92 protein-coding genes (2 of these 92 cut by a window edge) are annotated in these 115,343 nt (G+C 52.6%); 48 read left to right on the top strand and 44 right to left on the bottom strand.

All coding sequences use genetic code 11. From position 1 onward, the window contains the following. The 4 genes from secDF to H7U12_RS01930 form a co-directional block, all read right to left on the bottom strand. Positions 1-2,182, bottom strand: partial view of a protein translocase subunit SecDF gene (gene secDF, locus H7U12_RS01915; protein WP_186632029.1) — the 5' portion only. 806 nt of this gene lie to the left of the window's left edge; only the first 2,182 of its 2,988 coding nucleotides appear in the window; the start codon lies at positions 2,180-2,182; the stop codon falls past the left edge of the window. Positions 2,183-2,356: 174 nt separating this feature from the next. After that, complete coding sequence (locus tag H7U12_RS01920) at positions 2,357-2,722, bottom strand: hypothetical protein (protein ID WP_186632033.1); 366 nt, start codon at positions 2,720-2,722, stop codon at positions 2,357-2,359. Positions 2,723-2,824: 102 nt separating this feature from the next. Further along, entirely contained in the window at positions 2,825-3,448 is a 624-nt protein-coding gene (locus H7U12_RS01925; protein WP_186632036.1) for a uridine kinase family protein, read from the bottom strand. A 164-nt stretch (positions 3,449-3,612) separates the two neighbouring features. Continuing rightward, a complete protein-coding gene (locus H7U12_RS01930; protein WP_186632039.1) occupies positions 3,613-4,209 on the bottom strand; it encodes a non-canonical purine NTP diphosphatase in 597 nt (198 codons plus the stop codon). A gap of 503 nt (positions 4,210-4,712) precedes the next feature. Between H7U12_RS01930 and H7U12_RS01935 the strand changes: the two genes are divergently transcribed. From H7U12_RS01935 to H7U12_RS01945, 3 genes are read left to right on the top strand one after another with little or no spacing between them, the layout of a single operon-like run. Continuing rightward, positions 4,713-5,531 (top strand): MlaE family ABC transporter permease, encoded by an 819-nt coding sequence (locus H7U12_RS01935; protein WP_186632042.1) that lies wholly within the window; start codon positions 4,713-4,715, stop codon positions 5,529-5,531. Between the two features lie 11 nt (positions 5,532-5,542). Beyond that, on the top strand, positions 5,543-6,316 hold the full coding sequence (locus H7U12_RS01940; protein ID WP_186632045.1) for an ABC transporter ATP-binding protein: 774 nt from the start codon (positions 5,543-5,545) through the stop codon (positions 6,314-6,316). Beyond that, the gene (locus H7U12_RS01945; RefSeq protein ID WP_186632048.1) at positions 6,317-7,423 is read left to right on the top strand and encodes an MlaD family protein; all 1,107 of its coding nucleotides are present in this window, start codon (positions 6,317-6,319) and stop codon (positions 7,421-7,423) included. It begins immediately after the preceding gene. Between the two features lie 774 nt (positions 7,424-8,197). On the opposite strand, the gene H7U12_RS01950 is transcribed toward H7U12_RS01945, so the two are convergent. Continuing rightward, positions 8,198-8,707, bottom strand: coding sequence for a phosphoribosyltransferase family protein (locus tag H7U12_RS01950; protein WP_186632051.1), 510 nt, complete (start codon positions 8,705-8,707; stop codon positions 8,198-8,200). A 170-nt stretch (positions 8,708-8,877) separates the two neighbouring features. On the opposite strand from H7U12_RS01950, the gene H7U12_RS01955 reads away from it, so the two are divergent. From H7U12_RS01955 to H7U12_RS02005, 11 genes are all read left to right on the top strand, one after another. Next, on the top strand, positions 8,878-9,120 hold the full coding sequence (locus H7U12_RS01955; RefSeq protein WP_062544188.1) for a type B 50S ribosomal protein L31: 243 nt from the start codon (positions 8,878-8,880) through the stop codon (positions 9,118-9,120). Between the two features lie 68 nt (positions 9,121-9,188). Continuing rightward, positions 9,189-10,418, top strand: a complete 1,230-nt coding sequence (locus H7U12_RS01960; RefSeq protein ID WP_186632054.1) for a GlmU family protein — start codon at positions 9,189-9,191, stop codon at positions 10,416-10,418. 151 nt (positions 10,419-10,569) lie between these two features. After that, complete coding sequence (locus H7U12_RS01965) at positions 10,570-11,691, top strand: DNA polymerase III subunit (RefSeq protein WP_186632056.1); 1,122 nt, start codon at positions 10,570-10,572, stop codon at positions 11,689-11,691. 9 nt (positions 11,692-11,700) lie between these two features. After that, a complete protein-coding gene (hemC, locus tag H7U12_RS01970) occupies positions 11,701-12,645 on the top strand; it encodes a hydroxymethylbilane synthase (RefSeq protein WP_186632059.1) in 945 nt (314 codons plus the stop codon). A gap of 63 nt (positions 12,646-12,708) precedes the next feature. Continuing rightward, the gene (locus tag H7U12_RS01975) at positions 12,709-13,329 is read left to right on the top strand and encodes a peptidylprolyl isomerase (RefSeq protein ID WP_186632062.1); all 621 of its coding nucleotides are present in this window, start codon (positions 12,709-12,711) and stop codon (positions 13,327-13,329) included. 9 nt (positions 13,330-13,338) lie between these two features. Further along, positions 13,339-14,238: an SDR family oxidoreductase gene (locus H7U12_RS01980; RefSeq protein WP_186632065.1), complete on the top strand. Its 900-nt coding sequence runs from the start codon at positions 13,339-13,341 to the stop codon at positions 14,236-14,238. Positions 14,239-15,185: 947 nt separating this feature from the next. After that, positions 15,186-16,139 (top strand): ComEA family DNA-binding protein, encoded by a 954-nt coding sequence (locus H7U12_RS01985; RefSeq protein WP_186632068.1) that lies wholly within the window; start codon positions 15,186-15,188, stop codon positions 16,137-16,139. Between the two features lie 372 nt (positions 16,140-16,511). Further along, positions 16,512-19,538 carry a sensor histidine kinase gene (locus tag H7U12_RS01990; RefSeq protein ID WP_186632072.1) on the top strand — a complete coding sequence of 1,009 codons (3,027 nt, stop codon included), beginning with the start codon at positions 16,512-16,514 and terminating at the stop codon, positions 19,536-19,538. A gap of 447 nt (positions 19,539-19,985) precedes the next feature. Then, positions 19,986-23,981 carry an AAA domain-containing protein gene (locus H7U12_RS01995; protein WP_186632075.1) on the top strand — a complete coding sequence of 1,332 codons (3,996 nt, stop codon included), beginning with the start codon at positions 19,986-19,988 and terminating at the stop codon, positions 23,979-23,981. After that, positions 23,971-24,897: a hypothetical protein gene (locus tag H7U12_RS02000; protein ID WP_186632078.1), complete on the top strand. Its 927-nt coding sequence runs from the start codon at positions 23,971-23,973 to the stop codon at positions 24,895-24,897. The genes H7U12_RS01995 and H7U12_RS02000 overlap by 11 nt, the downstream gene beginning before the upstream one ends. Positions 24,898-25,183: 286 nt before the next feature. Then, positions 25,184-26,053: an SDR family oxidoreductase gene (locus tag H7U12_RS02005; RefSeq protein WP_186632081.1), complete on the top strand. Its 870-nt coding sequence runs from the start codon at positions 25,184-25,186 to the stop codon at positions 26,051-26,053. Between the two features lie 426 nt (positions 26,054-26,479). Here the strand turns inward: H7U12_RS02005 and H7U12_RS02010 are convergent, their stop codons facing one another. After that, complete coding sequence (locus tag H7U12_RS02010) at positions 26,480-28,099, bottom strand: hypothetical protein (protein WP_186632084.1); 1,620 nt, start codon at positions 28,097-28,099, stop codon at positions 26,480-26,482. Here H7U12_RS02010 and H7U12_RS02015 point away from each other — a divergent pair. Beyond that, positions 28,086-28,574, top strand: coding sequence for a hypothetical protein (locus tag H7U12_RS02015; RefSeq protein WP_186632087.1), 489 nt, complete (start codon positions 28,086-28,088; stop codon positions 28,572-28,574). The two genes, H7U12_RS02010 and H7U12_RS02015, sit on opposite strands and share 14 nt — an antisense overlap. A 796-nt stretch (positions 28,575-29,370) precedes the next feature. Here H7U12_RS02015 and H7U12_RS02020 read toward each other — a convergent pair. The 3 genes from H7U12_RS02020 to ricT all read right to left on the bottom strand — a co-directional run bounded on the left by H7U12_RS02020 (position 29,371) and on the right by ricT (position 32,656). Next, entirely contained in the window at positions 29,371-30,474 is a 1,104-nt protein-coding gene (locus tag H7U12_RS02020; protein WP_186632090.1) for an endonuclease/exonuclease/phosphatase family protein, read from the bottom strand. A gap of 170 nt (positions 30,475-30,644) precedes the next feature. Continuing rightward, positions 30,645-31,127, bottom strand: coding sequence for a gliding motility lipoprotein GldH (locus H7U12_RS02025; protein ID WP_186632093.1), 483 nt, complete (start codon positions 31,125-31,127; stop codon positions 30,645-30,647). Next, entirely contained in the window at positions 31,127-32,656 is a 1,530-nt protein-coding gene (gene ricT / locus H7U12_RS02030) for a regulatory iron-sulfur-containing complex subunit RicT (RefSeq protein ID WP_186632419.1), read from the bottom strand. The genes H7U12_RS02025 and ricT overlap by 1 nt, the downstream gene beginning before the upstream one ends. Before the next feature lie 655 nt (positions 32,657-33,311). Between ricT and H7U12_RS02035 the strand changes: the two genes are divergently transcribed. Next, entirely contained in the window at positions 33,312-34,166 is an 855-nt protein-coding gene (locus tag H7U12_RS02035; RefSeq protein ID WP_186632096.1) for a GNAT family N-acetyltransferase, read from the top strand. Between the two features lie 115 nt (positions 34,167-34,281). Next, on the top strand, positions 34,282-34,731 hold the full coding sequence (locus H7U12_RS02040; protein ID WP_186632099.1) for a YhcH/YjgK/YiaL family protein: 450 nt from the start codon (positions 34,282-34,284) through the stop codon (positions 34,729-34,731). Between the two features lie 135 nt (positions 34,732-34,866). Here the strand turns inward: H7U12_RS02040 and H7U12_RS02045 are convergent, their stop codons facing one another. Both H7U12_RS02045 and H7U12_RS02050 read right to left on the bottom strand, forming a co-directional pair. Beyond that, positions 34,867-35,367 (bottom strand): hypothetical protein, encoded by a 501-nt coding sequence (locus H7U12_RS02045; protein WP_186632102.1) that lies wholly within the window; start codon positions 35,365-35,367, stop codon positions 34,867-34,869. Between the two features lie 12 nt (positions 35,368-35,379). Further along, on the bottom strand, positions 35,380-36,534 hold the full coding sequence (locus H7U12_RS02050; protein WP_186632105.1) for a zinc-dependent alcohol dehydrogenase: 1,155 nt from the start codon (positions 36,532-36,534) through the stop codon (positions 35,380-35,382). A gap of 543 nt (positions 36,535-37,077) precedes the next feature. On the opposite strand from H7U12_RS02050, the gene H7U12_RS02055 reads away from it, so the two are divergent. Then, positions 37,078-37,590: a GNAT family N-acetyltransferase gene (locus tag H7U12_RS02055; RefSeq protein WP_186632108.1), complete on the top strand. Its 513-nt coding sequence runs from the start codon at positions 37,078-37,080 to the stop codon at positions 37,588-37,590. Positions 37,591-37,622: 32 nt separating this feature from the next. Here the strand turns inward: H7U12_RS02055 and H7U12_RS02060 are convergent, their stop codons facing one another. Both H7U12_RS02060 and H7U12_RS02065 read right to left on the bottom strand, forming a co-directional pair. After that, positions 37,623-38,405: a LytR/AlgR family response regulator transcription factor gene (locus H7U12_RS02060; RefSeq protein ID WP_186632111.1), complete on the bottom strand. Its 783-nt coding sequence runs from the start codon at positions 38,403-38,405 to the stop codon at positions 37,623-37,625. Continuing rightward, positions 38,405-39,466: a sensor histidine kinase gene (locus tag H7U12_RS02065; protein WP_186632114.1), complete on the bottom strand. Its 1,062-nt coding sequence runs from the start codon at positions 39,464-39,466 to the stop codon at positions 38,405-38,407. The genes H7U12_RS02060 and H7U12_RS02065 overlap by 1 nt, the downstream gene beginning before the upstream one ends. A gap of 483 nt (positions 39,467-39,949) precedes the next feature. Here H7U12_RS02065 and sugE point away from each other — a divergent pair, with 483 nt between their 5' ends. Beyond that, on the top strand, positions 39,950-40,276 hold the full coding sequence (sugE, locus tag H7U12_RS02070) for a quaternary ammonium compound efflux SMR transporter SugE (RefSeq protein ID WP_186632117.1): 327 nt from the start codon (positions 39,950-39,952) through the stop codon (positions 40,274-40,276). Positions 40,277-41,028: 752 nt separating this feature from the next. Here the strand turns inward: sugE and H7U12_RS02075 are convergent. From H7U12_RS02075 to rsfS, 5 genes are read right to left on the bottom strand one after another with little or no spacing between them, the layout of a single operon-like run. Then, entirely contained in the window at positions 41,029-41,859 is an 831-nt protein-coding gene (locus H7U12_RS02075; protein WP_186632120.1) for a hypothetical protein, read from the bottom strand. Beyond that, positions 41,840-42,619 (bottom strand): UDP-2,3-diacylglucosamine diphosphatase, encoded by a 780-nt coding sequence (locus H7U12_RS02080; RefSeq protein ID WP_186632422.1) that lies wholly within the window; start codon positions 42,617-42,619, stop codon positions 41,840-41,842. The genes H7U12_RS02075 and H7U12_RS02080 overlap by 20 nt, the downstream gene beginning before the upstream one ends. Then, positions 42,603-43,253, bottom strand: coding sequence for a LutC/YkgG family protein (locus H7U12_RS02085; RefSeq protein WP_186632123.1), 651 nt, complete (start codon positions 43,251-43,253; stop codon positions 42,603-42,605). The genes H7U12_RS02080 and H7U12_RS02085 overlap by 17 nt, the downstream gene beginning before the upstream one ends. A gap of 38 nt (positions 43,254-43,291) precedes the next feature. Then, complete coding sequence (gene ftsH, locus H7U12_RS02090; RefSeq protein ID WP_186632126.1) at positions 43,292-45,400, bottom strand: ATP-dependent zinc metalloprotease FtsH; 2,109 nt, start codon at positions 45,398-45,400, stop codon at positions 43,292-43,294. A 48-nt stretch (positions 45,401-45,448) separates the two neighbouring features. Beyond that, positions 45,449-45,847 (bottom strand): ribosome silencing factor, encoded by a 399-nt coding sequence (rsfS, locus tag H7U12_RS02095; protein WP_186632129.1) that lies wholly within the window; start codon positions 45,845-45,847, stop codon positions 45,449-45,451. Positions 45,848-45,938: 91 nt separating this feature from the next. Between rsfS and H7U12_RS02100 the strand changes: the two genes are divergently transcribed. From H7U12_RS02100 to H7U12_RS02120, 5 genes are all read left to right on the top strand, one after another. Beyond that, positions 45,939-46,652: a biotin--[acetyl-CoA-carboxylase] ligase gene (locus tag H7U12_RS02100; RefSeq protein WP_186632132.1), complete on the top strand. Its 714-nt coding sequence runs from the start codon at positions 45,939-45,941 to the stop codon at positions 46,650-46,652. 226 nt (positions 46,653-46,878) lie between these two features. Continuing rightward, positions 46,879-47,463, top strand: coding sequence for a T9SS type A sorting domain-containing protein (locus tag H7U12_RS22520; RefSeq protein ID WP_255897509.1), 585 nt, complete (start codon positions 46,879-46,881; stop codon positions 47,461-47,463). A 124-nt stretch (positions 47,464-47,587) separates the two neighbouring features. Further along, entirely contained in the window at positions 47,588-50,590 is a 3,003-nt protein-coding gene (locus H7U12_RS02110; RefSeq protein WP_186632134.1) for a glycosyltransferase family 117 protein, read from the top strand. A gap of 274 nt (positions 50,591-50,864) precedes the next feature. After that, on the top strand, positions 50,865-51,677 hold the full coding sequence (gene rlmB / locus H7U12_RS02115; protein ID WP_186632137.1) for a 23S rRNA (guanosine(2251)-2'-O)-methyltransferase RlmB: 813 nt from the start codon (positions 50,865-50,867) through the stop codon (positions 51,675-51,677). Between the two features lie 749 nt (positions 51,678-52,426). Continuing rightward, positions 52,427-52,840, top strand: a complete 414-nt coding sequence (locus H7U12_RS02120) for a hypothetical protein (RefSeq protein WP_186632140.1) — start codon at positions 52,427-52,429, stop codon at positions 52,838-52,840. A 72-nt stretch (positions 52,841-52,912) separates the two neighbouring features. Here H7U12_RS02120 and H7U12_RS02125 read toward each other — a convergent pair whose 3' ends face one another. Together H7U12_RS02125 and H7U12_RS02130 are read right to left on the bottom strand one after the other, a co-directional pair. Next, positions 52,913-53,989 carry a mannose-1-phosphate guanylyltransferase gene (locus tag H7U12_RS02125; RefSeq protein WP_186632143.1) on the bottom strand — a complete coding sequence of 359 codons (1,077 nt, stop codon included), beginning with the start codon at positions 53,987-53,989 and terminating at the stop codon, positions 52,913-52,915. A gap of 1 nt (position 53,990) precedes the next feature. Next, complete coding sequence (locus H7U12_RS02130; RefSeq protein WP_186632146.1) at positions 53,991-54,959, bottom strand: KpsF/GutQ family sugar-phosphate isomerase; 969 nt, start codon at positions 54,957-54,959, stop codon at positions 53,991-53,993. A 70-nt stretch (positions 54,960-55,029) separates the two neighbouring features. Here H7U12_RS02130 and recQ point away from each other — a divergent pair, with 70 nt between their 5' ends. The 3 genes from recQ to H7U12_RS02145 all read left to right on the top strand — a co-directional run bounded on the left by recQ (position 55,030) and on the right by H7U12_RS02145 (position 60,138). Beyond that, positions 55,030-57,207, top strand: a complete 2,178-nt coding sequence (recQ, locus tag H7U12_RS02135) for a DNA helicase RecQ (RefSeq protein ID WP_186632150.1) — start codon at positions 55,030-55,032, stop codon at positions 57,205-57,207. A 156-nt stretch (positions 57,208-57,363) separates the two neighbouring features. Beyond that, on the top strand, positions 57,364-58,668 hold the full coding sequence (gene purD, locus H7U12_RS02140) for a phosphoribosylamine--glycine ligase (RefSeq protein WP_186632153.1): 1,305 nt from the start codon (positions 57,364-57,366) through the stop codon (positions 58,666-58,668). 186 nt (positions 58,669-58,854) lie between these two features. Further along, a complete protein-coding gene (locus tag H7U12_RS02145; RefSeq protein WP_186632156.1) occupies positions 58,855-60,138 on the top strand; it encodes an acetyl-CoA hydrolase/transferase family protein in 1,284 nt (427 codons plus the stop codon). Positions 60,139-60,624: 486 nt separating this feature from the next. On the opposite strand, the gene H7U12_RS02150 is transcribed toward H7U12_RS02145, so the two are convergent. Next, positions 60,625-61,041 (bottom strand): BrxA/BrxB family bacilliredoxin, encoded by a 417-nt coding sequence (locus tag H7U12_RS02150; RefSeq protein ID WP_062545952.1) that lies wholly within the window; start codon positions 61,039-61,041, stop codon positions 60,625-60,627. Between the two features lie 432 nt (positions 61,042-61,473). On the opposite strand from H7U12_RS02150, the gene rpsT reads away from it, so the two are divergent. After that, complete coding sequence (rpsT, locus tag H7U12_RS02155; RefSeq protein ID WP_149092485.1) at positions 61,474-61,731, top strand: 30S ribosomal protein S20; 258 nt, start codon at positions 61,474-61,476, stop codon at positions 61,729-61,731. 286 nt (positions 61,732-62,017) lie between these two features. Here the strand turns inward: rpsT and pyk are convergent, their stop codons facing one another. Both pyk and H7U12_RS02165 read right to left on the bottom strand, forming a co-directional pair. Further along, positions 62,018-63,448 carry a pyruvate kinase gene (pyk, locus tag H7U12_RS02160; RefSeq protein WP_186632159.1) on the bottom strand — a complete coding sequence of 477 codons (1,431 nt, stop codon included), beginning with the start codon at positions 63,446-63,448 and terminating at the stop codon, positions 62,018-62,020. A 3-nt stretch (positions 63,449-63,451) separates the two neighbouring features. Beyond that, positions 63,452-63,877, bottom strand: coding sequence for an IPExxxVDY family protein (locus H7U12_RS02165; RefSeq protein ID WP_186632162.1), 426 nt, complete (start codon positions 63,875-63,877; stop codon positions 63,452-63,454). Positions 63,878-64,053: 176 nt separating this feature from the next. Between H7U12_RS02165 and H7U12_RS02170 the strand changes: the two genes are divergently transcribed. From H7U12_RS02170 to H7U12_RS02190, 5 genes are all read left to right on the top strand, one after another. After that, on the top strand, positions 64,054-64,290 hold the full coding sequence (locus tag H7U12_RS02170) for an acyl carrier protein (RefSeq protein WP_048919546.1): 237 nt from the start codon (positions 64,054-64,056) through the stop codon (positions 64,288-64,290). Between the two features lie 75 nt (positions 64,291-64,365). Beyond that, on the top strand, positions 64,366-65,616 hold the full coding sequence (gene fabF / locus H7U12_RS02175) for a beta-ketoacyl-ACP synthase II (RefSeq protein WP_186632164.1): 1,251 nt from the start codon (positions 64,366-64,368) through the stop codon (positions 65,614-65,616). A gap of 92 nt (positions 65,617-65,708) precedes the next feature. Further along, positions 65,709-66,371, top strand: coding sequence for a ribonuclease III (gene rnc, locus H7U12_RS02180; protein ID WP_186632167.1), 663 nt, complete (start codon positions 65,709-65,711; stop codon positions 66,369-66,371). Between the two features lie 341 nt (positions 66,372-66,712). Then, on the top strand, positions 66,713-68,569 hold the full coding sequence (nadE, locus tag H7U12_RS02185; RefSeq protein WP_186632170.1) for an NAD(+) synthase: 1,857 nt from the start codon (positions 66,713-66,715) through the stop codon (positions 68,567-68,569). A 264-nt stretch (positions 68,570-68,833) separates the two neighbouring features. Then, positions 68,834-69,460, top strand: coding sequence for an HD domain-containing protein (locus H7U12_RS02190; RefSeq protein WP_186632173.1), 627 nt, complete (start codon positions 68,834-68,836; stop codon positions 69,458-69,460). A 71-nt stretch (positions 69,461-69,531) separates the two neighbouring features. Here H7U12_RS02190 and H7U12_RS02195 read toward each other — a convergent pair whose 3' ends face one another. The 9 genes from H7U12_RS02195 to H7U12_RS02235 form a co-directional block, all read right to left on the bottom strand. Continuing rightward, positions 69,532-70,830 carry a hypothetical protein gene (locus H7U12_RS02195; RefSeq protein ID WP_186632176.1) on the bottom strand — a complete coding sequence of 433 codons (1,299 nt, stop codon included), beginning with the start codon at positions 70,828-70,830 and terminating at the stop codon, positions 69,532-69,534. Positions 70,831-71,119: 289 nt separating this feature from the next. Continuing rightward, positions 71,120-73,540 carry a TonB-dependent receptor domain-containing protein gene (locus tag H7U12_RS02200; protein WP_186632179.1) on the bottom strand — a complete coding sequence of 807 codons (2,421 nt, stop codon included), beginning with the start codon at positions 73,538-73,540 and terminating at the stop codon, positions 71,120-71,122. Positions 73,541-73,999: 459 nt separating this feature from the next. Beyond that, positions 74,000-76,537 carry a TonB-dependent receptor domain-containing protein gene (locus tag H7U12_RS02205; protein WP_186632182.1) on the bottom strand — a complete coding sequence of 846 codons (2,538 nt, stop codon included), beginning with the start codon at positions 76,535-76,537 and terminating at the stop codon, positions 74,000-74,002. Positions 76,538-76,854: 317 nt separating this feature from the next. Then, the gene (locus H7U12_RS02210; protein ID WP_186632185.1) at positions 76,855-77,763 is read right to left on the bottom strand and encodes a carboxypeptidase-like regulatory domain-containing protein; all 909 of its coding nucleotides are present in this window, start codon (positions 77,761-77,763) and stop codon (positions 76,855-76,857) included. Between the two features lie 130 nt (positions 77,764-77,893). Then, positions 77,894-78,796 (bottom strand): carboxypeptidase-like regulatory domain-containing protein, encoded by a 903-nt coding sequence (locus H7U12_RS02215; RefSeq protein ID WP_206683851.1) that lies wholly within the window; start codon positions 78,794-78,796, stop codon positions 77,894-77,896. A gap of 321 nt (positions 78,797-79,117) precedes the next feature. After that, the gene (locus H7U12_RS02220; protein ID WP_186632192.1) at positions 79,118-81,643 is read right to left on the bottom strand and encodes a TonB-dependent receptor domain-containing protein; all 2,526 of its coding nucleotides are present in this window, start codon (positions 81,641-81,643) and stop codon (positions 79,118-79,120) included. A 465-nt stretch (positions 81,644-82,108) separates the two neighbouring features. After that, a complete protein-coding gene (locus H7U12_RS02225) occupies positions 82,109-82,873 on the bottom strand; it encodes a LuxR C-terminal-related transcriptional regulator (protein ID WP_186632196.1) in 765 nt (254 codons plus the stop codon). 305 nt (positions 82,874-83,178) lie between these two features. After that, positions 83,179-83,502, bottom strand: coding sequence for a 2Fe-2S iron-sulfur cluster-binding protein (locus tag H7U12_RS02230; protein WP_186632199.1), 324 nt, complete (start codon positions 83,500-83,502; stop codon positions 83,179-83,181). A gap of 4 nt (positions 83,503-83,506) precedes the next feature. After that, positions 83,507-84,520, bottom strand: coding sequence for an NAD(P)/FAD-dependent oxidoreductase (locus H7U12_RS02235; RefSeq protein WP_186632203.1), 1,014 nt, complete (start codon positions 84,518-84,520; stop codon positions 83,507-83,509). Positions 84,521-84,722: 202 nt separating this feature from the next. Between H7U12_RS02235 and lgt the strand changes: the two genes are divergently transcribed. After that, positions 84,723-85,550 (top strand): prolipoprotein diacylglyceryl transferase, encoded by an 828-nt coding sequence (lgt, locus tag H7U12_RS02240; RefSeq protein ID WP_186632206.1) that lies wholly within the window; start codon positions 84,723-84,725, stop codon positions 85,548-85,550. Positions 85,551-85,662: 112 nt separating this feature from the next. On the opposite strand, the gene H7U12_RS02245 is transcribed toward lgt, so the two are convergent. The 4 genes from H7U12_RS02245 to H7U12_RS02260 form a co-directional block, all read right to left on the bottom strand. Further along, a complete protein-coding gene (locus H7U12_RS02245; protein WP_186632209.1) occupies positions 85,663-86,523 on the bottom strand; it encodes a hypothetical protein in 861 nt (286 codons plus the stop codon). Between the two features lie 193 nt (positions 86,524-86,716). Further along, complete coding sequence (gene msrB, locus H7U12_RS02250) at positions 86,717-87,298, bottom strand: peptide-methionine (R)-S-oxide reductase MsrB (RefSeq protein ID WP_186632212.1); 582 nt, start codon at positions 87,296-87,298, stop codon at positions 86,717-86,719. 195 nt (positions 87,299-87,493) lie between these two features. Continuing rightward, complete coding sequence (locus H7U12_RS02255) at positions 87,494-88,135, bottom strand: metal-dependent hydrolase (protein ID WP_194362493.1); 642 nt, start codon at positions 88,133-88,135, stop codon at positions 87,494-87,496. Then, positions 88,135-88,536: a winged helix-turn-helix transcriptional regulator gene (locus H7U12_RS02260; protein WP_186632215.1), complete on the bottom strand. Its 402-nt coding sequence runs from the start codon at positions 88,534-88,536 to the stop codon at positions 88,135-88,137. Before H7U12_RS02260 ends, H7U12_RS02255 begins: the two co-directional genes overlap by 1 nt. Before the next feature lie 103 nt (positions 88,537-88,639). Between H7U12_RS02260 and H7U12_RS02265 the strand changes: the two genes are divergently transcribed. Both H7U12_RS02265 and H7U12_RS02270 read left to right on the top strand, forming a co-directional pair. Beyond that, positions 88,640-89,095, top strand: a complete 456-nt coding sequence (locus H7U12_RS02265) for a nuclear transport factor 2 family protein (protein ID WP_186632219.1) — start codon at positions 88,640-88,642, stop codon at positions 89,093-89,095. Between the two features lie 13 nt (positions 89,096-89,108). After that, a complete protein-coding gene (locus H7U12_RS02270; protein ID WP_186632222.1) occupies positions 89,109-89,993 on the top strand; it encodes an NmrA family NAD(P)-binding protein in 885 nt (294 codons plus the stop codon). Positions 89,994-90,073: 80 nt separating this feature from the next. On the opposite strand, the gene H7U12_RS02275 is transcribed toward H7U12_RS02270, so the two are convergent. From H7U12_RS02275 to yidD, 3 genes are all read right to left on the bottom strand, one after another. Then, positions 90,074-90,511 (bottom strand): nucleoside deaminase, encoded by a 438-nt coding sequence (locus H7U12_RS02275; protein ID WP_186632225.1) that lies wholly within the window; start codon positions 90,509-90,511, stop codon positions 90,074-90,076. Then, complete coding sequence (locus tag H7U12_RS02280) at positions 90,508-91,251, bottom strand: DUF4184 family protein (RefSeq protein WP_186632228.1); 744 nt, start codon at positions 91,249-91,251, stop codon at positions 90,508-90,510. The genes H7U12_RS02275 and H7U12_RS02280 overlap by 4 nt, the downstream gene beginning before the upstream one ends. Before the next feature lie 178 nt (positions 91,252-91,429). Beyond that, positions 91,430-91,660, bottom strand: coding sequence for a membrane protein insertion efficiency factor YidD (gene yidD, locus H7U12_RS02285; RefSeq protein WP_186632231.1), 231 nt, complete (start codon positions 91,658-91,660; stop codon positions 91,430-91,432). Positions 91,661-91,726: 66 nt separating this feature from the next. Here yidD and H7U12_RS02290 point away from each other — a divergent pair, with 66 nt between their 5' ends. The 3 genes from H7U12_RS02290 (at position 91,727) to H7U12_RS02300 (ending at position 97,407) form a co-directional block, all read left to right on the top strand. Beyond that, positions 91,727-94,033, top strand: a complete 2,307-nt coding sequence (locus H7U12_RS02290) for a S46 family peptidase (protein WP_186632234.1) — start codon at positions 91,727-91,729, stop codon at positions 94,031-94,033. A gap of 459 nt (positions 94,034-94,492) precedes the next feature. Beyond that, positions 94,493-95,329: a PorV/PorQ family protein gene (locus H7U12_RS02295; protein WP_186632237.1), complete on the top strand. Its 837-nt coding sequence runs from the start codon at positions 94,493-94,495 to the stop codon at positions 95,327-95,329. Further along, a complete protein-coding gene (locus H7U12_RS02300; protein WP_186632241.1) occupies positions 95,326-97,407 on the top strand; it encodes a ComEA family DNA-binding protein in 2,082 nt (693 codons plus the stop codon). Before H7U12_RS02295 ends, H7U12_RS02300 begins: the two co-directional genes overlap by 4 nt. 287 nt (positions 97,408-97,694) lie before the next feature. On the opposite strand, the gene H7U12_RS02305 is transcribed toward H7U12_RS02300, so the two are convergent. The 3 genes from H7U12_RS02305 to H7U12_RS02315 all read right to left on the bottom strand — a co-directional run bounded on the left by H7U12_RS02305 (position 97,695) and on the right by H7U12_RS02315 (position 101,993). Beyond that, the gene (locus H7U12_RS02305) at positions 97,695-99,275 is read right to left on the bottom strand and encodes a hypothetical protein (RefSeq protein ID WP_186632244.1); all 1,581 of its coding nucleotides are present in this window, start codon (positions 99,273-99,275) and stop codon (positions 97,695-97,697) included. Next, on the bottom strand, positions 99,265-100,848 hold the full coding sequence (locus tag H7U12_RS02310) for an NAD(P)/FAD-dependent oxidoreductase (RefSeq protein ID WP_186632249.1): 1,584 nt from the start codon (positions 100,846-100,848) through the stop codon (positions 99,265-99,267). The genes H7U12_RS02305 and H7U12_RS02310 overlap by 11 nt, the downstream gene beginning before the upstream one ends. A 635-nt stretch (positions 100,849-101,483) precedes the next feature. Next, a complete protein-coding gene (locus H7U12_RS02315; protein WP_186632252.1) occupies positions 101,484-101,993 on the bottom strand; it encodes a GNAT family N-acetyltransferase in 510 nt (169 codons plus the stop codon). A gap of 422 nt (positions 101,994-102,415) precedes the next feature. On the opposite strand from H7U12_RS02315, the gene H7U12_RS02320 reads away from it, so the two are divergent. Beyond that, positions 102,416-102,844, top strand: coding sequence for a LexA family protein (locus H7U12_RS02320; protein WP_186632255.1), 429 nt, complete (start codon positions 102,416-102,418; stop codon positions 102,842-102,844). An 11-nt stretch (positions 102,845-102,855) separates the two neighbouring features. Next, the gene (locus H7U12_RS02325) at positions 102,856-104,118 is read left to right on the top strand and encodes a Y-family DNA polymerase (protein WP_186632258.1); all 1,263 of its coding nucleotides are present in this window, start codon (positions 102,856-102,858) and stop codon (positions 104,116-104,118) included. Positions 104,119-104,514: 396 nt separating this feature from the next. Here the strand turns inward: H7U12_RS02325 and H7U12_RS02330 are convergent, their stop codons facing one another. Next, a complete protein-coding gene (locus H7U12_RS02330; protein ID WP_241749055.1) occupies positions 104,515-105,600 on the bottom strand; it encodes a mannose-1-phosphate guanylyltransferase in 1,086 nt (361 codons plus the stop codon). A gap of 337 nt (positions 105,601-105,937) precedes the next feature. On the opposite strand from H7U12_RS02330, the gene H7U12_RS02335 reads away from it, so the two are divergent. The 6 genes from H7U12_RS02335 to H7U12_RS02360 all read left to right on the top strand — a co-directional run bounded on the left by H7U12_RS02335 (position 105,938) and on the right by H7U12_RS02360 (position 113,539). Beyond that, entirely contained in the window at positions 105,938-107,290 is a 1,353-nt protein-coding gene (locus H7U12_RS02335) for a UDP-glucose dehydrogenase family protein (protein WP_186632261.1), read from the top strand. A gap of 2 nt (positions 107,291-107,292) precedes the next feature. Continuing rightward, positions 107,293-108,267, top strand: a complete 975-nt coding sequence (locus tag H7U12_RS02340) for a UDP-glucuronic acid decarboxylase family protein (RefSeq protein ID WP_186632264.1) — start codon at positions 107,293-107,295, stop codon at positions 108,265-108,267. A gap of 275 nt (positions 108,268-108,542) precedes the next feature. Continuing rightward, positions 108,543-109,697: a glycosyltransferase gene (locus tag H7U12_RS02345; RefSeq protein ID WP_186632267.1), complete on the top strand. Its 1,155-nt coding sequence runs from the start codon at positions 108,543-108,545 to the stop codon at positions 109,695-109,697. A gap of 9 nt (positions 109,698-109,706) precedes the next feature. Next, positions 109,707-110,984 (top strand): polysaccharide pyruvyl transferase family protein, encoded by a 1,278-nt coding sequence (locus H7U12_RS02350; RefSeq protein WP_186632269.1) that lies wholly within the window; start codon positions 109,707-109,709, stop codon positions 110,982-110,984. A gap of 27 nt (positions 110,985-111,011) precedes the next feature. Further along, positions 111,012-112,466: an MOP flippase family protein gene (locus tag H7U12_RS02355; RefSeq protein ID WP_186632272.1), complete on the top strand. Its 1,455-nt coding sequence runs from the start codon at positions 111,012-111,014 to the stop codon at positions 112,464-112,466. 149 nt (positions 112,467-112,615) lie between these two features. Beyond that, complete coding sequence (locus H7U12_RS02360) at positions 112,616-113,539, top strand: glycosyltransferase family 2 protein (RefSeq protein WP_186632275.1); 924 nt, start codon at positions 112,616-112,618, stop codon at positions 113,537-113,539. 144 nt (positions 113,540-113,683) lie between these two features. Here H7U12_RS02360 and H7U12_RS02365 read toward each other — a convergent pair whose 3' ends face one another. Next, entirely contained in the window at positions 113,684-114,382 is a 699-nt protein-coding gene (locus tag H7U12_RS02365) for an acylneuraminate cytidylyltransferase family protein (protein ID WP_186632278.1), read from the bottom strand. A gap of 88 nt (positions 114,383-114,470) precedes the next feature. On the opposite strand from H7U12_RS02365, the gene H7U12_RS02370 reads away from it, so the two are divergent. After that, positions 114,471-115,343: the 5' portion of an N-acetylneuraminate synthase family protein gene (locus H7U12_RS02370; protein ID WP_186632281.1), read on the top strand. Its footprint extends 138 nt past the window's final position; only the first 873 of its 1,011 coding nucleotides appear in the window; the start codon lies at positions 114,471-114,473; the stop codon falls past the right edge of the window.

Here is a 115,343-nt window from a genome sequence, read left to right on the forward strand (position 1 = left end):
CCACGTAAGAACGACCACCTTTGAAGTCAACGCCCAACGGCAACTCGCCTTTGATGAACACGGCCACAATCCCGAACAGGATGAAGATAGCCGAGAAGATGTAGGCTTTCTTGCGGTTGCCCAGGATGTCAAACTTGATGTTTTTAAACCAGTTTCTGGAAAGCGGGGTCTCCAGGGAAAGTTTGCTGGTTTCTTTGCCTTTGGTCATCCACTCTACCAACAGACGGGAGATGAACACCGCAGAGAAGAACGAGGTGGCAATACCAATCATCAGGGTAATCGCGAATCCTTTTACCGGACCGGAACCGAAGAAGTACAGGATGATACCGGCCAGCAACGTGGTCACGTTGGAGTCAAAGATAGAGCTGAACGCTTTGCTGTATCCTTTCTTGATGGCTTCGGGCATGCTCAGACCACCGTGCAGTTCTTCCTTGATCCGTTCAAAGATCAGTACGTTCGCATCCACAGACATACCCATGGTCAATACCATACCGGCAATACCTGGCAACGTTAAGGCTGTGCCAAACTGCGCCAGAATACCAATGATGAAGAAGATGTTGAAGAACAGGGAGATGTTGGCTACCAGTCCGCCTTTGCTATAGTACGCGAACATGAACACCACTACCAAGGCCATACCGGCCAAAGAAGAAAGCAAGCCTTGGTTGATCGCTTCCTGACCCAGCGAAGGACCTACAATGGCTTCTTCCACAATGCGGGTAGGAGCTGGCATTTTACCGGCTTTCAGGATGTTGGCTAAGTCTTGGGCTTCTTCAATGGTGAAAGAACCAGAGATAGAAGAGTTACCGCCGCTGATCTCGCTCTGTACCACTGGGGCAGAGTACACGTAATCATCCAGCACAATGGCTACCTGACGACCGATGTTGTCGCTGGTGAGGCGCTGCCATTTCTTGGAACCGGCGGCGTTCATGCTCATGGTAATTTCCGGACGACCAGTCTGGTCGTAATCCTGACGGGCATCTGAGATGTACTCACCGGTCAGAGGAGCTTTGCCTTCACGGCCTTTTTTCACGGCGTACAGTTCCAGGAACTCAGCGCCATCATTGGCCACAATCGGCTTCACGCCCCACAGGAACTTCAGGTTTTGCGGGAACAACGCTCTTACTTCCTGTTTGGCAAACAAGGCGTTTACTTTGGCGGTGTCACGCACGTTAGATCCTAAGCCGTTAGGCAGCGTTGTGAACAGACGCGCTAAAAGGGAGCTTTGGTTCGGGTTGATAGAGTCTTTCTTGGCGGCAGCGCTGTCAGCGGGTTTGCTTAACTGGGCAGCCAGGGCAGACGTGTCTTTGGCCGCAGCACCGGTCAGGGCAGTGGCAGAAGTGTCAGCAGCAGAGGCAAGGGTGGCAGACGGAGCGGCGGCACCTTTCAGTTTGTTAGCGGCTTCCTGCTTCACCAGGTAGTCGTTCAGCTGCGTGAAATAAGGACCATAGTCCTGGATGCTCCAAACTTCCCAGAATTCCAGGTTGGCGGTTCCTTGTAACAGTTTACGCACGCGCTCTGGGTTGTCTACGCCGGGCAGCTCAATCTGAATCCGGTTGGTGCCTTTCAGGTGCTGGATGTTGGGCTGGTTCACCCCGAATTTGTCAATACGGGTGCGCAGGATGTTGAAAGAACGGGCTACCGCGTCATCTACTTCCTTGTTGATGACAGTGAGGACCTCTTTATCAGTAGAGTTGTAGTTCAGGTTACGGGTAGTGCTGTTGGCGAAGATAGAAGCCAGCTTGGCGTTAGGCTGAATCTCGCGGTAAGAGCGGTAGAACAGGTCTACGAAGTTCTCCTGGCTGGTGGCCTGTAACTTCTGAGCCCGGGTAAGTGCCTGCTCAAACGCCGGATCTCTGCGGCTGCCGGCCATGGCGCGGATGATCTCCACCGGAGAAACCTCCAGGGTTACGTGCATTCCGCCTTTCAAGTCCAGGCCCAGGCCCAGCTCGCTTTCTTTCACTTGCTGGTAGGTGTACTCGGCTCCCAGGAAGTTGAACACCGGAGCTTTCCAGACAGAGTCCAGATACGATTGTCTTTTGTAATGGTCTACGGTGCCGTTGGTGGTGGCAAACGTGGTGGCGTCTTCTTCAACGCCCTTGGAGACCAGGGAGAACGACAGATAGTAAAGGCACAACGCCGATACAATGACCGTCAATACCAGGATAAAACCTTTGTTACGCATTGGTAATGAATAGATGAATAAAAAATGAAAGGAAGAATATAAGCAATACAGGACAAACTTGACGGGCCCGCCCTCGTCAGAAAGAAGCTGGCCAGGAGATCAAAGTTGTCCGAAGGAAATGCAGGGTTTTTCCGGAAACGGGCTTAAAACGCGGGGTTCTCCGGGAGTAAGCCGTTAGGGGGCGTTGGGCGAAATGGGCTGCGTGGCTACTTTCTGGAGCAGGAAAGCCCAGTAGGGAGTACCCAGAGAGGCGTGCACCACCTGCTGCACCGGGGTCACAAAGGTGAGGCGCAGGAAAGGGGCCGGCTCGGCAAGCTGAAAATCTACGAAGGAAGTGGTGGCCTCAAAAGAGACTTTCTGTTTCACCACCGATGATTCCGCGTCGCGGCCCTGCTTGTGCACCGCCGTTTTCTCGGCCGGTGACGCGGGGGCGTGGGCATACGCCGGCAGCGCTCTGTGGTTCACAGTCAGCGCCAACAGCAAGGCAATGCTGGTGAACAGCAGCCGCCAATTACGTTGTATGTAGTGCCCGGGTTTCATCTCTATAAGCAAAGGTAGAGGATTCTTGAAATAAAACAAAAGCCTCTGCTGTGGGGTGAACAGCAGAGGCTTTTGATAAGTGCCCTTTCATTTTGAAAAAGGTTATTTTCTGATTTTGGAGTTAAGGTACGTCACCAGCACTTCCAGGCCCACCTCAAAGTTGCGGTTGTTGGGGATGATGACATCGGCATCGTTCTTGAAGGGTTTGATGTACTTCTCGTACGTGGGCGCCACGTGGTTGGTGTAGCGGTACAATACATCGTCCAGATCATAGCCGCGCTCCACTTTGTCGCGCAGGATGCGCCGCTGCAGCTTGATGTACTCCTTGGCGTCTATGTACACTTTCATGTCCAGCAGCTTGGCCACCTCCTCAAAGTAAAACACGAAGATGCCCTCCACTACCACAATGGGCGCCGGTTTAAACTCCAGCTGGCGCGGCACGATGTTGGGATTGTTGAAGGTGTACTCCTGGCGGTGAACGGTTTCGCCTTTGCTCAGCTGAAGAATATCGTGGGCGTAGGCCGCGCTGTCAATGGAGCTGGGCAGATCAAAGTTATGAAAGCCGTTCTCGTCTATGAACTGTTTGTCGCGGTCGTGGTAATAGTTGTCCTGAGAAACCAGGCAAATCTCCTCAGGTGCATACGAAGCCAGTAATCTGCTCAGAAAGGTAGTTTTCCCTGATGCGCTCCCTCCCGTAATTCCTACAATGAACGGCTTTTGATGCATAAATACGTATGGTTTACGGGGTGCAAAATTACGCTTTTGTGACCACGAAGCCTAATGCAGCGAGTAAAGAATTTCAGCGATGTCCGCTCTGCGGATGGAAAGGGAGTAATTCCACCGGCTTTGGGGCTGTTTTCATGAAAACGGCCCCAAAGCCGGAAAAGCCCTTAGGTGCCCGTTTGCACGTAGCGGTGCTGCAGAAAAGACACCAGTTGCTGCACGGCCCGGCCCCGGTGGCTGATCTGGTTTTTCTCCTGGCTGTCCATCTCCGCGAAGGTGCGGTCCTGGCCCTCGGGCACGAAGATGGGGTCGTAGCCGAACCCTTGCGTGCCCCGCGCGGCTTCTATGATGTGCCCTTCCACAATGCCGTCAAACAGGTGCTGCTCACCTTCCTCCAGAATGAGGGCGATGGAGGTTCTGAACCGGGCTTTGCGGTTGGTCTGGCCTTGCAGGCCATCCAGCACTTTCTGCATGTTGGCCTGGTTGTCACGCTCGGGACCGGCGTACCGCGCCGAGTAAACGCCGGGCTCGTTGTTCAGCGCCTCCACTTCCAGTCCGGTATCATCGGCGAAGCAGAGCACCTGGTATTTCTTCCACACGTAAGCTGCTTTCTGCAGGGCGTTGCCTTCCAGGGTGTCCTGGTCTTCGGCCAGTTCCTCCGTGCAGCCCAGGGCTTCTAAGCTGACCAGCTCAAAAGGCGGCCCCAGCAGTTGCTGGATTTCTTTTAACTTATGGGCGTTGTTGGAGGCGAAACAGATTTTCATGCGGCAAGGGCGGTATAGGAGTTGAACGTAAGTGGCAACAATGATACTACGTGTGTACGGCAGTTCAAAGAAAAGGAAACCCGCGCCAGTTGCTTTCCGCCCGCTCCAGGGGCTCGGCAGGCCGGAAATTCCTGTAAGTTGTTTCTGCCCGAAGCCCTTACCCCGGGCGTTCGCGTTTGACTTCCCCCAACTCCGGCACGTTTTTAATAGGTCATCAGGGTTTTTGATGTAATTTTGTCGTGGCTGCCCCAATGAAACCCATTGGGAGGCGTTTTGGGCAACAGGAGTAGGCAGGCCTTCGGGCTGGTTTCCGGTTTTGGGCCTTGTTTTTGGAAAACAGGCGGAAAACGGACGTTCTCCCGTTGACGGGTAAGCCGAAACCAGGCCGGTTGCGTAAAGGCAGAAAATACGCCCGAGCCCAGCCCCGGTGTTGCCGCTTTTGACAGCACCTGACAGGTAGTCTATCCGCTATAGAGTACCGAAGATGAAAACAAGGATAGTAAATGAAGTTTCATAATGATGAGGACAAGCCGGTAAGACGGCCCCGTGCGCAGGCATTCTCCAGCAGGTTGAGCCGGATTTTTACGGAGCTGTACAACATCGCCGCGTTTATAGGTCGTTTTTTCAAGGAAGTCTTCCTTCCGCCGTATGAGTTCAAGGAGATTATCCGGCAGTGTTTTGAGATTGGTGTGAAATCATTGCCGCTCATTTCCCTCACCGGTTTTATCATAGGCATTGTGTTCATGAACCAGTCCCGGCCCTCGTTGGCCGAGTTCGGGGCGACTTCCTGGCTGCCTTCATTGGTGTCTTTGGCCATTGTGCGGGCGCTGGCCCCCTTGGTGACGGCCTTGATTGGCGCGGGCCGCATCGGGTCCATGATTGGTGCCGAGCTGGGTTCCATGAAAGTGACCGAGCAGATTGAAGCCATGGAAGTGTCTGCCACCAACCCATTCAAGTTTCTGGTGGTGAGCCGCGTGCTGGCCACCACGTTCATGATTCCGGCGCTCATGATGTACACCATGCTGGTGGCGTTGCTGGGCGCTTTCCTGAATGTGAACGCAAACGAGGGCACCAGCTTCACCACGTACTTCACCCAGGTTTTTGACGCCATCACCTTCCTGGACATCTTTTCCTCGGTGATTAAATCGGCGTTGTTTGGTTTTACCATTGGCGTGGTGGGCTGCTACAAAGGCTATCACTCGTCAAAAGGGACCGAAGGCGTAGGCAAAGCGGCCAACTCTTCCGTAGTAACGGCTATGTTTTTAGTGTTTATTGAGGAGTTGTTATCCTTGCAGGTGATTACGGCGCTCCGTTACCTCTAAAAAGCCAGGCCATGAAGAAGCAAGAACCAGTCATAGACAGAAGCAACTCGGTGATCAGCATCCGGGGGTTAGTGAAATCCTTCGGGGATCTGCACGTGCTGCGGGGCGTGGACCTGGATTTATATAAGGGCGAGAACCTGGTGGTGCTGGGAAAATCCGGTACCGGAAAATCGGTGTTGATTAAGATCATCTCCGGGTTGCTCAAGCCCGATACCGGCCTGGTGAACGTGCTGGGCCAGGAGGTAAGCAAACTCAAGCCCCGCGATCTGGACCAGCTGCGCCTGAAAATCGGGTTCTCGTTCCAGAACAGCGCCCTGTATGACAGCATGACCATCCGGAAGAACCTGGAGTTCCCGCTGGTGCGCAACCGCCGCGACATGACCCGGGCCGAGGTGGACCGCATGGTGGAGATTGTGCTGGACGCGGTGGGGCTTTCCCAGACCATCAACCAGATGCCGTCTGAGCTCTCCGGCGGGCAGCGGAAACGGATTGGCATTGCGCGCACGCTCATCCTGCAACCCGAGATCATGCTCTATGATGAACCCACCGCCGGTTTGGACCCCATCACCTGCATAGACATCAACAACCTGATCAACGAGGTGCAGAGTCGCTTTCACACCTCTTCCATCATCATCACCCACGACCTGACCTGCGCCAAAGACGTGGGCGACCGCGTGGTCATGCTCCTGGACGGGCAATTTCAGCGCCAGGGCACGTTTGACGAGGTGTTCAATACCCAGGATGAACGGGTAAGATTATTTCATGATTACAATTTCATAGACTAAATGAGTGCAGTAGAAAATAGGCGAGCCGTTGTAGTAGGAGTTTTCGTGTTTCTGGCCCTGGTGATTCTGGTGGTCGGGATCTTTGTCCTGGGCGGCCAGCAGAAACGATTCACCAAGACCATTCAGGTATCGGCGGTGTTTGATGACGTGACCGGCCTTAAGATAGGCAACCAGGTGCTTTTCTCGGGTGTTCGGGTGGGTGTGGTCAAGAGCATTGCCTTTGAAGGCCCCTCGCAGGTGGCCATCACCATGGACATCACCGAGGAATCGCAGAAATACATCCGGAAGGACGTGAAAGCGAAGATCGGCTCAGAGAGTTTCATCGGGAACAAGGCTATTGTGCTGTACGGCGGTACTCCCCAGATGCCAGTGATTCAGCCCGGTGACCGGCTTTCTACGGAAGCGCAGCTCAGCACCGAGGAAATGATGGCGACTTTCCAGGAAAACAACAAGAACCTGGTGGCCATCACCACCGATTTTAAAAAGCTGAGCTCCGGCTTAGCGAACGGCGAGGGCCTGGCCGGTGCCCTGCTCACCGATGACGAGCTATCCAAGAACTTCCAGGCCATTCTGGCCAACCTGCAACGGACCTCGGCAACCAGCGTGCGGGCGTCGCAGGCGCTGGCCCAGTTCTCCAACAAGCTGAACACCCAGGGCGGCCTGGCCGATGACCTGCTCACCGATACGGTCACGTTTAACCGCTTGCGATCCACCATGGCGCAACTGGAGGAGGTCATGGCCACCACCAATCAGATCACGAAAAAGCTGAGCACCACCTCAGACAAGCTCGGCTCCAACAACAACGCCCTGGGCGTGTTGCTCAACGACGAGCAGTTTGCCCTGGACCTGCAAATGACCATGCAGAACCTGGAAGCCGGCACCGATAAACTGGACGCCAACATGGAAAGTCTGCAGCACAGCATCCTACTCAACGGGTTCTTCCGGCGGAAAGCCAAGCGTGACGCCAAGCAGAAAGAACGGGAGCAACAACGCCAGGAACGGCTCCAGAAGCTCGAGCAAAAGCAAGACAGTAAAAAACAACCCACCGGTAATACACCCGTCCAGTCCACCCAAACAGTGCCAGACACGTTAGCTCCGGCTAATTAAGGCCGCAGAACCGGCTTGCCTTTTTAAGCCTCGTTTTTGGAAAACAGGCTTAAAATGTCTTGATGAGGCAGTAGCAGCGGGAGAGTTTGATTTGGTTGTTGGTGAGAACACCAACAACGGCAGATGGGTTGGTAGTCTGTCTAAAGGCAGGTAGATTAACCAATTGCCTTAAGGCCGTAGAATGTAGGGGCGCCTCTTGTGGGTGCCCTTTTTCATGGGTGCCGTTTTGCGGGAGGAGACAGAGACAAGGCATGCCTTGTCTCTACAATTGTAAATAACAGGTTCGCCAAGATCGGCAGGCGTAAACACCTCATTCCCCGATTTCAAAGGGGAAATCTCTGCTTTAATCTTTGTTATACCCACTGCAGTTACAAACTGCCTGTCATGTTGGGTCCAAGTCACAGACTTGAACCAGGAAGAAACAGAAGCTTTCTAATTAGCCTGCGCATTTCCGTTTCCAGCCTTTCGGTTGAGCGCCTAAGCAGGTTCCGGTGCCGCAGGCATTGCGACCGCAGGGAGCAAAGGAAGCTGGTACAGCGCGAGGCCGGAAGGCGGGGCCTCGCGGCCGTGAGCGCACGGAGGGCAGCTATGCAACAACCCAGCGCATGCACCCACGCCAACAGCGGCCTTCCGCCAGCACGAACGGAATGCGTGCACCCTAAAATTCTTGTATAGGTAAAGCTAGGCTCATCCGCAGCCAATTACATGCGCAACAAGAAGACAATTCTCAAAGGCGTTTTAAGGCTTATTTCCCGAAAACAACTCTAAAACGACCTATAACAAATACGCATTCCATTCATCCTCCGCCAAAACTACCCGAATGTGCTCCCGCAGCGTAGTCGCCAGAGAATAGCCGGTGTAGGTAGAGGAGATGGGATACCGCGTGTGGTGCCGGTTGATGAGCGTGGCAATCTCCAGCTTTTTGCAGTCTTTGTCCAGGAACTCGCGCAGCGTGTAGGCCAGGGTTTTGCCGGTGTTCAGGACATCGTCTACCAGAATGACGGTGGTGTCTGTCAAAGAGGGCAGGGCAGGGGTGATGACGATGTCGTGGGCCAGGGGTTCGGTTTTGTGCAGTTCAATCCCCATCAGCCGGATTTCCAGGGGAGAGATTTCGCGCAGTTCCTGAGCCAGCCGCTGGGCCAGAAAATAGCCGTTCTCATGGATGCCGGCCAGCACCAGTTCTTTCTCCTCAAAGTTTTGCTCGTAGATTTCAAACGCCATGCGCTTGATTTTCTGTAAGATCTGGTAGTGGTCCAGGATGCGGTTCTCTAGTGTAAAGACCATGGTGGTTGCTGTTTGCGGGCTAAATTACCAAAATAATCGCCAAACGTGCGGTGCAGGTCGCGGCAAAGTAGTATCTTTGAAAATATTTCAGGCAAATGGTTTTAAATGTGCGGCGAATGCCCTACTTTTGCAGTCCTATTCCAGAAATCCGTAGTTAAAAATATAGAATAATGAAAAAGGACCTTCATCCTGAATACAGAGAAGTAGTTTTCCAGGACACTTCCTCTGATTTTAAATTTATCACCCGTTCTACCATGAACTCCAATGAGACCATCACCATGGAAGACGGCAAGACGTACCCCGTGGTTAAAGTGGAGGTTTCTTCTGCTTCGCACCCGTTCTACACCGGTAAAAACATCTACGTGGATACTGCCGGACGTATTGACAAGTTCAAGCAGCGTTACAAAAAATAAGCGTATTGACGGTTTTTCCCGTACAGAAGTCTTCCTGAGTTTCAGGGAGACTTTTTTATTTTCGCCTTATGAACATCATTCTCTTTGATGACCCGCAGCTGCGGGCCAACCTGCTCCCTTTGACGTTCACGCGACCCGTGGCCGACATCCGGATCGGGATCATGACCATTGCCCAGAAGTGGCAGACGATGACGCAGGAGGTGGTTTCTTACCTTACGCAAAGCTACCTGCAAGGCAAGTTTCCGCAGCACCTGGACGGCGGGCCAAATCTGTACGTGAATGGTGCCGTCTGCCCCACGGCGGACTTGTTTGAGCAGATCAGGGAGTTGCCCGTGGGCGGAACTCTGTTCTATGACGATATTCTGGTGGCGCTCAACGCCGATCATCTGGAGCTGAGAACCATTGAGGAGGTCTATCAGCACAACACCTCCAAAAGAAGGCAGGTGGAGCTGCCGGCCCACGCCGTGGTGCAGAACCTGTGGGATATCTTCAAGGGAAACGGTCCGCAGATCAGGGAAGATTACAAACTGGTGACCCACGGGCGCGTGAGCCAGCCCATCTCAGATCCGCACACGGTGGCGTATAAACCGGAGGATATCTTCATTGAGGAAGGCGTCATTTTCAAAGCGGCCATTCTGAACGCCGAGAACGGACCCATTTACATTGGCAAGAACGTGCAGGTGCAGGAAGGAACCGTGATCAGGGGGCCGTTTGCCATCTTGGAGGAGAGCGTGATCAACATGGGCGGCAAGATGCGCGGCGACGTGACGGTGGGGCCGTACTGCAAAGTGGGCGGCGAGATCAGTAACTGCGTGTTCTTCGGGTATTCCAACAAAGGGCATGACGGGTTCCTGGGCAATTCCGTGGTGGGGGAGTGGTGCAACTTCGGGGCAGATTCCAACACGTCCAACCTCAAGAACAACTACTCCAACGTGCGGCTCTGGAGCCACGCGCAGGAGAAAATGGTAGACACCGGTCTGCAGTTCTGCGGTACCATCATGGCCGATCACGCCAAATGCGGCATCAACACCATGTTCAATACCGGTACGGTGGTGGGCGTGGGAGCCAATGTGTTTGGGGCCGGGTATCCGCCTAACTTTATTCCTTCGTTTACCTGGGGCAGCGGAGCCGAACAGCAGACGTTCAAACTGAACAAATTCTATGAGGTAGCCGAGGCCGTGTTGGGCCGCCGGGGAATTGCCCTGTCAGAGGATGAGCGCCAGATGTACAGACACGTGTTTGAGGTCACTCAACCGTCCCGCCCCTGGGAAACCGAGGCCGAAAGCACATCGGGGTAAAGACCACAAAAAAGCTTTCTGCGGCGGCGGTCGGTTTTTACTCTATTTTCTGAAAAGTAGGGCAAAAACCGTCCGCCGCCGTTATCTTTACAGACAATTGCCGGAGAAGGAGCTATTCTCGGGCTTCGTTTCAAAAAAGTAATTCTCATACGTGCAGTTTTCCCAGATTTACGGCCACCAGGAAACCAAGCAGCTGCTGCTCAATTCCGTCAAAGCCCAGCACGTGGCCCACGCCCAGCTTTTTTTAGGTTCTGAGGGAAGTGCCAACCTGGCCCTGGCGCTGGCTTATGCTCAATACCTGAACTGCGAAGACCCGCAGCCCCAGGATTCCTGCGGCGTGTGCCCCAGCTGCAACAAAATCAGCAAGCGCATTCACCCGGATCTGAACTTCGTGATGCCGGTGACCAAAGTGAAAGACCAGGATGCCCTGAGCAAGAACTTTGTGACCCAGTGGCGCGCGTTCCTGAGCGATAGCCCGTACCAAACTCTCAACGACTGGATGCAGTTCATTGGCGCGGAGAACAAGCAGGGTACCATTCCGGTAGGAGAGAGCCGTGAGCTGGTGCGCATGACTTCGCTGAAAGCCTTTGAGGCGAAATACAAGGTGATTGTGGTCTGGCTGCCCGAGCTCATGAACGCCAGCGCCGCCAACGCTCTCCTGAAACTGCTGGAAGAGCCGCCGGCTGCCACCGTGTTTCTGCTCGTGAGCAACGCCTCAGACAAGATCATGCCCACCATCCTGTCCCGGACCCAATTGGTGAAAGTGCGGACGTTTACCGATGAGGAAGTCATTCAATATCTGGTGGAGCAGCAGGGCACCGAGCGGGAACGCGCTTACCAGGTGGTGCAACTCGCCGAAGGCAACTTACAGGCCGCCCGGGTGCTGAGCCAGGAAATGACCTCTGATTACTTCACCTTCTTCCTGAGCTGGATGCGCCTTTGCTACAACCACAAGTTTGACGGCGTGCTGGAGCAGAGCGAAGATTTCCAGAAACTGGGCCGCGAGAACCAGAAGAACTTTCTGCAGTTTGCCCTGGGTTTGCTGAGAAAAGTGCTGCTGTACGGCGTAGACAGCAAGCTGATCGTTTTTTTGCCGCCGCCGGAGCTGGACTTCGTGCAAAAATTCGCAAAGCTCATTCACCAGGGCAACGGTGCCCAGGTCTCCCATGAATTAAACGAGGCGCATTACCACATTGAACGGAATGCGCACCCTAAAATCACGTTTTTAAATACCTCCATTCAGATTGCCCAGCTCATCAGGCCAGTGGCGTAAGTAGAGAACATGGAAACAACCCAACCAACGTCTCCCATCCGGATCGGGACCCGTGGCAGCCGCCTGGCCTTATGGCAGGCCCATCACGTCGCCGATACCCTGCGTGCCAGCGGCATGGAGGTGGAGATCATCACCATTACCACCAAAGGAGACCTCGTGTTAGACCGGTCTTTGGATAAAATAGGCGCAAAAGGCGTGTTCACCGAAGAACTGGAGGAAAGCCTGCGCACCGGTGCCATTGACATTGCCGTGCACAGCGCCAAAGACGTACAATCTACCATCCCCGAGGATCTGGAACTACTGGCCTTCATGGAGCGTGAGCAGGTGCACGACGTGGTCATCTCCTTTGACCCTTTATTTAAACTGGGCGAAGGACAACAGGTCATCGGGACGTCTTCTACGCGCCGCCGGTCCATGCTGAAGCGGTTTTACCCCAACGTGATCACCGCCGAGTGCCGGGGCAACCTGCAGACGCGCATCCAGAAGCTGAAAGACGGCCAATACGATGCCATTCTGCTGGCTTTCGCCGGGGTAACCCGCATGCAGTACGACCACATGGTCTCTCAGCATCTGCCTCTGGATAAGTTTATTCCGGCCGCCGGTCAGGGTAGCGTAGCCATTGAGTGCGCCAAAACCCTGCCGCTGGAGCGCAAGCTGAATTTGAAGCTGGCTCTGGACCACAAGCCTACCCATCTTTGCCTGCTGGCCGAACGCGCGTACCTGCGCACCATGGAAGGCGGTTGCAGCATTCCGTCCTTCGCCCTGGCGACCCTTGAGGACGATAACCTCACCCTACGGGCCGGCATCATCAGTCTGGACGGCGAAGAGCTGATTGTGGAGGAACTGACCCGCCCTTCGGCCGAGGCCGAGGCGATGGGGGAGCAACTGGCGCACGCCGTCCTGAGCCAGGGCGGGGACCGCATCCTGCAATCCATCAAAGACCAGAAAGCATAGTAGCGTTGACGGAGTCAGAATAGCTGAAATTGCTGTTTTGGCCCCGTTTTTCTAAAAACACCCATGAAAAAGACTTTGTACTTGTTGGCTTTGCTGGTGCTGCTAGGTACCACGGCATTTGCCCAGAAGAAAAGCAAAAAGGATTATCTGGTCACCATCGCTACCCCGCAGGGCACCATCCGGTTGGTTCTGTTTGAAGACACGCCCAAGCACCGCGAGAACTTCCTGAAACTGGTGAAGCAGAAATTCTATGACGGCACCACCTTCCATCGCGTGATCAAGGATTTCATGATCCAGGGCGGAGATCCCAACTCCAAAGACAGCGATCCAAGCAATGACGGAGCCGGAGGTCCGGAAGCGACCATTCCGGCGGAGATTCTGCCGCACCACCAACACATTTACGGGGCCTTGGCCGCCGCCCGAATGGGCGATCAGATGAACCCCAAACGGGAATCCAGCGGCTCCCAGTTTTACCTGGTGGAGAACCATGAGGGCGTGCCGTTCCTGAACGGCCAATACACGGTGTACGGTCAGGTGATTGACGGCCTGTCGGTGATCGATAAAATCGCGGAGCTGCCCAAAGACTACCGCGATCGGCCCACCCAGGACATCAAGATGACGGTGACCGCCAAGAAGCTGTCTAAAAAGAAAATTACTAAATTGTACGGCTACCGCTACGAATAAACCTCATATATGAAGACCCTCCTCATTACCGGTTCCAATGGTTTGCTGGGACAAAAGCTGATTGGACTGCTCCACACTGAGCCCAACATCAAACTGATTGCTTCGTCCAGAGGCCAGAACAAATTGGCCGAGCTGTACCCACACGTGGCCTTCGCCGCCATGGACGTGACCAACGCAGAGCAGGTAGAGCAGGTCATCGCCGAAACCCAGCCCACGCACATCATCCATACGGCCGCCATGACCAACGTAGACGATTGCGAGAGCCAGCGCGAGGAATGCTGGAAGCAGAACGTAGACGCGGTGGAGAACCTTGTACGCGCCTCTGAGCGGCACGGCGTGCACCTCATTCACGTCTCCACCGATTTCATCTTCGATGGCGAAAACGGCCCCTATACCGAGGAAGCCGAAGGCGCACCGGTCAACTTCTACGGCCAGAGCAAACTGGCCGCTGAGGAACTGGTGAAGAACGCCGCCTGCAAATGGGCCATTCTGCGCACCGTCCTGGTGTTTGGCATTGTGCATGAGTACGGCCGCTCCAACATTGTGCTGTGGGTGAAAGGCAGTCTGGAACAAGGGAAGCAGATCAAAGTTGTCAACGACCAACTCCGCACGCCCACCCTCGCCGAGGACCTAGCCCAAGGCTGCTGGCTCGCCGCCAAACACGATGCCCAAGGCATCTTCAACATCTCCGGCGAGGAGTTACTGACTCCCTACCAGATGGCCATTCAGGTAGCCGAGTACTTCGATTTAGACAAGTCCCTGATTGAGGAAGTAGACGGTTCCATCTTCTCACAACCCGCCAAGCGCCCACCCCGCACCGGCTTCGACATCACCAAAGCCAAAACCCAGCTAGGCTACCAGCCCCGCACCTTCAAAGAAAGCATCGCCATTGTGGCAGAGCAGATATAAACAGCCCATAGAACGGCCCTCCCGCAAACTGCAGGAGGGCCGTTCTATGTTAGACCAATAGAGAACCTATCCAAGGCAATCAGGGACAAAGCAGTAAGAAGTTTCTCAACCCAACCAAAGCGAGAATACCCAGATTCGTATCACCCCGTCCGCAGGAGGATACAGGCATTGCAGCGGTTCCCAATCCCTGTATCCTCCTGCGCTGTCTCAGTACTGGGCCGCATGCGTAGCCCAGTGCTGAGACAGCGCACGCAAGAACGTGACAAGCAGCAATGACCCACGCTCCCTATGCAACAGAGGACGGTTGCCAGGTGGTACTTTTTATTGAAGAAAAGACTGTCTGAGCGTCAGCGAGTTTCTTTTCTTCATGATTCTTTTGGTTACTTTTCTCATCCAGGAGAAAAGTGACAAACGCGGGCAGATCGCATCTGCAGCCACAAGGCTTGGCAACAAAGAAGTGGAGAGTAATGACGGATAGCTAACCGGAGCGGCAGTAGAGGTCGTTGGTGAGAACACCAACAACGGCGAAAGACAAGATCGGCGGAGTCGAAAGGAAATGGGTCAGCGGGTGTAAACATCCCCCTTCGCCCCCTTCAAAGGGGGAATCTCTGCTTAAGGGTAGTTCACTTGGCCCTTGGTGAGAACACCAACAACGGCGGGCCGGGCTGGTGGCTCAACGCTAATAGCTTAAGAAAGAAAAGGAAAGGCACGGAAGTAACTTCCGCGCCATAGAGGGCCATAAAGGAGCAAGTAGAAAAGCGTTGGCTCAACAAGAAGAAAGTCTTGCCTTTAGAGGAAAATTGGAGCACTCGTAAACGCAAGCGAAGCGATCATCAAGCAAACTATAATAAAGTAAAATAGAGTACATTGAAAATAATTTAGCCTAGAGCGTAAAAGCCATTGAAATAGAAAAACTTAGCCCTGCAGTTTCTCCGTAAAAAGCCTCTATGCTGAACCGTCTGCTTCGCGCCCTTCAGGAGTATTTTTCGTTCTCCCAGCGGGAGCTGAAGCAGTTTTTCATCCTGATTTTTCTGATGGTGGTGCTCCTGGCGGCACCATTTCTCTTTTTCCAGGACGATGTTCCCTATGACCCCACCACCGACCAGCAAATCCTGGATAGCCTAGTGGTGCAGCTGGACAGCCAGGCAGCTGAGGTGAAAGCGGAGAGAACCTACGCGTACCGGCGCAAGCCCATCAAACTGTACCGGTTCAATCCCAACGAGCTTACCGTGGCGCAGTGGCAGGAATTGGGCCTGAACAAATACATCGCGCAGCGCATTCTCAACTACCGCGCCAAGGCCGGCGACTTCAAAAGCAAAGCCCAGCTACAGAAAATCTACGGCCTGCCAGATTCGCTCTTCCAGCAATGGTACCCCTACATCGCCCTGCCCGATGAGAGTCCCGGGTACGCCCGCACCTATGCCAAATACCGGCTGTTTTCAGGCGCTTTTCCGGAAAACAGGGCTAAAACGGAGTATCCGCGCAAGCGGTGGGAGCTGCAGCCGTTTGACCTGAACACCGCCGATACCACGGAGCTGAAGCAGATCAGAGGCATCGGCAGCACGCTCTCGGCGCGCATCGTGAAGTTCCGGGACAAGATGGGCGGCTTCCATTCTGTGGAGCAGGTGGCGGAGGTCTACGGATTGGCCCCGGAGGTGGTGGACAGCGTCCGGAAGTACAGCTTCATCGGGAAGGCGTTTGAACCCAGGCGGCTCAACCTCAACACCGCCACCTTTGACGAGCTTCGGCAGCACCCCTACATCGGGTACGGATTGGCCAAAGCCATCATCAGTTACCGCACGCAGCACGGCCCGTACCCCAACGTGGAGGAGCTGCGCAAAATCAAGATTCTGGACGAAGCCAAGTTCCAGAAAATGCAGGCGTACCTGAGCACCCACTAACTTCCGGGTTGCCAGCGGCAGGCATCTCGCCGCGCAGGTTCTACCGCCCGAAGAGAATGGTTGGTCCCGTTCCGCTTTTTTCCCGAGCCAGCGCCGTTTTAAGGGTCTTTTCAGGAAAAAGGCCCCAAAACCCACCAATAATAATCCCATTGGTATAAGTACTGAATTATTGGTTTAAACCGATGCTTTGCTTGCGTTAAAAGGAATAGCGTCATTACTTTCTGGAACAAAACGTATTCCACTTGCCTGCCGGTGGGCACGGGGCGTGTTGGGGAAGAGGTAGGACTTTTCTGTGCTCTCTCAGTGGCAGGTGTGCACCCAGCAAAGGGGCGAGGATTACCGGACGTAAGGAACTATAGGAGAACGCGAGTTATGAGGCACGAAGAAATGACAGGGGAGCATCCAGCGGAAACAGCGGTTCTGCAACTGATTTTTCAGGCGGCGCCTGACCCGTACCTCGTCCTGACCCCTGACCTGAAAATCCACTTAGTCACTGATGCTTACCTCGCGGCTACACTACGTAAGCGGGAAGACCTTCCGGGGAAATACATATTTGATGCCTTTCCGGATAATCCCGCTACCCCAGAAGCCAACTCCGTTCAAAACCTGCATGCCTCTCTTCAGCGGGTCTTGAAAACCAGGAAGCCGCACCAGATGCCCATTCAGCATTATGATGTGCCAAAGCCCATGGCTTTAGGAGGTGGTTTTGAAGAAAAGCACTGGAAACCCGTGAATGTGCCCGTGCTGAACGAGAGAGGGGAAGTGCTCTACATTATCCATAAAGTCACCGACGTAACGGCGCTGGTGAAAGAACAGGAAGCGTTCAGAGACCTTACCCGGGAGCGGAATGCCCTACAGGTAGGGCTGGACCACGCCCTGTATATTCAGCAGCAGCTGAAACAGGAAGAGCGCCGCCTGAAAGAAGCCCAGGCCATTGGCCACATAGGCAGTTTTGAGGCAGAGCTGCCGCAGGACGACCTGGTCTGGTCAGACGAGATGTACCGCATCCTCGGGCTGGAGCCGCAAAGCGAACCGGTCTCCTTTGAGAAATTCAACTCGTTCATTCACCCCGCAGACAGAGCCCGGTTTGATGCCGCCCTAGAGAAGTTTTACCAAACCCACGTTGATTTTGACAACGTCTACCGCATCATTCGGGCAGATGGGCAGATCAGGGTGGTACACCTCCGCTCAGTTCTTCATGTAGATGCCCAGGGCCAGAAGCAACGGGTGTACGGCACCATGCAAGACATCACTGAGCAAAGCCAGGCCCAGGAAAAACTGGAAGCCAACGAAGCCCTGCTTCGGCAAGCCGAGGCGGTGGGCCATACCGGCAGTTACGAAGCCGATGTCAAGACCATGGCCATGCGCTTCTCAGATGAGATGTTCCGGCTGCTGGGGCATGCGCCGCAGGCGCTGGAGCCCACGCTGGACTGGGTAGACAGCATCACCCACCCAGAAGACGTTCCCCACATCAGGGCAAAATTGATCCAAGCCCTGGAAAACAGGCAGCCGTACCACTATATCAGGCGTATTTACTGGCCTAACGGGCAGTTGCGGTACATTGAAGGCAAAGGCGCCGTGATCTGTGACGCGGAAGGAAACCCGGTCAAGTTCATGGGGACCATCCATGACATCACGGACCAGATCCGCACTGATCTTATCCTCAACTCCATCAATGAAGTATGCTTTGAGCTGGATGACCAACTCCGGTTCAGGTACGCCAACCGCAAGGCCTATGACACCTGGGGCAAGCGCCCGGAAGACGTGCAGGAAAAGTCTTATTTTGAGGTGTTCCCGGAAAACCGCGATACCGACATCGGGCAGATCATCCGCACCGCCTTAGCAGAGAGAAAACAGATTCTGCAGCGGGTTAACTCGCCCCAGGAAGAGAAATGGTTCTTTTACAACACCATGCCCACCGCCACGGGCCTCATTGTCCTGTACTTTGATGTCACAGAACGGGTAAAAGCCCGGGCAGAAATCAAGAAGCAGCAGGAGCAGTTTCAGCTATTAGTAGAGAACATGCCCAGCCTCATCTCCCGCTGGATGCCCGGCTCGCGCCTTGTGTATTGTAACTCCAGTTTTGAGGCCAAGCTGGGGCTGGCTCGCGGGACAGCCTTGGGCAAAACCAACCGGGAGATGGGCATTCCTCCAGAAGTAGCCCAACCCTTAAGTGCCAGCCTGGAGCAGGTGTTCGCCACCGGCCAACCCAAGGACCATGCCTGTGATCTGATCACCCCCGAGGGGGAGATCAACCTGCTGGCGCGCCTGGTGCCGGAATTTACTTCTGAGGGCACGGTAGAAACGGTGTTGTGTATTGCCCATGACATCACGGCCGTGCGGCAGGCCGAGGAACAGATCAGGAAGCACCTGAACATTCTGGAACAGGCCGAGGAACTGGTAGGCATGGGCAGTTGGGAGTATGACCTTGCCACGGGTAAGCTGGCCTGGTCAGAGGGGTTGTTACGGCTCCTGCGCATAGAAGAGGGGCAGAGTTCCTGGCCCGAGCTGTTCCTGGAATATGTGGTAGAGGAAGACAAACCCATTGTGCGGGAAATCATGGAGTCGTTACTGGTGCATCCGCAGCCTTTTGAGCAGACCCTGCGGCTTCAGCTTGAGCAGGAAGTAAGAATCCAAAAGGTGAAAGGCACCCTGGTGACCGGGCCAGACGGCACCCCATCCAAAGTGCTGGGCGTGAACTGGGACATCACGGAGATGCAGCGCCTGGAAGAAGAGAACCTCACCATCCGGCTGAACCAACAGAAGGAATTGCTGCTGGCCATTCTCAATACCCAGGACGAGGAACGCCGCCGCATTGCCGAGGGGCTGCACAACGGCATCGCGCAGCTTCTGTACGCCGCCAAACTGAACCTGGGCCAGGTTCTTCGGGATGAATACATTCTGCAAAACAGGCAGTTACTGGAAACCGCCGCTAAAACAGACGACATTCTGGAGAAGGCCATTCAGCAGACGCGTTCCCTCTCCCATGAACTGATTCCCACGCCTTTGTCTGACCTGGGGCTGGAGGCCGCCATCAAAGACATTTGTTCCACCTTGGCTAGCAAGGAGCTAAAGCTGAAATGCTGGATCTTCAACCTGCACACGCCCCTGGAAAAACACTTGGAATTGGCCGTCTACCGCATCGCGCAGGAACTGACCAACAACATCGTGAAACACGCCAACGCCACCCAGGCCGGACTTCTCCTGCGCGAGCAACGCGGGGCGCTGGTGCTGGAGGCCGAAGACAACGGCCAGGGCTTTGTGTACAGCCAAATGATGCACAAAGGTATGGGCCTCAAATCCATCCATGACCGGGTCAAGCTGCTCAACGGCACCATTGAGATCGACTCGGCCCCGGGCCAGGGAACCACCATCAGCATCTCGCTTCCGCTGGTCTGATCCAGTCCTGAGCGGAGTAGTTGGAATTTGTGCTAGATATCCGTTTTAGGGCCGATTTTCTGAAAATACCCCTAAAACGGTTTCCGTCATGGGGTGCCTTTCCTAGAAAACGATGTTTCCAAAACCCGGTAAGGTAGGGGCAATCCCTTGTGGTGGCCCTTTTCCCACCTTTGCCGCCGCAAGCGGTGTTTTCCCCAAAGACTAAATCTCGGTAAATATCCCATCAGGGTAATCCATTCATCACCGTCTTGCAGAATACCATCTTCGGCAAGGCACCGTCCCCACTGCTCCCCAGATTTGTAATGCAGCCTACATTCCTTAATTTTCCGGGGTGGGTGCGCGCTGTACCAAAGGCAGAAAGTAACCGTTTCTCCTTGAAAGCAGTTTACTTCTTACCGCTTGCCCCCGGCATTCGCTTACCCTCATTTCTGATTCTCACATTGCCAGATGACCAACCCCGCAACGTCTCTTCCGCACCTGCTCAAACAGTACCAGCGCCGGCTCCTGAACCTTAGTGGCTCTAACCGGTCCTTGGTCTTGCTCAAGCCCTCGGCCAGTCTGCACCTGGACCTGCACGCCCTGGACTTCGCCTATAAAAACCCCGCGTACGAGTACGTGAAAGACCTGCTGGCCGGAAAACAGAACATCACCTTGTGCGAGGTAGCCGATGCCCGCGATGCCGCTCTGGCGCCGCTCACCAAAAGCCTGAAAACCATTCAGCGGCGGGCGCACATGATTTGGGAGGAGCGAGGAGCGAAGGAGCTGTTTGTGGGCTGGCCCTTCGTGGAAGGCGCTTTCCCCGATGGCACCCTGGTGCGGTGCCCGCTGCTTTTTTTCCCGGTGGAACTGCGCGTGAACGAGAAACGCCAGTGGCAGTTAGTCCGGCCCGAGGACACGCCCGCCTTCTTCAATAAAAGCTTCCTGCTGGCCTACGCCCATTACCTCAACCTTGCCCCCGATGAGGCGCTCATGGAAGAGGATTTTGACGAATTCCCTTCCGATGACCTGCAGTTCCGGACCAAACTCTATGAGCTGCTGAAGGAAAGTAACGTGGAGGTCAACTTCAACCAGGAACTCCTGAAAGACGCGCTGCAACCGTTTAAAGCCTACAAACGCGAAGACCTGGAGAAAACCTGGAAGCCCGGACAACTGAAACTTCAGCCCGAGGCGGTGCTGGGTATTTTCCCGCAGGCCGGCTCTTACCAACTCGCGGATTACGATGACCTGCTGGAGAACCCGCCCGCCGAGTCACTGGAGGAGCTGCTTCTGCCGCAAACCGAGGTGAACCCGGCGCATGCCCAACTGGAGCAGCAACTCTTCACCGCCTTCGACGCCGATGCCTCGCAGGAAGCCGCGCTCCGGCAGGTGAAAGCGGGCCAGAGCGTAGTGGTGCAGGGTCCGCCGGGCACGGGCAAATCGCAGCTCATCTGTAACCTGGTTTCTGATTACCTGGCGCGGGGCAAAAGCGTGCTGGTAGTCTGCCAGAAACGCGCTGCTCTGGATGTGGTGTACCAGCGCTTGTCCACCACCGGGCTAGACCAGTTCTCGGCGCTGGTGCACGACTTGAACCTGGACCGCCCCGCCGTGTTCTCTAAAATACGCCACCAGATTGAGCAGGTGGAAGAATACCAGCGGCAGAACGTGGCCCTGGGCAACATCCAGGCCGAGCGGCAGTTCCTGGAAACCAGCCGACGGATCAACCAAATCTCGGAACGGCTGAACAGCCTCAAGGAAGCCCTCTTTGACACCGAAACCTGCGGCTGGTCGCCCAAGGAACTGTATTTGCGCAGCAATCCGCGTGCGCCGCATCTGCCCGCCGAGGGGATTTACCTGCACTTCACCGCTTCTACCTGGCAGGAATGGCGACCGCGCCTGCTGCATTACCTGCAAGACGCGGTGCTGCTGCTCAGCCCAGATTTCCCGTGGAACGACCGCCGTTCTTTCCACCTGCACACCTTTGCCGAGCGCCAGAAACTCACCCAACTGCTCACCGAGGTTCCAGCTTCGGCGCAAGCCGTGGCCAACCAGGTACAGGAACTGCTGCCCCCACAAGCCGAACCATGGGATGCGCTCCAGGCGTTGGTGCAGGAACTGGAAACGCTCCATGCGGTGCAGGCAGCGTTGACGGATAAAACCGTTTCGCGCCTGTTTTTCGGAAACTTAACCCAAACCAAAGACTACAAACAGCGGGAATCTCAGTTCAGCCAGTTACAGAAAGACACCGCCGCGGTTCAGACTAAACTCAGCCCCGCCGAGGTCCAGCAAGTCACCCAATTGTTAGCCGCGCATGACCAGGCCCATAACGGGTTCCTGAGCAAAATCCAGTGGGCTTTCTCCTCTGATAAAAAGAAGCTGGCCGCGCTGGCAGAAACCAAGAAACTCACCAATGCAGATACCGCGGTAGAACACCTGCGCACCGCGCTTCAGCAGTGGAAAACGTTGCAAAGCCAGTGGCAAAGCCTGAAAACCCTGGAGCCTACGCTGGAGATCCCGACAGATTTCTTCAGTGCCGAGGCAACGCAGGAACTGACCGCTTTGCAGAAAGCCTGGGAGCAACGCAAGATCATCCAGCGGCTGGTCACCTATGACGTGCTGCCCGATGCGCTGCTGCAAATGCCCGCGGAACGTTTTAGGGCCGTTTTTACCCAAACCCTTCCAAAGTTGAAACAACTGCAGGAACAGCAAACGGAGTGGGAAAAATGGCTGACGCCCTCGCAGGTAGAAACGCTGGCCACTGACCCTAGCGCCGGGCAGCGGATGGCGCAGAGTCTCAGCGAGAACTTTGAACGAATGGTGCATTTTGATGAGCTGGTGCATACGCTTTCGCCGGTGGTACGGGCCTGGCTGGAGGAGTTGCGCGCAGCGGTGCCCCACAGCGTGGAGGCGCAGTTAGCGGCGCTTGAGAACAGCGTGCTGCTGGCCTGGGTGCAGCATCTAGAAGGCAGATATCCCGTGCTCACCATCGTGAGCACCGGCGAGATTGAACGTCTGGAGACCGAATTGCAGGAGAAAATTAAGCAGAAAGCCGACCTCAGCCGCCAGATCATCCTGTTGAACCTGCGCGAGCAGACGTACAAAAACATGGAGTACAACCGCCTGGGCAACCCGGTCACGTACCGGCGCTTGCTCACGCAGGTAAGTAAAAAGCGGATGCTGTTCCCGCTACGCAAACTGAACGCCGAGTTCGGTGAGGAAATCCGGCAACTGTTGCCGTGCTGGCTGGCCTCGCCCGAAACGGTGTCGGCGTTGTTTCCGCTGGAGCGCATCTTTGATTTGGTCATCTTTGACGAGGCCTCGCAGTGTTTCGCGGAGGTGGGGATTCCGGCCATGATCCGGGCGAACCAGGCCGTGATTGCCGGCGATGAGCAGCAGCTGGGACCGTCAGATCTGTACCGCGTACGCTTTGGGACGGACGAGGAGGAAACCGAGGAACTGTTGGTAGAATCGTTGCTGCAACTGAGTGCGCTGCACCTGCCGCAGACTTTGCTTTCTGAGCATTACCGCAGCCAGTATCCAGAACTGATTCAGTTCTCCAACCAGCATTTCTACCGGCATAAACTTCAGCTCATCCCCAAACTGGAGGCCATGAACACCGCTGAGCCCGCTTTGCAGTACCTGAAAGTGGACGGCGTTTGGGAAAACCAGACCAATAGGGTAGAGGCCGAGCGCGTGCGCGAGCTGGTGTTCGAGCTGATGAAAAAAGGCGAGACCAACATCGGGGTCATTACCTTCAACTTCCCCCAGCAGCAGCTGGTGCAGGATCTGCTGGAGGAGCAGGCACTGGCCCAGAACGTGAAACTTCCCCCGGAACTCATCATCAAAAACATTGAGAACATCCAGGGCGATGAGCGGCAGTACATCATCTTCTCCATCGGGTACGCGCCGGATGCCAGCGGCGTGGTGCGCGCCATGTTCGGGAGCCTGAACGCGGCCAAAGGCGAAAACCGCCTGAACGTGGCCATCACGCGCGCCATCAAGCGGGTGTACGTGGTGTCCAGCCTGTGGCCCGAGCAATTCCCCACCGAGAACGTGAAACATCCTGGCCCGCGGCTGTTGCGCGAGTACCTGGCCTTCGCCCGTGAGGTGAGTGAAAACGGGTTTACGCCCAAGCAGGCACCCGGCACGTCTATTCCATCGGCGCTTTTGCTGTACCCGGCGTTATTGCAGGAGTTTGGGGAAAATGGTAATAAAACGCGCTTATCATTAGAACTTCCCTTCGCAGACCTTACTTTCCGCAACGGCAACAGGTATGAGGCCGTAGTGTTAACCGATGACGATTTGTACTTCCGCCGTCCTTCCGCCAAAGCCTCGCACGCCGATGTGCCGCTGCGCCTCCAGGCCCGGGGTTGGAAATACGGAGCCGTGTACAGCCGTCAGTTCTGGAGCCAGCCCCAACAGGTCTGGCAGAAATTAACCGAACTGTCCCAACACTATGAAGAGTAAATTACTGGAAATTACCGCCGGCCTCAGCCTCTTGATTGCCGTGGCCTGTGACTCAGGAGCCGCCAAAACCGAAGAGGCCACGGCCGAGACATCCACCAAAAAGGAAGGCAAGAAAAAGAAAGACAAGAACCCGGCCACCGAAGGATTCGCCGTGAACAACAACTACGATTTGCTGGAGACGAGCAAGATGGGCAAGAAAACCGTGCCCGAAAGCTCTGGCCTGGAGGCATCCGCCGATGGTAATTTCTGGACGCACCCAGACGCGGGCAATGAGGCCGTGCTCTACAAAATAAACCAGTCTGGCGAACTGCTGGAAACCATGAACGTGCAGGGCGGCAAGAACAATGACTGGGAAGACATCGCCCGCGGCGAAGACGGGTTTCTGTACCTGGGCGACATGGGCAACAATGAAAATACCCGCCAAGACCTCCAGATTGTGAAGGTAGACGAGAAGACCAAAAAAGTGGTAGGCACCATCCCGTTCAAGTACGCCGACCAAACCGAGTTTCCGCCCGCCAAGGAGAACCTGAACTATGACGTGGAAGGCTTTCTCATGCACAACAACGCTTTCTACCTGTTCACCAAGAACCGCGGCAAAGGCGACTGGGTGAAGCTCTACAGAGTAGCCAACCAACCGGGCGCCGCCCAAACCGTGCAGCCGCTGGACAGCGTCCAGATCACCACCAAAATTACCGCCGCCGACATTTCGCCGGATGGCCTCCACATCGCCCTGCTGGGCGAAGGCTGGACGTATCTTTTTGAGGCAGACAGCCCCGAGCAGGCGTTCAAAGGCAAGAAAGAGCAGATTCCGCTGGGCAAAGTAGGCCAGGCCGAAGGTTTGGTTTTCGTGAACGACACTGACATGATGATCTCCAACGAGAAGGGAACGCTGTTCATGCTGCGTTTGAAGAAGTAGCCGTTTTGCGCCTGGTTTGAGTAAAAGAACCCTAAAACGCACTGGTGCTCTGCCTCCGGTAGAAAGCCCCAATAGCAAGAACCCAACAGGAAATGGCAGCCACCGCTGCCATTTCCTGTTTTACCAAAGGTCATTTCTGCCCAGCTGCACGATTCCCGCAAAAACCTTATTTCCGGTTTATTGTCTGTTTTCTGAAAACTAGCCGAAAACGCTGGGGTGGTTTTTCCGTTCTTACTAAGGCGCAAGCAGGAAAGTACGTATCTCACGCATCTAAAAACTACACAACATGTCACATATCATTCTGGTGACCGGCGCCACCGGCACCGTAGGTTCTGCTACTGTCAAAGCACTGTCGGGGCTTGGGGCTAACGTAAGGGCGGGCGTTCGCTCGTTGATCAAGGGAGACAGCCTGAAGCGCCTGCCGGGCGTAGACCTGGTGGAAATGGACTTTGATCGGCCGGAGAGCCTGGCGGTGGCCTTCACCGGTGTCAACGCTGCTTTCCTGATCACGCCTTTCACACAGGATCAGGTCCAGATGGCCCAGCAACTCATCGATGCCGCCAAGGCCGCCGGAGTACGCCACGTGGTCCGGCTTTCGGCCAGCGGGGCCGAGGCGGAACCGGGCATTCAGTTGGGCCGATGGCACCGCCAGGCCGAGGAGTACATCAAAAGCTCTGGTATTCCTTACACACTTTTACGGCCGGGTTCGTTCATGCAGAATTTTGTGCACCAGTACGCCCATAGCATCAAGCAGGAGAATGCGTTTTACCTGCCCCTGGGAGAGGGCCGCGTTTCTTACGTAGACGTGCGCGACATAGGAGAGGTGGCCGCCAACATCCTGATGAACCCCGAGGCGCATGTAAACCAAGTCTATACCCTCACCGGTCCGCAAGCCTTGTCTGGTTCAGAAATAGCGGCTATTTTCTCTGGCGTCACCGGCCGCACCATCCGCTACGTAGACGTGCCCGAAGAAGCGGCCCTCAATGCCATGCAGCAGCAAGGCCTGCCCAACTGGATGACCGAGAGCCTGCTGGAGCTGAACGCGATTTCCAAAGCCGGTTATTCCTCCGGCGTGACCAGCGATGCCCCGGAAGTCACCGGGCACCCCGCGCACACCTTTGAAAACTTCGTGCAAACCTACCGCGACTGCTTTTAGAACCGCTGACATCAAAAGTAATGAGCCTCTGTTTAGAGACTGTTTTCTGAAAAGCAGTCCCTAAACAGAGGCTTTTATGCTGCAGAAGATGTATGCTGGTTAAGATATTAGGGGATGAAAAGGTTATGCTAACAGCCAATAGCTTTTTCGTGAGCCTTAATGTAAGAACATCGATCACTATGACTTAAGGATATTCTGGCGCGGAAGTTACTTCCGTGACTAACGGTCTGTTCTTTAGGCACGGAAGTAACTTCCGCGCCATAGTAGGGCCATAGTGGGTAGTAGGCCATAGTGGGTAATAGAGGTATGTTGACAGAAACATCGGCAATATATGACTGATCTGTTTTGAAGCGCTTGTTCTTCTGAAAACAAAAATCCCCGCTGGGAGCACCAGCGGGGATTTTTCATGTAATGGGTGGTTAGACCTTAGTGGTCATTTCTGGAACCACCGCGGGAAGAATTCCCGTTGCGGTTACCGTTGCCACTTCCGCTGCCACCGGAGCGATGATCGTCATGGTCTTGGTTGGAGCGTCCGTAGTCAGAACGGTTCTCGTAGCCGGAGCCACCGCCTCCGTAGCTGGATTGTCCGCCTTGTGTGCCGCCGTAGCCGCCACGGGAACCCATTCCGGAAGAAGAAGAACCGTATCCGCTGGAGCCGCCGTAGCTGCTTCCGCCCTGGCCGTAGCCGCCCATGCCGTAGTCACGGCTTTGGTCGCCGTAGCCACCGCCGGTAGAAGCACCGCCGTGTCCGCGATCATGGTCTTGGCCGCCTTGTCTTGAGCCAGATCCGGATGATCCATAACCACCGCGGGAGCCCATATCAGAGCCCATGTTGCCGTAGTTGGAACCTCCGAAGCTTCCGCCCTGCGAGCCTTGGCTTGAGCCGTAAGACGAGCCGCCTTGTGAGCCGTAGCCGCCCTGGGCACTGCGCGAGCCGAAGTCGCCGCCTTGTGCGTTGTGGGTGCTGTAGCCGCCCTGGCCGCTGCCGCCGCTCATAGAGCCGTAGCCGCTGTTGTCATTGCCTCGGTTCTGGCCGCGTGAGCCGCCGCCTCCTTGCCAATCCTGGTTTCCGCCCTGAGAAGAACCGTAGCCGCCGCGTGAGCCCATGTCAGAGCCCATGTTGCCGCCGTAACCCCCTCTGGAGCCCATGTCATGGGAACCGTAGTTGCTACCGCCGTGGCCTGGCCCTCTTCCTGATTGGGTGCTGTAGGCGTTGCCGCCCTGGCTGTAGCCGCCATCATAATCTGAGTTGCCGTCATAGCCTTGGCCACCGCGAGATCCACCCTGTGAACCACCACGTGAACCGTATTCTTCGCTATACGAGCCTCCTCTGGAGCCCATAGAGCCATAAGAACCGCCTTGCTGATTGCTATAGCCTTGGCTGTAGCCGCCGTGTCCGCTGCCCTGGCCACCGCCACCGTGCATGCCGTAGCCGCTCTCAGTGCCGTAGCCCATCTGGTTTCCGTAATAGCCGGAACCGCCGTAGTTAGAATAGCCGCCGCGGTCAGACTCTGAACGGGAAGAGTTGCCGGCGTAGCCACCTTGTGAACTCATGCCGTACGGATTGCTGCCCATTCCAGAGCCTCCACCGTAACCACCCTGGCCGCCTTGTCCGCCGGAGTGACCCATTGATCCTCCGTAGCCGCCTTGGCCATAGCTAGAGCCTCCTTGGTTTCCCTGAGCGCCGTAGCCGCCTTGGCCGTAGTTAGAGCCGCCCTGGTTTCCCTGGGAACCGTAACCGCCCTGGCCACCATAGTTGCCGCCGCCTTGTCCGCCGTAACGGTTGTGCTGGTCATCATGGTTGTTCCAGGAATTGCCGCCGCCAAAGCTGCCGCTGTTGCCCTGTGATCCGCCATAACCACCTTGGCCGCCTTGGTATCCGTTGCCACCGTTATGGCCGCCGCCATAGTTGTTACCGCCTTGTGATCCGTAGCCACCTTGGTCGCCGTTAAAGTTGCCGCCCCCGCTGATGCCACTCATAGAAGAGCTGCCCTGGTTGCCGTGCTCTCCGCCTTGCGATCCGCCGTAGCCCATGCCGCTGCCCATTGAGGCAGAGGAGCCAGAGGCGTTGTTGTCTGAGCCAGACGAATCACCTGACTTGCTTGACTTGCCAGATTTAGACGAAGTGGAAGAGCCTGATTTGGAACTTGCTTTGGGAGTGCTGGAAGAGCTGGAAGTTTTGCTTCCGCCGCTTCTCTTGCCTGCTGCTGATGATGATGTATCTGATGAAGAGGCGCTGGCGCCTGTTTTAGAGGAAGAAGTGCCGCTGGAAGCGGTTGGAGAACTGGTGCTGCCCAAGCCTGCGCTGCTGCCGGAACCGCTGCTACCTGTTGAACTGCCCGTAGAACCGGACATGCCCCCTTGTGCGCCAGAAGTGCCCTGTGCACCGGAAGCGCCTTGTGAGCCTAAAGATCCAGAAGAGGTACCTGAAGATGAGCTGGAGCCCATTCCACCGGAGGAAGAAGAGGTAGAAGCATTTGCGCCTGTACCACTGGTTGAGCCAGAAGTAGAAGAGCCCTGATTATCGTTTTGCTGCTCTTTTTGATTTTCTTTCATGGTTAAATCTCCTTGTTTTAGTTTTAGAATGGTGTCTTGAAAGCACTTGCCTTAGATTGGAAAATTGTACCCATATCTGAGGCAAGTGTTTATACTATACGAACGGGTGTTTGCATGGTTAACTCATTCATTGCGATTTTTTAATTCAGAAAGAATCAATAGGAGAATAGCCTTAAAAGTTGTGTTAAATTTTAAGCCTGAATTACGAAATTGATTTTGGCGCGTGTGCTTTCCGCCTGTTTTTTAGAAAAGCGGCAAAAAACAAAAACATGGTGTTTTGACTATGTTCTGCCGAACTATTTCTCTCCGGCAGCCGCAACGAAACGGCTTCAGCCTTAGCTTGCTTTTGATCGTGTCAGACACCAGAGTGCATTCTCTTAATCTCTGATCAAGAACTCACTCAGGCGCTGTCCCTAAAAACAGGAAGAGAAGTGTCGATCATAGGAAGGGAAGTGTTGATCGCTTTTTGGCTTTATTGGTACCGGCCCGTCTTTGTTGATGTTAGTGCCTTTCGCTGCCTTTGTTGGTGTTCTCACCAACAAACCACGTTAGCAGGTGAAAAACATAGCAACAACCAAAAACTTTCCTCAGGCTTCACGAAACGGATTGATCTACTCCTAAAAAGCGACGATGGAATCATCCTGCTGCCAAGCTCATACAGGGTAAAACGGAAGAAAGCCCTAAAAACAAAATCGCCCCAGAAACGCGCCTCTGTTGTAGAGGGGAGTTCCTGGGACGATTATAGATAGTGATGAAAGTTGCTATGCCGGCTCGCTCGTTTTTCCCTGAAGGGGGATGGTGTTGGAGTCAGCGGGATCGTTCACGTCCAGCTTGTTCAGGAGCTCTTCGGCGTCTTCCTTTTCTTCTTCATCAGGCTCAGGAACATGGTGTTCATCGGCTTCCAAAGGTTCATAGTTCAGCCGGATGAACATAGGGAAGTGGTCTGAGCCGAAGAACGGCAACCGCTTGATTCTGATCAGCCGGAAAGCCGGGTCATAGAAGATGTGGTCCAGGGAATACCGGAAAAACGGCACGAACGCATTATAGGTGTTAAAGAAACCGCGCCCGATGCGCGGGTCCAGCAAGCCGCTTATTTTCCGGAAGAGGTTGGTGGTGTAGGACCAGGCCACATCGTTCAGGTCCCCAATCACAATGCTGGCGTAGGGCGAGTCTTTCGCCATCTTGGCTACGGTCAGCAACTCCGCCTCGCGGGTGTCGGTGTCTTTGTTCAGGTGCGGCGGCTGCGGATGCACGGTGAACAGGTCAAACTTCTTGCCGGTGGGCAGTTCAATCAACATATAGAAAGACGGGATGCCGTCCTCCACCAGGTAGCGAACTTCGGTGTGGGTGAGTTTGAATTTGCTATAGAACATCATGCCATAGGTGTTTTCCAAGGGCTCTTTGATGCAGTACGGGTAGCGTTCATCTAACTCAGAAATGGCATTGGCCCAGCGGTGATCCGGCTCGTTGATAAGCAGCAGATCAGGGTCATTGTCGTGCACCACTTTCAGGAAACGATCATAACGGGTGTTGGACATGCGTACGTTGGATATCATGATCCCGAAGGAGTTTTTGGGCGCTTTCAGCTTAGACCGTAGCGCCTGCACCCGCACCATGGGAGTGAACTTGTACACGTGCACCAGTTCATTCACGATACCCAGGACCAGCAGGCCGGCAAAAATTTTCTGGGTCAGCAGCTCAAACCCGTAAAGCCAGCCATACGCCCCCAAGATCAAGGTGCTCAGCAAGACGACCTGCACCCGGGGGAAGTCCAGGATTCTTATCCACCAGTAGGTGCTCTTAACAAGGGTTAACAAGGAAGCTAAAATGGCAATACAGCCAAGCAGCTCAAGGGCGATTTTCATAGGCCATACAGAGATTCGGTTCGTTCACATACTGATTTTGGCAGCTAGGGTTGCTTCTGTAGAAATACGGACGCGGCTACCGAGGATACCGCCACAAAAAAAAGTCGTTTCTGGCCAGATTTACTTAAATCTGGCCAAAAACGGCTTTCAGAAATTTTATGCAGGTGCGTTTACGGCGCTACCTTCTCTACCCGCACCCCCACCGACATGATGCCGGGCAGAGGGTCCTGGCGCATGTATTGGTTCAGCTTAAGCTGGTATTTACCAGCCTGCGTAAACCGAACATTTTTCAGGCCCCTAAACCGGTGATCGAAAATGTCGCCGGTGCCGTTGCCCCGGGGCTCCCCGGTTTTGGGGTCCATGAGGTACATCTCGTGCAGCATGGAATTGATCTGCTGCCCGTCTGGCCCTACCAGGTAATGCCGCAGGTACAGGTTGTAAAAAGGATAATGCAGCGCGTTACGCACGTTGAAGAACACATTGTACTGCTGCGTGGTATCCGTGATTTCAAAGGTGAACACCGGCGCCAGTTTTACCGGCCACTGGTTGTCCGGGATGTCCTGGTTTTCTTCAAACACGCGGTTGGCGTCACAGCTGACCAGAAACAGACCCAGGCTCAGCAAAGACAAAAAAAGACGGAATCGTTTTCTCATCATGCTTCGGCTTTGGGTGCTCCGCCTTCTGGGTTGCCCGGTTTGCGGTTCCGGTTGTTTCTGTTGCGGCTACGTCTGCTGCGCTGCTCGCCCTCTGGCCGTGGCCCGGCCTCGGTTCTCTCCGGGGCGGTCACACCTGCCACCGCGGCCTGCGCCACGGGTTGGGGTCGGTTGGACTGCGGTGGACGCTCGCCCTTCGGACGCTCCTGGCGTTCCTGGCGCGGAGGACGATTGCCCTGGTTCCCTTCTTTAGGAGCGCGGTTCGGGTCACGTTCAGGGCGGTTAGGGTCCCGCTCAGGCCGGGGCTTGCCTCCTTGCGGCTGCTGTCCTTTGGCCTGCGGATCACGTTCTGGCTTGGCCTGGCGGTTTTCGTTGCCTCTTGGTTTGTTTCCGTTGCGCTCTGGCCGGGGCTTGTTTTCGCCTCCTTCCACCGCTCTACCCGACGGACGGTCTCTGCGGGCTTCTGGAGTAGGAGCGGCCTGCGCCAGCACCTCGGTAGCGGTTGGGGCCGCTCCGGCAGCAGCTCCGTTTTTCTTTTTCTTGTTGCGTTTTTTCTTGGCTTTGTATTGCTCGTCCAGGCGGTCCAGGTTGCCTTCCAGCGCTTCCACAAAGTCTACCACTTCGGGGAGCTGCTTTTTCACTTCCTCGGCCAGGTTCTCGGGCATCTCGCCGGCGGCGTTCATCTTCAGAACCTCGTGTACGCGCTCTACGGTCACCGGAAACCAGTTGCTGTCGCCGCGATATCCGAACCACATGATGCGCCGGAAGATATCGGTCTTCTGTAAAAACGCATCGCCGGCTTTGGTCTGCAGCGGACGGTTCACGTTAGGAATGTCCTTGAGGGCATCCATGTAGGTTTCCAGCTCATAGTTGAGGCAGCACTTGAGGCGCCCGCACTGGCCAGACAGCTTGCTGGGGTTCAGAGACAGGTTCTGGTAACGCGCCGCAGTGGTAGATACGCTTCTAAAATCGGTGAGCCAGGTAGAGCAGCACAGTTCGCGGCCGCAGGACCCGATGCCGCCCAAACGACCGGCTTCGTGCCGAAGGCTGATCTGGCGCATCTCAATCCGGACCTTGAATTCCTCGGCTAGTTTCTTGATCAGTTCCCTGAAATCCACGCGGTCATCGGCGGAATAAAAGAAGGTGGCCTTGGTTTTATCGGCTTGGTATTCCACGTCTGAGAGCTTCATCTTGAGCTTCAGTTCCTGCACAATGGCGCGGGCGCGGTACATGGTGGCGGGTTCCTGCTCGCGGGCGAGGTTGAACTTTTCCATGTCCTTCTCAGTAGCCACGCGGTAGATGCTCCGGATCTCGTCGTTGTTCTGAACCTTCTTCTTGTTCATCTGCAGACGCACCAGCTCGCCTTTCAGAGACACGTGCCCGATGTGGTGCCCGTTAGGCACGTCTACCACCACGGCATCGCCGGTGATGAGCGGCAGCCGGTTGATGTTCCGGAAAAACTCTTTGCGTCCGCCTTTGAAACGGATCTCCACTATATCAAACTCCTTGAAAGACACGGGTATTTCCATGTCTGAGAGCCAATCAAATACATTTAATCGGTTACAGCCTCCCGTGCTGCAACCGCCGTTGCTTTTGCAACCCGCTACTACCTCGGTGCCGTCGGCAGAGGTGGTTTTGGTGCCGCAGCCGCCACTAGAACATGAACTACATCCCACAGGTTAATTTCCTTTATATAGATAATTCTTGTTTTCAAAAATATACTTCTCAAGATACCGGAAAGCTGCGCGTCATCTCTCTCCTGAAATTCAAGAATTTATCCTCCTGACAGTGAGTGTCTTACTAAGGGAGGGGCAGGGGAGATTAACTCTTTTTAAGCCTTTCTGCGGCAAATACTGAGAGCCTAATTAACAAATATAATAACTTAATCTGAATAGGCAGGTACGATTTCTTAGGTTATCCACAGGGTATTTTAGAGGTATTTTCCAAAAAACGGGCGTAAAACGCCTGAAAACCTAAACAAAAAGCACAACAGCCGGTTTTACTATACTGTTCCTGACCGGATAGGTTGAGGTTGCAAAACTTCTGGCTGAGGCTGTTTTCCTCGCTGGAATATGGCTTCCTGCGGATATATTTGATTCCGATGGACCCGGAATTGTGCCAGAACTGATTTTGATCTGGCTCCCTGATTTCGTTATTTGCCCCTCGTCACGCTTTCTGGCTTTTATGACCTTCGCTTTCGCCCAAGACCTTACCGTAGAGCAACTGTGCACGCTCTTCAACACCGCCTTTATGAGTTATATTCAGCCCATGGTGCTCACGCCGGAGGTGATGGCCCTGAAACTTCGGCGCGATGGTACAGACGTAGCTTTGTCTCCTTTAGCCCTGGCTGATGGCCAACCCGTGGGCTTTATTTTGCAGAACCTGGGCGAGTGGCAAGGCCGAAAAACCGCGTACAACAGCGGTACCGGCGTGGTGCCCGAAGCGCGGGGGCAGGGCCTTACCCCCAGAATGTATGCGTTTTCTTTGCCCATTCTGCAAGCGCAGGGAGTGGAGCAGTGCCTGTTGGAAGTGATCCAGGAAAACAAACGGGCTTTGGGCATCTATCAGCAACTGGGTTTTACCATCACCCGGAATTTTCATGTTTTCCGGCACGCCAAAGAAGAACTGCACTGGCATGGCCACTTACCGGAGCACGTCACTTTCAAAGAAGTAACTGCGCCGCAATGGCCGCTGTATCAAACCTTCTGGGACGTGGAGCCCAGCTGGCAGCACCACACCGCCGCCATTGACCGGACCCTTTCTGATGTGCGACTGGTGGAGGCCTGGGTTCAGGGGCAATGCGTGGGCTACGGCGTCATTTACGCCATGACCGGGGCGGTGGCGCAACTGTCGGTGGCCCCTGCCTGGCGTCAAAAGGGAATAGGGCAGGCGCTGCTGCAGCACTTGGTGTCTCTGACCACTGCCCCTATGGTGAGCCTCATCAACGTAGACGCGCAGTCCGAACAAACGGTCCGGTTCCTGAAAAAACGCCAGATGCCGGAACTACTGAGCCAGTACGAAATGGTGAAACCTCTTTAAGCTGCGTTTTAGGCCTCTTTTAAGAAAAACGGCAGCAAAACGGCAGTGACTTTCTACTATCACCTCAGCAGATATCCTTTACTTGATTTCACTTTCCATCCTTTAAACAAACTACATGGTTCTGGATACCCTCACCAACGCCTCCCGCTATTATGGAATGCACCCGCTGTTTGAACAGGCGTTTGCTTTCCTGCGTGAATCTGACCTGCTGAACCTGCCGCTGGGCAAACACGAGCTGGCAGGGCAGCAGCTTTTCGCGATCATCTCAGACGGGAAAGGTTTCTCCAAGCCAAATGCCCGGCTGGAGGCGCACCGCACTTACATCGATATTCAATACGTGGTGACCGGCAGCGATCACATGGGCTGGAAAAATCTGGCCGCCTGCGGCCTCCCCAGCGAGCCGTACACCGCCGAAAAGGACATCGCTTTTTTCCCAGACCAAACCAACAGCTGGTTTGACGTGGCAGCGGGCTCATTCACCATCTTCTTCCCCGAGGATGCCCATGCGCCCCTCGCCACCGATGACCTAGTCAGGAAAGTGGTGCTGAAGATTGCCGTGCAGTAATTTGGCTGGAGGTAGAAGCCTCTTGCCCGTTTATAGCCTCTTTTTCAGAAAACAAGCAAAAAGCATAACTTAAAAATCCCCGGCAGAAGCTGCGTTCTGCCGGGGATTTTAAGTTAAAGTGTAAGAAAGGAGCGCCTAGTAATTGTGCTTTCTTTTCTTTTTGGCTCTGAAATAAGCAACCACGCCATAGCTGAGAATAGCCGCAACGGCTGCTTTTCTCAGGAGTCCGCCGCGGTTGTATTTCCACTCGGCTTTGTAGCCCTTCTCGGCGAAGATGTTGGGGACGTGCCCGCTTCTCAGGTCTTCAATGATGCCTTCCACCACATTGATGCGGTCCGCGAGGATCAATGGCAGCCAGTGTCCGTAATCGTTCTCGGTTTTCTTGAAGGCCAAACGCCGGATCATCCCACTCAACCCCGACGGCGGGGTAGAAGTCCCGAAAACGGCCGTTACGTTAGGGCGCTCGTTAGAATGCAGGATCTCAACGGTTTGCGGCTGTAAGGTGGGGCGCTCCCAGGAATAGCCCAGATGCTCCTCGTTGGTGCGGCGCTTCATGGGGTACGTGGGGTCATTCTTCGGATCGGCGTCAATGCCCCATCCTTTTATATGTGAGTAGTCTTTGGTTGTATTTTCCATGGTCTTTTTTCTTTACAGGCCAGCTGATGGTGAAATAAGGATAGGTTTGATGCAGTTGTCCAGTTTCTCAGAGAAGATACGGTAGGCATCAGAAACCTCTTCTAACGGAATGCGGTGCGTGATGAGCCCTTTGGGGTTCAGGACGCCGTTTTGCACGTGCTCAATCAACCTTGGCAACAGACGTTTCACGGAGGCCTGGTTGGCCCGGATGGTCAGCCCTTTGTTGAGCACGTTCCCGATAGGAATCAGGTTATCCGTTGGGCCATATACCCCCACAATGGAGATGATACCGCCTTTTTTCACTGAGTTGATGGCCCAATGCACGGCCGTGGCAGAACCCGCCTGCAAGAGCAGTTTTCTACCCGTGATGGTTTGCATGGCGTTACCGGCGGCCTCGGCCCCAACAGCGTCAATGCAGACATCGGCACCCATCCAGTCGGTTTCTTTTTTTAGGAACAGTACCGGGTCACCAATCTCATTGAAGTTGTAAGCCTCGCACTGCGCGTAGTTACGGGCGAACTCCAGGCGGTAATCTACCTGGTCAATGATGATCACGCGGCCTGCGCCAAACAGCCAGGAGCATTTCGCGGCCATGATGCCCACGGGACCCGCGCCGAATACCACCACGGTGTCACCTTTCTGGATGCCTCCCATCTCGGCGGCCTGGTACCCGGTAGGCACCACGTCAGTGAGCAGCACGGCATCATCGGGGTCCATTCCCTCGGGGATGATGGTGGGGCCTACGTTGGCGTAAGGCACCCGGGCGTACTCGGCCTGGCCGCCGTTATAACCGCCGGCCGTGTGCGAGTACCCGAAAATACCGCCTACTGCGGTGGCCTGCGGGTTAGACTCATGGCAGTTGCCGTACAGTTCCTGCTTACAGAAGGCGCACTGGCCGCAGGCAATGTTGAAGGGCACCAGCACGTGGTCGCCCACTTTTATCTTGGTCACCTCAGAGCCAACTTCTTCTACTATGCCCGTGAACTCATGTCCAAAGGTCATCCCCACGCGGGTATCTGGCACGGAGCCGTTGTATAAGTGAAGATCAGAGCCGCAGATGCAGGAACGGGTTACCCGTACAATGGCGTCTTGCGGGTGTTCTATCTTGGGCATGGGTTTCTGACTGGCACGGACCCGCAAAGGGCCTCGGTAATTCATGGCTAGCATAAGATTTCTCCTTGGGGTTAGAGTGAGACATTGTTTACGTAGGCTTCGCGTTTTAGAAGTACTTTTTTATTTCCAGTTCTAAAAAGCAAAAATGCCATCCCCGTTTTTTACTTCCCGAGAACCTTAAAGTTTCAGTAACTTCTTTCTTCCCGGGGAAATACGTATTTATACGGATATCCTGAAACAAGTCCTAAAACCCAGTAATCTGGCCCAGCGACTGATTCCGTCCTTTTCTTCTGAAGTACATTCTCTTAGCCAAAGTTGAAGTGCCCGAGGAACCATTTGCGGTCACTGCTTTGCCTGGGAAAGTGCTGTCTTACTTGCTTCTGCCGCAGAACCGGAAGGAGAAACGGAACCATGATTAGCTTTTCCGTTTAGGGCTCGTTTTAGCAAAACAGGCCCGAAACGGAAAGGCTGATTTTACAGGAGGCTACTTGGCTGGTTGCCGTCTGGCGATAGTGCGTACTTTTGCAGACAGGCGGGATGCGTTGACTGCTGCCCGGCTTGAACCATGATCTTCCGCAGAGCGGCAAACCAGTAAACATGAGTACTATCCTCCTCAGAGACATTGAAGAAAGAGACAACGCAGCGTTGGCCGATTTGATCAGAAACGTATTTCGGGAATTTAAGATCGACAGACCGGGCACCGTCTACACCGATCCCACCACCGATGCCCTGTACCAGCTGTTCAGGACGCCGGGCGGCCAGTATTTGGTAGCTGAGGAAGACGGACAAATCATTGGCGGATGCGGCGTATTTCCCACGCCCGGTTTGCCGGAAGGCTGTGCCGAGTTGGTGAAGTTCTATCTGGCGGCGGAAACCCGAGGAAAAGGCGTGGGCTATCAACTGCTCCAGCGCAACCTGACCCTAGCCCAGGAACTTGGTTATCGGCAACTGTACCTGGAGTCTTTCCCCGAGCTGGGCAAAGCGGTGAGCATGTATGAAAAGGCGGGCTTCCAACCGTTGCCGCACGCGCTGGGAAACTCAGGGCACTACGCGTGTACCATCTGGATGCTGAAAGACCTAGCGGAGCAGCAAGAGGCCCCGGCGTTTTAGACCCGTTTTCCGGAAAAGAGGCTAAAAGCGGTTTACTTGCCCAGCCACTCTTTGAAGGCGGCAGCGCGTTCGTTGCTGATGATGATTTCCTTGTCGGTGGAAGGTTTTACGTACACTTTGAGCCGGCCTTTCAGGTACGGATGGATCTCATCAATGGAGTGGATGTGCGCGATGAACTGGCGGTTCAACCGGCTGAAATGCTCGGGGTCCAGCAGTTCCTGCAAAGTATCCAGGGTGTAATCAGTGATGAAGCGCTGCCCGGCCGAGGTGATGAGGAAAACAATCTTGTCTTCGGCGTAGAAATAGGCGATCTCATCGGTGGAGACCGACCGTATTTTCTGGCCGCTTTTCACCAGGAAACGCGTTTTGTAATGTGGTGTTTCAGTGGGGGTGGAGTTGCGGTTCAACAGCGCCATAATCTGCTGCATGTCCAGCGTTGGGGCGGGGGCGGGTTGGCTCTGGTGCAGGGCCTTGAACTTGTCCATGGCCGCGGCCAGATCATCGTTGCTGATGGGCTTTAGCAGGTAATCAATGCTGTTCACCTTGAACGCTTTCACCGCGTACTCATCATAGGCCGTGGTGAAGATGATGGGGCACTTCACGTCTACCTTCTGAAAAATCTCAAAGCTGTTGCCGTCAGACAAATGGATGTCCAGGAAGGCCAGGTCGGGCGCGGGGTTGGACTCAAACCACTTCACCGCATTCCGGATAGAATCAATCGTACCCATCACCCGGATGCTGGGGTCGTAGCGCAGCAGTTGGGCTTCCAGTTTCTCGGAGGCCAGGTACTCGTCTTCTATCAGGAGAATGTTCATCAGGCGGCGTTGTTTAGAAGCGGTAATTTAGCAATGAAATCGTGCTCGGTGACTTCCACATCCACTTTTTTGTCAGTGATGAATTTGTAGCGGTTGATGATGTTCTTCAGGCCCACTCCGGTAGACTCTTCGCGGCTCTCGCGCAGCTGCAGGTTGTTCTTGATGATGATGTAATCGCCCTCCACAAACACGTCAATGAACAGGGGCTCGTCGCGGCTCACAATGTTGTGCTTGATGGCGTTCTCCATGAGCAGCTGCATGGTGAGGGGCGCCACCTGGTGGTTCATGAGGTGATCGGGCACGTCCATGTTCACGCGCAGGTTCTCCCGGAACCTGATTTTAAGCAGGAACAGGTACGAGTAGATGAAGTCCAGCTCGGTGTGCAGCGTGACCAGCTCTTTGTCTTTGTTCTCCAGCACGTAGCGGTACACCTTGGAGAGCTGCTCCACGAACTTGGCGGCCAGATCCTGGTCTTTGTAGATAAGCGAGGAGAGCGCGTTCAGGCTGTTGAACAGAAAGTGCGGGTTTACCTGCTGCTTCAAGGACTCAAACTGCACCTTGATGGTTTCCTTCTTGAGTTTCTCAGACTGCATGAGGTACCGGTGCCACTGGTTGTAGAAATAAATGCCTGACCGGATAAAGTGCACGAACAGCAGAATGATGCTGCCAAACACAAACACCTCCTTGATGTTGCGCATGGAGCCCACGTTCCCGAAATCGAACGGCAACTGATCGAAAAACAGGTGCGGGATGATCTCAAACAGCACCATCACCAGCAAAATGTACATCTGCACGGCCACCCATTCGTACACAAACCGGCGGAGGCCGTACTCGCGCCAGTCATATTTGCGGCTCAGGCGTTTGGCAATGCGGCGGGTTCCCTCCAAGACCACGTTCACCATAAGTGCATTGTAAACCAACCGGTAGACATCGGCGGCTTCAAAGGCTTTCACCCCCGTGCGGTGGATAAAAAAGAAGGTCCAGAAGATAAGTAAGGCAATGCCCGTGTTGGCGAGGTAGCGCAACAGGTGCTTATGCCTGAATTGGAATTTTTTCTTCATAAAGGGCGACTGAACAAACAGCCTGTCCAGAGACTCGGTAGAGAGCAGCATAACTCAAAAAGCAAGTAAGCGCGTTACCGCCGTGAAAAAAAGAGTAACGGGCACTTGTCTCATCATAGAATTAATTGATAATGGACGTTCTGGTAGATTTTTTCTCTCTGGAGAATAACCAGGAAATGGTTTCCGGCCGAACGGGGAATTATCTACCTCAAACTAACAACACCCAAGCGCAGAATACAATTCCTTTTCGGGTTTTCTGAAATAACCCACCCGCCGCGCGTGCAAAGAACGGAGACAGACCGATAGTTTTTTCCTAGGTTTGCGTAAGAGGTCAAGGCAGGAAGTTACTTCACCAGGTTTGCAAATAGAACGTTTAGAGGCAAGCCTGCAACAAAATCCTGACCAAAGCGGAAATTAACGTGCTGAACTTGTGGATTGTACAGCTTAAGTACGCGAACATTTTTACTCCTTAACAGAAAGACTATGAATTCAGCCTGGATATATTTGATAGTGGCGGGTCTGTGCGAGATTGGCTGGGCCATCGGGTTAAAGTATACCGAAGGGTTCTCGAAACTCTGGCCGTCGGTGGCTACCGTGGTGGTCATGATTCTGAGTTTTGTTTTATTGGCCCAGGCCATGCGCACCTTGCCCGTGGGCACGGCTTATGCTTCCTGGACCGGCATTGGGGCCGTGGGCACCGCTATTTTGGGAATGGTTTTGTTCAACGAACCCAAAGATGTGCTGCGGCTGGTATGCATCGGGCTGATCATTGCCGGGGTGCTGGGCTTGAAGTTTCTGGCGAAGGAATAAGGTGGGAAGGCCGTTTCTGTTTTGGGGCTGTTTTGTGGAAACTGGCCTTAAAACAGGTTGGTGGTGGCTGGTGTAGCTTCTGCGTTGGGTTTACTTGTGCACGTAATCAGCTTGTGCTGGCGGAGGGCTGCTGTTGCGTGGGTGCATAGGCTTTTGTTGTTTCATAGCTGGGCTCCGAGCGCTCACGGCCGCGAGGCCTCGTCTTCCGGGTTCGCGCTGTTGTTTTAGCCTTGGCCAGCAGGCCTGCCTTCGGCACCAGGTCTAAAACAAAGGCGCTCACCCGAAAGACTGGTTTTGATGCGTTTAGAGGAAGTCTTTCTTGCAAGAGACAGTGGACCACCCCCGGCCCCTCCTTAGCCAAGGAGGGGAGCTTTTTGGTAGAGACTTATTCCCATTTTCGAAGTAGTGCCTTTAAGTGCATAACACATACCTGGTTCAAGTTTGCAACTTGGACCTAAAATGAGCTGAAGTTTGCAACTTCAGTGAGCCGTGAGGCTCAAACTGTGCAAGAATGACAATGGCTTTTCCTCAGTTTAAGCCTTTCATGTAGAACGTAACTGCCCTGACTTCTAAGGGGTAGGTTTATTTCCTATACCCAAATCTGCGACTTGGACCTGTCATGATCTGTCGTTTGTAAAGCAGTGAGCGGTGAGAGGCAAAATCATACCTAAGCTGTGATTCTACGGCTTTTCAGCTTCCTCATGCCCGCCATTACTTTTGGCTTAATTTCCGGAAAATGGCCCTGAAACGGGTTAGCGTCTGCGGTAGGCGAGAAGGGAATCTGCGGTGAGCAGGTACAGGAACTTATCTCCCACCAACACCTGACGGTAGGGGAGGGCCTGCTCTGGCAAAGGCACGGTGCGGGTCTGAAACGAGTAGAGATGCTGGAAATGCAGCTGGTTGCCAGAGAGGTAATAGAGTTCGTCGCCGGCGAAGCCCACGTAGGTCAGGTTGGGCAGCGGCAGCTTTTTCTGGTAGTTGCCCATGTTGTCAAACACGTAGATGCCGGCCAGTCGGTCAACCATGTACAGTTTGCTCTGGTACTCGCGCAGGAAGGTGATATCATGCTGCCGACGGTCCAGCACCAGTTCCAGTGGATTCTCGTACACCGACCGGTTCACGCGGGTATCCACCTTCAGGAGTTTGAAGGTGGTCTCATCAAACAGCCAAAGCCGGTCATCGGCGGCCAGGGTGGCGGCCCGGATGGTGCCATCGGTGTAATCGCGTAAGTCAGCCAAACCTAACGGGGTTAGGAAACGGTCCAGGAGCTGCACCCGCTGGCGGTCATCGTAGAAAACCGTGATCTTGGCCGAGTTCCAGGCTTCGGCCATGGCGATGTGGCCCTGAATGGGCGGCGAGAACGTGTTGACCACCTTGCCCACCGTATCCAGCTGGATGATGTTCTGCCGGGCATCTGACAGGTAAACCCGATCGAAGCGATCAATGGAAAGCAGGGCGTTTCCTTTGGCGGGCAATTGATAAGCCAGCACCCACGTGTTTGCCGGGGCTTGCGCCCGAGCTACGGGAACGAACAGAAGCCCCAGGATAAGCCCCAGGCAGAGATTAAGCAGGCTGGTTTTCAAAATACGTGAGCGTGAGTTCCTGTCCGTCATAGACTGCGTAAGAGCAATAATTGACCCATTCTCCCAGATTCAGGTAGCGGCTGCGCTCGCCAATGGGCAGATCCAGAGGTAAATGGCGGTGCCCGAAGATGTAGAAGTCGTGGTGTTGCCGGGTTTCCACGCGTTGGCAGTAGTGGACCAGCCACTCATCATCGCCTTTGAACACCTCGTCTGCCTTGGTGTTCTGAATCCGGCTACGGCGCGACCAGAAACTGGCCAGCCCGATGCCCACATTTGGGTGAACTCGGGCAAATAACCATTGGCTCACCGGATTGGCGAACACGCGCTTCAGTACTTTATAGGTGTAATCCTTCGGGCCTAGGCCATCGCCGTGCCCAATGTAGAAAGAATGTTGGCCGATGGTGATGGAGACTGGTTTCCGGAGCACGGGTATGTTCAGCTCCTTGGGGAAGTAGTCAAACATCCACATGTCATGGTTCCCCGTGAAAAGATAGATGGGAATGCCGCTGTCCGCGATTTCGGCCAGTTTGCCCTGTAGCCGGATGAACCCTCTGGGAATGGCATGGCGGTACTCAAACCAGAAATCGAAAATATCGCCCAGCAGGTAAATGGCCTGGGCATCGGCCTTGATCTGATCCAGCCACCGCACAATCTTTTTCTCGCGCGCCAGGCTTTGCTCCGGCGAAGGCACCCCTAAATGGAAATCGGAAGCGAAGTATACTTTCTTACCGGGCGGCAGGTGGTCAATCGGAGTGATCATCAATCAGAAACAGGATAAGTTCTTTGGGGCCGTGGGCGCCCATCACCAGGGTTTTCTCAATGTCGGCGGTGCGGCTGGGGCCACTCACCAACGATAGCATGGAAGGCAGGCGGTTGCCGTATTTCTTCTGGACAAACTCCAGCGCCTGTTTAATGTCGGGCACCAGCTGGGACAACTTGGCCACCACCAGGTGCATGCCCGGGTACACGGATAAGCGCCGGCCGCTGGCGTTGGCCGAGGAGACCAGGATGCTGCCGGTACGGGCCACCAGGGCCTCACAGGTGGTCAGGGAAGCCTGCGCGTTGCTGATGAAATCGTCTTCGGTGCCGTTGAAGTTGATGCCGCCCGCGTGCAGGATTTTCTTGAGGACCGGTTCCCACACGTACATGTTCTCAATGCTGCGCTCTTTCTTGAAGGCAAACAACTGATCAAAGAAATCTTCCTCGTTCTCGCAGTACACAAACGTGCCGCTGTTCCGGATGAACGTCTCCGCGAAAAGGACGGAGAGGTCTTCCAGCAGCGGGCCGTAGACCGAGGTGGAGAAGTCTGGGGTAGGAGGCAGAAAAGGCGCTGACTTAGCCAGCGCCTCTCTTACCTTGCGGAGCACAATCTCTTTGGATTTAGCTTCGTACATGTTGTATTTCCGTTTAGAGCCTGTTTTTCAGAAAAGGGCTACGAATTGAACGTGGTGCCTTCGCCGGTGGAGGACGGAGCGCCCGTTGGCTCAGCGGCCGTAGGGGTGTCTTCCTGGTTTTGCTGGGCACCGGTAGGCGTGATGATGTGGTTTTCACCGGCCACCTCGCTCTGGGTTTTGCTGCGGTCCGTTCCGGCGGTGTGGGCCTGGTAGTTGGTGAGTCCCTCAAAAGGTCTTGGGCCAACCAAACGCTCCAGGTCATGCTGGAAAAGGATCTCCTTCTCTAACAGTTCCTGCGCCACCATCTCCAGCTCATTCCGTCTGTCAGACAGCAATTGCAAGGTACGGTTGTAGGCATCGCTTACCAGCAGGCGCACTTCAGAGTCAATCACTTCGGCAGTCGTTTCTGAATAAGGCTTCGTAAACGTGTTGTCCGGCTGCTTGGAGTCATAGAACGACAGGTTCCCGATGCGGTCATTCATCCCGTACATGGTCACAATGCTGTAGGCCATTTTGGTGATGCGCTCCAGGTCACTCAAGGCCCCGGTAGAAATTTTCCCGAACACGATCTGCTCAGCGGCGCGGCCACCTAAAGCCATGCACATTTCGTCTACCAACTGCTCAGTGTTGTACAGGAACTGCTCTTTTGGCAGGTACTGCGCATAGCCCAACGCGGCAACGCCCCGCGGCACGATGCTCACTTTTACCAAAGGATCACAGTGCTCCAGGAACCAGCCCGCAATGGCGTGACCGGCTTCGTGGTAGGCCACAATTTTCTTTTCCTGCGGAGAGATGATCTTGTTCTTCTTCTCCAAACCACCAATCACACGGTCAATGGCATCGTTGAAGTCCTGCATCTCAATGGCCTTCTTGTTGCGGCGGGCCGCAATCAAAGCCGCTTCGTTACACACGTTGGCGATCTCGGCCCCGGCGAAACCAGGGGTCTGAGCCGCCAGTTTCTTCGCGTCTACGTCGCCGGCTAAGGTCAACGGACCCAAGTGCACTCCAAAGATGTGGGTACGGCCGTTGATGTCTGGTTTGTCAATGCTGATCTGGCGGTCAAAACGTCCCGGACGCAGCAAAGCAGAGTCCAGAATGTCTGGGCGGTTGGTAGCAGCCAGGATAATTACCCCGGAATCGGTCGCGAAACCGTCCATCTCCACCAACAGGGAGTTCAGGGTATTTTCGCGCTCATCATTCCCGCCGGGCATCTGCCCGCGGCTACGCGAACGGCCAATGGCGTCAATCTCGTCAATGAAGATGATACACGGGGCTTTGGCTTTGGCTTGCTTGAACAGGTCTCGCACGCGGGCGGCACCTACCCCCACAAACATCTCCACGAAATCAGAACCTGACAGGGAGAAGAACGGAACCTCGGCTTCACCGGCAACGGCTTTCGCCAATAAGGTTTTACCGGTACCCGGAGGACCTACCAGCAAGGCACCTTTCGGGATTTTACCTCCCAGAATAGTGAACTTGGTGGGGTTTTTCAGGAACTCTACAATCTCCTGGATTTCTTCTTTGGCTTCCTCCAGCCCGGCTACGTCTTTGAACGTGATTTTTACCTTGTTCTCGGCGTCAAACAGTGCGGCGCGGGATTTCCCGATGTTGAAAATCTGTCCGCCGGCGCCTCCACCCGCCATCCGGCGCATCAGGAACCAGAAACCTACCATGAGCAAAATGAAGAAGCCCCACGAGGCGAAAAAGTCCATTAAGCCAGTACGTTTCTCAATCTCCAGGGGCACCCGTTGCTCACGCGGTACGTTTACCTGCAACTGGTCTAGGTCCTGCTTGAAGCTCTCAGCGGTAATGATAGGGAAATGGTAGTGCGCGCCCTGGTTGTTCATGCTGAACCCGCCGCGGCTTTCCAGCTCGGTGCGGTACTTCTCATTTTTCAGAGCTTCCTCTTTCAAGGTTACTTCGGCCACATTGTTATTGACCACCGCCACTTTCTTCACGTCCTGCGCCAACAGCATTTCCTCAAAGCGAGGCTGCCGGATCTCAATGGTGGCGTTCAGGTTGTTGTAGTAAGTGAGGCCGAAAATAAAGATGACCAGCGCTGCCAGAACCCAGATCTGCATGGTAGGCCTGGGCGGAGTAGTGGGGATTATTTTTCTTTTTTTCTTTTTTTCTGGTTTTTCAGTCATGGGTTGTTCTCTCTCAATAAAAAGTAAACCTCGGGGCAGGCGCTTTGTTTAGCGCACAGCCGTTGTAGAGTCTTCGGTAGACGCTACGTGCGTAATCTCGGCATCGCCCCAGAGTTCTTCCAGTGCGTAGAAATTACGTTTGTCCTTGAGAAAGATGTGGGCCACTACGTCCACGTAGTCCAGCACCACCCACTCGCGGTTGGTGCGGCCTTCACTCTGCCAAGGATGTTCTTTGGTGAGTTTGAAAACTTCTTCTTCAATTGACGTAGCAATGGCATCCAGTTGCGTATCTGAGCTGGCAGAGCTTATGATAAAGTAGTCTGAGACGGCATTCTTCAAAGATTTCAGGTTGAGAACGACAATATCAGCTGCTTTTCTTTCCTGCATGCCTTTTACTACCAGTTCTGCCAATATGTCGGAATTGTCCTGAATCGTGTTGTGTTTCATCTGGGAAATATAAATTTGATCTTCAAAAATACTAAAGTCTTTGCAAAAAAATTCGCCTGATACCCTTTTTATAGGCCAGCACTACATTTTTATGCCAGAATGTGCCTCTACGAACACTGAGGCACATGAGCTCCTTTACAAAAATGGGGCCACGGATGGTTGTGTCATAGTGGCGGGTGCCCAAACCGGCGGACGCGGCCAACGTGGCAATGCCTGGGACGTGGAGCCTGACAAAAACATTACGTTGTCTGTCATTTTGAAGCCCACCTTCCTGGAGGCCCAGCATCAGTTCTCGCTTAACATTGCGGTTTCGCTGGCGGCGCTGGATCTGCTGCAGGAGTACCTGCCCACCGGGGCCTCGCTCAAATGGCCCAATGACCTGTACTACCGTGACCAGAAAGCCGGGGGCATCCTGATTGAGAACTCGGTGAGCGGCCGCTTCCTGCAGCACAGCGTGATTGGCATCGGCCTCAACGTCAACCAGGTTTCCTTTGCCCATCCGCGGGCCACGTCGCTGGCCCTGCTCACCGGGCAACCGCTTGCGTTGCCCAAGGTCATCAGCAAGTTACTGGAAAATCTGGAGCGAAGGTACCTGGCCCTGCGCAGCGGAGCCGCCGAAGCCCAGAAAAGGGAATACCTGCAGCACTTGTACCGCTACCAGGAGTGGCATCCCTTTGAAGTGGCGGGTCAGGTGAAACAGGGGCAGATTACCGGTATTGACAGCGCCGGACGGCTGGCGGTACTCCTGGAACAGAAATTGCAGTTCTTCCAGTTCCAGGAAATCAAGTTTGTGCTGCCGGATTGATCTTTTTTGGCTTAGTTTTTGAAATCAGGCTTAAAACGGCTTGTATCTTCAAAAGGGCAGATTGGTTTTTTTGTAGAAATAGATAGCGAAAATCCTATGGATTTATTTGTAGTTTAAGGATACCTTGCTATATTTGAACGATTCCGAAAAGAGACACCAATTTCTTGGCATATATGGTATGAAAATTTTTACACGTATTTTCTTGGGGATATTAACCCTGGGCATAGTGATAGGCAGTAAAGCATCCACTCTGGGCGTTATCCCGGGTGGCTTGCCGGTGGGCAGCCGGGCCAGTGTGTCGTCGTCTTCTGACAGTGTTCTCCACAGCTGGCGAACGCCTGCCAGTTTAACGGTGACCGATTTGGGGATATTGCCTGCCCTGAGTTTTTCTGCCTACAACCCCAACATCAAAACGTATTCTCCCCTGCGCTACCTGAGTAAAAATCCGGGAACGCTGGCGGCCAAGCCCGGTCTGCGCCAGGTGGCGGCCATGTACGCCAGCGCGAGTAAAATCCTTTCTGGAAACCAGGGCGTGAAAGAGCCGAAGTTCATTCCTTCGCTCAACGCCTACCCGAATCCGTCCAGAGGCGTGACCAAGATCTCCCTCAGTTCTCTGGGAGACGAGAGTTACAAGATCAGAATCTCCAATGCCATTGGTAAAGTGTACAAAGAGATTCCGGTCATGAAGCCTACCTCCACCGAGACCATTGTGGTGGATCTTTCTCCCTTGCCCGCCGGCATCTATTTCTACAGCCTGCTGGTGAACGAGAAAATGGTGGAAACCAAACGCCTGATTTTACAGCAGCAATAATCTTTTAGCTGTTTAAGTTATAGAAGAGCCGGCTTATGCTGGCTCTTTTTTTATTTAATGAGGTTGGCAGGAGGGGAGACGTTCAGAAAATTGCTAATTTCGAGGGTTCAATCTTAAACACATCATGTTGCAATACAATCGGATCAACAATCTGGTGGGTTGGCTGGTATTTGCGGTGGCCACCATCGCGTATGTACTTACCCTGGAGCCAACGGCCAGTTTCTGGGACAGCGGAGAATTCATTGCCTGCTCTTATAAACTTTTAGTGCCACACCCGCCCGGAGCGCCTTTTTACCTGTTGCTGGGCCGCATCTTCTCCATGTTTGCGAGTGATCCGTCGCAGGTGGCCTGGTGGGTAAACTTACTGTCAGCCCTTTCCAGCTCGTTTACGATCTTGTTCCTGTTCTGGACCATCACTATTCTGGCGCGTAAATTACTGGTGCCCACTCCCAAAACGGTAAACCGGCTTTCGGCAGCTACTATAGAGGCTGAGACCGTGTTGGAGCCAACCTTGGGGCAAACCATTGCCATTATGGGCGCGGCAACCGTAGGGGCCTTGGCCTTCACGTTTTCAGATTCTTTCTGGTTTTCGGCGGTTGAGGCCGAGGTGTACGCTCTGTCTTCCTTCTTTACCGCTTTTGTGGTATGGGCCATGCTGCGCTGGGAAAGCCGCGCTCACGATGCCGTTTCTGACAAATGGCTGATTCTGATCGCTTACATGGTGGGTCTTTCCATTGGGGTGCACTTGTTGAATCTGGTGGCCATTCCGGCGCTGGCGTTCATTTTCTTCTTCCGCCTCAGAAAATACTCTAACAAAGGTGCTATCATCACTCTGGTGGTAAGCGCCGTGATCTTAGGCGTGGTACTGGTGGGGATCATCCCCGGTCTGCCTTCTATTGCCGGAAGCTTTGAGGTGATGTTTGTGAACAGCTTCGGGTTGCCGTTTGGCGCCGGCGTGATCTTCTTCGTGGCCCTGTTCATTGGACTCATTGTCTGGGCGGTGCGCTATGCCATCAAGACCGGTAACCGCACGCTGCACACTGCGCTGTTGAGCTTCATCTTCGTGCTGATTGGCTACTCTTCATACCTGATCATTCCCATTCGCTCGGGCTATGACCCCACCATTGACGAAAACGACCCTGAGAACATTGTAAGCTTCGTTTCTTATCTGAAGCGCGAGCAGTACGGTGACCGTCCTTTGCTGTTCGGGCCGCAGTTTAACGCTGAGCCTGTAGATCAGAAAGAAGGGGCCGCGCAGTACATCAAAGGCAAAGACAAATACCTGGAGGTAGGCCGCAAGGTAGAGCCGGTATATGACTCCAAAGACAAGACCCTGTTGCCGCGTCTGTACAGCAACTCGCCCGCGCATATTGCCCAGTACAAGAAATGGGTAGACATTCAGGAGGGGCAGAAGCCCAGCTTTGGCGAGAACCTGAGTTTCCTGTTCCGCTACCAGATGGGCCACATGTTCTGGCGTTATTTCGGCTGGAACTTTGTAGGTCGTGAGGGCGATATCCAGCAGTCCGGCGTCTTGTGGCCGTGGGAAGGCAGCGACGGGCTGCCAGACCGTGTCTCTGAGAGCAAAGCCCGCAACAACTTCTTCATGCTGCCGCTGGCGCTGGGGATTCTGGGCCTGATTTTCCAATTGAGAAGAAAACAGCGCGATGCCTTTGTGGTAGGTCTGCTTTTCTTCTTCACGGGCATCGCTATTGTGATTTACCTGAACCAACCGCCCATTGAACCGCGTGAGCGGGATTACACCTTCGCCGGGGCGTTCTACGCCTACTGTATCTGGATTGGCCTGGGCGTTCTGGCCATCGCTGATTTCCTGCGCAAGACTTTGAAGTCTGATCTATTGGCGGGCGTGATCGCTACGGTGGTAGGTTTGCTGATTCCGGGCGTGATGGCGGCCCAGGGCTGGGACGACCATAACCGGTCAGACCGTTACCATTCCGTTGACTCGGCCAAGAACCTGTTGAGCTCCGTGGCGCCCAACGCCATCCTGTTCACCAACGGCGACAATGATACGTTCCCGCTGTGGTACGCCCAGGAAGTGGAAGGTTTCCGGACCGATGTGCGCGTAGCCGTACTCTCCTACATGAACACTGACTGGTACATTGACCAAATGAAACGCCAGGCCTACCAATCTGAGCCGTTCCCAATGAGCCTGGAGAACGAGAATTACCGCCAGGGCATCAACGACTACCTGCCGTACGTAGAGCGTCCCGAGGTGGCCAGCGGCATTGACCTGCAGCAGTACATCCAGTTGGTGAAGCAGAACCACCAGGCCCTGCAGATCGGGGACCGCTCCGGACGCACGTACCTGTCTTTCCCTACCAAGAACTTCTTCCTGAACGTAGACAAAAATGCGGTGCTGGCGGCCAACGCCGTAGCGCCGGCCTATAGAGATTCCATCGTGAGCCAGATGCGCTTTACCATCAAACAGGGCGGGCTGGAGAAAAAGCATTTGGCTATTCTGGATTTGATCGCGAACAACAACTGGAAGCGCCCGGTGTACTTCTCTACCACCGCTGACAATTCAGACTTCCTGGGCTTAGACAACTACCTGCAGTTGGAAGGGCTGGCCTACCGGATAGTGCCCGTGGAGAGCAAAAGCTCTGAGCAGATGGGCTACATCGCCAAGGACATCATGTATGACAACATGATGAACAAGTTCTCCTGGCGCAACCTGGACCGCGAAGACATTTTCTATGACGAGAACTACCTGCGTTTCCCGGCCAACGCCCGCGACAAGTATTACCAGTTAACCCTAGAGTACCTCAAAGCCGGCGACAAAGCCACGGCCAAGAAAATCATGGACTATGTCTTCACCCAACTGCCAGACAAATCCATCCCGTATGACTATTACGTGCCGCCGTTTGTAGTGCCGTTGTACGAGGTAGGCGACCAGAAACGGGCTCAGGAGATTGTCAATACTATGTCGGCGCGGTCCGATGCGGCTTTGCGGTACTACTTCACCCAAAGCTCCATGTTTGAGACCGAGATCCGGATTAACCTCTTCATCCTGCAGCAACTGATCCAGGTGTCCCGCCAGGTGGGCATGACCCAGAAAGCCACTGAGATTGAGCAGAAGTTCATGCAGTATTACGGCCAGATGGGCCAGTAACAGTCTGCACACTTAAAACAGAAGGCCGGTTAGAAATAACCGGCCTTCTGTTTTATTCCCGTTTTGGGCCTCTTTTCGGAAAATAGGGCTTAAAACGGGAAGTGCGTTCGCCCGTTTTTTCGTAGGATACAGGAAGCAGGCTTAGAGCCAGCCAGAGAAGCTTTGGCGGCATGAAACCGGGCGAAACAGGTTCTGCTACATTTCTGCGGAAATACGGCTACCTTTGCAGGCAATTCAGAAAAGCAGTGCGGCTGCAGATCAACGCATAACATCCATGGAGAACAGAAATTACAGAGATAGAGAAGGCGGCGGAAAGCCAAGACACTACACCCAGCCCAAGGTAGATAAAATGGAGATGGTGTTCGGCCTCCGGCCGATCCTGGAAGCCTTGCATGCCGGCAAGACCATGGAGAAAATCTACCTGCTCAAAGGCACCAAGCACAGCATCAGCCAGGAGATCACCGAGCTGGCCCGTGAAGCCCAGATTCCCATCTCTTTGGTCCCGAACGAGAAACTTGACCAGCTCACCCGCAAAAACCACCAGGGCGCGGTGGCCTATCTGTCCGCCATTTCCTATTCTCCCCTGGATGAGATTGTCGCCTCGCTTTTCGAGAAAGGCAAAGATCCCTTGCTGTTGGTGCTGGACCGCATCACCGATGTCCGGAACTTCGGTGCGATTGCCCGGAACGCCGAGTGTATGGGCGTGGACGCCATTGTGATTCCCAGCCGCGGTGCCGCGCAGATCAACGCCGATGCCCTGAAAACCTCGGCCGGTGCCCTGAACCTGATCCCGGTTTGCCGCGAGCCTAACCTGAAAGATACCCTGCACTTCCTCAAGCAGTCCGGCATCAGAGTGGTGGCCTGTACCGAGAAAGCCGATGATAACCTCACCGATGCGGCCGTAGATTTAACCGGTCCCGTGGCAGTACTGATGGGCAGCGAAGAAGACGGCATCTCCCCCGAATACCTGAAACGCGCCGACGTGCGGGTGAAAATCCCGATGCTGGGACAGGTGCAATCCCTGAACGTATCCGTGGCCAGCGGCATCATCCTGTACGAAGCCCTGCGCCAGCGTCAAGCCGAATAGCCCCACAGCGTTTGATCGTTGACGAAAAGCGTTTCGGGCCTGTTTTCCTAAAAGCAGGCCCGAAACGCTTTTTTTGTGCGTGCAGTTTTTTTACTTCCGAGGAAGTTGACAGCTCTTTGTGCCAGCGGGTTTGTAAAGGGAGGAGAACCGCAAGAGAATAGCTGCCTTGTTGCAGAAACGGAATAAGAAGTAGCTGTTTGAAACGACTTAGTACTTGTTGGTGATAACACCAACAAGGGCGAAGAAGGCTAAAGTGCACGGTAGAGTAGAGTAGAGTAGAGTAGAGTAGAGTAGAGTAGAGTAGAGTAGAGTAGAGTAGAGTAGAGTAGGCGGTTTGAACCTGTTTTGGGCTTGTTTTCAGAAAAATAGCTCTAAAACACTTTCTACACGAACGTTCATGTTGCGCAAGTTGCCCAAGTTGTTCGTTCATCCTCGCACCATCCTTGAGCTTTCCCGCCCTTCAGGCTGATAATGCATCGATAGACAAACGAAGGCTCCCTGATAAAAAAGCCGGAATGGGAAAGGTGATTCTCCGCTGTAGGTGTTGTGCGAACAAGCTGCTCAAACGTCTTTTCGTAGGGTTGGTGCTTGCACCTCACACTTTCGCCCTTGTTGGTGTTATCACCAACAAGCACTAGGTCGTTTTAGACGTTAAGCGACAAACGAAGCCCCGCTGGTGAAAAGCAGAAATGGGAAGAAGGAAGCAGCCTTTCCCTCACCAACTGGGTCTTCTATAGTAAAGGATCGTTATGAAAAATAAGCTACTTCTCCTGTTTTTGCTATTCCTCTCATTCTCCTGTTTTGACAAGGAGGAGGAACCCGCGGTGTTACCCAGCGGCACCTACACCGGAACCTTCCAGCGCTCCAGCCCCACCGCCGATTATCCATCCGCCGAGGTGACGTTGGTGCTGGAAGGCAACTCTTTTTCGGGCAGTAGCAACCTGGCGAAATACCCGGCCATTGGCGGAGGCACTTACCGCGTGGACGGATTGGAGGTGGTATTTCAAAACACTTCTCTCTGGACCGCCGAATTTGACTGGACCCTGATTCTGGACGGAGCCTTTGCGCTGAGCACGAACCCATCCGGCGAAGTGACCCTTACCCGCAAACGAGGTGACACCACTGATGTGTACCGCGTGGTACGGCAAACAGAAACCCGATAAATATTCCCTTTGCATAAAAAAGCGGGGCACCCTGAACTCAGGGTGCCCCGCTTTTTGCTTGGCGTGTGACTGCTAAATAAAATTCTGGCCCTTCATGGCCTTGGCATCGGCTACAAAGTCTTTCACTTTCTGCTCGTCTTCGCGGCGGCACACCATGAACACGTTGTCATGGGCGGCCACAATGTAGTCTTCCAGGCCTTGCACCACCACCAGTTGATCGGGTGGGGTTTTGATGATGCAATTCTTTACATCGTAGGCCAAGACGTTGCCGTCTATGACGTTGCCTTCGGGGGTTTTCTCTGACAGGCTGTAGAGGGAATCCCAGCTGCCCAGGTCAGACCAGCCAAAATCACCCAGAATTACAAACACGTTGTCGGCTTTCTCCATGATGCCGTAGTCAATGGAGATGTTGCGGCAGTGGGAGTACGCCCGGTTGATGAACTGTTCTTCCTGATCGGTGTCCAGCACCGGAATGCCTTCGTCAAAGGTCTCGGCCATGTCGCCCAGGTACTGGTGGAACGCTTTTACAATGGCCTGGGCATTCCAGATGAAGATACCGGCATTCCAGACAAACTCGCCGCTGTCCAGAAACATCTGGGCAATCTCCAGCGAGGGCTTCTCGGTGAACGTTTTTACTTTCTTTAGGGCCTTGCTCTCGTCGTCAATGAACTGGATGTAGCCGTAACCGGTATGGGGCCGGGTGGGTTTGATGCCCAGCGTCACCAGAATCTCACTGTTGGCCGTGGCGGCCAGCGCTTCTTTTATACACTTCTTGAACGACTCTTCGCGCAGGATCACGTGATCTGCCGGCGCAATCACAATGTTGGCGGTGGGGTTGCGCTTGGCTATTTTAAAGCAGGCGTAGGCAATACAGGCGGCGGTGTTCCGGCCGATGGGCTCTTGCAGAATCTGGTTGTCAGACAAGTCGGGGAGGTGCTCCCGCACCAGGTTGGCATAGTCGCGGTGCGTGACCACGAAGATGTTCTCCGGCGGGCAGATTCCTTCAAAGCGTTTGACAGTGGTCTGGATCATGCTTTCGCCAATGCCCAGTACATCATGGAATTGTTTGGGATGGTTCACTCGGCTGAAAGGCCAGAAGCGGCTCCCAATGCCTCCTGCCATGATCACTACATAGGTATTGTCGTTCATTTTATACTAATCCTTCTTTTAGTAAATCATGCAGGTGCACAAAGCCGGCGAACGTGCCGCTTTTGGTGACGATGAGTTGCGTGATGTTCTTTTTCTGCATGGTGACTAAGGCTTCTACGGCATATTCCTCGCAATCGATGGTAAGCGGCGACGGAGTCATAATGTCGGCGGCCTTAATTCCCGTCAAGTTGTCAAAGTTGGAGAGCATGCGCCGCAGGTCTCCGTCGGTGATTATACCGGTTAAGTTACCAGAATTATCCAGAACCGCAGTAGCCCCCAGGCGTTTTGAGGAGATTTCGATGATGATCTCCTTCAAGGTGGCGTCGGTCTTTACCTGCGGAGCGGCGTTCAGGCTGTAAATATCGCCTACTTTCAGGTACAACCGCTTGCCCAGCGAGCCGCCCGGGTGCAGCGCGCCAAAATCCTCTTTGCTGAAATTGCGGGACTCCAGCAGGCAGACGGCCAGGGCATCGCCCAGGGCTAGGTGGGCCGTAGTGCTGGTGGTAGGAGCCAGGTTGTTGGGGCAGGCTTCGCGCTCAATGGTAGCATTCAGCACAAAATCGGCTTGGTGCGCCAGGTAAGAATCTACGTTGGAGACCAGCGCCGCCAGCTTGGTGCCCTTGCGCTTGAGCAGCGGCACCAGCACTTTAATCTCGGGGGTGTTGCCGCTCTTGGAGAGGCAGATCACGAAATCATCGGCCTGGATCATGCCCAGATCCCCGTGGATGGCATCGGCGGCGTGCATGAAAAGGGCCGGGGTGCCGGTGGAGTTGAGCGTGGCTACAATTTTAGTGGCAATGTTGGCGCTTTTTCCAATGCCAGTAACCACCACACGGCCTCTAATGGCCAAAATTGCCTCCACGCAGGCCTCAAAATCCGCGTCAATATAGTCGGCGAGTTGCAGAATGGCGGCGGCTTCTTCTTGCAACACTTTTTTTGCGGTGCTTTTGATATTTTTCGTGATATTCAAGTTAGATTTGTATTAGACAAGACAACAAAAGAAAGTACAAACCCTTGTTTCTCGACAACAAGCATATTACATGTTAGTAAAACAAGAATCATTAAAGAACAAATTAAAGGAAGTTTTCGGCTATAGTCAATTCAGGGGAAACCAGGAGGCGATTATAGAGAACATCATGTCCGGCAAGAACACCTTTGTGATCATGCCTACTGGTGCCGGAAAATCACTTTGCTACCAGCTTCCGGCCCTGGCCATGGAGGGGACGGCGATCGTGATTTCGCCCCTTATCGCGCTGATGAAGAACCAGGTAGATCAGCTGAACGCGTTTGGCATCAACGCCCAGTTCCTGAACTCCACGCTCTCCAAGGCCGAGATGAACAAGGTGAAGAAAGAAACGGTAAGCGGCGAGGTGAAACTCCTGTACGTAGCCCCGGAATCGCTTACCAAGGAAGACACGCTTGATTTCCTGAAACAGGCCAAAATCGCGTTTGTGGCCATTGACGAGGCCCACTGTATCTCAGAGTGGGGGCATGACTTTAGGCCCGAGTACCGTAAAATCAGGGGTATTATTGACAACATCGGCAATCTGCCCATCATTGCGCTCACGGCCACGGCCACGCCCAAGGTGCAGCTGGACATCCAGAAAAACCTGCAGATGGATGATGCCTCGGTGTTCAAGTCCTCTTTTAATCGTACAAATTTGTACTATGAAGTGCGACCCAAACACAACACCAAAAAACAGCTGATCCAGTACATCAAAAAGCACAAAGGCAAAAGTGGAATTATCTACTGCCTCAGCCGCAAGAAGGTAGAGGAAATTGCCGAGCTGCTGCAGGTGAACGACATCAAAGCCTTGCCGTACCACGCCGGACTTGATTCGCACGTGCGCATGGCCAACCAGGACGCGTTCCTGAACGAAGACGTAGATGTGATTGTGGCCACGATTGCCTTTGGCATGGGGATTGACAAGCCCGATGTTAGGTTCGTGATCCACTACGATACCCCTAAATCCATTGAAGGCTACTACCAGGAAACCGGCCGCGGCGGACGCGACGGGCTGGAGGGAAACTGCCTCATGTTCTATAGCTACGATGACATTGTGAAGCTGGAGAAATTCAGCAAAGACAAGCCCGTCACCGAGCGCGACAACTCCAAGCTGCTCCTGCAGGAGATGGCCTCCTACGCTGACTCGGCGGTGTGCCGCCGGCGGCAGCTGCTGCACTACTTTGGCGAGCAGTATGACAAAGACTGCGGTTTCTGTGACAACTGCGTGCATCCCAAAGAGAAGTTTGAGGCCGAGCAGGAACTGACTTACGCCCTCAAAGCGGTGGTGCAGACCAACCAGCGCTTCCCCATTGACCACCTGGTGCACGTGCTCATCGGGTTAAAAGACCAGTACGTGGAAAGCTACAGCCATGACCAGCTGGAGGTGTTTGGCGTGGGCAAAGAGCAGGAGCCCCAGTTCTGGAACTCCATCATCCGGCAGGCGCTTTTGTTTGACTTTTTGGAAAAAGACATCGAAAACGTAGGCACGCTCAAGATCACCGAGAAAGGCGAGAAATTCCTGAAAAGCCCGCACGCCATCAAATTCGCCAAAGACCACAACTTTGACGAGGAAGTGCAGCAGGAAGAAGAGAAAGAGGAAACCCAGGCCGCGGCCGGGCATGACGCCGTGCTCTTTGACATGCTCAAGGCCCTGCGCAAGAAGCTGGCCAAGGACATGAACCTGCCGCCGTACGTGCTGTTCCAAGACCCGTCCATCAAAGAGATGGCTACCACGTACCCCACCACCAGAGAAGACCTGGCGCACATTGCGGGCGTGGGCATGGGCAAGGTGCAGAAGTTCGGGAAGCCGTTTTTGGAGCTGATTTCCAAATACGTGGAGGAAAACGACATTGTCACCGCCGCCGATGTGGTGGTGAAAACCACGGTGAACAAGTCCAAGCTCAAAATCTACGTGATTCAGCAGATAGACAAGAAAATGGACCTGGAGGAGATTGCCAACTCCAAAGGAATCACCATGTCTGAGCTGATTGAGGAGATTGAGCACATCTGCTACTCCGGCACCAAGCTGAACCTGGACTACTACATTGACGGCGTACTGGACGAGGACCGTCAGCAGGAAGTGATTGACTACTTCATGAGCTCCACCACAGACAACATGGCTACCGCCATCAAAGAACTGGGTACCGATGATTATACTGAGGACGACCTGCGCCTCATGCGCATCAAATTCCTCTCTAAATACGCGAACTAGTTTCAGCCAAAGACAGAAAAGCAGGTGAGCCACCTGCTTTTCTGTTTCAGATAAATGGCACCATTTTAGTGGTGTTTTATGTAAAAGAGCCCCAAAACGGCGGCACCAAAACCATAGATCCTGCTTGAGCGCCGCTCAAGTATAAAGCATGCCTGTATGAACGTACTGATAATTGGAGCGGGCGGCCGTGAGCACGCCCTGGCCTGGAAAATTAGCCAAAGCCCTTACGCTGAGAGAATCTTCGTAGCCCCGGGGAACGCCGGCACCGCCCAGATTGCCACCAACGTAGACATTTCCATCACCAACTTTGAGGAGCTGGCCAAGTTCGCCACTGATTTCAACATCATGATGTTGGTGGTGGGCCAGGAGGCGGCGCTGGTAGAAGGCATCGCGGATTATTTCGCGGAGCGGGAGTTCTTGCAGCACATTCTGGTGGTTGGTCCGCAAAAAGCCGGCGCCCAGCTGGAAGGCAGCAAAGATTTCTCCAAGCAGTTCATGCTTAAGTACGGCATCCCCACGGCCCGTTACCAGACCTTCACCGCCCAGGAGTTTGACCAGGCGCTTACGTACCTGCAGAACCACCCTTACCCGGTGGTGTTGAAAGCCGATGGCCTGGCGGCAGGCAAGGGCGTGGTGATTGCGCAGAACGTAACCGAAGCCACCGAGGCCATCACAGGCATGCTGAAGAACAACAAGTTTGGCAGAGCCGGCAGCAAAGTGGTGGTAGAGGAGTTTCTGCAAGGCATTGAGCTCTCGGCGTTCATCCTCACCGATGGCAAAGAGTACGTGCTCCTGCCCGAGGCCAAAGACTACAAGCGCATTGGCGAAGGCGATGCCGGCCTGAACACGGGCGGCATGGGCGCGGTTTCCCCCGTTCCGTTCGCCGATGAGGCCTTCATGAACAAAGTGCGTGCCCAGGTGATTGAACCCACCTTGCAGGGCTTGCAGCAGGAAGGCATCCCGTACACCGGTTTCCTGTTCATCGGGCTCATGAACACCAACGGCGAACCGTACGTGATTGAATACAACGTGCGTCTGGGCGACCCCGAGACGGAAGCCATTCTGCCCCGCATCAACTCAGATCTGTTTGAGCTGTTCAAGGCGCTGCACGACCACGAACTGGGCCAGTTCCAACTGGACATCGACCCTCGCTCCGCGACCACCATCTTCCTGGTGTCAGGCGGGTATCCAGAGGATTACGAGAAAGGAAAAGAAATTCAGGGCCTGCAGACGGCCCTGCCAGAAAACACGCTCTGCTTCCACGCCGGTACCAAGCAAACGCCTTCTGGGCAGGTGGTTACTGACGGAGGACGGGTGATTGCCGTGACCGGATTGGGCCAGGACATGGAAGAAGCGCTGGAGAAAGCCAACGCCGCCGCCGCCCAGATCACCTGGCAAGGCCGTAACTTCCGGCGAGACATCGGGTTTGACCTGAAACGGTACTTGGCAGAACGCATCTAAACCGCTTCGTAGCTGCTTTTTTCCAGGAGAACGCCCTGACATGTTTTAGGGCCAATTTCCTGAAAACAGGCTGAAAATGACAAAGGCTGGCCCTCGGGCTGGCCTTTGTCATTTTTTGTGGGGGCAGATGAGCGTGAACTTTGCGGCAGATTTCCGTAAAACACATCTCAACAACATCCTTTACCCATGTCCCTTCAACCTGACTATACCACCGCCGCCGAAGCCGTTAAACTGATCAAATCCGGAGACCGGGTGTTTGTGCACGGAGCCGCCATGACGCCGCTCCGGCTGGTGAATGCCGTTTCTGCCCGGGGCCCGGAGCTCCGCGACGTAGAGTTCATCCACATGCACACCGAGGGCCCCGCACCCTACACATACCCAGAGCATGCCGGCAGTTTCAAGACCAACGCCTGCTTTGTGGGCGGCAACATCCGGCAGGCCCTCAATGAAGGCACCGCCGATTATATTCCCATCTTCCTGAGTGAGATTTCGCTGCTATTCCGGCGCAATATTTTGCCCCTGGATGTGGCCATGGTGCAGGTCTCGCCGCCCGATGCGCACGGCTTCTGTACGCTGGGCTCGTCTGTGGATGTGGCTTTGTCAGCGGTGGAGACGGCGAAGATTCTGATTGCCGAGGTGAACCCGCGGGTGCCGCGCTCACACGGCGACGGGATTGTGCACATCAGTAAGTTCCACGCCAAAGTGTGGTCAGACGAGCCGTTGCCCGAGCACGCCAGCAAAGCCAGCGGCGAAGTAGAGGTGCAGATTGGCCGGCTGGTGGCGGAGCTGGTAGAGGACGGAGCTACCCTGCAGATGGGCATCGGGGGCATTCCGGATGCGGTGCTGCAACAACTGGGCAACCACAAAGACCTGGGCATCCATACTGAAATGTTCTCGGACGGCATTATCCCGCTGGTGGAGAAAGGCGTGATTACCGGGGCCCGCAAGCGCGTCCTGAAGCACAAGATTGTCTCCTGCTTTGTGAACGGCTCCCAGAAAGTCTTCGATTTCCTGCATGACAACCCATCGGTGGTGATGAAGGAGACGGTTTTCACCAATGACACGGCCATCATCCGGCAGAACCCCAAGGTGACCGCCATCAACAGCGCCATTGAGGTGGACCTCACCGGCCAGGTCTGCGCCGATAGCATTGGCATGTACCAGTTCTCGGGCGTGGGCGGCCAGATGGACTTTATGCGCGGTGCGGCGCTGTCAGAAGGCGGCAAACCGATTATCGCGCTCCCGTCCATCACGAACAAAGGCGAATCTAAGATTGTAAATGTGCTGAAGCCGGGAGCCAGCGTGACCACCACCCGCGCCCACGTCCGCTACATTGTCACCGAGTTCGGAATTGCGGATCTGTACGGCAAGAACCTTCGGCAACGCGCCAAAGCCCTGATCAATATCGCGCACCCCACCCACCAGGAAGAACTGGAACGTTTGGCCTATGACCGCTTCAAGGTCCTGTAGGATAGTTGCTGGTGGCTAGTTATCAGTTATTAGTGGAGGAGTGTATTGAGAGAGGTTAAGTTCCTTGCTAAAAAGAAAGCTGTCGCAGCCAGCGAAGGAAGGGCATGAGGTGATATAAGCCTGGCTAACTCTGCCACACGCTGGCGCGAGTTTGCAACTCGTGCCTACGGATGAAGGGTAGTCTCTGACTACCCTCGCTGCTCAGCAGCGAAAACCGCTTTGCTGATCATCTTTTATGCAAATCTCATTTCAGGCATGCGCTTTCCGTTTTGCGTCTATTTTTGAGAAATCGACCTGAAAACGGGAATACTTACTACGGCCCAGATTTACTTCCAGGCCATGGATTGACTTATTAGACCTGTGAGGTTTTCAAAGCCGCACAGGTCTTTGCGTTTACCGCCTGTTTTCAGGAAAACAGTCTTAAAACAGAACGGCCTGACTTCTCTAAGTCAGGCCGTTCTGTTTTATAAGAAAGCAAGCTACAGATTAGCAATACTCTTCAAAGGCACCTTGCAGGTTGTCTACAATGCGGGTCAGGTCATTGCCTTCAATGTGATGACGCTCAATTACGTGCACCAGCTCGCCGTCTTTGAACAACGCGATGGAAGGAGAAGACGGAGGATACGGGAGCATGAACTCGCGTACTTTGGCTACGGCTTCGGTTTCCATGCCCGCGAAAACAGTCACCAGTTTAGAAGGCTTCTGCTCGCTGCTGGCCACGGCCATCTTCAGGGCCGGACGGGCTTTGGCGGCGGCGCAACCGCACACGGAGTTAACGGCTACCAGCACGGTGCCTTCTTTCTGGGTCAATACAGACTCCACTTCTTCGGGCGTCATTAGTTGCTCAAAGCCAACGGAGGTCAGGTCTTCCCGGATAGGAGCGACCATATATTCAGGATACATTGCCATGGGTATGGATGAATTAAAAGGTGAAATCTTGTTTCTGGGGTAAAATTACAAAATCAACCGTAAAACACCGCAGGTAGCTTTCTGGTTTCCAAAAGCATACTAATTCTCTGGCTAGATAGCGGGGTGACACGCTGGGCCAGATTAAGCCGACGCGTTCTTTCAAGCCAAAGCGGCAATCATGCGCAGGAAGCGCACTTCACGGAAAACTTTTGCGGGAAAGCTAGAATAGGTTTTAGAGAAGTGTTACCTTTGTACCGCAGAACAGGTCAATGTAAGCTCTTTCGCTTCTGAATTCCTCTAAAAGGAGGGAGGGGAGCAGAAAGGCGATTAAATTTGCTGAAGTTTCTTGGAATTTATCTGGCAAGCTTGTAGTTTTGCAAACTCATTTAGAATCAGAGTCAAAAGCATTTATCTATATTCACAACCATGGCTAACCATAAGTCAGCATTAAAAAGAATCAGATCTAACAACGCGAAACGCTTGCTGAATCGCTATCAGGCGAAAACGACCCGTACCTTTGTAAAGCGTTTAAAGACCACAACCGACAAAGCCGAGGCGCAAGAGCTGTTCAAGACGGTATCTGGTATGCTGGACAAGTTGGCCAAGAAGAACGTGATCCACAAAAACAAAGCAGCCAACAACAAATCGAAATTGGCTCGTTTCGTGAATAACTTAGCTGCCTAGTCTTTTAGGTAGTATTTATATTCTTGGGTAAGTATCAGAAGCCTTGCGATAAGCAAGGCTTTTTGTGTTGCAGCTCTTTCTGATTTTAGCCTCTTTTCAGGAAAACAAGCACAAAACGACTTATGTCTGGTGATGCGGTAGTAAATGCGATTTGCGGTTTTTAGATTCCGCTACTTCCTGGCAAATTAAGCTAATCAGATCATAAAAGCAGAAGGCCAGTCTCTGGGAGGAGACTGGCCTTCTGCTTTTATCAAGACTGGATGTTGCCTCCAGCTATTTCTGGTTCCTAGTGTACCACGCTCAGCTTGATCATGTTGGCACGTTTCTTCTCCATTACCGGCATAGAACCGATGTTGATGAAGATGTCAGCGGTTTTCAGGTGGCCTTCTTTTACCAGGATCTCCTTCAGGTCAGCGATGGTCTCATCCGTAGACACGAAACGGTCATAGTAGTAACCTCTGATACCCCACACCAGGTTAAGGGTATTCAGGAGCACGCGGTTATCGGTGAACACGAAGATATCCGCCTTAGGGCGATGCTTGGCCAACTGGATAGCGGTGTAACCAGACTTGGTTAAGCAGATCAGGGCGCGGGCATCGGTGTCACGCGCCAAGGTCACGGCGCTGGCTACCACGGTGTCGTTGTAGAAGGTGGCTCCCTCTTTGTTGAACACGAAATTGCGGTGGAAAACCGCCGCCTGCGTCTCAACCGACTGGATGGTGCGCGTCATGCTCCGGATGGTCTCAATAGGGTAGGCACCGGCAGCCGTTTCGGCAGAAAGCATCAGCGTATCGGCGCCGTCCATTACCGCGTTGGCCACGTCATTGGTCTCGGCGCGGGTTGGGCGAGGGTTAGTGATCATGCTTTCCATCATCTGGGTAGCCACAATCACGGGTTTGCCCTGCGCGTTGCATTTCTCCACAATCATTTTCTGCAGCATCGGCACGCCTTCCATGCCCACTTCCACCCCAAGGTCACCCCGGGCTACCATTACGGCATCAGTGGCTTCAATGATGGAGTCAATGTTGCGGATAGCCTCCGGTTTCTCAATCTTGGCCACCACCTTGGTATCTTTGCCGCGCTCGGCAATGATGCGTTTGATCTCGTGGATGTCCTCTACCTTTCTTACAAAGGAAAGCGCCACCCACTCCACATCGTTGTCTAGGCCAAAGTGCAGGTCCTGAAGGTCTTTCTCGGTGAGCGAAGGAGCGGTTACCACGGTGTCTGGCAGGTTCATGCCTTTGCGGGGTTTTACCACACCGCCGTACACCACCTCGGTGATTACCTCGTTCACGCCGTCGGTGCTGAGCACGCGTACCTCCAGTTTACCATCGTCAATCAGGATGGCATCGCCGGGGCGTACGTCCTGGGCCAGGCGGGCGTAGCTGTGCGACAGGCGCTGGGGAGTACCCATGGATTTGTCGCAGACAAACGTGAGTTGCTGGCCTTCTGCAATCTCAATGGCGCCGTTCTCCACATCATTGATCCGGATTTTAGGCCCCTGTAAGTCTTGCAGCAAGCATATATTGAAGCCTTCTTCGGCGTTGATGGCGCGAACGTGCTCAATCACCTTCAGGTGCTCGTGGTGAGCGCCGTGGGAGAAATTCAGGCGAAAAACGTCTACCCCTTCCTGGATCAGGGCGCGCAGGCGCTCAGGGGTGTTGCTGGCCGGGCCAACTGTTGCAATAATCTTGGTCTTGTTGAAATTGATAGCCATTAGCTAAAAAAGCAGGTTTTCTTTATAACGTAAACAATGAGGGTCAAAGGAACGCACGTACTGCACCAGCGGCACGGCATTGAGGGTCTGCAGGAGCTCTTGCTGTAAATGGCTGAGCCCGCCAGACACCTGTATCACATAATCATATTCTTTGATGTCGGGGATCAGAAAAGGGGAGGCCAGGGTGCTGGTGCCCACTGAGCGGTTCCGGAACAAGCGCAGCGTGCCGTGCTCGGCGCGGTGCAGGTAGTTGGAGATGATCAACCGGCCTTTGTTCAGAAAGTCAATGCAGAGGTCGGCCTGTTTCACCAACCGGATGCGGAAATACTTGTTCAGCGCCCAAGCTAACGTATGTTCTTTACTAGAGGACACCACGCCATACAAGTCGAAATCAAAATCGTATTCAACGTCTAAACGGAAAGATTTCATGCGTTGCGGTACTCTTGGGTAAGTGAAAAGTTGGGTTGGCAATTTAAAGAAGACAACTGGAAACTCAAGTGAACTTTTTAGAAAAGAATCAGAATAAAACAATCTCTTGTGATTTGTTTGATTTTGTGTCGCCAAATCTATTTCTTTGCACTGTGTTTTAAAAAACTTCTAAAAAAATGTCAGAAATCGCAGAAAAAGTAAGAGCTATCATTATTGACAAATTAGGCGTTGAAGAATCTGAGGTAACGCCTGAGGCTAGCTTTACAAACGACCTGGGTGCCGACTCTCTTGATACAGTAGAATTGATCATGGAATTCGAGAAAGAATTCAACGTGTCTATTCCAGATGATCAAGCCGAGAACATTGCAACGGTAGGCCAAGCGATCAGCTACCTGGAAGAGCACGCGAAGTAATCTCCTCCCTCTTTTTTCTTCTATCGATCCAATTTTACCTAATCAATATAGGTTCTTCCCCTCTACTAGCAGCGTATGGAGCTTAAGAGAGTTGTTGTAACAGGCCTAGGCGCGCTCACCCCAATTGGTAAAACCGTGGCAGAATACTGGCATGGGCTTTCCAATGGGGTAAGCGGCGCGGCGCCTATTACTCGCTTTAATGCCGGTAAGTTTAAAACCCAGTTTGCCTGCGAGATCAAAGGCTACAATCCAGAAGACTACTTTGAAAAGAAAGAAGGTAGAAAGATGGATTACTTCACCCAGTTTGCCCTTATTGCCAGCAATGAAGCCATTGCCGACTCAGGCATTCTGGAGAATGTGAACAGAGACCGCGTAGGCGTGATCTGGGGCTCTGGCATTGGCGGTTTGAAGACTTTCCAGGATGAGTCCATTCAGTTTGGCTTAGGAGACGGTACCCCACGGTACAATCCCTTCTTTATCCCTAAAATGATTGCCGACAGTTCCTCCGGCAACATTTCTATCAAGTACGGTTTCAGAGGCCCTAACTTTGTAACCACCTCTGCCTGCGCTTCTTCTTCAGACTCTATTGTGGCTGCTTTGAACTACATTAGACTGGGCATGGCCGATGTGGTGGTGACCGGCGGTTCTGAGGCAGCGATCACGGAGTCTGGTATTGGCGGCTTTAATGCCCTCAAAGCCATGAGTGAGCGGAACGATGATCCTTTGACGGCCTCCCGGCCGTATGACAAAGACCGTGATGGTTTTGTGCTGGGTGAAGGTGCCGGTGCGCTGGTGCTGGAAAGCTATGAGCACGCCAAAGCCCGCGGAGCCAAGATTTACGCCGAGGTGATTGGCGGTGGCCTGTCATCAGATGCGTACCATATCACAGCCCCAGACCCTAACGGCGAAGGCGTAGTGCTGGTGATGCAGAATGCCTTGCGTGATGCAGGTATTACCCCAGACCAGGTAGATTACATCAATACCCACGGAACCAGTACACCGCTTGGTGATGGGGCCGAGGTGACCGCAATCCAGAAAGTTTTTGGAGAGCACGCCTATAACCTGAACATCAGCTCTACCAAGAGTATGACCGGGCATTTGCTGGGTGGTGCAGGCGGCGTGGAGGCAGTAGCGGCTATTCTGGCTATCCAGAACGGCATTGTTCCGCCTACCATCAACCACTTCACCGATGATGAAAACATTGATCCTCGCCTGAACTTTACCTTTAACGAGGCTCAGAAGCGCGAAGTAAACATTGCGTTAAGCAATACCTTCGGATTTGGCGGACACAACACCTCTGTGATTTTCAAGAAATTCGCTGAATAGCAGTGAGCCCGATCAGACCGGTCTTTCGCGCAATCCACAAATTCTTTTACAAAGACAAAGCTTTTGTAAACGCCATTACCCATATCACGGGAATGGCGCCAGACAATCTGCACCTATATCAACTGGCGTTTACGCATACCTCGTATGTGCGCCAGAATCTGAATGGCAGCCAGGAAACCAACGAACGGTTGGAGTTCCTGGGTGATGCCATTCTAGGCGCGGTCATTGCCGAATACCTGTTCAAAAAATACCCCTACAAAGACGAAGGTTTCCTGACCGAAATCCGGTCCCGCATGGTGAACCGTGAGTCTTTGAACAGCCTGGCCGTAAAGGTGGGCCTGCACTCGCTCATCAAAGTAGACAATATCTCCGGCGTGACCCGGCACAAGTTCATCAACGGAAACGCCCTGGAAGCCCTGGTAGGCGCCGTGTATCTGGACAAAGGCTACGAAGACACCAAACGCTTCATCTTGAAGAAACTGGTCAAACCACACTTTGACCTGCACCAACTCACCACCACCACCAGCAATTTCAAGAGCAAACTCATTGAGTGGGCGCAGGGCCAGAACCGCAGCATCCGGTTTGAGATTGTAGGGCAGAAACAGAGCGGCTCCACTACTGAGTTCACGGCCGCCGTGGTGGTAGACAATGACATCATTGCCAGCGGCAGCGGTCTTTCCAAGAAAAAAGCCGAACAAGCCGCCGCCGAGAAAAGCATGGAAGTGCTGAAAGCCACCGGCATCAACCTCCCTTAATTCCCTTCTCCGTTTTAGGCCGCTTTTCCTGAAATCGTCCTCAAAACAATACTCCAACCCGTTGACAATTTTCTTATGGGGGTAATCCCCTGTGATTGCCCTTCTATTGCATCGTAACAAAACGTGCAAGGGCAACCACAAGGGATCGGCCTACATTTTCGTGCCGTTTCGGTTACTGGTGGAGTGGCTCTTCTGCTGAGTTTTCTCCGTATTTCTTGGTTGTACGGACCAGGTTCTTAGTTTTGTGGGCGTGTGGCTGCGTATTTGCCGTAGCCTGAACACCGCGTATTTTAACTCGCAAGGCCGTTCTTGCGTTAAAAAGGCCAAAACCCAACCTACCTATGAAACTTGCCGGCGCCGCCCTCAACCAAACTCCCCTGGATTGGGAAAATAACCTCCGCAACATCAAAACCGCCATTGAACAGGCCAAAGCAGAGAACGTGGACATCCTGTGCCTCCCCGAAATGAGTATTCCGGGGTACGGCTGCGAGGATCTGTTCCTGAGTGAGTGGGTGAGTGTAGAGTGTTTTGAGCGCCTGCTGGAGATAAAGGAGTGGTGCGAGGACGTGATTGTCTGCGTGGGCCTACCCATCCGGCTGAACAATACCACCTACAACACCGCCTGCGTCATCAAGAACAAGGAAATTCTGGGCTTCACCGCCAAACAGTTTCTGGCCAACGACGGTGTGCACTATGAGCCGCGCTGGTTCAGCTCCTGGGTGCCGGATACCGTGGAGCAGTTTGAGGTACAGGGTCAGACGTACCAGATTGGGGACATTATTTATGAGCACCAAGGAGTGAAATTCGCCTTTGAGATCTGCGAAGATGCCTGGCGCAATGAAAACCGGCCCGCCTATCGGCACAAGCCCAAAGGCGTTCAGCTCATCATCAACCCCAGCGCCAGCCACTTTGCCATGAGCAAAACCGATGTGCGCTACCATCTGGTGGTAGACGCGTCGCGGCAGTTTGAATGCACCTATCTGTACGTGAACCTGCTGGGCAACGAGGCAGGCAAAATGATCTACGACGGCGAAATTATTATCGCGCAGAACGGGAATCTGCTGCTGCGCAATCAGCTGCTTTCGTTCAAGAGCGTCGATTTTGAGTGTGCCGAAGTCTCTTTTGAAACCCCGCTGCCGCCGGTGGAAATGGATCTGTTGCCGGTAGACGAGAACATGGAGTTCATCTCGGCCATTTCGCTGGCCCTTTTTGATTATCTGCGCAAAAGCCGGAGCCGCGGGTTTGTCCTCTCGTTAAGCGGCGGTGCCGATTCTTCTTTGTGTGCCGTGGCCGTGGCCGAGATGGTGCGCCGGGCTGTGGAGGAAATCGGGCTGGAGGAATTTGCCCAGAAAACCAACAGCCTCACGCCCGAGGAGATTGCGCAATACAGTCAACTGACCATCACCGAAGTCAGAAACATACTGGTGGGCAAATTACTGGTCACCGCGTACCAGGGCACCGTCAACTCCTCAGATGATACCTACCGTTCGGCCGAGGAGCTGGCCAAATCCATTGGCGCGGTTTTCTATAACTGGACCATTGACGAGGAGGTGAAAAGCTACCGGGGCAAGATTGAGCACGTCATCGGCCGCGAGCTTACCTGGGAGCAGGACGACCTCGCGTTGCAGAACATTCAGGCTCGCGTGCGGGCCCCCGGTATCTGGATGCTGGCCAACCTCAAGAATTCGCTTCTGTTAGCCACTTCTAACCGCTCAGAGGCCAGTGTGGGGTACGCCACCATGGACGGCGACACGGCAGGTAGCATTTCGCCCATCGCGGGCGTCGACAAAGCCTTCATCCGGCAGTGGCTGGTGTGGGCGCAGTTGCAGCTGGGCTACGAAGGGTTGCAGTATGTGAACAACCTACAGCCTTCGGCGGAACTGCGGCCCCTGGAGAACACCCAAACCGATGAGGAAGACCTCATGCCGTACCCGCTCCTGAACCAGATTGAGCGGCTGGCGTTCTATGATCGGCTGTCGCCGAAGCAGGTGTTTGAGAAACTGAAAGGCACTTATCCAGACGATCAATTACGCCAGTTCATCCAGCGTTTTTACTCGCTCTGGAGCCGTAACCAGTGGAAACGCGAACGTTACGCCCCCGCCTTCCACCTGGACGACTACAACGTGGACCCGCGCAGCTGGCTTCGGTTCCCTATCCTCAGCGGCAGTTTTCGGCAGGAACTGAGCGAACTGGGTTGATTTGGAAATTTGGAGATGTGCTAATGTACTGATTAGAAGATGTGCTGATTAGGACTTTGGTAACGCTTCTGTTTTGGGGCTGTTTTCTGAAAAGCAGACCTTAAACAGAGATTCTTGTCAACAGAATGAGCTACTATGGTGCGGAAATTACTTCCGTGCCTTGCTAAACAGTACCTGTAGGTGCCGGGGCGTTTAGGGGCTGTTTTTTAAAAAACGGCTCCTAAACGCCTCAGTGCTATCAGACAATTTTTTTGTGCAGGCTTTATGGAAAATCTGGAATGTCCGCCTTCTTTCAATACGCTGGAGCGCAAGGCGTGGGAATTCGCTGTGGCCGCCCACGGCGAGCAGCGGCGCAAATACCACAATGAACCGTACGTGAAGCACCTGGAGCGGGTAGCCCAAACGGTGATGGCCTATGGCGGAACCACCGGCATGGTGATGGCCGCGCTGCTGCATGATGTACTGGAAGACACGCCTGTGACCGAACAAGAAATGCTGGCGTTTCTGGAGGAAGCCTGCGACGGTTCCATTGTGAAACCCACGGAGGTGCTGGAGATGGTGGAAGAACTCACCGACCAGTTCACCAAACAGCAGGCTCCCGGTTATAACCGGAAACGGCGCAAACAGATGGAGGTGGAACGGCAGGCGCATATCTCGGCCCGGGCCCAGACCATCAAGCTCGCCGACATCATTGACAACACCCGTGACATTTTGGAACACGATTTCAGCTTCGCGCGCGTGTATATTCCGGAGATTGTGGCGCTGCTGGAAGTACTGAAGAAAGCCGAGCCGTTCAAGCTGTACCTGTTGGCCTGTTATGAGGTGCAAAAAGCGTTGTTTGCCTTAGAGGAGCGACGGGAGCGACCTTCCTGGGAAGCGCCAGAAGCGTAATTGCGTTTAGGAGCCCTTTTTGGAAAAACAGCCCCTAAACGCAATTTGCAGGGAAAGACAAATGAACAGCGTTAAGGTTTCGTCCTGAACCTTATCTCATACGAGTCCAGAGGTTTGCCATCGGTGGCCCTGAAACCACTTATCTTGAAACTGTAAGAACGGCCCGGTTTAAGGTCCACTTTATACCCATAGGATTTCATGTCTGGGGAGAAACCCACGCGGCCTACCACGGGGAACGACGCTTCTCCGCCAGAGCCGTAATCCGCTGCCTGAAAGCGCAGCATTTGGGAAGAGAATTCCAGACGTATCTCCTTCACGGTAGCGTCTAGCACACTATCTGCCCCCGCAAAAGGAATGATGCGCGTAATAACTGGTTTTTGCGCCGCATAGGCCTTGCGCAGCTGGGCTTTATTGATGGGCTCCTGGTAAAATTTAGATTGGGTCAGGAAAGCTTCTACCGCGGCGTCATCGTCATACTGTAGTTCAATGATTTCTTTGATGGCTTGCTGTTTGTTTTTGGCCTGGGCATAATACGCTTTACAGATGGCATAGCCCATGAAGTAGCCGAGGTCAGGATGTGGATCGTTCCGGTTGTAGAACCAGTTGCCATCCCAGGTCTCAAACATCTCTGCCTTGAATTTCTCCTTCAACTCAGGCAGGTGCGCCGGGCCATATTCCATGTAGGGGAGCGGCATGGTTTTGCCGGTCACCAGTTCCGTCATGAAGTCACAGGCACCTTCCATAAGAGCAGTGCCCAACAGCATATTGCCCAGGCATTTCTGCTGGGTGTGCACATACTCATGCACGTTCAGCGGAATCATGTTCTGGAATGGATTAGTGGAGTAGTATTGGCGCAGGAAAGTCTGTAGGTTTTGGGGCAACTCAGAGACGTCTACCGAAGCATTGCCGGTGACCAGTTCGGCCCCAACCAGCACCAGGCTGTCCTTGTATGTTCCGCTGGTCCGGAAAACCCCGATGGCGAAGTAGATAGTCGCGGGTTTGAGCGGCGGGTAGAGTTGCTGGAGTTTCTTCAGGTGCGGCTCCAGCCCGTCGGCCCCGGATTTGGCCAGTTGGGTACGGGGCCTGAGGGAGTTCCAGAATTTCGGGTATTTTCTGATGGCGTTTACCCATTCCTCGGGCTTGTAATTCCTTACCTCCCTCATGGCTTTTAGGCCGGGCGTGCCTTTATCCAGGTACAGCGTTTGCAAGTAATGCAGCTGCTTTACGCTGTCCTGAGTGGTGCGCATGCTGTCATAGGCCACCCAGAAATTGTCAACGTCGGTGGTAACAACGCGCTGCGCTTTTTTCTGCGCGAAGCCCACCGCAAGGGCGAAGAGGCTGAGGGCCAGGGTGGCGAAATATCGTTTCATGCAGGGATAAAATAGAAGATAAAATAAAGCTATGTAGAGTGTTTTTTTGCCTTTGATGCAAGCGTTTGCTTAGGCCTTTTGAAGGTTTCTATTTAGAGGCTGTTTTCAGAAAAGTAGCTCCAAAACGGGAGTACAACAAGTCGCCCGCATCAGGATAAACTTTCTAATTAGCCGGTAAATAAGAAGCTCTTAATGGGTTTAATATCAAGATTATAACGGTCAATGCAAAATGCGTTTAGAGGCCATTTTTCAAAAACAGCCTCTAAACGCATCTCAGAGAAAAAGCAGCTTATTTACCGCCGCCCATGGCATCATCGTTCTGGATGGATTTCTTCTGGCGCTGGGCCGAATCCATTTTCCCGAAGCTGTAGTTAAACGTGACGCCAATCCGGCGGGCGAAATTCGCGTTGATGGATTCCTGCACGAAAGCAGGGGTGTTGATGGTAGAGGTGAACCGGAGGGTTTTGTTGAACGGGTTGCCCACGTTCAGGCTCAGGCTGGCCTTGTCTTTCAGGAATTTCTTCTTTATAGACACGTTGCTGAAGAAGTAACTCCCCCACTCACCCTGAGCCGTTTGGGTGGGGGAGTTGTAGTTGCCGTAGAATTGCGCCGTAATGCCTTTGCTGAACTCATAGCTGGTGTTCAAACTTAGGTTGTATTGCAGCCCCGAGTTAGACAGGGTTTCGCCCTTCAAATCAACGTAGCTGAGGTTGAAGTTGGGGCTGATGCTCCACTTAGGCACGGGCTTGGTAGAACCCGATAAGCTCACTCCGTACACTTTGTTTTTGGCGATGTTTTCTGGGGTGGTCAGAATCACGTTAGGGCCCGCCTCGCGGTTAATCTGCTGAATGGCGTTGTCGGTTTGGCGGTAGAACAGCGAGGCGTTGATGGAGGTGGTCTTGAAGTAGGTGTTGTAGCCCAGTTCGTAGGCGTGGGTGAGCTCGGCGTCCAGCTCCGGATTGCCCTGGTACACGTTGTTGGGGTCTTCCTGCTGCATAAACGGGTTCAGATACCAGATTTGCGGCCGCTGAATACGCTGGGTATAGCTGGCCTTCACGGTATGAATCTGTTTGAACGTACGCGAGACGGTCACGCTGGGAATGAAGTTCTGGTAATCGTTCTTAAACGAGGAGCGCACCAGGTCGGGCTCATTTTTGGCGGTATTCAGAAACACGCCTTTGGTGTTGGTGAACTCGTAGCGGGAACCCAGGTTGAAGTTGTATTTCTTTTTCAGGCTGAAAGCGTAGGTGAGATAGGTGGCGTACACATCTTGGTCGAAGTCAAAATTACTGATGGCCAGCGAATCGGCTTTGCCGGGCCTGAAGAAATTATACTGGGCGTTGCTGGTGGCATCGCGCAAGATGGACTTGAGCCCTAGCTCCAGCCGGGACGCGTTTTTGAAGGTCTGGGTGTAATCTAGCTGAAACGTTTTCTCGCGGTTAGGCGCATCATTGTCGTTCAGCTGTCGCGACACGAAAGCATTCTCCAGCGTCATGATGCTGTTGTCATAGATGTCATGCGAATTGCCGCGGTTCACCTGGGCCAGCACAGACAGTTCCTGCTGCGGTTTGAAGGTGTGCGTGTACCCGAAGTTCATATCCAGGCCCGAGCCGTTCCACCGGTTGTTCAGGTCATAGAGCTGGATGCCCCGGTTGTCTTCCGTGCGCTGGAAACGGGTGCCTCTAAATCTGTTTCTGTATGTGCCGAACTCCAGGTTGAAGGTGTTCAGCGTGTCTGGGTCAAACGTAAACCCCAATTGGCTGTACAGACCGTTGTTCAACTGCCGCGAAGTTCCTTCCTGGCGCAGGTAAGAGATATCGGCCAGTTTAGGCGTGCGGGTTAGCGAAGCTTCACTATGGTTGTTGTTGCCGTACAAGCTGAGGCTGGCATTGGCCCCAAACTTACCCCGGCGGGCATTGAGGCTGCCATTGGTATACCGGCCCCGGTTACCTGCCGTTGCTGAAACCTGCCCATTCACGCCTTGCAGGCTGTTCTTCTTGGTGATGATGTTGATGATGCCGGCGGTGCCTTCGGCGTCATACTTGGCCGAGGGGCTGGTAATCACTTCTACGTTCCGGATGATGTCAGAGGGAATTTGCTTTAAGGCTTCGGCCAGGTTGTTGGCCAGAATGCTGGAGGGCTTTCCGTTAATCAACACTCGCAGGTTGGAGCTACCGCGTAATTGCACGTTGCCATCGGCATCTACCGTCACCGACGGTACTTTCCTGAGCACGTCTGAGGCCGTGGTGCCTTGGTTGCTGGCATCGTTCTCGGCGTTGTACACCAGCTTGTCACCTTTGTCTTCCACCAGCGGTTTCTCGCCCACCACGGTCACTTCCTTCAGTTTGGTGGCGCTCGCTTTTAACCCGATGTTCGGGAAATGCACCGTCTTGTTGGCCTCCGTAAGGGAGAAAGCCGGCAGCGTTTTGGCATCAAATCCCAAAAAACTGACCGAAAGCGTATAAGTGCCGTGGGCGACATTGGGAAGGGTGAACTGGCCCTGGGCATTGGTGATGGTCCCGTCTACGGGCTTGCCGCTGGCCGCACTGATGAGCGAAATAGTGGCAAACTCCACGGGCTTGGCCGAGGCCGAATCTACCACTACGCCCGTCACCTTACCACCGCCCGCGGCCGCCGGTGCTGTTTGCGCGAGCAAGTTAGAAGAGAAGCAACAAAGAAAGAACAGCAAAGAGAGGAGGGAAAGACGCATAGAGTGGAGGATAAAGTTTGGCTGTTTGGTTTGGCAGTTGCTGACCTATGGCTGTTTCGCGGGAGGGGTGCTTTCCTGAAAACGGGCCATAAACGGCATTATGAAATTGAAAAAGAGCAGTGTCGCTTGCGCAGCTATCCAATAGATGAGAGACCTCCCCCAAGGGTTGCTTCACCAGCCAATAATATTTTACTTTTGTGATATTTTCCGGAAACCGGCCTTAAAACAGACGCCCAACTTTCATCTGCTAAAAGTTGGGCGTCTGTGGCTTTGGATGCATGGAAGCAGGAATTAGAATGTGTTTAGCAAAGAAACAGCAATGAACACTAGCCCTTGCTGTGTGTTCTCACCAGCAAGCGGGACGGCTCCTGTGCTAGGATTGTTGGTGAGAACACCAACAATGGTGGCCAAAAAAGGAGCACCCGTGGCAGGCGCTCCTTTTTTGTTTGGGAATAGTGGTTAGTTAGATTCGCCGCCCTTGGCGTCATCGTTCCGGATGGCGCGTTTGCTGCGGGGCTGCTGTTTCATGTCCATTTTCCCGAAACGGTACGAGAAACTCATCCGCACGCCGCGGTTGTAGTTCAGGTTCTCGGTGTACTGCGTAAAGTTGTCGTTCTCCAGGTCAGAGGTGAACTTGATGGCCTTGGAGAACGGGTTGTCTACGCCCACCGTCAGGCTGCCTTTTTTGTTCCAGAGCTCCTTGCGTACGCTGAAGCTGGAGAAGTAATAGCCCGAGAACTTACCCTGCACGCTAGGCCGCGGCGAACTGTACGACCCGAATGCCTGTACCGCCAAGCCTTTGCCAAAGTCATAGCCCGAGTTGAGGTTAAAGCTGTACTGCATGCCCGAGTTGTTCTGGAGCGTGCTCCGCAGCGTGATGTAGTTCAGGTTCATGCTGCCGCCCACGTTCCACTTGGGTACCGGCTTGGTATTCCCCGAAAGGCTCATGCCATAGGTCGCGTTCTTCCCGATGTTCTGGAACGTAGTGTACGCCACGTCTTCCTCTCGTTCCAGGATGTCAATCAATACGGGTGACGCATTTTCCGGTAAAGCATCTCCTTCCCTGAAAACCCTTCGGATGGATTCAATGGCGTTGTTAGTCTGGCGCAGATACAGAGACAAGTTGATGGAGCTGGTCTTGAAGTAATTGCTGTACCCCAACTCATAGGCGTGGGCCAACTCTGGCTCCAGCTCAGGATTCCCGAACGACACGTTTTTGGAATCTTGTACAGTCACGTACGGGTTCAGGTACCAGATCTGTGGGCGCTGGATGCGCTGCGTGTAACCTACCCTGAACGTCTGGCTTTTGATGGTTCTGGACACGAGAATGTTGGGGATAAAGTTGGAGTACGTGTCGGTGAATGGGTCCTGGGCGGGCTGAATGTACTGGCCGTCAATGCTGGTGTACTCAAAGCGGGCCCCGGTTTTCACGTTGTAGTTCTTGAGCTTGAAGCCGTAGGAGGCGTACGTGGCGTACACGTCCTGGTCATAGGTGAACTCGTTGGGGTCTAGTTGCTCGGTGCCGGTGGAGTACCGGATGCGGCGGTATAGCGCGTCACTTTCGGCGCGGCGCAGAATGCCCTTGGTGCCAATCTCCAGCTGGGTTTTGTTCTGGAACGGGTGCACGTAATCTATCTGGAACGTGGCCTCGCGGTTGGTACCTTCGTTGGTGTTGCGCAGCAGCGTATCCAGCACCATTTCTTGGTTTAGGAAAATGTCTTGGTTGTTAATACTGGTGTTGTTTCCTTTGTTCCACTGCGCCAAAACGGAGAGTTCCTGCTGCGGCTTGAAAATATGGGTGTAGCCCACATTCAGGTCCACCGATTGGCTTTTGTTTCGGCCCCAGCCGAAGTTGTCAATCTGCTGCGTCAAATCAGGTGAGTCCTGGAAGGACTGCTGAATTCCTCGGTTGTGGTAACTGCCCTGGTAGAGGCTTACTCCGGCCGTGACGTTGTTGGTGGAGTCAATGTCCAGGTCAAAACCGGCCTGCCCGTACACCCCGCCGCCCCGGCGTCTCGATTCCCCCATTTGATTCAGGTTGCTTTGGTAAGCCTCCGCGCCGGTGCCGTACGTGACGGTTCTTTCCAGCAGGCTCTCATTGCGGTTGTTGAATTGCTGGTGCGTGCCCATGCTGGCGTTGAACCCCACCTTGCCCCGCCGCACGTTCACGTTGCCGTTGCCGTTCACGGTCCGGTTACCTACTGAGATAGTTGTGCTCCCGTTCACGCCGTACAAGGTGTTCTTTTTAGTAATGATGTTGATGATACCGGCGGTGCCTTCGGCATCATATTTGGCCGAGGGGCTGGTGATGACCTCCACGGTTTTGATCATGTCTGAGGGAATCTGGCGCAGCGCGTCGGCCACGCTGTTAGCCATGATGCTGGACGGTTTGTTGTTGATGAGCACCCGCACGTTAGAGGAGCCGCGCAACTGCACGTTCCCGTCCAGGTCTACGCTCAGAGATGGTACTTTCTTGAGCACGTCTGAGGCGTTACCGCCAATGTTGGTGATGTCCTGCTCGGCGTTGTAGACCATGCGGTCCACTTTGTCTTCCACTAGCGGTTTTTCGCCCACCACGGTCACTTCCTTCAGCCTGTTCTGGATAGGTTTCAGGATGATGCGGCCCAACTCAATCTCGGGGTCTTTCTCTGAGACCGTGATGCCGGTACGGGTGAAACTCTCGTAGCCGATAAAACTCACCGAGACGGAGTAATTCCCGAAGGCCACGCGCGACAACGTGAAGCGGCCCCGGTCATCGGTGACGGTGCCGTCTACGGGTTTGCCGGTGACGGAATTAATCAAGGAAATGGTGGCAAATTCCACGGCCTTGTTAGTGGAAGAATCGGTGACCACGCCGCTTATTTTCCCGGCGGCGCGTTGCACACCTCCGCCTGCGACCGTTGCAGGAGAAGGAAGGGGAGCATGAGATGGCGTTTGAGCCTGTACAGCCGATACCGCCGCCCAACAAAGGCAGGCAATCAAGAGAGAAGAACGCATGAAGAGGGTTTGTAGAGGAGTTAGAATTGCTTAAAAGTATATATATGAAAGAAATTTAATTTTGAATATAAAAGCGCGTAAGTAGGGTATAGTAAAGAACTGAAATACAAAGTCTAGAAACTCTTTGACAAGAATCTGGGGCAATGGTTTACTGCACCTGAAGAATATATTTTCCCGGAAGAATGCTGCACACGTGGAACAATGACCGCTTTCTACTTCCAAGGTTGCTTCCACTTTTGCAGACGGTCCGTTTTACAGCCAATTTTCTGAAAATACGTCTAAAACAGGTAGGGTTAATACGCACAGCGAGGAGCTAGCTAATCTTCCCGTTGCACCTCCACGTTCATGCCCATGCCCACGGCAGACCATTTATCCCACTTCGCCTGGCTGGCATCTTTGTAGAAACTGGTATGAAAACCGGGCATGGAAGCGGCAATGGTCAAGCTGTTGTTCTGGGTTCTAGGCGTGCAGTCAATCCACTCCAGAGCTATCGCGAAATCCTGGTCTACATACATGCCGTAGGGCTCCAGGTCAATTTGCAGCCAGCCTTTCTTCTGGTTTTTAACCGTATAAAGAATATTGGTGGGCGTGATGTTTTGGGCCGGTTTTCCGTCTTGAAGCGTGTAAATCTTCACCCTGAATTTCAGCTGATCATATTTGTTAGAGGTGAGACAGAAGTTCAGTTTGCTCAGGAAAGAAGGCGTAGGGCCGTTATTGATCAGGATGCCCAGCTCGCGGCCCAGGTTCTCCTCAATGGGACGCTGGAAAACTCCGAAGTTGTGATGGAAGATGGTAATAGGTCCGGCATGGCCACCTACGGTTTTGTTCTTCCATTTCCGGTTGCCCACTTTCACCTCGGCAAGCTGCACCGAGGCCGGAGTCAAGGTAATGAGCAGCCCGTTTTGGGCGGTCTGGCCTTTCAGCAGCGCTTCTATGTTCAGTTCTTGGGCCTCATAGCCAATAGCCGAGATTCTGAGTTTCTTGGTGCGCTGGGCAGCCGTCACGGACAAAGAGAATCGACCGGCCTCATCTGAAACGGTTCCCACGGCTTCGTCCAGAATACCGATACTTACGTACGCAATGGCCTGACCAGAACCAGTAATCACCTTCCCGGAAAGAAGTTCTTTCTCAGGGTGCTGATAGCGGGAAGCAGCCTGCCCGGTGAAGGGAGCACAGACCATTGCCAGCAGGAAAACAGAGGCAAAGGCATTCAGAAAATGTCGCATATCAAAGGGGGACAGTGTACGGTAAACCAAAAGCAGGCAACTCTGTTAGAGGCAAATCAGCCGCGTTTTAAGGGTGTTTTACTTAAATCTGCCCTAAAACAGAGCAGGGCTTTTCTCACGTAGGGGTGGGCTATTCTTTCTGCTGCAAGACCACGTTCATGCCCATGCTAACCGCCGGGACTTTGGTCCATTTAGATTGGCTGGCATCTTTGAATAAGGTGGTCTGTAAACCGGGCAACGAGGCAGAGAGGGAGAGCTGTTGGGAATGGGTTCTGGGATAGCAGTCAATCCACTCCAGCGAGATCACGAAGTCCTCCTCCACGTAGAGGTTGTAGGGTTCCAGGTCCACCTTGATCCAGCCGGTTTTCCGGTCCTCTACGCTCACGTAAATGGGCTCGGGCAGCAGGTTTCGGGCGGGTTTTCCGTTCTTCAGGTAGTACACGTTGACCCGGAACAAGACCTCCTCATATTTATTCGTGTGGAGGTAGAAATTCATCTCGTTGAGAAACGAAAGGTGCGACCCATTACCGATCTGGATGCCAATCTCCCGCCCGAAGTTCGCCGGCAGCGGCCGCGGGTAAATGATAAAGGAATGGGTGAATTTGGTCTGGGTACCCAGCTTGCCGCCCATCAGCTTCTTTTTCCAGGTACTGGCGTTTACCTGAACCTCGGGTAAGGCTACGGGCGTGGCCGTTAAAGAGACCTTCACCCGTTTCTCCCGCGTGGTCTGGGTTATCAGATCATCCACTTTTACATCTTTGGGGGTATAGCCGATGGCCGAAATCCGGAGCGTTTTCCCGAAGTGCGCCTCGGGGACGGTCAGCGAAAAGCTTCCTTCCTCATCTGCGATGGTCCCGGTCTCCGTCTCCACCACTCCCACGCTGGCGTAGCCAATGGTTTCGCCCGTACCAGCATCCACTACTGTTCCGGTAATAAGACCTTTTTGTGGGGTTTGCTCCAGCCGGAGAGCGGCTCGGGACACTACCGGCGAACACAGCACCAAAAGCAGGCACATAGAAAACAGGGCATTCATACACTGGGTCATGGGGGAACTGATTAGGTGATGAAAATGGAAAGCTTGAGAAAAATTACCGAATAAGCATAGCCGTCAAAAGCAGCGTGTACAGGAAAACTCAGGGCTTGAGCGAAAGCACGGGACTTGCTGTTCTTGTGACGCTACTATAACGGCCTCTATATATAAACTATTGTATATAGAAGTAGGGTATATTGCTGTAGAAAAGCAGTTTATTATCAATTTTAGCTTATTTTCTGAAAAGCGGCCCTAAAACAGCCTAAAGAAAAAGAGCGATGGCAGCAGTGCCATCGCTCTTTCATCCATTTCAAAGAAGAGGTATTACTGAACGCCTCCGTTGCTATCGCCCTGCTTGGCGTCATCGTTCCGGATGGATTTCTTGCGCTTAGGCGGACCTTGCTGTTGCATCTTCCCGAACCGGTACTCAAACGTCAGCCTGAAACCGCGGTTGTACTGCTTTATTTCAGAGTTGGTGCTGAACGGTAGGACATTGCTCTGGTTTCTGCCGGCCAGGCGGTTGTCAAACGTAAGCGCTCTCCGGAAAGGGTTGTCCATTCCTAAGCTGATGCCTCCTTTTTTCTCAAACAGTTCCTTTCTGATGGCCAGGTTGTGGTAGGAGAACGAAGAGGCCTCGCCCTGTAACTGCACGCGCGAAGAGTTGAACCCGCCGGAGAACTGGGCGCTCACGCCTTTGCCAATGGTATACCCAGAGCTGACGTTGATGTTGTACATCAACCCATCATTAGAGGCAAGCGGGGCATTGAGGTCTACATAATACAGGTTGATGTTTCCGTTGATGTTCCAGGCCGGAATGGGTTTAGTGGACCCAGACAAGCTCATACCATAGGTTTTGTTTTTGGCGATGTTGTTGAAGGTAGTGTATGTGATATTATTTACCACTTCAGAAACAGACTCAATGGCATTGTCTGTGGTGCGCATATAAGCAGACACGTTAACAGAGGTGGTCTTGAAGAAGGTACTGTAATTAATCTCATAAGAATTGGTGAGTTCGGCATCCAATTCTGGATTACCATACGTTACGTTAAGCCCTTGCTGCTGACGGTAGGGGTTCAGGAAGAACAACTGTGGCCGCTGGATACGCTGGGTAAAGGTGGTGCGCAACTTCATGTTAGGCTTCAGGTCATACGCCAGCGTGATGTTGGGAATGAAGTTGTCATAGTTGGTGGCGAAGTCCTGCTCTGGGTTAACGAAATCGCCGGCTACGTCGGTGTACTCATAGCGGCCGCCAAGTCTAAGGGCCGTCTTCTTGTTCAGGTTGAACCCGTAAGAGACGTAAGAAGCCAATACGTTCTGGTCATAGGTGAATGCTCCGTTGAGGTCCACCCCGTTATACAGAGACTCACTGGACACATCGCGCAGAATGCCTTTGGCGCCTACTTCCAGCAACGTGTTTTTAGGCATGGGGTGGGCGTAATCTGCCTGGAAGGTAAGTTCTTTGTTCAGGCCTTCGTTCTCGTTCATGTTGTTGAACCGCAACGGACCTTCCAGTTCATAGTAGCCTAGGTTCATGCTGTTGTCCTGGTCGGTTTGGCTGTAGAGCGCCAACAACGTAAGCTCCTGCTGCGGTTTCTTGAACTGGTGGGTGTAGTCCAGGTTCAGGTCCATGCTCAACCGGTTGTTGTTGTTCTTCATGGACAGGTTGTATTTGTCTGTAAGGCGAGGGGCAAGGAACCCATTCTTAGCTTCATTCTGGGCCGCCTCAAAGGTATTAGTCAGTTGGTGCGAACGCAGCTTGAATTCACCGCTGTTCACCCGGATGCCGGCTGAAAGGGTGTTTTTCTCATTGATGTCATAGTCCAGACCCAACTGCCCAAACCCAAACATGCCGTCTACGGTGCTGGTGCCCAACTGCGTGGTCGTATTTTCAAATATCTCTTCTGTTTCTAAATCTTGTTGCTGGCTGATCTGCGTCTGGTCCATGGTGCCTTTGCTGTAGAATCGGGTCGCGCCCGCATTCACGTTGACGCCTAGTTTGCCTTGGCGCACGCTCACGTTGGCGTTGCCGTTGCTGCCCCGGGTACCGGCGGTAAGGGTGGTGGAGCCGGTTATGCCGGCCAGGCTGTTTTTCTTCGTAACGATGTTGATGATGCCGGCGGTGCCTTCTGCGTCATACTTGGACGACGGGCTGGTGATTACCTCCACGTTTTTGATGATATCAGCGGGGATCTGCTTCAGGGCATCGGCCACGCTGCCGGCCATCATGGTAGACGGTTTGCCGTTGATGAGCACACGCACGTTGCCGCTGCCGCGCATCTGAATGTTTCCGTCCTGGTCCAGCGAGATGGAAGGCACTTTCTGCATCACGTCGGCGGCGGTGCCCCCGGTGTTGGTGATGTCTTTTTCGGCGTTGTACACCAGGCGGTCTACCTTGTCTTCAATCAAAGGCTTTTCGCCAACCACGGTTACTTCCTGCAACTTGGTCTGGGCAGGGGCCAGGGGCACTTTGTTCAGGTTGGCGGTCTGGTCTCCGTCTGAGATGGTGACTTGCTTCATTTCCTTGGTTTCATAGCCAATGAAGCTGATGTTAAGCGTGTAGGAGCCGTTGGCTACCCGTGAGAGCGTGAACCGGCCTTTGTCATCGGTTACGGTGCCATCTACAGTCTTGCCGGTGGCAGTTTGGATAAGCGCGATGGTGGCGAACTCCACCGGTTTAGAGGTTTCAGCGTCTACAATGGTACCGGTGATTCTCCCGGTTCCCTGGGTTTGGACCGCAGGAGCAACACCGGCCGGGGCTGCCTGTGGACGAGGAGTAGTAACTGGGTTCTGTGCCCATACCGGGGCAGAGGTGGCGCAGCTTAACAAGGTTAAGAGCAGAAGTTTTTTCATACAGGTGTGAAAGAGGATGTTTGCTTTTTGTCACTGACAAGACGAGGTGAGAAGGGGAGTTTGGCCGGCGTAAGGCTCCACCCACTGGCATCAGTATCTATTCAGTTGTTGCATTAGTATGCGCCCCCTCGTGAATATTACACCGGGGTTTACAAAAAGAAGGCTTTTAACAAAACCTTAACAGAACCTCCCCAATTCAGGGTAGGGCAAGTATAAGAGGATGAATGTGTTGGCGTATGAGCCCGCCAGGAAGCAGAGAAAAAGAGTGGCCGGAAACGGAGCGATGCGCAGACCAGCTTAGTTGGATGAAATAACCAACCGAGGCGGTGCCCGAAGCGGCCGGAATTCTGTTGAGGAAGCAAACTAAGGCAAACGCTATCAGGCAGCAGGCTACAGAAGCAATAAAACGTGCGTCTCTGTTTTCCGGCTGATTTTCTGAAAACAGGCTAAAAACAGACGGCTCTGTTACAGCCACCCTTCCCGTACCGCTTTCGCCACTAGTTCTGAGGTGCTGGCGGCTCCGGTTTTAGCCAGCATGTTTTTCCGGTGGGTGTTGACGGTGTGTTGGCTGATGTAGAGTTTCTCGCCGATCTGGGAGCTGTGGTTACCTTCAATAAGCAACGACAGAATTTCCTTTTCGCGCTTGCTCAGGATTCCTTTCTCAGAGGTGAAAATGCTTTTCACGTTGACATCAATGTACGACGGTTCCCCATCTAACCCGATGAATGACAGAACCGGTTTGCCTTCGGGCTTGAGGTGCGAAATGTCAGTGTGTACGCCCAGGGTGCGCAGAACGCCGCCGGCCCCGTCTGCCTGAATGGTGACCACCTGCTGCAGAATCCGGAGGTATTCGCCGTCGGCTTTTCTGAGGCGGTAATCATACCGGACCTTGTACTTGAGAATTTTATCCGGAGGCAATTGGGTGAAGAACTCGGTCACGGCGTTTTCAAAGTTCAGGAACCAAGGTAAATCCTCGGGGTGCATGCGGGCCAGTACGTTGGCCACAGTAAAGTCTTCTGGCCGGTAGCCTAGCACCGAGGTCACATTTTCGTGCACGTACTCAATCTGGGCTTCCAGGCAATTGAAGATGTAGTAGTAATAGTCTCCCACCTGAAAGATGTTCAGCAGCTTTTTATGAACCTCCAGCTCAAACTCCAACTCGGGAACGGTAGATTCTTTGGTGATCTGTCGCCAGATCTTTTTGGCAGATTCGTAGGCAAGCAAGTCCATGGCCAGGGGGGATTGTTGGAGATATAAGGTTGGATTTCTTTCTTCTTATAAAATCTTGGTAACTGAAGGTACACATTTAAAGCCGGGGAAACACGCGTTGGGCAATCAGAAAGTAGCGCGTGGTTATAGGGGAGAGCAGTCACTCTTACAACCGATAGCTGAAAAGCTCTGTCAAGCGATGAAACCTTCCAGAGAGAGGCGTTCTGTTTTAGGGCTTGTTTTCTGAAAAGAGGCCCTAAACGGAAAAGCCCCGGCGCTGCGGTAAACGCAGAAGCCAGGGCTTTTAGAATAAGAAAAGGGAATGCTTAGTGGTCAGACATCAGGCGCAGCACCATGCCGTCTAATTCTGGCGTTACTTTGATCTGGCAGGAAAGCCGGCTTCCCTCTTTCTGGTTGGGCAGGTTTTCCAGCATGTACAGTTCGTCATCAGAAGCTTCGGGCAGTTCTGGGGCTTCCAGAAGTTCCACGTGGCAGGTGGCGCAGAGGGCCATGCCGCCGCAGGTAGCCAGAATATCGAATTCGTTCGCCTTCAGGGCTTCCATCAGGCTAAGTCCCATGTCAGTGGGGACGGGAACGGCCACGCGCTCGCCGGCAGCATTCTCTACGTAAACGGTGATGTCTTCTTGCATGGCATTACATGGTTGGCACTCCGTTCACGGTAGTGTATTTCAAAACGAATTTCTTGTCTGGGTAAATGAAGGAGTAGGCGCTCTGGGCCATCAGGGCGGCCTCATGGTAGCCGCACAAAATCAGCTTCAGTTTGCCCGGGTACGTGTTGATGTCACCGATGGCGTAAATGCCCGGGATGTTGGTGCTGTAGTCTACGGTGTTCACCACAATGGCCGATTTCTCCAGTTCCAGTCCCCAGTTCTCCAGCGGGCCCAACTTAGGCACCAGCCCGAAGAGCGGGATAAAGTAATCGGTTTCTATCTGGTAAGGCTCCGCGCCGTCTGGCACCAAGGTCACGGCGTCCAGTTTGCCGTTGCCGTGCACTTCGGTCACGTTAGACTTCAGTAACAGGCGCATGTGGCCTTCCTCGGCCAGGCTGGCTACGCGCTCGGCTGATTCAGGAGCACCTCTGAAGGTGGTGCCGCGGTGCACCAGGGTGAGTTCTTTGGCGACATCGGCTAAGAAAATTGCCCAGTCCAGGGCAGAGTCGCCGCCGCCGGCCAGTACCACGCGCTTGTCACGGTAAAACTCGGGGTCCAGAATCATGTAGTTCACGCCTTTGCCACCTTCAAAGTTGGCCAGGTTGTCAATGGCAGGTTTGCGGGGCTCAAAGGAACCCAGGCCACCGGCAATCACCACTACCTTGCACAGAATCTCGGTGCCTTCTGAGGTCACTAACCGGAAAGAGCCGTCTTCCAGCTTCTCCAGGTCTTCCACGCGCTCGCCTAAGGTAAAAGTGGGGTGGAAGGGAGCGATCTGCTCCATCTGGTTCTTGATCAGGTCACCGGCCAGGATGGACGGAAAGCCTGGGATGTCATAGATGGGTTTCTTGGGATAGATCTCAGAAAGCTGGCCGCCTACCTGGGGCAGGGCGTCTACCACGTGGCACTTCATTTTGAGAAGTCCTGCTTCAAACACCGCGAACAGCCCTACCGGCCCGGCGCCAATAATACAGATATCAGTAGTTACAGTTGACATAAATGGTTTATAATGCATACAGGCAGTCTGGCTCCAGGCTTTCCTGCCAATATAGGTCGCGCGCAAACGTTACACTTTCTGGTTTGCGCCCACAAAGTAACATCATTTTCGGGTAAAGTGTTTCCTCAGAAGCAGAAGTGATGAGGTGATTCTTGTCACTCCTAGATTAAATTGTAATTTTAGCCCCACTAACTGTTTTTACATGCTGAACTTCATCACCTGGGATGTTTCTCCCGATATTTTCTCTTTGGGTCCGGTAACGGTACGCTGGTACGGTTTGCTGTTTGCCATGGCCTTTGTGCTCACGCAACCCATTGAGAAATACATCTACCGCAAAGACGGCCGCACCGATGAGGACGTAGACATCCTAACCATGTACATGATTGTGGGCACCGTGATTGGCGCGCGCCTGGGGCACTGCCTGTTCTATGACCCGGTATATTACCTGTCTAACCCCATTGAGATTTTCAAGATCTGGGAAGGCGGTCTGGCCAGCCACGGCGGCACCATCGGGATTCTGTTGTCGCTGTACCTGTTCTGCCGCAAATACAAGTTTGATTACCTCTGGGTTCTGGACCGCATTGTGATTGTGGTGGCCGTGGGCGGCGCCTGCATCCGGTTAGGGAACCTCATGAACTCGGAGATCATCGGGCGTCCTTCTGACGTTCCGTGGGCGTTCAAATTCGTGCGGAACGCGGAGATGTTCAACGGCGTGCCAGCGTACATGGACCCGCGCCATCCGTCGCAGTTGTACGAGAGCCTTTTCTGCGTCTTCCTGTTCATTCTGCTGTACACGCTCTGGAAAAGAGGCGCTGGGCAGATCAGAGGACTGCTGTTCGGGCTGTTTGTGACTTTGCTCTTCACGTTCCGTTTTCTGGTGGAGTTCCTGAAGGAAAACCAGGAAGCCTTTGAAGACGAGTTGCCCCTGAACATGGGTCAGTGGCTGAGTATTCCGTTGGTTTTGATTGGCATTGCGGTGCTATTCTACGCAGCCAGACAACCCAGAACGCCTAAGAAAGTAATCGCCTAATCTGTTTTACGCCTCTTTTAGCTAAAACAGCCCCAAAACGTCGAGGTCCCGCAGTACACTACTGCGGGACCTCGACGTTTTTTATACCGCCTGATACGCGGTGGAAAGAGCATCACAACGAAAACCGGAACAGGTTGCCTTCCTCGTTCGTGAGCAGCAGGTTCTGGTTGTCTTTGAAAAGCACCGCCTCGGCTTGCCCGGCTTTAGGCAAATCCAAGATATGGGGCTGTTGCGCGAAAAACTGGGTAGAGCCTTTGGCTACCGGGTACAAGTACAGCTTGCCGTAGGTCAGGACCGCCAGATGTCGGCCATCGGGGCTCAGGTCTGCCGAGGTCACCATGCCCGGTAGCTCTTTCTTGCTGACTAGACGGGCGGTGTGCGTGCCAGCGGCATCGGGGAGAACGTACAGCTTGGCGTAGCGCGAAGTGCCGCGGTCTTTGGAGATGAGGTACAGTTTGCCGCTGTGCCAGAAAAACGCCTCGCAGTCAAAGTTGCGGTTCTCCTTCGGGATTTTCCCGGCGGGCAGGTCTTCATAGGTGAATTTGATCTCCTGCGGTTTAAAACCATTCTTCTGGGAGACTTTGTAGATGCGCAGATCGGTGCGTTTGTTGCTGTTGTTGCCCATGTCGCCTATGTAGAGGTTGCCCTGGGTGTCGCGGGTCAGGTCTTCCCAGTCGGTGTTGGTGGCGCCCGGAACGGTGACTTCCTGCAGCAGCTTACCTTGCTCATTGATTTTGTACAGAATGGGGGCATTGCCGGCATCGTTGTGCGTCCAGTAGGTGTTGGGCTGATCGGCTAGCTCCAAACCAGAGCTTTCCACCACGGCGCTGGGCAGTTTGGCCAGCTGCGTCAAGGTGTTAGCTAAGGCATTGACCGTTGTTTCGGCCGAGGGATGGGTTAACTGATAACTGCTGAAAACAAACGTTAACGATACCAAAAGCACGGACCATTGGAGGTAGGGGAAACGTTTCATGTAGTCTGGTTATAGGTGAGAATAGGTTCTTTTCTGGCTTGGCCAGAACTTTATGTAACGACGAGACCGCCGTCAGGTTATCAGAAACTGAATTTAAGGCGTTTCAGGCCTGTTTTTCCGAAAATCGGCTCAAAACGAAAACTCCACCGCCGGAACAGCAGTGGAGTTTTTCATAAGGATTATCTGGGAGCGATTAATTGGCCGGGAAAGCACCGTTGGGCTCAAAATTCAGGGCGATGGAGTTCATGCAGTAGCGTTTGCCCGTGGGCGCGGGGCCATCATCGAACAAGTGGCCCAAGTGCCCGTCGCAGCGGCCGCAGAGCACCTCAATGCGCTCCATGCCCAGCGAGTTGTCTTCCTGGTAAATCACCGCGTTCTTCCGGATGGTCTCAAAGAAACTGGGCCAGCCGCAGTCACTCGCAAACTTGGCATCGGACTTGAACAGCTTGTTGCCGCAGGCGGCGCAGTAGTAGGTGCCGCGGCCAGTGAAGTTCCAGAGCTTGCCGGTAAACGCCCGCTCGGTGCCTTTTTTGCGCGAGATATAGTAGACATCCTCAGGCAGCACTTTTTTCCACTCGGCGTCAGAGACGTGCAGTTTGGTGGTATCGGTGCGGGAGTAATACGGGTTCTTGGGTTGCTGCGGGTCCGCGACATCGTTCTGGAGGGAGACCGGCACGGCCGCGGCAGGGCTTTGCTGGGTGGTCTTTTCAGCGGCGCTTTGGCAACTGAGCAGCGGCAAAACCAGAAAGGAATAAAAAAGAAGCAGGCGTTTCATGGAAATACGAATAAGGAACAAGTCTGTGCAGTGACAACATATACGGTTGCCGTAAAGTTTATGGATTGTCAGTCTTGGGCCTCGGCCAAAGTAACCTGCCGTTTAGCGCCTGTTTTAAGCAAACGGCACTTAAAACAGAAAACCTCCCGCAACCGCTCGCCTTTGACTTGAATGTTTAACGCAAAGAAGCCATGGTTATTGATTAGGCTGCACGGGCGTTGCTTTCCTATGTGACTTTTTGAAAAGACGGCTCAGCAGCAGAAAGCCCAGACTGGGGAGACCGATCCAAAGAAACTCGCTTTTGAGCACTTCCAAACCGCTCTGGCTGAAAAAGCGTTTGGCCCCAATGGGCGACACCTGGATGGTCCGCCACGGCAGAAAATACCGCTGATTGTCAAACGGCGCGAACACGGCTACCCCCAGGCCGCCGTTGGTGAGGGCATCCAGCAGAATATGGGAGGCCGTGCAGAGAAAGAAAAAAGCGCAGAGCCTCAGTCCGCGCGGGCTGGTCAGAGAACTCCTGCGGTAGAAAAGAAGCGTGATCACGATGCCCAGCAAACCGGCAAACACCAGCGAGTGCGAAAAGCCCCGGTGCCCCAGAAAATGCTCATACGGCACCCCAAACTTGAACATGACCACATCGGCATCCGGAAAAATGGTGCAGAACGTGCCCAGCAGCAGGAGCTTGGTTTTGTTTTCTTGAGGGGCATAGTCTTTGCCCAGGGTAAGGGCCACCACCGCATGACCAAACGCTGACGCTATAAATGGTGCTTTGAGGGGGAGAAGATGTGTAAAGAAACGGGTTAGTTGAGGGAGGTGCGCATAGGCATACGCCATTACTTCTTCTGGTTCTTGTAAATGGAGCGCACCTCTTGTTCCCGCTCTAAAGACCAGCTAAACAAAGCTGCTAACGGCCCAGCCAGGCTACTCCCCAGTTCCGTCAGGCTGTATTCTACCTTGGGTGGTACCTCTGGGTACACTTTTCTGGAAACCATGCCATAATTCAGCAGAGTTTTGAGCGTTTGCGCCAGCATCTTAGGCGAGATGCCTACCACCTGTTTTTGTAATTCGCTGTTTCTTTTGGTTCCCTGCATCAAGGCCATCACAATAAGTAAGGTCCACTTGTCGGCAATCAAGTCAAGTGACTGTTGCAGGATGCAGTTTTCATCAAAATGAAACTTTCTCTCCAGGGCTTCCTCCCAAACAGAAATTTCTGTTAATTTTTTTTCGGCCTCCATGGTATAAAGCGCTCAATTTCTACCTAAAGGTAAGTATTTCACTTCTGAGTGCCTACTTTATTTTGAGTTGCGGGGCCGCTAGCTTTGGTAAAAACAATGAGCTATGGACACAAAAATCAAAGCGAGTCAGCCAAAAACAGACCACGGGAAAACACTGCGGCAACTGCTGGAGAGTTTCAACGGCGGAGCCGACAAGGTGGTGCGTTTGTTTCACCCACAGGCAACTATTGAGTTTCCGTACGCCCATTCACTGGGCACGCCAGAACTACTGCCGCTGCCAGAGTATCACAGTTACCTGAAGCACGCCTTACAGAGCATGCCCGTGATTGAGTTTAGCGGCGTGAAGACCTACCAGACCACAGACCCCGATGTCGTGCTGATGGAAGCACACGGAGAAGCCGTTGTGCCCGCTACCGGGCAACTGTACCAGCAGGATTACTTTATGGTGGTGACTTTTAAAGAAGGTAAAATCTTCCGCTACAAAGAATACTGGAACACACTGGCCATACAGGCATTTGGCGGAGCAGAGAAAACCAAGGAAGCATTCAACCACAAATAAGGAGAAACAGAAAATGAAAATAGTAATTGGAGCCGCAGCAGGTAATATAGGGAGCCGTACAGCCAGGAAAGTAGCCGAAGCAAACCATGAGGTCGTGTTGTTAGGGCGTAACCTGGGCAACCTGAAGAAGCTGGGAATTGAGAATGCCGCTGCTTTTGAAGTGAACCTGCAAAATACAGATGAGGTGGTGGCGCATACCAGAGGAGCCGATGCATTGCTGTGGCTGGTGCCCCCCAACCTTGATGTTCCCAGTTTAAAGCAGTGGTACGCAGAGTTCGCAGCTGCCGGGGCGGCGGTCATCCGGGAGAATAACATCAGCAGAGTGGTGGTCATCTCGTCCATTGGGGCTGGTGCCGCAGACAACCTGGGAACCATCACGTATGCAGGAGATCTGGAGAAAGCCTTCAGAGCCGTTGCAAAGAATGTGGTTTTCCTGCGCCCCGGTTACTTTATGGAAAACTTCCTGTTGCAGAAAGATTCTATCCTGGAGAAAGGCGTGTTTGAATTCCCGTATTCTCAGGAGCATGACATTCCCTTCATCAGCACCGATGATATAGGAGATGTGGCCGCGGCTTACCTCATAGATGATACCTGGGCGGGGCAATGGTCAAGGCACCTCTTGGGGCCCAGAAATATGACCCTAACAGAAGTAGCCGACCTGTTTTCTGTTGAGCTAGGAAAGCCGGTGCAGCACGAGCAGGTCACCTATGACGCCATCCAAAGCCAATTTGCGCAGTATGGGGCAAACGAGAATGTTCAGCAGGAACTGGTGGATTTGTACAAGGCCTTAGGAGACCCCAATGGAGTTTACGCGATGCCCAGAACCGAGGAGGTGAACACGCCTACTACCCTGCAAAGCATGATCAGGAATAAGTTTCTTTCGGGGAGCCGTAAGTAAGAGATAGCCTGTTACAACATAAAGGACAGTACCTGGTTTTGGGGCTGTTTTTAAGAAATCAGCCCCAAAACAGTAGGGTTTTATACCCCAATGTCTTCGTTCCAGACCTGCGGTTTCTCCCGGATGAACCGTTGCATGAGGTCGTAGCACTCCTGGTTGTCTTCCACAGTCACGTTCACGCCGCGGGCGCGCAGCAACTCTTCCTCGCCCATGAAAGATTTGTTCTCGCCCACCACTACCGCAGGAATGCCATACAGCAGAATAGTGCCCGAGCACATGGAACACGGCGACAGGGTGGTGTAGATGGTGCACTCGCGGTACACGGATGCCGGTTGCCGGCCCGCGTTCTCCAGCGCATCCATCTCGCCGTGCAGAATGGCGCTCCCGTCCTGCACGCGCTTGTTGTGGCCTCTTCCTATGATCTTGCCCTGGTGCACCAACACTGAGCCGATGGGAATGCCGCCCTCTTCGTATCCTTTTTTCGCCTCTTCTAAAGCCGCTTGCAAAAATTCGTTCATGTTCTGGATAAGATTTGTTCTTTGATTCTGATCAAGAAAGGCAGAATTATCAAGCTTAGCAAACCCGCCGAGAGCGCCGCGATCATAATGTAGTAGCGGTTCATTTTTCCGCCGGCCAAAATCCAGAGCGCCACCACCACGCACACAATCACGCCAGACATGAGCCAGAAGCCCCAGAACGGCTTTTTCTCCAGCGGTCGGTTTTCCTGCGGAAGCTGATAGATGAAAATCGCCATCACAAAACCGCCCACCACGGACAAGGTCTGCTGCAGAAACGAGTACCAGGACCTGGTGAAGGGTTCCGGCAGCACCTCGCCCAGCAGAAAAGGAAACAGCCGCACGCCCAGACCCGTGCTGTGGGTAAACGAATCCCAGGCCAGGTGCGAGACAATGCCTATCAGCAACGACCCGATCACCACGGGCCAATGCTTTTTGAAATACGGTTTCCAGTCAAAGCGCTTAAACCGGTTCAGGCGGCGGCGCAGAAAGAGGGGGAGATGGTCAATGAGCGTATTCCGGACGATCAGGTGGAAGACAAAGCAGAGCAGAAGGCCCATGGGCAGGTTGAAGTAGAAGATGCCTTTCCAGGTATGGCTGTGCGGGTCATGCAGGCTCATCCGGATGAACTTCTCAAAATCGGGGGCCATGCTGCCCACAATCAGGCCGGTAGCGGAGCGCCACCGGTACTTCAGGCCAATAAACGGCAAGACAATGGCCGGATGGGAAAACGTGAACGGCATGTGCGTGAACTTAAGACCTCTTAACGGGCAGATGGCGTGAAATGATACAAACTATTCTTTCCGCTGATCAATTTTCCCCGGGAATGTTCCTCTCGCCCGAGCCCGTTGCTTCTCCTGTTTTACGCCTCTTTTTCAGAAAACGCCCCTAAAACGCACTAATAATTTCAGCCGAGGCGGGTTACGGCACCGGATCATAGCCGTGGCCGCCCCAGGGCTGGCAGCGACCTATCCGTTTCAGGGCCATCCAGCCGCCTTTGAAGGGGCCGTACTTCACAATGGCCTGGTGCGCGTAGCCCGAGCAGGTGGGCGTGAAGCGGCAACTCCCCGGCGTGAGCGGCGAAATCAGGTAGCGGTACACCCACACCAGCGCCAGAAAAAGGTGCTTGAAAAACCAGTTGATTGCCTGCATATGCTGCTAGTTTCGGGAAAAAAAGCCACAAATCCTTACCTTTGGCTTTTCTAACTAACATGTGTTATGCTAAAAAAAGTTTATAGCTTACTTCTCCTAGGCTGCCTGAGCTTGTCTATGACGGCTCACGCCGATGAGGGCATGTGGCTGCCGCTGCTGGTCAAGCGCCTCAACCACGTAGACATGCAGAAGCAAGGCCTGCAACTCACCGCCGAGGAAATCTACAACGTGAACAACGCCAGCCTGAAAGACGCCATCGTGCAGTTCGGCGGGTTCTGTACCGGTGAGTTCGTGTCTAAAGAAGGCTTGCTGCTGACCAACCACCACTGCGGCTACGATGCCATCGCCTCCAATTCCACCCCGCAGGACGATATCCTGAAGAACGGTTTCTGGGCGATGACCAAGCAGCAGGAAAAGAAAAACGAAGGCCTGTTCGTAGACATCCTGGTGCGCATGGAAGACGTGACTGGCCAGGTATTGCAGGGCATCACGCCGCAGACGCCCGAGCAGGAGCGCACCAAACTGGTAGCCGAGCGCAGCAAATCCATCGCCGATGCCGCCAAGAACAACGGCCAGTACGTGTCTTACGTGCGCGATTTCTTCAATGGCAACGAGTTCTACATGTTCGTGTACGAGCGTTTCTCTGACGTGCGCCTGGTGGGAACCCCGCCGGAGAGCATCGGGAAATTCGGGGGCGATACCGATAACTGGATGTGGCCGCGCCACACCGGTGACTTCTCGGTGTTCCGGGTGTACATGTCTCCGGACGGAAAGCCCGCCACGTATTCTGAGAAGAACGTGCCGTATCGTCCCAAGCACCACCTGCCAGTGTCCATGAGCCCCGTGAAAGAAGGCGACTTCTCCATGGTGTTCGGATTCCCGGGCCGTACCACGCGGTTCATGGCCGGTTCTGGTTTAGGAATGGCCGTGGAGCAATCCAATCCGGCTCGTATCAAATTACGCGAGCGCCGTCTGGCTTTGATGAAAGAAGCCATGGATGCCTCGCCCGCTGACCGCCTGAAACTGGCTTCCAACTACGCCAGCATCAGCAACTACTACAAATACTACATCGGGCAGAACGAAGGCATCAAGCGCATGAAAACGCTGGACAAGAAAGCCGCTGAGGAGAAAGCCTTCCAGGAATGGGCCAACGGCAACGCTACTCGCAAAGGCCTGTACGGCACTGCCCTGGCCGATATCAACGCTTCTTACGCCGGGCAGCGCACGTACAATCTGTCGTCCATTTACCGCTCCGAGGCCGCGTTGGCGCCGCAGTTAATCGCGCACGCCTATCAATACACGCCGCTGTACAACCTGCTCAAAGCCGGCAATGCAGACAAAGCCAAACTGCAGGAACTGGTATCGGCGTACAAAGAGATGAACCAGGAGTTCTACGCGAGCTACGTGAAGTCCTCTGACCAGAAAATCTTCGCCGAGCTGATGCAGATGTACTACAACGATGTGCCCAAAGCGCAGCACGCCGACATCTTCAAAGACCTGACGGCTACCTACAAAGGCGATTTCAGAAAATGGGCCGCCGATGTGTACAGCAAATCCCTGCTTTCCTCGGAAGCCAAAGCCAACGCGTTTTTGGCCAATCCTACGCTAAAGACCCTGGAAACGGACCCGGCGTTTAAGTTCATGCGCGCCGTGCAAACCAACTACCAGGACAACATTCTGCCCAAGCTGAACGAGTACAACGCCGCGTTGGGTAAGGCCAACCGCCTGTACGTGGCTGGTCTGCGCGAAATGCACCCGGATAAAGTGTTCTATCCAGACGCCAACTCTACACTGCGTTTAAGCTACGGCACCGTGAAAGACTACGAGCCCAAAGACGGCGTACAGTATAAGTACTATACCACCATGCAGGGCATCGCGGAGAAAGAAGACCCTACCAACCCCGAGTTCGTGGTGCCCGCCAAATTGATGGAGTTGTACCGCAAGAAAGACTACGGCCGCTACGGACAGGACGGTGAGCTGCGCGTGGGCTTCATCACCAACAATGACATCACGGGCGGTAACTCCGGCTCGCCGGTCATCAACGGTCGCGGGGAACTGATCGGCCTGGCCTTCGACGGCAACTGGGAAGCCATGACCGGTGACCTGGTGTTTGACCCCGAGTACAAACGCTGCATCAACGTAGATATCAAGTACGTGCTCTTCGTGATGGATAAACTGGCCGGTGCCGGTCACCTGGTGAACGAGATGACGCTGGTGGACAAAGGCAACCCCAACACCACCTTCAACCCCGCCATCAATGATGTGAAGATGGACGGCAAGGTAGAGGTGGAGACGCCGGAAGGCCAGATTAAAATCAAGAAGAAAAAGAACGAGACTAAAATCAAAAAGGAAACGAAGAAGCAAAAAAGCTAAGCCGTTTCTGGCCTCTTTTCTGAAAATAAACCCAAAACGCCCGGAGAATTCCTCCGGGCGTTTTTTTATGGTTCATCACCTAGAAGGCTGCTCAAAGCACCATTTTCTCAGGGAATTAAAGGAGCGTTTTGAGCCTGTTTTCTGAAAAAAAGCCCAAAACTTGGGCCCAGACACTCGCAGATCCTCCAGAAACTCCGAGGTCTTGTTTCCCTTTCTGGCGCGAGTCTCCAGACTCGTGCCTACGGATGCCGGGTAGTCTCCGGACTATCCTCGCTGCTCCGCAGCGAAAGTGGGGATGCGTGTGTTCTCCAAACTTCTGGTACTCACCTTTGTTTCGACCCCATCTGGAAAGCATATGGCATAATGTAATGAAGATTATTTTTTGAATTTTATACATATAAACTAGTACTTTGTAAATGGAAGTTCGTAGTAGAAGCATCGGTCCATCTTCTTCTGCCTATGCTCCAACTGCTACGCTACAGCTTAGTGCTGACCTTTTTATGTCCTTCTTTTTTCGCCCAAGGCCAAATCAATAACGCCGCCGTGGGAGCCAGAGCCGTCAGTCTGGGCGGAGCGGGAGTAACCTTGCCGGATGTCTGGGCCCTGAGCAACAATCCGGCGGGCATTGCGGCTTTGAAGCAGCTGGAGCTGGGTGCCTACGCCCACAACCGTTTTTCCCTGAAAGAGCTCACCACGGTAGGTTTGCTGGCCGTGTTCCCAACTGTCCGATGGGGCACCCTTGGGGTGGACGTGCAGCGGTTCGGGGGAGACTTGTACAATGAGCAGCGGCTGGGCATTGGTCTGGCGCACCAGTTGGGCGTAGTGCGCTTAGGTTTTAAGGCCGATTTGCTGCAAGTAAGGGTAAAAGAGTGGGGCAGCCGCAAAGCCGTGGCGTTGAGCATGGGCCTCCAGTCTGAGGTGGTGCCGGGGCTCACGTTTGGGGCGCACATCTACAACCTGAACCAAGCCAAACTCGCCGAATTTGAAGACGAACGGGTGCCTACCGTCATGAAAATCGGGTTGAGTTACCAGGCCGCCGCCAAAGTGCTGCTGGTGCTGGAAGCCGAAAAAGAACTGGAGTACCCCACGGCGGTCAAAGTCGGAATTGAGTACCAACTGCTCCCGTCGCTGCACCTGCGCACCGGGTTCAACACCGGCACCCGAGCCGGCACGGCCGGCGTAGAGGTCCGGTTCAAGCAGTTTCAGGTGGCCTATGCCCTGGGCGCGCAGCACCAGTTGGGCCTCAGTAATTACTTGTCGGTGGGGTATGTCCTGAAAAAAGAGCAGCAGCCATGAGACGCTGTTTTGGGCTTGTTTTCCTGATACTGGGCTTAAAACAGGTGGCGAGTGCCCAGGAAGTGCCGCGCCCGGCCATAGATGTGGAGCTGTTGGTGCAGGAGCTCTTCGCGCAGCAGGACGATGAAAACACTGTCACGCACGAAGATATGTACGAGACCCTGCTCCAGTACTACCGCCAGCCGCTGGACCTGAACCGCGCCTCCCGCGAGGAACTCCGCAGCCTTTTCCTCCTCTCCGAAGGCCAGATTTCCGCGCTCCTCCAACATATTCAGGACAACGGCCGCCTAGTGAGTTTGTATGAACTGCAGGCCATTCCCGGGTTTGATTTGCTGAGCATCCGCAGGGTGTTGCCGTTCGTGACCATCCAATCGCTAGGACAGATAGGCCAACGACCTTGGCGCGAACGCCTGAAAAACGCCGATACCCATTCACTGCTTCTCCGCTACGACCGCACGGTGCAGGAACGCCGCGGCTACACCCCGCCCGAGGGCCGGTCCACTACCCGTTACCTGGGTTCTCCGGATAAATTCCTTTTCCGCTATCGCCTCAGCCAGCCGCGCGATTTCAGCTTTGGCGTCACCGCCGAGAAAGACGCGGGCGAGGCGTTCACGTGGAACCCCGGCCAGCGGCGCTACGGCTTCGATTTTCTTTCGGCGCACGCCCAGCTGTATGACCGAGGTGCGTTCAAGACCATCGCCATGGGCGATTACCAGCTTCAGTTCGGACAGGGTTTGCTGCTGTCCAGCGGCCTGAGCGTGGGCAAAGGCAGCGAAACCATTACCACCGTTCGGCGCAGCCAACTGGGCATCCGGCCGCACACGTCTACCTTGGAGTCTAATTTCTTTAGAGGCGCCGCCGCTACCCATCGCTGGCGACGGCTGGAAACCACGCTTTTCTATTCCAACCGGCGGGTGGATGCCTCAGCCGGCGATGCCCTGGCGGAGGATAGTACGTTGCTGGCACTGGGAGGCTTGCAGACCTCGGGCCTGCACCGCACCCCCACAGAACTGGCCAACCGGGAACGGGCGCGGGAGCAGGTGCTGGGCGGCGACGTCACGTACCGGAATCCAACGCAAACCTGGAGTCTGGGGCTTACGGCGGTGCGCACGTCCTTTGATGTGCCGCTTCAGCCGCGTCCGCAGCCGTACAACCTGTTCGCGTTCAGCGGGAGCCGCAATACGGCGCTGGGGCTGCACTACAGCTATCTGTGGCAGAACTTCAATTTCTTCGGGGAAACGGCGCGGTCTGGTAACGGGGGCGTGGGCACGGTGAACGGCGCGCTGGCGAGTTTATCGGAGAAAGTGGAGGTGGCCCTGCTGTACCGTTATTATGCCCGCGATTTCCAGACGTTGTACGGCGCGGCCTTCGGGGAGGCTAGTCGGAACCAGAACGAAAGCGGCCTGTACACGGGCCTGAAGCTGAAACTGAGCAACCGTTGGCAACTGACCGGCTACTATGACCGCTTCGCTTTCCAGTGGCTCCGGTACCGCGTAGATGCGCCCTCTGCCGGGGAAGAGTACCTGCTGCGTCTCCAGTTCATGCCCTCCAAAACCACGCTGCTCTACGGCCAGTACCAATATGAGCGCAAAGCCCGCAACCAAACCGTACCCGGTGAAGCGTTACGGCAGGTCACCGATACGCACGCCCACCGGTACCTGCTGCTCTTGGATGTGAGTCCGGTGCTTGGGTTCCGTTTCCGGTCCAGGGTGCAGGCCAGCCGTTTCCGGCAAAACGGCCCCCGCCGTACGGGCTTTTTCGCGGCCCAGGATGTGAGTTGGGAGCGCCGGAATACCCGCCTCAGCACCCGGTACGCCCTCTTTGACACCGATGATTACGACACCCGCCTCTACGTGCCCGAACAGGATGTGCTGTACGCCTTTTCCATTCCGGTCTTCACCGGCCGAGGCACCCACGTGTACGTCCTGTTACAACAGCGTTTCTCCCTCCACCTGGATTTCTGGTTCAAGCTCAGCCACACCCACTACCGGGGGCAAAACACCGTCAGCTCTGGCCTGGAGCAGATTCAAGGCCCCCAACGCACCGATGTGCGGGTGCAAGCCCGCTATCGTTTCTGACCTGTTTTCAGGAAACGAGGACCAAAACGGGTTTTAGGAAGGGGGAAGTGTTTAGGGAAGCATCTGTGGAGTGCCCGCCACAAACTCCTGCCGCGGAAAAGGAGCGGGACTGTAAGTAAAGGTGGCGTGATGCTGGTTTGTCAAAGGCGTACACTGAAATTCGCAGGAAGGCATGAGGCTCGCCAGTATAAGCGTGTACAGCAACGTAAAGCAGAGGACAGATAGCTGGTTTGGGAGAGAAGGCACATGCTTAAGAGCATGGTTTTTTTTACCTTCCAACTATGCTCTTAGGGTAAGTGAACGGTTGAAGCCAACTCTACTGGGGTGCCTGCTACAAAATACGAAGTAGGTAAGGGCTGTGGGTCAACTTGGTAAAGATAGATACTTAAAGATTGAGGCAGGGCTACAATTTGGTTTCGGTCAAATGATTTCAGGTGTTTAACACGAAAAGGGAAATGCTCAATGGCAATTTTTCTGGCAGAAATTAGAATGATACTTTTTTGTGTTTCTTGGGCCAATGTTCTAGCCCATTGCAAGTGTTGATAGGGGGTGAGTTTATTATCAATACTTGGGTCTAACTCATAGAAAGTAGTATATCCTCCTCTATATAAATTATAAATCGGTTTCCCTAAATAAGCTCCTGTAGTGGAAGAGGTAAACTCTTGCGTAGTGGCCAGAAAATAGTTGGGATAATATTTCTGAAGGAAGCTGGCAGATTCTTTTCCCGGATAAAAAGAATGTTTGTAATCCATGCTAACGGCATACAGGCCTGCTAAAAACTGCGTGAAGGTTGCTCCCAGAAGCAGATAATGCAAGGCTCGGGTTTGCCAATTAAAGGAAGGTCCAGATTTAAGGTTTAAGCTTGAAGTGAACGGAATGTAGTGGGTAGCTACCCAGAATAGAGCTACTGTAAACAGAAAGAAGTGAGCGTGATGGCGCAGTGATAATTCAAACCGAAAAGCAAAGAAGTAGAACAGCGCAATAAATAACAGGGTAAGAGCTGCAAAGAGCTTTTTAGGCTTAAATAACACAAAGATCAGAACTGACAAAAGTAATGAAAGGGGAATCTCATATTTGGTTCTTAGAAAAGAGGTATTCCAAAAATCAAACGTAAACTCCGGAACGGGGAAAAAGGCTTGCCAGATTCGGGTGCAGGCCTGCTGGAACTTATAAGGGTCCCACAGATGCGGATGCGCAAACCCAAGCGTATGCGTAATGCTCCAGAAGGAGAAGCCGCATCCAAGTATCCAGAGCGAAATACCAAATACTAATTTTCTTGAGCTAATATTTTGATGATATGGAATGTTATCCCAGAGTCTGAACTTCTCTGAGAATAAAAACAAGCCCATAATTCCTGAGAAGTACAAGCCAAACAGGTGTGTTTGGGCGTTAAGTACTAATAGTAAGATATAAAGGTACCAATGAGAAAAGCGCTTTGGGTAAAAGGCGCAAATCATAAATAATGTGAACAGCTCTGGGGCATACAACCGGCTGATCATTCCATATTCGAACAAGCCATAATATCCAAAGCAAAAGAGAAGCCTTATGATACGGTGAAAAGGTGCATGCCGCAGAAAAACAAAGACAAAGCCAACAGAAAAAAAGAAATGAGTGATTTTAAGGGCTTGTAGGTTATCTGTAAACCGAGTGATTACAAACAGCAAGCTATACCAAAGATTAGGGTGGCCTTCAAATCTTTTGTTGTAAAGGAGATCGCTATAGGAGTCACTGTATAGAGCTAAAAGCCAAGGTTCCGTTTCGTCCACCCATAGTTCATGAAAGGGAAGAAGATATGCTAATAGTAAAGCATAAACCAAGGTGAAAACCAAGGCAAAAGAGTTATCGCTCAGGCGCAGACTACTTTTCATGGGTTGACTGTTCGTGGTACTCCTGTTCGGTGTTCACTTCCCAAAGATTTGCTTTGTCGGTTCTGCCGGCGGCAATGTTTTCCACGGCCAGCATGGCGGTAAGCATGGAATGGTCCTGGTTGTTGTACTTGTGCATGCCGTTTCGGCCCACCAGAAACAGGTTCTCAATGCTGTCCAGAAAGGCTTGCACCTGAGGGAACTCGTTATAAGAACCGAAGTAGGCGGGGTACGCCTTGGGCATTTTGACTACGGTGCCGTCAATGACCTGATCGGCGGAAATGATGCCTAATTTATCCAACTCTTCAATGGCTAGTTGCTGCAAATCGGCTTCTGACATGTGCCATAGGGCATCTTCTTCCTGGCAGAAGTACTCCACACCCAACCAGACTTTATCGGGATCGGTGACCAGGTAGGGGCTCCAGTTGTTGAAGAGTTGCAGGCGACCGGCCTGCACATCGGGTTCCTGGATGTAAATCCAGTTGTCCTGGATCAGGTGATGGTCCTGCGTCTGGATAGCTAGTTTGTGCAAGAGTAAACCCACGGATATAAAATTCCGGTAGGGGAGGTGTTCTGCAATCTCCCGCACCTCGGCGGGTACCACGTCACCTAAGGCCCGGACCAGGCTCCGGATGGGCATGGTGGAAATCACGTAGGCAGGTTCTATCTGGTGCGTGGCCCCGGTGGAGACTTCCTGAATAGTGGCCGAGGTGATTTTGTTTTCTCGTACCTCCAAGCCCACTACTTTCTGCTGCATGTGCACCTCGCCACCACGTTCTTGGATCTGGCGAGTAACGACTTCCCACAGGTGCCCCGGGCCTAGCTTAGGGTACAGGAACTGCTCAATCAAAGAGGTTTCTGTTTTCTTCTGGGTGAAATCGGCCGAAGGCGAAAAGAACTGTTGCCGCAGAAAGTGTTTCACCGCCTGCGTGATGGATAAGGCTTTGATGCGCTGCGCGCCCCACTCGGCACTGATCTGCTGACAGGGTACGCCCCACACTTTCTCTGTGTAGGCCTTGAAGAAGGTCTGGTACAAATGCTTGCCAAACCGATTGATAAAGAACTCCTCCAGGTTTTTTTCTTCCGGAATAGGGCGTACCACCTGCTTCAGGTAACTGAACACCGCCTTGGTGGACCAGCCTATGCCTAACTGGGAAAGGGTGCCCAGCGAAAACGACAGCGGGTAGTCAAAGAACTTCCGCCGAAAGAAAATACGTGACTTCCGCTGGCGCAACAGCATGACATTGTCTCCCGCTATTGGGTCCGCGGCCGAAACCATAGGAATGGATCTGCTTTTCCCTTGGTAGTTCAGAGCCCCGATGGTCTGTCCCGGTTCTAGCTGCAGCGGCAGGATAGAGAGCCACCAGTCCATCACCCGGTCAGATTTGGAGAAAAAACGATGCCCCCCAATGTCCATGCGGTTGCCTTTGTAGTTGATGGTAGCGGAGATACCACCAATCCGGTCCGTGGCTTCCACCACGTAGGGATGCACTTGGGTCTGTTGCAGAAATTCATGGGCAGCCGTTAAGCCAGCCGGACCAGCTCCAATGATGAGAGCTGTAGGGAGAGATGACATAGAAGCAGTATAAGCTTCTCAAAGATAAGGCGCAAAAGGGGTTCTGCCAAAGTTGTCAAAATGTATGCACCGCCAGAAGAAAGAGCAAGAGCACAGGAAGGGCGCCGTGCTTCTTGGCCTAATAGAACTAATTGATCCCGTTTAGGGCCTGTTTTCGGGGAAATAGCCTCTAAATAGAGCGGATGTGTTCACTGAATTAGCGCTCATACTGCTGCAACGCGTGGTGATCTGGCCTGATCTCCGACTGATGAGGCGGCCCTGTCACCCATTCCAGATGGTAGCACTTCAGAAACACCGCTTCCGTTTCTTGCATTTGCGTTAGCTCTGGGACTTGGCTCCGGCAAGAGAAATCCCGGCCGGTGCACGACTTCCTGCTTCGGCACGCCTCCTAGACCGTTCAGGCGAAGCGGCCCGGCATAGCGCTGGGGAAGTAGTTGGGGAGGGGCTTGGAATGAGAGGAATACCAGTGCTATCATGGCGCCAGGGGTTCTGCTGGAGTGCTTGGCGTGTAGGCTGTGGGAGAGGAGGTGCAGGAAGTAGTTCGAGCTACATGTACTGGAAAACAGAAGCTCATCCGATAGCGTTTCAGGCCTGTTTTCCAGAAAACAGGCCTGAAACGAACATCCTTGTGAAAGTCAAACTCCTACGATAGCGCTTCGGCGCTCCAGCAGGTATGTGTCGCGCCATTGGCCGTTCAATTGACCCAGCCGCTCCCGCAGCCCCACTACCCTGAATCCGCATTTCTGGTGCAGGGCTACGCTCGCTTCGTTCTCCTTCAGAATGCCGGCCTGTAGGGTCCAGATGCCATTGGCTTCCGAAGAGATAATCAGTTCTTGGAGCAGTCTCGGCCCGATGCCTTTCCCGCGGTAGTTTTCTCCCAGGTAAATGCTGACCTCGGCCACGCCGCCGTACACGCATCTTCCGGAAACGGGACTCAAAGCAGCCCATCCGGCCACGTTTCCATCAGGGGCAAGGGCCACAAGACGGCTGTGGGAGAGGTGCCCCTCGTTCCATTTCTCCCATGCTGGGGCAGAGGTCTCCAGGGTGGCGTTCTGGGTGGCAATGCCTTGTTCATAAATGGATTTCACCTGAGGGTAATGTTTTGCTAGAAGCGGTTGCAGGGAAATTGACGTGATGGTTTCCATATACAGGTGTCTAAAATGGGGCTAACGTGCGCTTGACAGCGTTCAGCAGGTAATGAAGCAGCGGCGGCGCTCTCCTGCTACACTCTGCCGTAGGTAGTGGCCTCACCAAATGTATAAAATGTTTCCCATTCCACGCCTTTAGACTAGCTTCTCTGGTTTTATACACATCTCAATCCAGTTGTGTCAGTTTCTAGACAGTAAGGCATTCTCATTTTTAGCTTGTTTTTAGGTAATTGTGCTAAAAGCATTGGAGGTGTTTTGCCGTCTTCTTGCTATATGTATCATCAGGAAAAGGTGTTTTATGCATCCCTTTTGGATGTTGTGGAAAAATAAACTACCTGTTAAGCAGAGGCGAGGCAAACAAAATGCTAAAATTATTAGTAAAATTGAACCGAGAACCTGTTTATGTAACGCCTTGACCTATGCTTGTAGAAGAACTGTACGCTGCCGAAGTTGACTTTGCCGCTTTTGAGATGCCTCTTTACGGGACCTTGGTGCCCGCCGGCTTTCCATCGCCCGCCGATGATTACCTGGAGGCGCAATTAAATTTACACAGCTACCTTATTCCTCGACCCACAACCACTTTTTTGGTAAGAGTGAGTGGGGAGTCTATGCTGAAGGCGGGTATCCGGTCCGGTGATCTGTTGGTGGTGGATCGTTCCCTGAGGGCCACCGACCAACGCATTGTATTGGCGGCCTTGAACGGAGAGTATACTGTGAAACGCTACTGTGAACAAGGTGGAAAACGGTTTCTGAAAGCCGAGAACGATCTGTACCCCACCATTGAGCTGAGGCCGGAGGATGATTTTTCTATTTGGGGAGTGGTGACCTCGGTGGTGCATCAGTTTTAGAAAGGAGAGAGATGTTTGCGCTGGTTGATTGTAATAACTTCTACGTGTCCTGTGAGCGGGTTTTTGATGCCAGTCTCCAGGGGAAGCCGGTGGTGGTCTTGTCCAACAACGATGGCTGCATTATTTCCCGCTCGCAGGAGGCCAAAGATCTGGGCATCAAGATGGGGGAGCCCTATTTCAAGCGGAGACGGTGGCTGGCCGAGCAGGGTGTGCGGGTCTTTTCTTCCAATTACACGCTCTACGGCGATATGTCTGGGCGGGTGATGGAAGTCTTGAGCAATTTCACGCCGGAGTTGGAGGTGTATTCCGTTGATGAAGCTTTCTTGCGGCTAGATGGTTTTCTGCAGCAGGATCTGCTGACTTATAGTCAAACCATTCAGGAGACGATTGGGCGCGGACTGGGCATTCCGGTGTGCGTGGGAATCGCGCCTTCCAAAACGCTGGCCAAAATGGCAAACCATTTGGCCAAGAAAAAGCGACAGCAAAGTGGCGGCGTATGGATCATTAGCACGGAAGAGGAACGGGAGCAGGCATTAAAAGACGTGTCTATTGGAGATGTGTGGGGAGTAGGCCGGCAATACGCCGCCCGATTGCAGGCTGCTGGCGTGCAGACCGCCTGGGACCTGACGCAGCGTAGCTCAGATTGGGTGCGGCAACACCTGGGTGGTGTGGTAGGGGTTCGCTTGCTGAAAGAACTGCAGGGAAAACCTTGCGTGCAGACGGCGTTGTTGCAGGATAAGAAAAGTATTGCCTGTACCCGGTCCTTCGGGAAGCCGGTGCAGGACTTGACCCAATTGCAGGAAGCGGTGGCCACCTACGCCACGCGGGCGGCGGAGAAACTTCGGCGGCAGAAGTCAGCGGCCGGGGCTGTCACCGTTTTCATCCATACCAGCCGGTTCGCGCCGGTGGAGCAGTATTTCCGAAGCATCACCCTGGAGTTACCGGTCGCCACAGATTCAACTCTGGAGCTGGTGCAGTTGGCAGTAGATGGAGTGAAGAAAATCTTCCGGCCTGATATCCAATACGCCAAAGCCGGCGTCATCCTCACGGAGCTGGTGCCGGTCCAAAGTATCCAAGCCGATTTGTTTCAGGTGCCTACGGTGGTGGAACACAAAGGACTCATGAAGGCAGTAGACCATATCAACCAGACTTGGGGCAGCGGTACGGTAGTGCTGGCTGCTGCAGGGGGGCAGCAAGAATGGCAGATGTTGAAAGGCATGCGCTCACGCCGGTTTACCACCCACTGGAATGACCTGCTCTGGGTGAGATGTTAGCTGTTTTGGTGGTGTTTTCCCTAAACTAGCCCAAAACGGCAAGCTGGCGCGGAGGCTTAGAGCCTAGTCTGAGACATTGGTGCTGTTTCGTGGTTCCCCTATTCCTGCCGTAAACGTCCGCTTTATCTAGTTTCGTTTTTGGCTCGTTTTAGCAAAATCATACCAAAAATGAGACTAGATAAAGCGACACAAGCCCACGTTAAGACGAGATGATCATCAGTTTCATCGTCAGGTTAGCTGACGTGAGGAGATTAGCCCCGGTCAGGTCAAGTGCCGCAAATTGAAGGAAATAGGCTAGGCTAACCTGCGTAAGAGTAGGTTAGCCTAGCCTGTATGAAAATGCCAGAACTTCTGTTGTGCTGTGCCTTCTTCTTTTCAGTGTGCAGCATAAAGAACTCAGACATACAGCATGCCTTTGCTCTCCTTCGCGTGCGAGACGAAGTCCTTGACCTGCTGTTCGTTTTTGCGCTGGCAGATCATCAGAACATTGTTGTGCTCGGCTACTATGTAATCCTGTAAGCCCTGGATGACGACCAGTTTGTTCTGCGGGGTTTTGATGATGCAGTTCTGGGTGTCATACAACATGATCTCGCCATCCACTACATTGCCCTCAGGAGTTTTGTCGGCGATGCTGTAGAGCGAGTTCCAGGTGCCCACGTCTGACCAACCTAAATCCCCCAGGATCACGTGCACGTTTTCGGCCTTCTCCATGATGCCATAATCAATGGAGACGTTGCGGCAGTGGGTGTAAGCTGAGTCTATGAAGGATTCCTCCTCAGGGGTGTAAAACGAGGTGCTTCCTTTCTCAAAGAGATCGGCTACGTCTTTCAGGTGGGTTCTGAAGGCCTTCAGGATAGAATTGACGTTCCAGATGAAAATGCCGGCGTTCCAGACAAAGTCCCCGCTCTGTAGAAATCTCTGGGCTGTTTCCAGGGATGGCTTCTCGGCGAAGGTTTTTACTTTCTTGGAGGGAGTGGCGCTGTCTGAGTCATATTGGATGTACCCGTAACCAGTATCTGGCCGGGTAGGTTTAATGCCTATCGTTACCAGAATATCTTCCTGGCAGGCGACTTCCAGCGCTTGCTGCACGCACTCCAGAAAAGCCTGTTCCCGTAAAATCACATGGTCGGCAGGGGCTACCAGTATGTTGGCCTCGGGGTTCTTCTGGGCTATTTTGTAGCAGGCATAAGCAATGCACGGGGCGGTGTTGCGGCCAATAGGTTCCTGCAGGATTTGCTCGTCATTTAAGTCTGGAAAATGCTGTTGCACTAGTTCCTTGTACTCTCTATTAGTAACGATGTAAATGTTTTCTCTCGGGCAGATGGTGGCAAAGCGTTTTACCGTGGTCTGAATCATGCTTTCCCCAATGCCTAGCACATCATGAAACTGTTTGGGGTAATTATTTCTGCTGAAGGGCCAAAACCTGCTGCCAACTCCGCCAGCCATCACAACCACATATGTGTTCTCGGGTAAACGTTTCATATAGTAAACTGTAATTGAGATTTAGAGATGATGATGCCTTATGAAGCGAAACAAAGTTACACTTGTATAAGCAATATCCAAAATAATATTTAATTTATTAAATTATGTAATGCAAACGTTGGAAAAGAATAGATAATTACGAATTTTAAAGGTATGGATTAATTTTGTTATGTGATTTTCAAAAAATGTACCATAATTCTATGGGTGAACTTGTCTGAAATATAGAAGCATTGTAACTTTTTTTGCCTTTGATTAGAATAAGGGTATGTTTGTAGGAAGAAATCCTAAGGATAATCTGTTTTTAGTTCTATTAAAATATAATTCTAAGACATTTGTTATGAGAATCGCAGTAGTAGGAACGGGGTATGTGGGCCTGGTGACGGGCACTTGTTTTGCCGAGGTGGGCATTGATGTGACGTGCATCGACGTGAACGTGAAGAAGATCGAGGACCTGCGGCAGGGTGTCCTGCCCATCTACGAGCCGGGGCTGGAGGAGATGGTGCTCCGCAACGTGGAGAAGGGGCGCCTGCACTTCTCCACGGACCTGGCCTCGGCCATCAAGGGCTGCGACGCGGCCTTCATCGCGGTGGGCACGCCCCCGGGGGAGGACGGCTCGGCGGACCTGAAGTACGTGCTGGGCGTGGCCCGGGAGATCGGCCAGCACATGGACGAGTACCTGGTGGTGGTGACCAAGAGCACCGTGCCGGTGGGCACGGCCAAGAAGGTGAAGCAGGCCGTAACTGAGGAGCTGGGGAAAAGAGGCTCTGGCCTGACGTTCGACGTGGCCTCCAACCCCGAGTTCCTGAAGGAGGGCGCGGCGATCGACGACTTCCTCAAGCCGGATAGAATTGTCATCGGGGTGGAGTCTGAGCAGGCCGAGGAGGTGATGCGCCGGCTCTACAAGCCGTTCCTGTTGAACGGGCACCCGATCATCTTCATGGACGTGCCTAGCGCGGAGATGACCAAGTACGCGGCCAACTCGATGCTGGCCACCAAGATCAGCTTCATGAACGACATCGCCAACCTGTGCGAGATCATGGGGGCGGACGTGAACATGGTGCGCCGCGGCATCGGCTCTGATTCCCGGATCGGCAACAAGTTCATCTACCCGGGCATCGGCTACGGCGGCTCCTGCTTCCCCAAGGACGTGAAGGCCCTGATCAAGACGGCGGCGGAGAACGGGTACCAAATGCAGATCCTGCAGGCGGTGGAGTCAGTGAACGAGAACCAGAAGGAGGTGCTCTTCAACAAGGTGATGAAGCACTTCGGCGGAGAACTTGCTGGGAAAACGTTTGCGCTGTGGGGGCTTTCCTTCAAGCCCAAGACCGACGACATGCGCGAGGCTCCTTCACTGGTGATCATCGAGAAGCTCCTGGCCGAGGGGGCGAGCGTGAAGGCGTACGACCCGGTGGCCATCAAGGAGGCGAAACACATGATCGGGGAGAACGACAGGGTGGAGTACGCCAAGGACGAGTACGAGGCCCTGATCGACGCCGACGCGCTGCTGATCGTGACGGAGTGGCCCGAGTTCCGCTCGCCCAACTTCCAGGTGATCGGCAAGCTGCTCAAGAGCAAGGTGATCATCGACGGGCGCAACATCTACGAGGCCAAAGAACTGCAGGAGCAGGGCTTCGCATATTATGGCATCGGGGTGCGGGAGGTGCAACCGGTAATCGAAATGACGAACTAAGGATGGGTAAAGACAGAAAACGCGTATTGATCACCGGCGGGGCCGGGTTCCTGGGCTCGCACCTGTGCGACCGCTTCATCAAGGAGGGCTGCCACGTGATCGCCATGGACAACCTGATCACTGGTGACCTTAAGAACATCGAGCACCTCTTCAAACTGGAGCAGTTCGAGTTCTATAACCATGATGTCTCCAAGTACGTGCACGTGCCGGGTCATTTAGATTATATCCTGCACTTCGCCTCGCCGGCCTCGCCCATCGACTACCTCAAGATCCCGATCCAGACCTTAAAAGTAGGGTCATTAGGAACACATAATCTACTTGGATTAGCCAAAGATAAGGGTGCTCGAATTCTGATCGCCTCCACCTCGGAGGTGTACGGCGACCCGGAGGTGCACCCGCAGGTGGAGGAGTACTGGGGGAACGTGAACCCGGTGGGGCCCCGGGGCTGCTACGACGAGGCCAAGCGCTTCCAGGAGGCCATCACCATGGCCTACCACACCCACCACGGGGTGGAGACCAGGATCGTGCGGATCTTCAACACCTACGGCCCGCGCATGCGCCTCAACGACGGCCGGGTGCTGCCGGCCTTCATGAGCCAGGCGCTCAGGGGGGAGGAGCTCTCCATCTTCGGGGACGGCTCTCAGACGCGCTCCTTCTGCTACGTGGACGACCTGGTGGAGGGTATCTACCGGCTTCTGCTGAGCGACTACCCTCTGCCGGTGAACATCGGCAATCCCCATGAGATTACCATAAAGGAGTTCGCCGAGGAGATCTGCAGGCTGACGGGCGTGGAGCTCAAATTAGGCTATCAACCGCTTCCGGAGAACGACCCGCAGAAAAGGCGGCCCGACATCTCCAAGGCCCGCGAGATCCTGGGCTGGGAACCCAAGGTGTCCCGTGGGGAAGGGCTCAGACGCACCCTGGAGTACTTCAAAGAGCACGTGGAGTCCGCGCCCGTCGAGGCCAAGGTGTTCTAAGGCTTCAAAAATTTCTTTTTTTAAACTTATAGTTATAATTGAATTGTGGAGTAATTGTAATCTTATATTTTGGTGTACCGACGCACCTTTTTTTACACAATAGCTGCCAACTGAAGTAACCACAGCATAAGCAATTCTAAATAAAGTGAAGCACTAAAATCTTAAGGGCTTTCCTCTTTAGAGATTCAATAAGGTTGTTTTAAGTTTAGGAATTGTACAATTAAAGCACCACTTAAAATTAAGTGAGTTGTTGTAAAATAATTTCAACCTAAAGAATGAAGATTTTACATTTTTGTGATCAGTTTTCCCCCTTGTCAGAGACATTTATTTATGATCTGATTGTGCAGTTGGAAGAAACAGGTGTTGAGAACACCATTGTGACTAATAAAAGGTTAAACGAAAATGAGAGACCCTTTGATAAAGTTGTTGAAGTTCCTAAATACAAAAAGAATCTGGTAGAAAGGTTTGTTTATAAACTCCAAGTTGTTTCAAGACTCAAATCAAATGTAGCTATTGAATGGGGAATAGTAAGGAACGCTATTGCTGATCAGCACCTAGTTGAAAAGGCAGATGTAATTCATGCTCATTACGGGCCGCAAGGGTGTGCTATTTTACCACTGGCACAAGCTTTTAATAAACCTTTGGTTGTGTCTTTTCATGGATTTGATGCTTTTCAAATTTCAAAAGATCCTTTTTGGTTCAGACAATTACATATTCTCTTTCAGGGTGCTTCTATCATTACTGTTGTTTCTAAGATGATGAGGGAGCACCTGATCACATTAGGTTGCCCTGCAAGCAAATTGAGAGTGATCCATGTTGGTAAACAGATTAATAACTATGCTTTCAAGCCTCCAGTTGATAAAAAAATAAGGGATTTTATCTCTGTTGGCCGTATGGTGGAGAAAAAAGGTCACATAGACGGTGTGAAGGCAATTGAGCAGTTACTTAATAAATACCCTGACCTTTCCCTAAAAATTATAGGAGACGGACCCTTATTAGAAGAGGTAAGGCTTTATGTTGAGCAGCACGCACTGAAGTCACATGTGCACATTTTAGGTAGCGTAAGCCATGCAGAGACCAAGCGCCAATTCTATGAAGCAGATGCATTTCTTCTTTGCAGTAAAACGGCAAGCAACGGTGATATGGAGGGTGTTCCTACCGTACTTATGGAGGCCCAGTTCTTAGGATTGCCTTGTGTTTCAACCAAGCATTCTGGAATTCCTGAAGTGATACCTGAAAATAACCAGTGGCTCCTGGCAAATGAGGGAGATGTAGATTCTATTTCTAAAGCAATTGAAGCGTTGTTAAATGCACCATATGAAGTAGTGCACACTGCGGCGGTAGAAGCCAGAAGGAAAGTAGAGGTTGAATTTGATCAATTCAAAGAGGCTGAAAAACTAAAAGAAATTTATCTAAACATACGGAAGTAGAGAAATCTTATGAAAGTTATTATTTCAAATGCTGTTACCTTAAATGGTGGTGATGCTGCCATTTTAGAGGCACTAATTACGGTAATCAAAGAGACATACGGAGGAAATACAGAATTTATTGTGTATGATAATAATCCAGAAGTTGCTTCAAAATACTATACCAATATTAACTATAGAAAATTAATCTATTTAAAATATAAAAAAACTTTCTCTGGAAAACTGGGGTGGCGCTTTTCCAAGTTCTACCACTATGTTGCTTTAAAAAGGTTGATGCTGGCTGCAAAGCTTTATTCCTCAGGAAAAGAAAGTGCAGCTTATGCCTTGCTGTCAAAGCAGCAAAAAGAAGATTTTGAAATATATAGAACCGCAGACTTAGTTGTATCTACAGGTGGAACCTTGCTTGTGGAAAATTATGACCTCCAGCCAAGGTTCTATGATTATTACTTTACCTTGGCTTTGAAAAAGCCTCTAGTGTTTTTTACCCAATCTTTAGGACCTTTCAAGAAACCAGAGAATAAGAAGCACATAAAAGAAATCTTTAATCAGGCAAAAATGATTCTCTTAAGAGATGAGGCTTCTTATAATAATCTTAAAGAGATTGATGTAGATGTATCAAAAGCACACGTTTGTGCTGATGTTGTTTTTGCCGTTGCGGAGCCCCAAGATCTGGAGGTTGCAAAGAAGAAGGAGGTGAAACAGCCGCCCAAAGTAGCAATCTCAGTGAGAGATTGGCCTTTCTTTAAAAATCGATCAGTAGAAGAGGGGACCGCATTGTACTATAGCTCTGTAGCTGCCATCTGTGAATATGTTGTGAAGAACTTAGGTGGGGAAGTAGTTTTTATTTCTACTTGCCAAGGTATCAAAGAATACAGAACTGATGACTCAAAAGTTGCTGCAGAAATTTATGAAATCTTGCCTTCTGAGGTGAAGCAGCGAGCTTCTGTTAATAGCGATTTTCATACTCCAGAGGAATTGAAGATAGTTATGGAAAAATTTGATCTAGTGGTATCAACTAGAATGCATTCTGCGATTCAGTCTTTATCAATAGGTATTCCAGTATTGCCCATTGCATATGAGTTTAAAACCAAAGAATTGTTCAGTAAACTTATTGACCGTGATTTAATTTTAGATATTGAAACCATTACACCAGAATCATGTGTAGAGACATTCAAAAGATTTTTGGCGTATATGCCTTCAAATAGAGAAAGCTTGTTTGAGAAGGTTGAGGCTGAGCGAATCTCGTCATTGAAGCCTGTAGGTTACTTAAAAAGGGAAGTTTCTCTTTAGGGTTTTGCATATTAAAAATAAAAAAAGTTGGTATCCAATTCTAAAATAATCAATGGGCTGAAGTGGAGTACTATTTCTCAACTAGCAGTCCAAATTATACTTTTTGTTATAGGTGTTGTTCTAGCCAGATTGCTTTCGCCACTTGACTACGGATTGATTGGAATGGTGCTGGTATTTACTGGGTTTGCTTCTATCTTCATTGATATGGGGTTGGGTTCAGCTTTGATTCAAAAGAAAGATGTACAGCAAATCCATATTAATACAGTCTTTTTTATCAACCTTGCGGTTGGAGCATTACTCACAATACTTATGTATTTTGGGGCTGATTTTATTGCTAAATTCTATACAGAACCTAAACTAACGCAAATTTCAAAGGTTCTTTCTTTTAATTTCTTCCTAAGTTCCCTTAGCTCCGTTCAAAGGTCTTTAATATCGAAATCCCTGGACATGAAAAAGCTTTCCCAAGTAGATATAGGAACCAATCTGCTAGCTGGGGCTATCTGTATTTTACTTGCATATCTCGGCTATGGGGTGTGGAGTTTGGTGTGTAACTATTTGATAGTTAATCTAATAAGTGCTGTGTTTGTTTGGAGTTTATCCCCTTGGAAACCGCGGCTACAATTCAGTAAATCTGCTTTCAGAGAGTTGTCTGGATACAGCGGTAATTTATTAGGCTTTGGCATACTTAACTATTGGGTTAGAAATTTAGATAATTTGCTTATTGGGAAATACGTAGGCACTAGTGCTTTAGGTGTGTATACAAAAGCCTATTCACTCATGTTACTACCAATTACTCAAATAACTTCTGTAATATCAAGAGTAATGTTCCCTGCTTTATCTGCTATGCAAGATGACAAGGAAAAAGTAAGAAGTGTGTATCTTAGAACTATTGGAATCATAGCTTTCATCACTTTCCCATTAATGGTAGGGCTGTTTGTGGTGGCAGAATATTTCATTCTCACTGTTTATGGTAAAAAATGGATTATGGTGGTTCCTATTCTTAAAATCTTATGTGTGGTTGGCCTAGTGCAGTCTGTTACTACTACTACAGGTTGGATCTTCAACTCCCAAGGTAAAACCAATATCCAATTTAGATGGGCTATTTTTACTAGTATTTTTAGGTGTGTCTCATTTGTAATAGGGTTGAGGTGGGGAGTTCTAGGGATTGCGAATACCTACATGATTGGGACTTTAATACTTATGGCCCCATCTCTTATACTTGCTGGAAATGTAATAAACTTGTCTTTTAAAAATATGACGAAAGCATTGCTTCCTATCCTCTTTATTTCAGTATTTATGGGAGTATGTGTGTATGGGCTAAGATTGCTGTTAAGTAATCTAAATCTCCACCATATAGTTTGTCTGGTAATATTGAGCGTCTTTGGAGGAGGCATTTATGTTGCACTAGCCATTGGCTTTAAGACGCAGCCATTCAAAGAAATGCTAGCACTTTATAAAAAGAAAAAATTTGTTCCTGTGTAGAATTTATTTTTTTTAAAATTTGCATTAAATATCTAAAACGGTTTTCTCACAAACTAGATGCTCATGAAATATGATTTAGCCGTAGAGCGGGAGAAGATGATTGCACAATTTTACACTAGGGATTATATATTAGTTTGCACTGTTTGCATATGAAAAAGTTAAGCATTGTCATTCCTACTTACAATAGGGGCGGTAAAATCAAAACAACCCTAGACAGTTTAAAAGCTCAAACTTTTACTGATTTTGAAGTAATTATAGTGAATGACGGCTCAACAGATAACACAAGAGAAGTCTTGGATAATTTGAGTCTTCAGTATGCATATGCCATTCAAGTTATACATCAAGAGAATCTTGGAAGATCTGGGGCTCGCAATTCTGGCTTTGCAGCCGCCACGGCTCCAATTGTAGTTTCTTTTGATGATGACATGAGGTTAGAACCCCAATGTCTAGAGGAGCATTATAAGCACCATCAGGCACTACCAGGAAGTATACAAGTAGGTGAGGTAAAAGAAGACCCTAATTTAGCTGAAACAGATATCCAAAGGTTTTTGGCACATGTGCGGGTTGGATGGCTAAAGGTGTTACATGAAGCAGAGATGCCAATGAGAAGGGAGAATACATACATCACTTCTGCTAACTTTTCAATTAGTAAATTGGATTTTGACAGAATTGGCGGCTTTGATCCTCGATTGCGGGCAATTGTTGATTATGACCTTGCTATGAGAGCCACTGTTCTGGGCATTCCTATCTATTACAACAAGAATGCCTTTGCATGGCATGATGACTTTATTTCATGCAGGCCATACATATTGCGAAGAAGGCAGGGTACAGAAAATGAGAAGTTATTGATGTCTCTCAAACCAGAATTGGTGTCTATGTTTCACAGGTATAAAGAAGATTCACCTGCTGGAATAAAGTTATTTATCTACTCACTTCTAGGTAATAAGCTTTTGGTGGATAGTATTGATAAATACAATTTCTTCCAGTGGCTACTTCCTGAAAAAATACGATATAAGCTTTATGCCGCAATTATTACATCATTGGCAAAGTATTTTCCTGAAAGACCTATTTGATTTTCTTTGATGAAAGAAAAAGCTAACAATAAAATGACTTGTTTTATAAATAGGGGTAAAAAGATAAAAAGTGTCTGAATTTTAAACAACTCTTTATTTTGAATTCATTCATTTAGAACAAATTTCATTAAAACGTATGCATAGTTAAAGACGTATTTTATGTGTTTGTAAAAAATATGTCAATAATTCAATGTCATCAATAGAATCTATATTTACCCCTTCCTCCATTTCATAAGGGAGGGTATTGCTGTTTATAAGGTTACCTGTTGAAAGTAAATATTCAACTTTTACAATATAAACTGCACCATTTAGCTTATAAATTGGTGGTAGTAATTGGCGAGGTAGTTCGGATGAAGTATTGTCAAGAAAACTAAGTAAATAGCCCTCAGGAGATATTATTTTCAGTTTATAAGGGTGTGGTTCAATCAAACGAGAAACTGACACAACTCCACTGGCGTTCTGATTTGTATGAAGTATTTGAAGCATATTTGTTATATCACTTGGTTTACGAACGGGAGAGGTTGGTTGCAATAACAGGACTAGATCATAGTTATATCCTCTATGTTGGAGAGAGGTAATCAAATCAATGAGTACATCTGCTGTTTTTGCTATATCAGAAGATAATGTTGAAGGCCTTAACCCTAAAGATCTTGCTCCAGCTTCTTTTGCGATTGCTTCATATACAGGAGAGTCAGTGCTAATGAAGATATCAGTTACTTCAGGGCATTGTTTGGCTGTTTCAATAGCATAGGTTAAAAGTGGTTTTCCGTTGATAGGGTATATATTTTTATCTTTGACTCCTTTTGAGCCACTTCTAGCAGGGATTATAGCTAATATTTTCATAGTGTATATATTGTGGAGTGACCAATTTCAGAATGAATACAAATATAGATTGCATTTTTATGTTTCCTTTAAATCCTGATTGACAAAAATGAACAAAGTAGAAGTCATAGTTGAGATTGGTCAAGCCCATGATGGAAGTTTAGGCATTCTCCATTCCTATATAGATGCCGTTGCTTCTAGTGGAGCAGATGTGATAAAATTTCAAACGCATATTGCTGAAGCAGAAAGTAGTTTACAAGAGCCGTTTAGGGTAAAGTTTTCTTATGAAGATGAAACTAGATTTGATTATTGGAAAAGAATGGAATTTACAATTTCCCAATGGGAAGAAATTAAAAATCATTGTGAATTAGTCGGATTAGAGTTTATGAGTTCCCCTTTTTCATTAGCAGCTGTAGATCTTCTGGAAAATTTAAACGTAAATCGCTATAAAATTGCATCTGGTGAGATTAATAATTTATTAATGCTTGAAAAAATAGCCAGAACAGGTAAACCAATTATATTATCATCTGGAATGAGCTCTTTTTCAGAGTTGGAGAAAACAATTGAGTTTTTAAAGCCATTTGGCAATGAGCTTTCCATTATGCAATGTACTACAGCATATCCTACCGCTCCAGAACAAGTAGGCCTAAATGTCATTAAGCTAATGCAAGAAAAATTTAGGTTGATGACAGGTTTATCTGACCATTCAGGTACCATATTTCCGTCGCTAGCTGCTGTCACTCTAGGCGCTTCTTTAATAGAAGTACATGCTGTTTTTCACAAAAAGATTTTTGGGCCAGATACTATCGCTTCCCTTACGATTGAAGAATTAACAGAACTTGTTAAAGGAGTAAGATTCATTTCTAAGGCGATAGATAATCCAATAGACAAGAACGAAAATGGACAGTTTGTTGAATTGAAGAAAATATTTGAGAAAACTTTAGCAGTTAATAAAAACTTGACCGTTGGACATATTTTGACT

It is taken from the genome of Rufibacter sediminis (assembly GCF_014269285.1).
In the GTDB taxonomy this organism is placed as follows: domain Bacteria; phylum Bacteroidota; class Bacteroidia; order Cytophagales; family Hymenobacteraceae; genus Nibribacter; species Nibribacter sediminis.

What these genes read in the sequence shown, in the direction of transcription:
- H7U12_RS02010 (WP_186632084.1), bottom strand. Translation starts at nt 28,099, where the DNA reads ATGGGCAGCGGCATGGGCTACGGCGGATCGCAAGGCGGAGAGCACGGC.
- H7U12_RS02340 (WP_186632264.1), top strand. Translation starts at nt 107,293, where the DNA reads ATGGGTAAAGACAGAAAACGCGTATTGATCACCGGCGGGGCCGGGTTC.
- H7U12_RS02210 (WP_186632185.1), bottom strand. Translation starts at nt 77,763, where the DNA reads ATGCGACATTTTCTGAATGCCTTTGCCTCTGTTTTCCTGCTGGCAATG.
- H7U12_RS02275 (WP_186632225.1), bottom strand. Translation starts at nt 90,511, where the DNA reads ATGAACGAATTTTTGCAAGCGGCTTTAGAAGAGGCGAAAAAAGGATAC.
- H7U12_RS02125 (WP_186632143.1), bottom strand. Translation starts at nt 53,989, where the DNA reads ATGAACGACAATACCTATGTAGTGATCATGGCAGGAGGCATTGGGAGC.
- H7U12_RS01925 (WP_186632036.1), bottom strand. Translation starts at nt 3,448, where the DNA reads ATGCATCAAAAGCCGTTCATTGTAGGAATTACGGGAGGGAGCGCATCA.
- rsfS (WP_186632129.1), bottom strand. Translation starts at nt 45,847, where the DNA reads ATGAAACACAACACGATTCAGGACAATTCCGACATATTGGCAGAACTG.
- H7U12_RS02360 (WP_186632275.1), top strand. Translation starts at nt 112,616, where the DNA reads ATGAAAAAGTTAAGCATTGTCATTCCTACTTACAATAGGGGCGGTAAA.
- purD (WP_186632153.1), top strand. Translation starts at nt 57,364, where the DNA reads ATGAACGTACTGATAATTGGAGCGGGCGGCCGTGAGCACGCCCTGGCC.
- H7U12_RS02350 (WP_186632269.1), top strand. Translation starts at nt 109,707, where the DNA reads ATGAAAGTTATTATTTCAAATGCTGTTACCTTAAATGGTGGTGATGCT.
- H7U12_RS02005 (WP_186632081.1), top strand. Translation starts at nt 25,184, where the DNA reads ATGTCACATATCATTCTGGTGACCGGCGCCACCGGCACCGTAGGTTCT.
- rpsT (WP_149092485.1), top strand. Translation starts at nt 61,474, where the DNA reads ATGGCTAACCATAAGTCAGCATTAAAAAGAATCAGATCTAACAACGCG.
- H7U12_RS01955 (WP_062544188.1), top strand. Translation starts at nt 8,878, where the DNA reads ATGAAAAAGGACCTTCATCCTGAATACAGAGAAGTAGTTTTCCAGGAC.
- H7U12_RS02235 (WP_186632203.1), bottom strand. Translation starts at nt 84,520, where the DNA reads ATGTCAACTGTAACTACTGATATCTGTATTATTGGCGCCGGGCCGGTA.
- H7U12_RS02165 (WP_186632162.1), bottom strand. Translation starts at nt 63,877, where the DNA reads ATGAAATCTTTCCGTTTAGACGTTGAATACGATTTTGATTTCGACTTG.
- H7U12_RS02295 (WP_186632237.1), top strand. Translation starts at nt 94,493, where the DNA reads ATGCTCCAACTGCTACGCTACAGCTTAGTGCTGACCTTTTTATGTCCT.
- H7U12_RS01985 (WP_186632068.1), top strand. Translation starts at nt 15,186, where the DNA reads ATGCTGAACCGTCTGCTTCGCGCCCTTCAGGAGTATTTTTCGTTCTCC.
- H7U12_RS02305 (WP_186632244.1), bottom strand. Translation starts at nt 99,275, where the DNA reads ATGAAAAGTAGTCTGCGCCTGAGCGATAACTCTTTTGCCTTGGTTTTC.
- H7U12_RS02200 (WP_186632179.1), bottom strand. Translation starts at nt 73,540, where the DNA reads ATGCGTCTTTCCCTCCTCTCTTTGCTGTTCTTTCTTTGTTGCTTCTCT.
- H7U12_RS02270 (WP_186632222.1), top strand. Translation starts at nt 89,109, where the DNA reads ATGAAAATAGTAATTGGAGCCGCAGCAGGTAATATAGGGAGCCGTACA.
- H7U12_RS02225 (WP_186632196.1), bottom strand. Translation starts at nt 82,873, where the DNA reads ATGGACTTGCTTGCCTACGAATCTGCCAAAAAGATCTGGCGACAGATC.
- H7U12_RS02020 (WP_186632090.1), bottom strand. Translation starts at nt 30,474, where the DNA reads ATGAAAATCGCCCTTGAGCTGCTTGGCTGTATTGCCATTTTAGCTTCC.
- H7U12_RS02085 (WP_186632123.1), bottom strand. Translation starts at nt 43,253, where the DNA reads ATGTACGAAGCTAAATCCAAAGAGATTGTGCTCCGCAAGGTAAGAGAG.
- H7U12_RS01950 (WP_186632051.1), bottom strand. Translation starts at nt 8,707, where the DNA reads ATGGTCTTTACACTAGAGAACCGCATCCTGGACCACTACCAGATCTTA.
- rlmB (WP_186632137.1), top strand. Translation starts at nt 50,865, where the DNA reads ATGGAGAACAGAAATTACAGAGATAGAGAAGGCGGCGGAAAGCCAAGA.
- H7U12_RS02150 (WP_062545952.1), bottom strand. Translation starts at nt 61,041, where the DNA reads ATGTATCCTGAATATATGGTCGCTCCTATCCGGGAAGACCTGACCTCC.
- H7U12_RS01935 (WP_186632042.1), top strand. Translation starts at nt 4,713, where the DNA reads ATGAAGTTTCATAATGATGAGGACAAGCCGGTAAGACGGCCCCGTGCG.
- H7U12_RS02315 (WP_186632252.1), bottom strand. Translation starts at nt 101,993, where the DNA reads ATGGAAACCATCACGTCAATTTCCCTGCAACCGCTTCTAGCAAAACAT.
- yidD (WP_186632231.1), bottom strand. Translation starts at nt 91,660, where the DNA reads ATGCAGGCAATCAACTGGTTTTTCAAGCACCTTTTTCTGGCGCTGGTG.
- H7U12_RS02000 (WP_186632078.1), top strand. Translation starts at nt 23,971, where the DNA reads ATGAAGAGTAAATTACTGGAAATTACCGCCGGCCTCAGCCTCTTGATT.
- H7U12_RS02255 (WP_194362493.1), bottom strand. Translation starts at nt 88,135, where the DNA reads ATGGCGTATGCCTATGCGCACCTCCCTCAACTAACCCGTTTCTTTACA.
- H7U12_RS01940 (WP_186632045.1), top strand. Translation starts at nt 5,543, where the DNA reads ATGAAGAAGCAAGAACCAGTCATAGACAGAAGCAACTCGGTGATCAGC.
- H7U12_RS02320 (WP_186632255.1), top strand. Translation starts at nt 102,416, where the DNA reads ATGCTTGTAGAAGAACTGTACGCTGCCGAAGTTGACTTTGCCGCTTTT.
- H7U12_RS02035 (WP_186632096.1), top strand. Translation starts at nt 33,312, where the DNA reads ATGACCTTCGCTTTCGCCCAAGACCTTACCGTAGAGCAACTGTGCACG.
- H7U12_RS02230 (WP_186632199.1), bottom strand. Translation starts at nt 83,502, where the DNA reads ATGCAAGAAGACATCACCGTTTACGTAGAGAATGCTGCCGGCGAGCGC.
- H7U12_RS02045 (WP_186632102.1), bottom strand. Translation starts at nt 35,367, where the DNA reads ATGGAAAATACAACCAAAGACTACTCACATATAAAAGGATGGGGCATT.
- H7U12_RS02050 (WP_186632105.1), bottom strand. Translation starts at nt 36,534, where the DNA reads ATGCTAGCCATGAATTACCGAGGCCCTTTGCGGGTCCGTGCCAGTCAG.
- H7U12_RS02205 (WP_186632182.1), bottom strand. Translation starts at nt 76,537, where the DNA reads ATGCGTTCTTCTCTCTTGATTGCCTGCCTTTGTTGGGCGGCGGTATCG.
- H7U12_RS02025 (WP_186632093.1), bottom strand. Translation starts at nt 31,127, where the DNA reads ATGAGAAAACGATTCCGTCTTTTTTTGTCTTTGCTGAGCCTGGGTCTG.
- H7U12_RS01960 (WP_186632054.1), top strand. Translation starts at nt 9,189, where the DNA reads ATGAACATCATTCTCTTTGATGACCCGCAGCTGCGGGCCAACCTGCTC.
- H7U12_RS02325 (WP_186632258.1), top strand. Translation starts at nt 102,856, where the DNA reads ATGTTTGCGCTGGTTGATTGTAATAACTTCTACGTGTCCTGTGAGCGG.
- fabF (WP_186632164.1), top strand. Translation starts at nt 64,366, where the DNA reads ATGGAGCTTAAGAGAGTTGTTGTAACAGGCCTAGGCGCGCTCACCCCA.
- H7U12_RS02215 (WP_206683851.1), bottom strand. Translation starts at nt 78,796, where the DNA reads ATGAATGCCCTGTTTTCTATGTGCCTGCTTTTGGTGCTGTGTTCGCCG.
- recQ (WP_186632150.1), top strand. Translation starts at nt 55,030, where the DNA reads ATGTTAGTAAAACAAGAATCATTAAAGAACAAATTAAAGGAAGTTTTC.
- H7U12_RS01975 (WP_186632062.1), top strand. Translation starts at nt 12,709, where the DNA reads ATGAAAAAGACTTTGTACTTGTTGGCTTTGCTGGTGCTGCTAGGTACC.
- H7U12_RS01995 (WP_186632075.1), top strand. Translation starts at nt 19,986, where the DNA reads ATGACCAACCCCGCAACGTCTCTTCCGCACCTGCTCAAACAGTACCAG.
- lgt (WP_186632206.1), top strand. Translation starts at nt 84,723, where the DNA reads ATGCTGAACTTCATCACCTGGGATGTTTCTCCCGATATTTTCTCTTTG.
- nadE (WP_186632170.1), top strand. Translation starts at nt 66,713, where the DNA reads ATGAAACTTGCCGGCGCCGCCCTCAACCAAACTCCCCTGGATTGGGAA.
- H7U12_RS02300 (WP_186632241.1), top strand. Translation starts at nt 95,326, where the DNA reads ATGAGACGCTGTTTTGGGCTTGTTTTCCTGATACTGGGCTTAAAACAG.
- H7U12_RS02260 (WP_186632215.1), bottom strand. Translation starts at nt 88,536, where the DNA reads ATGGAGGCCGAAAAAAAATTAACAGAAATTTCTGTTTGGGAGGAAGCC.
- ftsH (WP_186632126.1), bottom strand. Translation starts at nt 45,400, where the DNA reads ATGACTGAAAAACCAGAAAAAAAGAAAAAAAGAAAAATAATCCCCACT.
- H7U12_RS02060 (WP_186632111.1), bottom strand. Translation starts at nt 38,405, where the DNA reads ATGAACATTCTCCTGATAGAAGACGAGTACCTGGCCTCCGAGAAACTG.
- H7U12_RS02145 (WP_186632156.1), top strand. Translation starts at nt 58,855, where the DNA reads ATGTCCCTTCAACCTGACTATACCACCGCCGCCGAAGCCGTTAAACTG.
- H7U12_RS01980 (WP_186632065.1), top strand. Translation starts at nt 13,339, where the DNA reads ATGAAGACCCTCCTCATTACCGGTTCCAATGGTTTGCTGGGACAAAAG.
- H7U12_RS02190 (WP_186632173.1), top strand. Translation starts at nt 68,834, where the DNA reads ATGGAAAATCTGGAATGTCCGCCTTCTTTCAATACGCTGGAGCGCAAG.
- H7U12_RS02220 (WP_186632192.1), bottom strand. Translation starts at nt 81,643, where the DNA reads ATGAAAAAACTTCTGCTCTTAACCTTGTTAAGCTGCGCCACCTCTGCC.
- H7U12_RS02335 (WP_186632261.1), top strand. Translation starts at nt 105,938, where the DNA reads ATGAGAATCGCAGTAGTAGGAACGGGGTATGTGGGCCTGGTGACGGGC.
- H7U12_RS01990 (WP_186632072.1), top strand. Translation starts at nt 16,512, where the DNA reads ATGAGGCACGAAGAAATGACAGGGGAGCATCCAGCGGAAACAGCGGTT.
- H7U12_RS02265 (WP_186632219.1), top strand. Translation starts at nt 88,640, where the DNA reads ATGGACACAAAAATCAAAGCGAGTCAGCCAAAAACAGACCACGGGAAA.
- rnc (WP_186632167.1), top strand. Translation starts at nt 65,709, where the DNA reads ATGGCGCCAGACAATCTGCACCTATATCAACTGGCGTTTACGCATACC.
- H7U12_RS02310 (WP_186632249.1), bottom strand. Translation starts at nt 100,848, where the DNA reads ATGTCATCTCTCCCTACAGCTCTCATCATTGGAGCTGGTCCGGCTGGC.
- ricT (WP_186632419.1), bottom strand. Translation starts at nt 32,656, where the DNA reads ATGGAAATACCCGTGTCTTTCAAGGAGTTTGATATAGTGGAGATCCGT.
- H7U12_RS02015 (WP_186632087.1), top strand. Translation starts at nt 28,086, where the DNA reads ATGCCGCTGCCCATTGAGGCAGAGGAGCCAGAGGCGTTGTTGTCTGAG.
- msrB (WP_186632212.1), bottom strand. Translation starts at nt 87,298, where the DNA reads ATGAAACGCCTGCTTCTTTTTTATTCCTTTCTGGTTTTGCCGCTGCTC.
- pyk (WP_186632159.1), bottom strand. Translation starts at nt 63,448, where the DNA reads ATGGCTATCAATTTCAACAAGACCAAGATTATTGCAACAGTTGGCCCG.
- H7U12_RS02365 (WP_186632278.1), bottom strand. Translation starts at nt 114,382, where the DNA reads ATGAAAATATTAGCTATAATCCCTGCTAGAAGTGGCTCAAAAGGAGTC.
- H7U12_RS02100 (WP_186632132.1), top strand. Translation starts at nt 45,939, where the DNA reads ATGCCAGAATGTGCCTCTACGAACACTGAGGCACATGAGCTCCTTTAC.
- H7U12_RS02330 (WP_241749055.1), bottom strand. Translation starts at nt 105,600, where the DNA reads ATGAAACGTTTACCCGAGAACACATATGTGGTTGTGATGGCTGGCGGA.
- H7U12_RS01920 (WP_186632033.1), bottom strand. Translation starts at nt 2,722, where the DNA reads ATGAAACCCGGGCACTACATACAACGTAATTGGCGGCTGCTGTTCACC.
- H7U12_RS02245 (WP_186632209.1), bottom strand. Translation starts at nt 86,523, where the DNA reads ATGAAACGTTTCCCCTACCTCCAATGGTCCGTGCTTTTGGTATCGTTA.
- H7U12_RS02170 (WP_048919546.1), top strand. Translation starts at nt 64,054, where the DNA reads ATGTCAGAAATCGCAGAAAAAGTAAGAGCTATCATTATTGACAAATTA.
- H7U12_RS02195 (WP_186632176.1), bottom strand. Translation starts at nt 70,830, where the DNA reads ATGAAACGATATTTCGCCACCCTGGCCCTCAGCCTCTTCGCCCTTGCG.
- H7U12_RS02345 (WP_186632267.1), top strand. Translation starts at nt 108,543, where the DNA reads ATGAAGATTTTACATTTTTGTGATCAGTTTTCCCCCTTGTCAGAGACA.
- H7U12_RS02280 (WP_186632228.1), bottom strand. Translation starts at nt 91,251, where the DNA reads ATGCCGTTCACGTTTTCCCATCCGGCCATTGTCTTGCCGTTTATTGGC.
- H7U12_RS02120 (WP_186632140.1), top strand. Translation starts at nt 52,427, where the DNA reads ATGAAAAATAAGCTACTTCTCCTGTTTTTGCTATTCCTCTCATTCTCC.
- H7U12_RS02040 (WP_186632099.1), top strand. Translation starts at nt 34,282, where the DNA reads ATGGTTCTGGATACCCTCACCAACGCCTCCCGCTATTATGGAATGCAC.
- sugE (WP_186632117.1), top strand. Translation starts at nt 39,950, where the DNA reads ATGAATTCAGCCTGGATATATTTGATAGTGGCGGGTCTGTGCGAGATT.
- hemC (WP_186632059.1), top strand. Translation starts at nt 11,701, where the DNA reads ATGGAAACAACCCAACCAACGTCTCCCATCCGGATCGGGACCCGTGGC.
- H7U12_RS02290 (WP_186632234.1), top strand. Translation starts at nt 91,727, where the DNA reads ATGCTAAAAAAAGTTTATAGCTTACTTCTCCTAGGCTGCCTGAGCTTG.
- H7U12_RS01945 (WP_186632048.1), top strand. Translation starts at nt 6,317, where the DNA reads ATGAGTGCAGTAGAAAATAGGCGAGCCGTTGTAGTAGGAGTTTTCGTG.
- H7U12_RS02110 (WP_186632134.1), top strand. Translation starts at nt 47,588, where the DNA reads ATGTTGCAATACAATCGGATCAACAATCTGGTGGGTTGGCTGGTATTT.
- H7U12_RS02080 (WP_186632422.1), bottom strand. Translation starts at nt 42,619, where the DNA reads ATGATCACTCCGATTGACCACCTGCCGCCCGGTAAGAAAGTATACTTC.
- H7U12_RS02055 (WP_186632108.1), top strand. Translation starts at nt 37,078, where the DNA reads ATGAGTACTATCCTCCTCAGAGACATTGAAGAAAGAGACAACGCAGCG.
- H7U12_RS01930 (WP_186632039.1), bottom strand. Translation starts at nt 4,209, where the DNA reads ATGAAAATCTGTTTCGCCTCCAACAACGCCCATAAGTTAAAAGAAATC.
- H7U12_RS02065 (WP_186632114.1), bottom strand. Translation starts at nt 39,466, where the DNA reads ATGAAGAAAAAATTCCAATTCAGGCATAAGCACCTGTTGCGCTACCTC.